Below are 115,014 nucleotides of genomic sequence, written 5' to 3' on the forward strand. Positions count from 1 at the left end.
CCCCTCCACCCCCACCACCGCACCTACAACCACCTCCACACCAGCCTGCGCTGTCTCGGCGAACGCCCGCCGCCACCCTCAAAACCCGCTGGCGAGCACTCCACCGCATCACCCTCAGCCCCACCCACATCGGCACCATCACCCAAGCAGCCCTCGTCCTCACCCAACACGAACACCACGGCCGCTACTGAGAAAACCTCATTGGGGAACTAAAAATCCCGGGGGAGTGGGGTGCCCCACCGTTCCCCACTGGGGTGTGGGCGTGGGGGTTGGCGCTGCTCCGTTGGGGTTGTCCGTGGACGATTCTCGGCTTCTCGGCGGTCCGGAGAGCCCTAGTTCTCACCCGTGGCGGCGATGTTCCCCCACCTGCCCCCACTCGGCACCCACCGCTCTCACCTGCAAAAACGCAGAAATCTGTCCCCCGATTCGGCGCTTTCGTCGTTGACTGTGGTGGAAAGTGGGGTACGGTGGTGATCAGTGGGGCGGAAGGGAGCCCCGTGGCCGGTTTCGGTGGATTTCGTACCTCGTGAAGTTCTCCGGGCCCGGTAGGGAGGTGGCGGCCGATGTTCCTCGGCACCCACAACCCCAAGCTGGACGACAAAGGGCGACTCACGTTGCCCGCGAAGTTCCGGGACGCGCTGGCAGGTGGGCTGATGATCACCAAGGGACAGGATCACTGCCTGTACGTCTTCCCGCGCGACGAGTTCGAGCAGATGGCACGCAAGGTGGCAGAGGCACCGTTCACCAACGAGTCGGTGCGTGCCTACCAGCGCTATCTGTTCGCCGGTACGGACGAGCAACGGCCCGATGGGCAGGGGCGCATCCCGATCGCGTCCGAGCTACGGCGCTATGCCGGGCTCAACAAGGACTGCGTGGTGATCGGTGCGATCACCAGGCTGGAAATCTGGGACGCCCAGGCGTGGCAGGGCTACCTGGAAGAACACGAGGACAGCTACGCGAAGGCTCGAGAAGAAGTCCTGCCGGGCGTCTTCTGAGTCGAGGACGCGTTCGGCAGGCCACTTTCAGTGAAGCCGAAACGGGTCGAAGTGGATGTCGTGAGGCCTCTGTCCGCTCACCGGCCCTGGTGCACCTTCCCCGGCACCAGGCCCGCAGCGGGCGGGCGGAGACCTGACGGCATCGACGCTTCCGGAGAACTCCGGGAACTCGACCGACTCGACTGCCTTGCCGGGCGGGCGGCATCGGGGAAAGGGGGTTGGCCATGACAGAGAGTGCTGAGCACGTTCCGGTCCTGCTGGATCGGATCCTCGAGTTGTTCGCCCCCGCGCTCGCCGCTCCCGACGCGGTCCTCGTCGATGCCACTGTCGGCCTCGGCGGTCATTCCGACGCACTGCTCGCCGCACATCCGCGAATGCGGCTCATCGCGCTCGATCGAGACCCCGCGGCGCTCGAGCGCTCCGCGGAACGTCTCGCCCGCCACGGCGACCGGGTGCGCTTCGTCCACGCCGTCTACGACGAGTTGCCGGATGTGCTCGCCGAGCTCGGACTGTCCGCAGTGGACGGTCTGCTTTTCGACCTCGGCGTGTCCTCGATGCAGCTCGACCGGACCGAGCGCGGCTTCTCCTACTCCAGGGACGCACCGCTGGACATGCGGATGGACCCCACGACGGGACCTACGGCGGCGGACGTGCTCAACACCTACGCGACCGCGGATCTGGCCCGGATTCTGCGGGAGTACGGCGAGGAGCGCTTCGCGGGCCGGATCGCGAAGACGATCGTGGCCGAACGGGAGCGCGAGCCGTTCGATCGCAGCGAACGGCTGGTCAAGTTGCTCTACGACACCGTGCCCGCACCGAGCAGGCGCACCGGCGGTCATCCGGCCAAGCGCACCTTCCAGGCGCTGCGGATCGAGGTCAACGGTGAGCTGGAGACGTTACGTGCGGCGATGCCCAACGCGTTGGCCGCACTCGCGCCAGGCGGCCGGATCGTCGTCGAGTCCTACCAGTCGCTCGAGGACAGGATGGTGAAGCGTGCCTTCGCCGAGCTGGCGAAGTCGCGGACACCGGAGGGGCTGCCCGTCGAACTTCCCGGGCACGGCCCCGACATCAGATTGCTGACCCGCGGCGCCGAGAAGGCCGGCGAGTCGGAGATCGAGCAGAACCCCCGCGCGGCCTCGGTCCGGTTGCGCGCGGCCGAGCGGATCAGGGAGACGGCATGACCGCCGCCGAGGTTCTTCCCGCCACGGAGGTAGTGCGATGACAGCGCCAACACGATCCAGGGCAGCCGCGACTCGTTCCGCGCAGAAGCGATCCCGCGCGACGACCGCGGGCACCGAGACTCCTCGGGCCACGCGTTCACAGCGGCAGCCGGCGCAGCAACGTACGACCGCCGCCGAGCGGGCGTATGCCCGCCGGGCGCAACGCGCCGAGTTGTCCCAGCAGGACACGCGGGCGGTCGGCGAACTCGTGCGCGCGCGGAAATGGCTGCCGCGGTTGCGTGGACCTCGCTCGCGCGCGTCTTTCGTCGTGATGATGATGTGCCTGCTCGCCGCGGGTGTGGCTACCACCCTGTGGCTGTCCACCCAGGCGATCGCCGATACCTACCGCCTGGACGAGCTGAACGAGAACAACGCCCGTCTGCTCGAACGTAAGGAGCAGCTGCAGCAGCAGGTCACCAGCCAGGAGTCCGCGACGGCGCTCGCCGAGCGGGCGAAGGCGCTGGGCATGGTTCCAGCTGTCGACCCCGGCTGGCTCGTCGTCGAGCCCGACGGCAGCGTCCGCGTGGTCGGTGACCCGAAGAAGGCGGAGAAGAAGGCGGCGGCCACGGCGCCTCCCGCTCCCGACTCGTCGTCGGACGACCCGCCGGCCGGGAACGATTCCGACGGTGCCCCTGGAGAGACCGAGGCCGACCGGATCGCGGGTGCGGCGGGTCCGCAGGGCGACTCAGGCGACGGCGGCCGCTGATGGCGGGACAGGCTCGCGGCGGCCGCTCCAGGGCGGGAACCCGGCGGACCTACTCCGCACGCGCCCGTCGCGGCGGTAACCCCCAGGTGCTCGGCGGCAACCGTAACCGGTTCACCGTCGTCCGCATCATGCTCGTGGCGGTGCTCGCCGTCGCGGGGCTGAAGCTCGTGCAGGTGCAGGCGATCGAGGCGCAGGCGCTGTCGGCGAAAGCGGAGCGCCAGCGCACACTCGAGATCGACATCCCGGCCCAGCGCGGGTCCATTGTGGATCGCAACGGGGTGAAGCTCGCCTTCACCGTGGAGACGCGCACCCTCACGGTGAGCCTGCGCGCCATGCGTAAGACCTGGGACGAATACGCGAAGGAGCACCCCGAGGAGGGGAAGAACTTCCGGACCCGCGCCGCCGAGGTCGCGAAGTACATCGCGCAGAAGGTGCCGGACAAGACGACCGAACAGGACCTTCTGCAGCGCTTCCACAAGGACGGCCCGTTCACCTTCCTCGTCGACGAGGTGGAGCCCTCGGTAGCCAAGGACATCACCGAGAAGTACCCGGAGATCGGGATGGAGAAGCGGGCGAAGCGGGAGTACCCGGGCGGAAAGGTCGCCGCGAACATCGTCGGCGTCGCCAACTGGCAGATGCAGGATCCCGACGTCTCCAAGCACAACCTGCACGGTCTGGCAGGCCTGGAGAGCATGTGGGACGAGGCACTCGCCGGAACTCCGGGGCAGCGGCTCGTGGACACCGCGCAGGGGACCAACGTGGTCATCCCCGGTACCGAACGCGATCTGCAGGCCGCGACGCCCGGTTCGGACGTGGAACTCACCATCGACTCCGACCTGCAGTACGTGGTGCAGGACAAGCTCGCCGACTATGTCCGGAAGTCGCGCGCCAAGGGCGGCAGCGCCGTGGTCCTGGACTCCAAGACCGGCGAGGTCTACGCGCTGGCCAACGACCGGACCTTCAATCCGAACGACCTGGACAGCCTCACGCCCGAACTTCTGAACAACAAAGCGGTGTCCACACCGTTCGAGCCCGGCTCTGTGAACAAGATCGTCACGGCGGCCGCGGCCATCGAGTACGGGCTGACGACGCCCGAGTCCGCCCTCATGGTGCCGGACTCGAAGAAGGTCGCGGACCACGTCGTGCATGACGCGTGGAACCATCCGACGCAGAAGTTCACCACGACGGGCATCTTCGCGAAATCGTCCAACGTCGGCACCCTGATGCTCGCCGAGAAGATCGGTGAGGAGCGCTTCGCCGAGATGCTGGCCAGGTTCGGCCTCGGCAAACGCACCGGTGTCGGCCTGCCAGGCGAGAGTCCGGGCAGCGTCCCGGCCAGGGAGAACTGGTACGCGACGACGTTCGGAAACCTGCCCATCGGGCAGGGGCTTTCGATGACCGTGCTGCAGATGGCCGGGATGTATCAGGCCATCGCCAACGACGGTCTGCGGGTCGAGCCGCGGATCATCCGGTCGAAGACCAGCCCGGACGGCAAGCGGGAGCCCGGCCCCCCGCCCGGTACGCAGCAGGTGGTGAGCCCCAAGACCGCGGACACGGTCAAGGACATGATGCGCGCCGTGACCCAGAACGAGGGTGGCAACGACAACGGCACGGCACCGGCAGCCGCCCTGGAGGGGTACCAGATCTCCGGCAAGACCGGCACCGGTCAGCAGGTGGACCCGGCCACCAAGGCCTACAGCGACCACCTCTACAACATCACGTTCGCCGGGATCCTGCCCGCGGACGACCCGCGCTTCGTGGTCGGTATCTGGCTGGACGCGCCGGACACGACGCTCCCGGAAGGACACTCGGCCGCGCCGCTGTTCCACGACATCGCGTCGTATCTGTCCCAGCGCTACCAGCTGCCGCTCTCGGACGCGCCCTCGCCGGTCGTCCCGCTGATTCTCTGACGGCAAGAGCGGCCGGCCCCGCCCCGGTGTCCGGAGCGGGGCCGGGGCCTCACTTGCCGTACAGCGCCTCGATGTCGGTGGCGTAGTTCTTGTTCACCACGTTGCGCTTGAGCTTCAGGCTCGGGGTGATCTCGCCACCGGCCTCGGTGAAGTCATTCGGCAGGATCGTGAACTTCTTGATCGACTCGGCGTGCGAGACCAGCTTGTTCGCGGCGTCGACCGCCTCCTGTACCGCCGTGCGCAGGTCCGGGTCGTCGACAAGGTCGGCGACACTGGCGTCGGCCGGCTTGCCGCGCTGGGACTTCCAGGTCGGGAAGAACTCCTCGTCGATGGTCACGAGTACCCCGATGAACGGGCGCTGGTCGCCGACCACCATCGCCTGGCTGATCAGCGGGTTGGCCTTCAACGTGTCCTCGAGTCCGGAGGGGGCGACGTTCTTGCCGCCCGCGGTCACGATGATCTCCTTCTTCCGCCCGGTGATCTTGAGGAAGCCCTCGTTGTCCAGCTCGCCGAGGTCGCCGGTGGAGAACCAGCCGTCCTGCAGCGATTCGGCGGTCGCCTGCTCGTTGTTCCAGTAACCGGTGAAGACCACTTCGCCCTTGAGCTGGATCTCGCCGTCCTCGGCGATCCGGACGGAGGTACCGGCGACCGGCCTGCCGACCGTGCCCACCTTGAATCCGTCCTGGGTGTTCACGCAGGCCGCGGCCGAGGTCTCGGTCAGGCCGTAGCCCTCGAACACCGGCACCCCGATGCCCCGGAAGAAGTGGGCCAGGCGCGCGCCGAGCGGGGCGCCACCGGACACGGCGGCGACGCACCGTCCGCCGAGGGCGGCCCGCAGCTTCGTGTAGACCAGCTTGTCGAACACCGCGTGCTTCACGCGCAGGCCGAGACCGGCGCTGCCGCCGTCCTGTGCCTGGCTGTAGGCCACGGCGGTCGCCTCGGCCGCGTCGAAGATCTTGCCCTTGCCGTCGGAGTGCGCCTTGAGCTTCGCTCCGTTGTAGACCTTCTCGAACACGCGGGGGACGGCGACGACGAAGGTCGGCCGGAAGGTGCCGAGATCCGCGACCAGGTCGGTTATGTCGGCGGTGTGGCCGAGCGTGACCCGTGCGGTGACCGCGGTGACCGCGATCGCCCTGGCGAGGATGTGCGCCAGCGGGAGGAAGGCGAGCAGCGAGTTGCCCTGCTCCATCAGCTGCGGGAACGCCGCGATGTCCGCCCGGATCTCGCTGAGCAGGTTGTGGTGTGTCAGCTGCACACCCTTGGGGCGCCCGGTGGTCCCCGAGGTGTACACGACCGTGGCGATGGCGTCGGAGGTCACTGAGCGGCGACGGGCGTGCACGTCGTCGTCGGCCACCTCGGCCGCGAGCGCGCTCAGCTGTTCGAGCGCTCCTGGGCTGCCCTCGATCTGCCAGGTGTGCGCCAGCTCGGGCAGCCTTCCACGCACCTCGTCCAGGCTCGCGCTGTGCTCGGCGGTCTCCACGAAGACGGCCTTGGCGGCGGAGTCCGAGAGAATCCAGTGCACCTGTTCGGCGGAGGAGGTTTCGTAGATCGGCACGGTGACGCCGCCCGCCGCCCAGATGGCGAAGTCGAGCAGAGTCCACTCGTACCGGGTCTTGGACATCAGCCCGACTCGATCGCCCTGCTCGATACCCGCGGCCAACAGGCCTTTCGCCGCGTCGAGCACCTGGGCCGCGAACTCGCGTGCGGTGACGTCGATCCAGGACCCGTCGATATGGCGGCGGAAGCTCACCACATCACCGAATCGTTCGGCGTTGGCCCACACGACGTCGGCGAGATTCTCGTCGGCAGCGACCGTCCGACTTGCAGGAGCGCTGTATTCGCGCACGTGGACCTCCGAAATAGACACCGGGAGCGGATGTTACTCGCCGGTCAACCTAACCTGTCCCATACCTGCTTGACCATGGTGGTGGCAGACGTTCCTCATTGGCATGACATTCTGCACCCGTGTCCGATTCCGACAACTCCGTCCCCGCGTTGGACATCGTCGACGAGACTTTCCTCGCCGTGCCCCCGGGTACGGTCGCCGCCGCGTTCGCCGATCCGCGGGCCTGGTCACGATATTGGCCGGACCTGGTGCTTGAGGTCTACACCGACCGTGGCGACAAGGGTCTGCGCTGGACGGTGCGAGGTGCGCTGGTCGGCACGATGGAGATCTGGCTGGAACCGGTCCTCGACGGCACCCTGCTGCACTACTTCCTCAGGGCGACCCCGGCCGCCGCCGACGGTACGCCCGTCGCCCTGCGGCCGGCAGGGCTGCGCCGGGAGTTCGACCGGAGGGCGCGGGCGGCCAAGGGCATCGCACTCGGTCTGAAGGAGATCCTGGAGGACGGGCGGGAGCCGGGCATCCCGCCAAGGTCGGCATAACCGGCGGTGGTGGGGGGATGCCGGCGCTCGATCGGGTGCGGGAGACTGGTGGGGTGAAGGTTCATGTCGTTTCCGACATCCACGGAAACGCCGAGGCACTGGCCAGGGCAGGTGAGGGTGCCGACGCCCTGCTCGTGCTCGGCGACCTGATCGACTTCGTGGATTACCAGGACCATGGCAACGGAATTCTCGGGGCCCTGTTCGGGGCCGACAAGGTCGCCACGTTCGCGCGCCTGCGCCGGGAGGGGACCAGGGACGAGACCGTCGCCTACTCCCGGTCGCTCTGGGCCAGCCTCGAGGATCCGGCCGCGGCGGTGGACGAGGCGATCCGGGAGCAGTACGCCACGCTCTTCGGGGCACTGAGCGCGCCCACCTACGCCACTCCCGGCAATGTCGACACGCCGGCGCTGTGGCCGGAGTACGCGGCCCGCTCCTCGGAGGGCGTTCGCGTGCTCGACGGGGAGGTCACCGAGATCGGCGGGCTGCGGTTCGGTTTCGTCGGGGGAGCGCTGTTGCCCGAGGGCGTCACGCCACGCCGGGGCGCGGTCTGGCGGCCGTATCTGCGTACTCCCGAGGACTACGACGCGGCGGTCGCGGGCCTGTCCGGGATCGACGTCCTGTGCACGCACATCCCGCCTGCCATCGCCGATCTCACCTACGACGTCGTCGCGCGGCGCGCCGAGTTCGGCTCGGCCGCGCTGCTCGCGCTGATCGAGAAGGAGCAGCCGCGCTACTCGTTGTTCGGGCACGTCCACCAGCCGTTGTCGGCGCGGCGGAGGTGGGGCCGGACCGAGTGCCGTAACGTCGGCCACTTCAAGGAGACCGAGCGTTCCTACGTGCTGCGCTGGTGACGACGACGAGACGGTAAGTTGTGCGCATGGCCGAGCAGTCCACGCAGTCGATCGAGGTCGATGCGGCGCCCGAGCGCATCATGGCGGTGATCGCCGACCTGCCCGCGTACCCGGAATGGGCACAGGCGGTTCGCGAGACGGAAGTGCTGGCGGAGGATGATTCCGGCCGGGCCAAGCAGGTCCGGTTCACCCTCGACGCAGGGCCGGTGAAGGACGTCTACACCCTCGAGTACGACTGGGCCGACGACGGCCTATCGGTGAGCTGGCACCTGGTGAAGGGGCAGATGCAGAAGTCCCAGGACGGCCGGTACCTGCTCGAGCGCAAGGGTGAGCGCACGCTGGTGACCTACACGTTGTCCGTCGAGCTGGCGCTGCCGATGATCGGGCTACTGCGCCGCAAGGCAGAGAAGATGATCATGGACACCGCCCTGAAGGAGCTCAAGCGCCGAGCGGAGGGGTAGAACCAGGGTGCGAATCCTGTTGTTCACCGGCAAGGGGGGTGTCGGTAAGACGACGCTGGCCGCGGCCACCGCGGCCGGACTGGCCCAGCAGGGCCGCAAGACCCTCGTCGTCTCGACCGACCCGGCGCATTCGCTGAGTGACGCCGTCGATCAGCGGCTGGGCACCGAGCCCGTCGAGGTCGCGGACGGTCTGTACGCCGTCCAGGTCGACTCGCTCGGGCTGCTCGACGAGGTCTGGGTGGAGCTGCGTGAGCAGGTGCGCCATGCCCTCGCCGACGCCGGGGTCGACTCGCTCGACGCCGCCGAACTGACGGTGCTGCCCGGTGTGGACGAGGTGCTCGCGCTCGGCGAGGTGCGCAGGCTCGCCGCGAGCGGCCCGTGGGACACGGTGGTCGTGGACTGTGGCCCCACCGCGGAAACTCTGCGACTGCTGGCACTGCCCGAGGCCATTTCCGGGTATCTGCGCAAGCTCGTCGTCCGGCAGTCGCGTTTGGCGGGCCGGGGCAGGGGTGGGACAACCGAGGCCGTCCGGCGTCTCGGCGCGCACCTGGAATCGCTGCGCGAACTGCTGACCGATCCGGCGACCACCACCGTCCGTCTCGTACTGACCCCCGAACGGGTGGTCGCGGCCGAAACCCGCCGGACGCTGACCTCGCTCGCCCTGCGCGGGATCCGGGTGGACGGGCTGGTGGTCAACCGTCTGATGCCCGCTCCAGGGCTGTGGCGGGGATCGGCGGCATCGTGGCTGCGGACCAGGCGCAGACAGCAGAACGAGGTGCTGGCCGAGCTCGCCGCGACCGGGCTGGACCAAAGACTGATCCGGCCGGTGGAGCACAGGGCGGTGGAACCGGTCGGTCTGGCGGCGCTGGTGGAGATCGCCGGTGAACTCTACGGTGCTGACGACCCGCTCGCCGGGTGTGACACCGGGGTGAGCCCCCTGCTACAGGTGTCCGAAGTAGACGAAGGTGGATACGAACTACGGGTCGCCGTGCCCCTCGACAGGGAGTCCGCCGTGGATCTCGCCCGGGTCGACGACGACCTCGCCGTCACCATCGACGGATTCCGCAGGCTGATCGCACTGCCGGAACTGCTACGGCCGTGTCAGGTCACCGGCGCGGAGTCGGACGCACGCGGTCTGCTGGTCTCGCTGCGGCGGCAGGAGGATGGCCGATGACCGAACACGGTGCGGCGGGGCAGTGGAACGAACAGGACGTGACCAGCCTGGCGGAGGAGATCCGGCTGCTGGTCGAACTGGTGGCCGACAGAGCGGCACCCTGGCTGGACGGCGTGATCGCCGCGGGACACGGCACCGGTCGTGACGAGGAAGCGCACGGCGCGGAATCCACAGCAGACAACTGGGACGCCGCCGGTACCGGCACGGACTGCGGCTGGTGTCCACTGTGCGCGATCGTCGCGGTGGTGCGGGGGGAGCGGCCAGAGTTCGCCGCCCGGTTACTGGAGCAGGCCGCGGCGCTGGTCGCGCTGCTTCGCGCGGTCCTCGCCGATCGCTGGCAACCGCAGGAGGGCGTGCATATGCCGGGTTTCCGGCCAGCCCCCAAGCCGGAGGACGCCGGCACGGACGAGCCGGCTCGTACGGCCACCCGGACCGCGGCCACTGCCCGGGTGCAGCGGATCGAGGTCCGGCGGCGGCCGGAGTGGCGGCCCGGCACGGAAAACGGGCGGCGGTAGTGCTCGCGATCGGTGTGGATGTCGGTGGCACCAGCGTGCGGGCCGGCGTCGTGGACGAGCAGGGCGCGCTACTGGACACCGCGCGGGTGGGGACACCCACCGGCGAGGTGGCGCTGGAGGATGCGATCGCCGGGGTGATCGAGCAGTTGCGACTCCGGCACGAGGTGGCCGCGGTTGGGCTCGCGGTCGCCGGGTTCGTCGGTACGGACCGCCGCACGGTGATGTTCGCACCGCACCTGGCCTGGCGAGCGGTCCCGGTGACCGACCGGATCGAGAAGCGGGTGGGCCTGCCGGTCACGCTGGAGCACGACGCGAACGCCGCCACGGTCGGCGAGCACCGGTTCGGCGCGGCCAGGGGAGCGCGGGTGGCGGCCCTGATCGCGCTCGGCACCGGAATCGGTGCGGGTCTGATGCTCGACGGTGCCATCTTCCGCGGCGCGCACGGCGTCGCACCCGAACTCGGACACATCCGCGTGGTTCCCGGCGGCCGTCCCTGCCCCTGTGGCAAGGACGGGTGCTGGGAGCGTTACTGCAGCGGGACGGCGCTGGCGACCACCGCGATCGAACTGCTGGCACAGCACCCCGGCCGCTCCACCGTGCTGGCACGCGAGGTGGCGGGTGATCCGGGATCGGTGACCGGGCGCAGGGTGGCGGCCGCGGCCAGGGACGGCGACCCGATCGCCCAGCGAGCGATGGCCGAGCTGGCCCGCTGGCTCGGCGAGGGCCTCGCGCTGGTGGCCGACATCTACGACCCGGAGGTGGTGGTGATCGCGGGTGGAGTGTCGGAATCGGCGCCACTGTTCCTGGACGAGGCGCGGGAACACTACGCGGCCGCTGTCACGGGGGCGCACCACCGGCCGCTCGCCCGGATTCGCCGGGCCCAGCTCGGGGACGAGACGACCATCGTCGGCGCGGCCGCACTGGCGCGCGAGCGGGACGCGCTCGGGCACCGCTGAGGGACGCCCGAGAACGGCGGATCTCAAGATCAGGGTGATCCGTCGCGCCGCCCGCGGCCACTCCATTCGGCCGAACCGAGCCGGTATGGCGATGTGACAAGCTGGATTCATGTTGCTCGGCGACGGCGATGGGTTCGTTCGGTGCGCGTGTGGCCACCGGCATTGGGGCCGGTACGGGGCGGCCGGTCTGCTGCTGACCGATCCCGAACGCGGCGTACTGCTGCAGCGGCGGGCCTGGTGGACCCACCACGGCGGGACCTGGGCGCTGCCGGGCGGGGCGATCCGCTCGGACGAGAACCCGGCGCAGGCGGCGACCAGGGAGGCCGAGGAGGAAGCGGCGATAGACCCCGGTGCGGTCCTGGTCACGGCGACGTCGACCGAGGAGCACGGCACCTGGCGCTACACCACGGTGCTCGCCACCGTGGGCGCCGAGGTGCAGCCGAAGGAGGTCAGCAAGGAAACGGCGGAGCTGCGCTGGGTCACCCCGGAGGACGTGTCGTCGCTGCGACTGCACCGCGACTTCGCAGCGGCGTGGCCCCGATTGCGCGAGCAGCTCGAGCGCAGGCTGGTGCTGGTGGTGGACGGCGCGAACGTCGTCGGCTCGCGGCCGGACGGATGGTGGCGGGACAGGGCGGCGGCGGCCGCCCGGCTCCGGGACCGGCTTGGCGCACTCGTGCACTCCGACGTCTGCGGCAGCGACGTACCGGTACCCGATGCGCCGGACTGGTGCTGGCGGCCCCGGGTGCTGCTGGTGGTGGAGGGTCGTGCGGTGGCCACGGAACCACATGCGGACGTGGAGGTGCTCGCGGCGCCTTCCGACGGCGACTCGGCCATTGTGGACGCGACACGCACAGCGCGCACGACCCGGCCGCAGGACCACGTGGTCGTGGTGACCGCCGATCGCGAACTCCGGGCCAGGGTGCGCGAGGAGGGCGCAGGCGTCCTTGGTCCGGCCACGCTGTTGCACCTGCTGGACGGCCAGTGTCGCTGACCTGCGTACGTCATCGGAACAGGCCCGTCGGGCCCTGCTGGCGAGACGGGCGGCCTCGCGCTAGACCAGTCCCTCGCGCATCTCGGTGATCAGCGAGGCCACCACGGCCTTGAGGCTGCCGTGGCACTCCCTGGCAGCGGCCCGCTGCCGCTGGTAGCTCGCGCCGTGCTGCAGGATCGTCTCGACACCGCGCAACTCTGCCGTGCACTCCAGGTGTTTGGCCACCGGCTCCAGCCGTTCCAGCACGTCCCCGAGGTCCTCGGTGACCAGGCGCTCGTTGCCCGCCGCGTCCAGGATGATTATCGCGTCCATCCCATAGCGCGCGGCTCGCCACTTGTTCTCCTGGACATGCCACGGCGGGAGTGACGGCAACGTCTCGCCCGCGTCGAGGCGTGCGCTGAAATCGTCCACGAGGCACTGGGTCAGCGCGGCGATCGACGCGACCTCCTGCAGCGTGGGCACGCCATCGCAGACCCGCATCTCGACCGTGCCGAAATGCGGTGCGGGGCGGATGTCCCAGCGGATCTCGGAGAAGTGGTCGATCACGCCGGTGACGAACATGTCGTCGACATAGCGTTCCAGCTCCGACCAGTGCCGGAACTGGAAGGGCAATCCCGCGGTCGGCAGTTGCTGGAACATCAGCGCCCGGTTCGAGGCGTACCCGGTGTCCTCGCCACCCCAGTACGGCGACGAGGCCGACAGTGCCTGCAGGTGTGGTGCGTAGATGAGCAGAGCGTCCAGGATCGGCAGCACCTTGTCCCGGTGGTCCACCCCGACGTGGACGTGCACGCCGTAGATCAGCATCTGCCTGCCCCACCACTGTGTGCGCTCGATCAGCTTGGCGTAGCGCTCCTTGTCGGTGACCTTCTGCTGGTACCAGGTGGAGAAGGGATGCGTTCCCGCGGAGAAGAGTTCCACGCCGAGTGGGTCGGTGACCGAGCGTACGAGTCGTACCGATTCGGCCAGGTCGGCGCTCAGTTCCGGAACGGTCGAACAGACACCGCTGATCACCTCGATGGTGTTGAGCAACAGTTCCTGCTTGATCTTGGGGTGGCTGTCGTCGTGTTCCGGACGAAGCTCGTCGAGGATGCGTTCGGCCACCGAGGTCAGTTCACCGCTGCGCCGGTCGACGAGGGCCAGCTCCCACTCCGCGCCGACCGTGGAACGGCGAGACGGATGAAACTCGATCCGCATGGCCCCACCCCTTTTGCCCTGGTGTCAGACCTGCGCGCCGGTACTCGGATCCGCGCCGTCGGGTGGACCCTGCTTCACCCGCAGGAGCAGCAGTGCGATCGCCGCGGCAAGGCCGAGCAGGCCCAGCGGCAGGCCCACCCTGCTGGACAGGCCGAGCACCCCCGGTGCGACCAGCAGCAGCAGAGACATCACGAAGAACAGCAGCACCACGACGGCACCCCGGCGGGGGCGCGGTAGCGGTGGTGGTTCGGGTGGCACGAAGTGCTCGTCGGTGTCGTCGCTGCCGGACCCGTCCACGCTGTCGGCCGGGTCCGGGCCGAAGAGCGTCTCGTCCCACTCGGTGCCACTGTCGCGCCAGCCGGAGGTCGACGTCCGGTCCGTGCTCCGGGGCTGTTCCTGGGGCCGGTCCTCCTGCGCGGATGCCTCGTGTTCCCCGGTGTCCCGCGCGGCGTCCGTGCCGATGCCCTCGGCACGCAGGTCCGCCGCGATCCTGGCGAACGCCGCGTCGACGTCGTCCGGCCCTTCGTGGCCGTCGATCCTGCTCATGTCCCAAGCCTCATTCGCCTGCGGGCCGCGCACCGTTTCGTGCCGTACCCGGTCTGTTCTCGGTGCCCGTCACTCATGCTGCACCCACCTGTTGAACGGAGTGGATGAACTCGACGCTGCGCTCGAAGATCAGCGGTGCGTCGTTGTCGAGTGTGGCGACGTGGAAGCTGTGTTCGAGGGGCACGTCGACGAGTTGCTCGCTGCGGACGCCCTCGGCGACGACCTGGGAGTTGACGGGCTCCACGACGTGGTCGACGACGGAGTGCATGAGCAGCAACGGCTGGGTCACCTTGTGCAGGTCCGCCCTGGTCAGGCGCCACAATTGACTCAGGCTCGCGGCCGCCCGTACCGGCGCCCTGTGGTAGGCGAGTTCGGTGACACCAGGCTTGGCGATGTCTCCCGCGACGCCTGGCACCGAGGCCAGCACCCTGGACAGCAGCGGCAGCAGCCGGGCATCTCGGCGCAGCGTGAGCACCGAAGGGTTGACCAGTGCGAGCCCGGCGATGTCCGAGCCGAACTCCTGTGCCAGTCGCAGCGCCAGCGTGCCGCCCATCGACATACCGAAGACGAACACCGTGTCGCAGCTGGTGCGGAGGTCGAGCAGTTCCGTCCGCACCGTGCCGTACCAGTCGGTCCAGCGCGTGCGGTTCATTTCCTGCCAGGTCGTTCCGTGCCCGGGCAGTCGGGGACCGCGCACGCTGAAGCCGGCTGCCGCCAGGTACTCGCCCCAGGGCCGCATACTGGCCGGGGTACCGGTGAATCCGTGGCAGAGCAGAACTCCGGTGCCGGAGGTGCCGGTGTGGGAGAACGGTTCCGCGCCAGCGAGCAGTGCCATGCCCGATCGCCTTCCTTGTCCGTGTCGACTCCCATGGTGACACGGACCAAGGGGTGGTGGTCGGGTGTCGGGCGACCCGCGCTGATCGGCGGTCCGCCCTGTGAGATGGGTCGCTGCGAATGCGCAACCGGGGGTCTGCCGTTGTGCGGTTGCGGTCGTGGTTCCTAGGGTGAACCGTCGGGGTGGTTCGCCGCTGATCGGGCAGGGCAGCCGACCGGTCGGAGTTTCGGTGTCAAGGAGGGCATGTCGCAGTGCTGTATCGGCTGATGAAGTACGTGTTCCTCGGGCCGCTGCTACGGCTGTTCTGGCCGACCAAGGTCGTCGGCGCGGAGAACATCCCGGAGCGCGGCGGTGCCATCCTCGCCAGCAACCACCTCGCCGTCGCCGACTCGTTCTTCATGCCCACCTACGTGAAGCGGAAGGTGACGTTTCCCGCGAAGCAGGAGTACTTCACCGAGAAGGGCGTCAAGGGCACGCTGAAGAAGTGGTTCTTCACCGGGGTCGGGCAGTTCCCGATCGACCGGTCGAGCGGTTCGGCCGCCCAGGCCGCATTGGACACGGCGACCAGGCTGGTCCGGGAGGGGCACCTGCTCGGGATCTACCCCGAGGGCACCCGCTCGCCCGACGGGCGGCTTTACAAGGGCAAGACGGGAGTCGCGCGGATCGCGCTCGAGTCGGGCGGCCTGGTTGTCCCGGTCGCGATGATCGGCACCGACAAGGTGAACCCGATCGGCTCGAAGATGTGGTGGCCGCGCAAGCTGGAGATCCGCTTCGGCAAGCCGCTGGACTTCTCCCGGTACGACGGACTGGCCGGTGACCGTTTCGTCGAGCGGTCGATCACCGACGAGATCATGTACGCCCTGATGGAACTGTCCGGCCAGGAGTACGTCGACATCTACGCCGCGCGGGCGAAGGAGCTCGCGGCGGCGGATGCGGCTGGCGTCCGCGCCGCCGTTCCGGCACAGGCCTCCGCACGCGAGGCCGCGCGGCTGCCGGAGTCGAAGGCGGGCTGATCCACAGCCGATCGCCACCCTCTAAGGTGCACCGGTGCGATTCTTCTACGACACCGAGTTCATCGAGGACGGCGTAACGATCGACCTGGTGTCGATCGGTGTCGTGGACACCGACGGCCGCGAGTTCTACGCCGTCTCCACCGAGTTCGACCCGGGGCGGGCTGGGCCATGGGTGCGAAACAACGTACTGCCGAAACTGCCCTCGCCCGCGAACTCCGCGTGGCGCAGTCGCGAGCAGATCAGGGCCGACCTGCTCGACTTCTTCGGCAAGCCGCAGGGCGGTATCGAGCTGTGGGCCTGGTTCGCCGCCTACGACCACGTGGCGCTGGCCCAGCTGTGGGGCCCGATGCCCGCGCTGCCGCGTCAGCTGCCGCGGTTCACCCGCGATCTGCGGCAGCGCTGGGAGGACGTCGGCAAGCCCAAACTGCCGGCCGCCCCGGAGGACGCCCACGACTCACTGGCCGACGCCCGGCACAACCTGGAGCGCTGGCGAGTGATCGAGGACGTCCGCCGCATGCGCGGCTTCGCAAGCTAGGGGTGCCTGCAAGTACTACCGAGCAAGATCAGCATCGTCGCTAACTGCTACCGAGCGGCGCCGCGTCACGCCGTCGGCCAGGCGGTCGAGCAGCTCCGCGGTGGTCGCCCAGTCCATGCAGGCGTCGGTGATGCTCTGGCCGTACCGCAGCTCGTCCGCCTTGCCCAGGGTCAGCTCCTGACGTCCCTGCTCGAGGAAGCTCTCCAGCATCACTCCGGTGATCCCCTGCTCACCCGCACCGATGCGCTCGGCGAGCTCACCGACTACGGCGGCCTGACGGACATGATCCTTACCGCTGTTGCCGTGGCTGGCATCGATGATCACGCGTTCCGGCAGTCCGGCGGTACGCAGCCGCCCAAGGGTGCCGGCCACGGTGTCGCTGTCGAAGTTCGGGCCGGCCGATCCGCCACGCAGGATGACGTGACAGTCGGGGTTGCCGGACGTAGTGAGCAGGGCGGCCAGCCCGTCGGCGTTGATCCCGGCGAACACGTGACCGGAGGCGGCGGCCTTCGTGGCGTCCACCGCGACCCCCACATCACCCTCGGTGGAGTTCTTGATCCCGACCGGCATGGACAGGGCACTGCACAGCTGCCGGTGTACCTGGCTGGCGGCCGTCCTCGCGCCGATGGACCCCCAGGTGACGGTGTCGGCGATGAACTGCGGGGTGATCGGGTCCAGGAACTCGCATCCGACAGGGAGGCCGAGCGCTGAGATGTCCAGCAGCAGCTGCCGGGCCAGTCGCAGGCCCTTGTTCACCGCGAAGCTGCCGTCCAGGTCCGGATCGTTGATCAGTCCCTTCCACCCGAGCGTCGTCCTCGGCTTCTCGAAGTACACGCGCATCACGACGTGCAGCCGGTCGCGCAGCGGCTCGGTGTGCTCGGCGAGCTTGCGCGCGTAGTCGAGTGCCGCTTCCGGGTCGTGCACCGAACACGGTCCGACGACGGCGAGCAGCCGGTCATCTCGGCCTTCGAGGATGTCGACGGTCTCGGCGCGGCCCTGCGCGACGGTCTTGGCGACCGCCACGCTCATGGGATGTTCCTGGCGCAGCAGGGCGGGGGAGAGCAACGGGCTGATACTCGTGGTCCGCCGATTGTCGAGGTCCAACTGCGGATCGATACCGGCAGCGGCCGATCGGTCGGTGTCCGACGAAGTGGTGGAGTGCATCGCGGGGGTCCTTTCCACAGACCGCCCCGTCGATGTCCCGCCGAGCCGGTCTGTCATCCGGCTCGATGGGTGGGAAGTCAGCGCACGGTGTCGCCGGCTGGCCCACCCGGGGCCGGCCTGCTAAACCAGAAATAGCGCACGACTGCGTTCACGTCCGCCAACGTAGCACAGACCTCCGGGTCGCCTTGGCGACGAGGGGACCACACCTGTCTTACCCTCGGTGCACCCTCGCGGGAACCGGCGGGCCTCACGCCAATCCTGGAGGACCGTCCCGCAGCACACCCCGAACGACGTCCAAGGAGACGCCGGGCGGGAACTCCGGCATCCACCAGGTGGCCCCCGCTTTGGCATAGGGCGCCGGGTCGGTGCCCGGCGCGAGGGCGACGGCCACGTCGCACGGCACCGCGTCGTGCGGACGCAGGTCCTTGATTGCAGCCACGATTTCGGCGAGCTGGTCCGGGTGCTGGAGGTTGATGGGAAAGAACCCGTCGTACCTCGCGGCTCTGCGCAGCGGCTTGGCGTTTCCCGGGAATCCCGCGACCCAGACAGGTACCCGGGGCCGCTGAATCGGCCGGGGAAGGAACTCGATGCCGTCGACGACGTAATGGTCGCCGTGGTGGTGCACAGGTTCGCCGGACCAGGCCGCCGTCAGAATTTCCAGTGACTCGTCGAGCATCTGGCCACGTGACCTCTCATCGGGCTGCTCGCCGGTCCTGGAGAACTCGCCGCCGAAGCGGTCGCTGCCGAGGCCGACCCCGAGCGTGAGGCGACCGCGGCTGAGCCGATCCAGTGTCGCGGTTTCCCGGGCTACCTTGGCCGGACGGCGGCGGGCAAGGGGTGTAACCATCGGTCCCAGTCGCACCCGTTCGGTGGCAGTGGCGATCGCGGCCAGCGAGATCCACGGGTCGGCCAGCTGCCGGATCGGCGAATGCCAGTGCACGTGATCCCATACGAAGACCCCCTGCCAGCCGGCTTCCTCCGCCTCGGCTGCCAAACGTGCGAGAACCCCCGGGTCGGCAAGATCGTCGAAGATCGGAAACCAGAGCGCCGAATGCATGGACGTAGGGTAGGTGCTCTTCGACTGTTCATACCCGTATCTCAGGCGAACTCACCGTGGCCGCGCAGGTGTTGCGCGAGCCCCGATCGGATCGGTGCGGCCGTGCTCGCGGAGGAGCCGCTCAGCAGGACGGACTGGACTCGGACACTCCTGGCCACCGAAATCGTGTTCATCGACAATGTCGTCGGCGCAGGTTGGGATTGGTCGCCTGTGACCGGATTCTCGGACACCGAGACACTGCAAGTACTCCGCCGTCTGCAGCGCAAGCTGGTGACTGCCGGGGTTACCGGCGTCGCCTTCGGGACCCGCCCTTCGCCGCCGATATCTTGATCTTGCCGTCACTTCCGGCGAGGGCATGCTGCGCGGGCCGGTCAGCTCCCAGACCGCCTCGACATCGTTGGGCAGGAACGACGGCGGGCCACCGAGAAAACGCTCGTACGCGAACAGACCGATGGCCATGCTGGGCACGCGCGCAGCACCTGCAACGATCAAGCCGGTTCCCGCTAGGCTGGCGCCGACAGTGTGACGCAGGACAAATCAGCGCAAGCGGAGGTCTGATCTGATGCGAGTCGGTGTGCTGACCGGCGGTGGCGACTGCCCAGGACTGAACGCGGTGATCCGCGCGGTGGTCCGCAAGGGTATCGAGGTGAACAACTGGGAGGTCGTCGGCTTCCGCAACGGGTGGAAGGGCCCGATGACCGGGGACAGCAGGCCGTTGGGGCTGGACGACGTCGAGGAGATCCTGACCCGCGGTGGCACCATCCTCGGCTCCTCGCGGACCAACCCCTACAAGGAGGACGGCGGTGTCGACCAGATCAGGGCGACGCTGGCCGAGCAGAAGATCGACGCGCTCATCGCGATCGGTGGCGAGGACACCCTCGGTGTCGCCAAGCGGCTGACCGACGACGGCATCGGCGTGGTCGGGGTACCCAAGACCATCGACAACGATCTCGGCGCCACCGACTACACCTTCGGCTTCGATACGGCCGTGCACATCGCGACCGAGTCGATCGACCGGCTGCGCACCACTGCGGAGTCACACCACCGCGCGTTGGTCGTGGAGGTCATGGGCAGGCACGCGGGCTGGATCGCCTTGCACTCCGGGCTGGCCGGCGGCGCCAACGTGATCCTCGTACCGGAGCGGCCGTTCTCCGTCGACCAGGTCGTCGACTGGGTGGAGAGCCGGTTCGAGCGGATGTACGCGCCGATCATCGTGGTCGCCGAGGGAGCGCTGCCCGAAGGCGGCGCCGAGTTGCTGCAGAGCGGGGAGAAGGACGCCTTCGGCCACGTGCGCCTCGGCGGGATCGGCACCTGGCTCGCCGACGAGATCGCCGCCCGCACCGGCAAGGAATCCCGTGCCGTCGTGCTCGGGCACACCCAGCGCGGTGGCACCCCAACCGCCTACGACCGGGTGCTCGCAACGCGTTTCGGGCTCAACGCGGTGGATGCCGTCACCGACGGGGACTTCGGCGTGATGGTGGCGCTGCGCGGCACCGACATCGTGCGGGTGAAGCTCGCCGAGGCGACCGCCGAGTTGAAGACCGTTCCACCCGAACGCTACGCCGAGGCGCAGGTCTTCTTCGGATAGACGGAGTCGCCGGACAGGGCCACCCGGGTGGGCACTCGGGTGGCCCTGACTCCGTGCGAAAGTCACGGTAGATTGCCCGGACCGAGACGCGGAGGTGAGCGATGTCACAGCCGGAAACACAGACGACCGCCGAACCTGGGGCGAGTACGAACACCGTGCGACGCCAGTGGATCGGACTGGCGGCGGGCCCGGTGCTCGCACTGTTGACGTTCCTGCTGCTGCCCGAGTCATTGCAGGCACCGGCCAAGGCGACGGCGGCGGTGGCGGTGCTGATGGCCGTCTGGTGGATGACCGAGGCATTGCCGCTGCCCGCGACCGCGCTGCTGCCGCTGGTGCTGTTTCCCGTGCTCGGCGTCGCGGACATCGACGATGTCGCGAGTCCGTACGCCAACGACGTGATCTTCCTGTTCATGGGCGGGTTCATGCTCGCACTGGCGATGCAGCGGTGGAATCTGCACAAACGGATCGCGCTGCGGACCGTGCTCGCGGTCGGCACGAAGCCGGTCATGCTGATCGCCGGATTCATGATCGCCACCGCCTTCATCAGCATGTGGGTGAGCAACACCGCGACCACTGTGATGATGATGCCGATCGGCCTTTCGGTGCTCGGTCTGACGCTGCAACTGGGTAACGGTGAACGGGACGCCAACTTCGCCACGGCGTTGATGCTGGGCATCGCCTACGCCGCCTCCATCGGATCCCTCGGCACGATCATCGGAACACCGCCGAACACGCTGCTGGTCGGCTACCTCGACGACAATCACGACATCCAGATCGGGTTCGGCCAGTGGATGCTGTTCGGCGTGCCGATCGCTGTCGTGTTCCTCGTGATCACCTGGTTGGTGCTGACCAAATTCGTGTTTCCGCCGAAGATGAAGTCGCTGCCCGGCGGCCGGGAGATGATCCGGGCGCAGCTGGATGAACTGGGCCCGATGAGCCGCGGTGAGTGGAACGCACTCGCGGTGTTCGTCTTCGCGGCTCTGTCGTGGATCTTCATCCCCGTGCTGGCCGACACCGACACGATCGGGGGCGCGTTGCCGTGGTTGTCCCGCATCTCCGACGCGGGAATCGCGATGACAGTGGCCGTCGTACTCTTCCTGCTCCCGGTGGACGCGCGCAGCGGCGTGCGCACCCTCGACTGGGACACGGCGAAGACACTGCCGTGGGGTGTGCTGCTGCTCTTCGGTGGCGGGTTGAGCCTGTCCAGCCAGTTCACCGCGACCGAACTCAGCAACTGGATCGGTGACCAGGTCGGCGCGCTCGGTGCCCTGCCGACCATCCTGCTCGTGGCGGTGGCCGCCGGACTCGTGCTGATCCTGACCGAGCTGACCAGCAACACCGCGACGGCAGCCGCCTTCCTGCCGATTCTCGGTGGCGTAGCGGTGGGTCTCGGCACCGGCCCGATGCTGCTGGTCGTGCCGGCTGCGCTCGCGGCGACCTGCGCGTTCATGCTCCCCGTCGCGACCCCGCCGAACGCGATCGTCTTCGGCTCGGGGCACGTCACGATCGGGCAGATGATGCGTGGCGGCGTCTGGCTCAACGTCATTGGTCTCGTGCTGATCACGCTGGCCGCCTACACCCTCGGAGCCTGGGTGCTCGGCCTGCGGTTCTGAGGCCACTTTCCCGGGAAAGTGACGTACTCGCCTGTGCCCCCATCGCACTTTCCCGGGAAAGTGCGATGGGGGCACCCTACGAAAGTCCCGAGTGCTGGTCTGAACCATTGACCTAGTGGTCTATACCACTTAACTTTTTTGATGTCCCCTTGTTCATCGGTGGGTCATCAGAAGTGAGCTGCCCCAGGGGATGCACGACAACCACGGGCCTGGCGCGGGTCCGCGGTGTCCCCTGCTGACGCGGTGTGGCGCAGCATCGCCCGTCTCCACGGAGCACGCATGTTCGGTTCAGCGAAGCGCAAACTGGTCGCAGCGGGTGGTGTCCTCACCGCTGCCCTGATGGTGGTCTCCCTCTCCGCCCCTGCCTCGGCGGGCAGTGCCGGTCCGGCCGGCGGGTCCGGCGATCTGCCCGAAGCACAGGCGGTCGGGAAGACTCTCGGCTACTTCACCCAGTGGGGCGTCTACGGGCGCAATTACCACGTCAAGAACATCCACACGAGCGGTTCGGCCGCCAAACTGACTCACATCAACTACGCCTTCGGCAACGTGACCAACGGTCGTTGCGCGATCGGTGACGCCTACGCCGACTACGACAAGTTCTACGGTGCCGACGCCAGTGTGGACGGTGTCGCGGACACCTGGGACGCGGGTGCGCTGCGGGGCAACTTCGGTCAGCTCAAACGGCTGAAGAAAATGTATCCCCACATCAAGGTCCTGTTCTCCTTCGGCGGCTGGACCTGGTCCGGCGGTTTCGGGCAGGCCGCCGCGAATCCCGCGGCCTTCGCCGAATCCTGCTATCAACTGGTGAACGACCCGCGCTGGGCCGGTGTTTTCGATGGCATCGACATCGACTGGGAATACCCGAACGCCTGCGGGCTCACCTGCGACACCAGTGGGCCTACGGCGTTCACCAGGTTGATGTCGGCATTGGACAGTCGCTTCGGCTCGCAGCTGGTGACCGCGGCGATCACCGCGGACGCGAGCGCGGGCGGGAAGCTCGACAAGGCCGACTACGGCGGCGCGGCCAAACACGTCGACTGGTACAACGTGATGACCTACGACTTCTTCGGTGCCTGGGCAGCGCAGGGGCCGACGGCCCCGCACTCGCCGCTGACCGCGTACCCGGGAATCCCGCAGCAGGGGTTCAATTCGGACGAAGCCATCCAGAAGCTGAAGAACAAGGGGGTCCCGCCCGGGAAACTGTTGCTGGGCCTGGGTTTCTACGGCCGTGGCTGGAGCGGGGTCACGCAGAGCGAGCCCGGCGGATCGGCGACCGGCTCGGCGCGAGGGACTTACGAGCAGGGCATCGAGGACTACAAGGTGCTCCGATCCCGGTGCCCGGCGACGGGCACGGTGGGCGGCACGGCGTACGCCCACTGTGGCAACGAGTGGTGGAGCTACGACACTCCGGCCACGATCCGCGGCAAGGTCGGCTACGCCCGGCAGCAGGGCCTCGGCGGCACCTTCTTCTGGGAGCTGTCGGGTGACACCGGCAACGGCGAATTGATCACGGCCATTCACAACGGCTGAGAAAGGCCGGACCCGGCCCAGTACGGGTATCGGGGGAACCCACCGAGGCCACCGCGCATCCCGCGAGCGGTGGCCTCGGTGCTGGGTCGGCTCACCGGTGCATAGGCTGGAACCCGTGACGTTCACCGGCTTCGGCGAGTACGCGATCGACTTCTACGACGGGCTGGCCGCGGACAACTCCAAGCCCTACTGGCAGGAGCACCAGCACCTGTACAAGTCCGACGTCCGGGCGCCCATGGAGGCCCTGCTCGCCGAGCTTTCACCCGAGTTCGCCGAGGGGTTCGGCGCGGCCAAGGTGTTCCGGCCGCACCGCGACGTCCGGTTCGCCAAAGACAAGAGCCCCTACAAGACGCACTGCGGTGGGGTGATCGAGCCGGGGCGCGGGGGTGGTGCCTACTACGTCGAGGTGAGCCCGGCCGGACTGCGGGTGGGCGGTGGCTGTTTCCACCTCGCGAGCGACCAGTTGGCGAACTTCCGCCGCGCGGTGGACACCGAGGTGCACGGCAGCGCGCTGGCGGACATCCTCGCCAAGCTGCGTAGAACGGGCTGGACCATCGCGGGCGACACGCTCCGTACCCGGCCGCGTGGGTTCGATGGCGATCACCCGAGAATCGACCTGCTCAAACACCGCTCGCTCTACGTGGTCCGTACCTGGGAGCCGGACGACACGCTGCACGAGCGTGGCTGTCTCGATCGGGTTCGGCGGGCATGGCGAGCCCTGCGTCCGATCAACGAGTGGGCGCGTGACCACGTCGGAGTCAGCGAACAGCCACGTCGCTGAACGTCTGCGTCCGGCAACCGGGGTGTATCGGTTTCGGGATCGGTACAGACGCGAGCGGCTCGAGGGTCTAGGCTGTCTGAACGTGAGCCGACGCGCGAAGATTGTGTGCACCCTTGGCCCGGCGACCGCCACGGCGGAGAAGGTCCGGGCACTTGTCGACGCCGGTATGGACGTCGCCAGGATGAACTTCAGCCATGGCAGTCATGGCGACCACAAGCAGGTCTACGACTTGATCCGGGCTGCCGCCACCGAGACGGGCCGCGCCGTGGGCCTGCTCGCCGACCTGCAGGGACCCAAGATCCGCCTGGGTACGTTCGCCGGAGGCCCGGTGGAGTGGCGTACCGGTGATGTGGTGCGGATCACCGTGGAGGACGTCGCGGGTACCCACGACCGCGTCTCGACCACTTACAAGGGCCTCGCGAAGGACGCGAGGGCCGGCGACCGCCTCCTGGTCGACGACGGCAAGGTCGGCCTCGTGGTCACCGGCGTCGAGGGGTCCGACGTGGTCTGCGAGGTCACCGAGGGCGGGCCGGTCAGCAACAACAAGGGCGTCTCGCTGCCAGGGATGGACATCTCGGTCCCCGCGATGTCCGAGAAGGACATCGAGGACCTGGAGTTCGCGCTCGAGCTCGGGGTGGACTTCATCGCGCTCTCGTTCGTCCGCTCACCCGCCGACATCGATCTCGTGCACCAGGTGATGGACCGGGTCGGCAAGCCGAGGGTTCCGGTCATCGCCAAGCTGGAGAAGCCCGAGGCCGTGCACAACCTCGAGGCGATCGTGCTCGCCTTCGACGGCGTGATGGTCGCCCGGGGCGACCTGGGCGTCGAGTTGCCGCTGGAGCAGGTGCCGCTGGTGCAGAAGCGGGCGATCCAGATCGCACGGGAGAACGCCAAGCCGGTCATCGTCGCGACGCAGATGCTCGACTCGATGATCAACAACTCCCGGCCGACACGCGCGGAGGCCTCGGACGTGGCCAACGCGGTACTCGACGGTACCGACGCGGTCATGCTCTCCGGTGAGACGAGCGTCGGGCGTTATCCGGTGGAGACGGTGGAGACGATGAGCCGGATCATCCGCGCCGTCGAGACCGACTCGCCGGTGGTCCCGCCACTCAGCCATGTCCCGAGGACCAAGCGGGGGGTCATCTCCTACGCCGCACGCGACATCGGGGAACGGCTCAACGCCAAGGCGCTGGTCGCCTTCACCCAGTCCGGCGACACGGTCCGCAGGCTCGCGCGACTGCACACGCGGTTGCCGCTGATGGCCTTCACCCCCGAGGAGAGCGTGCGCAGCCAGCTCTCGATGACCTGGGGCACGACCACGCGCATCGTTGACAAGGTGGACGCCACCGATGCCATGGTCCGGCAGGTGGACCACGCGATGCTGGAGATGGGCAAGTACCAGCCGGGCGACCTCGTGGTGATCGTCGCGGGCTCGCCCCCGGGGACCGTGGGTTCCACCAACCTCATCCGGGTGCACCGGCTCGGCGAAGAGGACCACGCCTGAACAACACGGCCGGGACCGCTTAGGGTGCTCGTATGACTGAGGTGGCGCGTGCTGCCGCGTCCGGACTGGACGACGAGGCAGGATCCGGAGGGCAGCGGGTGCTCGATCGCCTGGTCGCGCTGCTCGATCTGGAGAAGATCGAGGAGAACATCTTTCGCGGGGTGAGCCCGCCGCACTCCCCGGTGCGGGTGTTCGGCGGCCAGGTGGCCGGGCAGGCGCTGGTCGCCGCGGGGCGGACCGTCCCCGAGGAACGCAAGGTGCATTCGCTGCACGCCTACTTCATCCGTGGTGGCGACCCGAGCGTCCCGATCGTGTACGAGGTGGACCGAATCCGGGACGGACGGTCCTTCACCACCCGCAGGGTTGTGGCCATCCAGCACGGAAAGGCCATCTTCTCGCTGTCGGCGTCCTTCCAGAAGAGCGAGGCCGGTCTGGAGCACGCCGAGGAGATGCCCGATGTGCCAGGACCGGAGTCACTGCCGACGCTGGCCGAACGCACGGGGGAGTACGCGGACCGGCTGAGTCTGCGCAGCAGGCCCCGGCCGATCGACATCCGGTACGTCAACGAACCACCGTGGGTGACCAGGGACTCCGGCGAGCGTCCGGCCCGCAACCAGGTGTGGATGCGAGCCGACGGCACTTTGCCCGACCAGCAGTTGCTGCACGTGTGCGTACTCACCTACGCCTCGGACATGACGCTGCTGGACTCCGTGCTGGCGCGCCACGGCGTCTACTGGGACCTGGACACGGTGATCGGCGCGAGCCTGGACCATGCGCTCTGGTTCCACCGGCCGTTCCGTGCGGACGAGTGGTTCCTCTACGACAGTGGCTCCCCGACGGCATCCGGTGGCCGCGGGCTCGCGACCGGCCGGTTTTTCGGTCTGGACGGGACACTGATCGCGACCGTCGTGCAGGAAGGCCTGCTGCGCGTCGTGCCGTAACCAGACGGAGGCAGTTCGCGCTGATCAGCGGGCGTAATGCGGCCGCGGCTTGCGCCTGCGGTGCCTGCGTACGGGGAATTCCAGTGGGTCGGAGTCCGCCAGTTCCGCGCCGAGCCGCAGCTGGACCGTGAGGTAGGCACGGCACGGAGTCGGTGAGCGCCGCCAGAACCGAAGCCGAGATTTCCGGGAGCGGCAGGTGGAACACCGGCCGCGAGGATCGAGGCGATGCTCGGCGAGCACGCCGCGCAGTGCGTCAGCCATGCGGGCGACGTCCGGGTTTCCCCTGGCGCCCGATTCGCCCGTCGCTGACTGGGTGAGTTCGGTGAGTCTGCGGTGCACGGCGGCCTGCAGTGGGCTGACGATGGGATCGCGCACCGCGCCTCCCCTCAGTACTGAGTGACTACGGACAGTGACCAACTGAGCGTACCTCGACGCCCGGTCCGGCGCAGTCCGCTGATCGGGGACATCGCCGGGAAGCCGGGAATGGTGAACCGTTCACCGTGCTGTCGGCAGGCTGGTTATTCTGGCGACCAGAAGGCGCGAACGCGATGGGGAGGAACTCCCGTGACACGAGGTCAGGGTCCGACCGTGCGTCGCCGCAGGCTGGCCGCTGAGTTGCGCAGACTGCGGGAGGCGGCCGAACTCACGATCGACGAGGTCGGCGAGAAGCTCGAATGCTCGGCCTCCAAGATCAGCCGGATCGAGACCGGGCACGTCGGCGTGACCCCGCGCGACGCGCGCGACCTGCTGGAGCTCTACGGCCTTGCGGGCGACGAGCGAGAGGCACTGGTCCACCTCGCCCGCGAGGCACGTAAACGGGGCTGGTGGCACGCGTACAACGAGGTGTTCACCGGCGCCTTCGTCGGACTCGAGGCGGATGCCAGCTCGCTGCGCGCGTTCCAGGCACTGCTGGTTCCCGGGTTGCTGCAGACCGAGCGCTACACCCGCACGGTCATCAGAGCGATGCGACCGGATGCCGAGGAAACCGAGATCCAGCGTCGCGTCGCGGCCAGGAAGGCACGACAGCAGCTGCTCGCCGATGCCGCGCCGCCGGAGTACTGGGCGGTGGTCGACGAGGCGGTGCTGCACCGGATGGTCGGCGGCCCCGATGTGCTGGCGGAGCAGCTCGAACGGTTGCTCGTGCTGGCCGAGCTGCCGCACGTCACGATCCAGGTGGTGCCCTTCTCGGCGGGAGCCCATCCGGGCATGGAAGGACCGTTCCTGATCCTGGGGTTCCCGGAGCAGGCGGATCCGGATGTCGTGTACGTGGACAGCACGTCGGGCGGCTCCTATCTGGAGATGCCGGAGGACGTGCGGCGTTACTCACTCATGTTCGATCATCTACGCGCCGCCGCGCTCAAACCGGACGACACGATCGACCTGATCGCGGACGCCGTCCGGCGGGTATCGGCGATCGGCGGCGAGACAAGGAGCGGGGACAGTGGGGACAGTGGGGAACATCGGTCATAACAGCCGTGGCTGGCGCAGGAGCAGCCACAGCGGCGGCGGGAACGACTGCGTGGAGGTCGCCTTCCACAGTGGGGGAGTCGCGCTGCGCGATTCCAAACATCCGTTCTCGGGGATGCTCGTGACCAGCAGGCCGGGCTGGTCGGCGATGCTGGCCGCGGTTCGGGCGGGAGGACAGCGGGGGTGACCCTTACTCCCTTACCCACCCGCCGGGGTAAGCAGCGGGGTAAGGGGTGCGGCGAGCGCGGACATGGCTTGATCACCCGATGCCGGTGCCGGTCCCTCAGGACGACTGTGAGTTTCAGACGAGAAGAGCTCGCAGGAGAAATGAGAGATCATGAACGACTGGCTGTTGTACGACTACGACGCGTTTCGCGCCGAGACCGCCTATCGGGCCGAGGAGATCCGCAGGACACACCGCATGGCGCGGATCGTGTCCTCGCTCGGCGCCAAGGCAAGTAGAAAGAACAGGAGCGGGCGCCGGAAAACCAGTGCCACCGCAGGTGCCGTCGTCGCGCGACAGCGCGCAGGGGAGCACGAGGAGACTGGTTCCGTCCGGCCGGATCGCGCGGCATGATCGGCACCTGGCAGGCGGCACTGCGTATGCCATCGGCGATATTCGTAGCGAAACTGTCGGTCCGGTAAGCCACAATGCACCTTGTGCCCCGTCTCGGATCCGGAATCCCACTGGTCGCCCGCACCTCCGAAATGAGCAGGTTGCGGGCGGCCTTCTCCCGCGCGCAGGAGCGACAGGCAGGTGCGGTCCTGCTCGCCGGAGACGCCGGAGTCGGCAAGACCCGGCTGCTCGCCGAACTCGGTGAGTACGCGACAGGCAGGGGAGGGCTGGTACTCACGGGGCGCTGTCTCGACGTGCGGGAGGGTGGTCTGCCGTATCTTCCGTTCGCCGAGGCGTTGAACCCGTTGGCCAGGTCATCGGAGCCGGAGGTAGCGGAAGTGCTCGCGGCCAGGCCCGCGCTGGCCAGGCTGCTCCCGCAACTGGCGGTCGGCGTTCCCGCCGGAGCAGTGGCTGGATCCGAGCACCAGCCCGTCGCCGCAGCCGATCAGGAGGCGATGCAGCGCGTTCGTACCGAACAGGACCTCGGCCAGTTACAGCTGTTCGACGCGATGCTCGGGGCCCTTTCCGCACTCGCCGAGCGCAGCCCGGTGGTCCTGTTACTGGAGGACCTGCACTGGGCGGACGGCTCGACGCGCAATCTGCTGTCGTTCCTGATCTCCCGGCTGCGCGGCCAGCGCCTGCTCGTGGTGGCCAGCTACCGGGAAGAGGACGTTCACCGGCGCCATCCCTTGCGCCCCGTGCTCGCCGAACTCGTCAGGATGCCCAGCGTCGAGCGGGTCGACCTGCCGCCGTTCGGGGCCGGGGAGGCCAGGACGTTCGTGGAGGCGCTGGCCGAGGGGGCGATCGACGCGGCGGTCCTCGCCGGCATCGTCGAACGCTCCCAGGGCAATCCGTTCTTCGCCGAGGAACTTCTCGCGTCCTGTTCGGACGGTTCGGAACTACCCGCGGGACTGGCCGAGGTGTTGCTGGACCGGCTGGAGCGGCTCGGCGCGGACACCCGCAGGGCATTGCGCGTGATCGCGGTCGCCAACGGACCTGTGCCGCACCACGTGGTGATGGAGGTCGCCGGGCTCGGCGAGTTGGAGCTCGAGGAGGCGCTGCGGGAGGCCGTGCAGCACCACGTGCTGGTGGTCGAGGGTGGCGCCTACACGTTCCGGCACGCGCTGCTGCAGGAGGCGGTCTACGGCGACCTGCTGCCGGGAGAGCGGTCCCGGATGCACGGCGGTTACGCGGCCCGGCTGGCCGCCGAGCCAGAGGGCCGGGGGCGCGATGCCAGCCTGGCGTTCCACGCGATGGAGAGCAACGACCTCGCGATCGCGCTGGCCGCCTCGGTGCGTGCGGGGCGGGAGGCGGAGAAACTCGGCGCTCCCGGAGCCGCGCTCCGGCACATCGAGCAGGCGCTGCGCATCTGGGACGCGGTACCCGCGGACGACCGGCCTGCGGGGCTCGACGAGGCGAGGTTGCTGCACGAAGCCTCCTACTTCGCCGGGACCTCGGGCGAGCCGGAGCGAGCGATCGCCTATGCGCGCTCCGCCGTGCAGTCGCTGCAGGAGGACCTGCCGGCCGATCGGGCGGCCAAGTCCTGGCGCAGGCTCGCGGAAGCACTGATGGCGCTGGAGTCGACGTTCGACGAGTCCTACGAGGCGATCGGGCGAGCCTGGGAGTTCGCGGCGGACGCCTCGAGTATGACGCGGGCGTGGGTGCTCGCCACGAGGGCACAGATACTACGTGGTCTCGACCGTCCGGAGGAGGCGCTGGCGAGCGCGTCGGCGGCCGTCGAGGAGGCCCGCGACGCGGGCGCGGGGGGCGCGGAGGCATCGGCGCTGGTCACTATCGGCACGCTGGCCGACGCGGCCGGCAACAGCGCCGAGGCCAGGAGCCGGTTGCACGAGGCCGAACGCAAGGCCAGGGCGGCCGGCGCGCTCAACGTCGAGTTGCGGGCGCTGTACTTCCAGGCGATGAGTTACGACGACCAGGCGGAGATCCAGCAGGCCATCGAGCTGTACCGGCGAGGGATCGAGCGGGCGGAGGAGTCCGGGCTGAGCTGGAGCGCCTTCGGCCTCGCCGTCCGGTCCCAGCATCTGTTCCTGCGGTATGTCAGCGGCGACTGGCCGAGTGACGACCCCGCTCAGCAACTCGAGGCGGGCGTCTCCAGTGTGGTCGCGGCGCGGATGTCGGTGATCTGGGCCCATATCGTCGTGGCGAAGGGCCGGTTCGACATCGCGGAGCGGCTACTCAGCAGTGAAGTGGGCGCGCAGCGCCGGGACGACCTGCGGATCCCACTGGCATACGGGGCGGCCACGATCGAACTCGCCAGCTGGAAGGGCGAGTACGCGGATGCGACACGGAAGGCGCGGGAGGTCGTCGGCTGGCTCGAGGAGTTCGAGCGATGGCAGCTCGGCGGGCTGCGCCTTACCGCTCTCGGTATCCGGGCGGCGAGCGCGTGGGCCGCGACCGCCCGGCTGCGCGGCGACGCCGATGCCGAGGCCACCGCCGTCGCCGAGGGCACCGCGCTGATCGAACACGCACGAGGCTGCGTCGAGTACGGGCAGCCCAGATCGGGCAGCCTCGGGCCGGAGGGGCGCGCCTGGTTCGCCAGGGCGGAGGCCGCGGCGAGCGGGCTGACCGGAGGGGGCGAGCCGGCACTGTGGGCAACGGCGGTCGAGGAGTTCGGCTACGGAGCGGTGTACGAACAGGCGGTCTGCCGCTGGTTGCACGCCGAGGCGTTGCTGGGCACCGGTGAGCAGGGCGTGGCCGCTGCCGAGCAACTGGGACTGGCGGCGGAAGTGGCGGAGCGGCTCGGCGCCGTTCCGCTCAGGGAGGCGGTCGGAAGTCTCGCCCGCAGGGCGCGGGTGGAGTTGCCCGGTGCCCCGGTCCGGCGCGATGTGGTGGACCTGCTGACCGACCGTGAACGAGGGGTCCTGGAGTTGGTCGCACAGGGCCGGACGAATCGGCAGGTGGGTGCCGCGCTCTACATCAGCGAGAAGACCGTGAGCGTGCACCTGTCGCGGGTCATGGCGAAGCTGGGCGCGAACCGGCGCGCCGAGGCGGTCGCGATCGCCTACGACCGGGGACTGCTCAACGCGCCGGCCGCGGCCTCCTCCTGAGGCCGCGGCCCAGCGGCCTCAGCGACCGGGAAGGCGGCGCAGCAGTTTCATGCTGCCGGTCATGCTCCTGGTCCACACCGAGGCGGGCATGCCGCGGAACGGCCGGAGTTTGAGCCCACGCTGGATGGCGATGGACTGCGACTCCGTGTACTTGAGCAGCCCCTCGGCGCCGTTGCGCCTGCCGACGCCGGATTCCTTCATCCCGCCCATCGGCACCCCGACACTGCCGAAGGTCGCGGCGTAACCCTCGTTCACGTTCACCGTGCCGGCCTTCAGCCGGGAGGCGACCGCCCAGCCGGTCCGGCCGCTCCGGGACCAGACGCTCGCGTTAAGGCCGTATTCGGTGTCGTTCGCCCGTGCCACGGCGTCGTCGACGTCGTGATAGCCGTAGATCGACACGACCGGCCCGAAGGTCTCCTCGGTGAACAGCCTCGCCGACTCCGGAACATCGGTGAGCACTGTCGGCTCGTGGAACAGCGGGCCGATGTCGGGCCTGGCCCGGCCGCCGCTCAGCACCTTCGCACCGTTCGCGCGGGCATCCTCGACATGCGCACGCACGTTCTCCAGCTGATCGGCCGAGGTGAGCGAACCCATGTCCGCGCTGTAGTCGAGCTTGCCACCCAGGCGCAGCGCGTTCGTGCGCCGCACGAATGCCTCGGTGAACTCCGAGCGGATGCTTTCGTGCACATAGATCCGTTCGACGGACACACACAGCTGCCCGGCAGAGGAGAAGCAGGCGGTCACCGCACCCGCGGCGGCCTTGGCGACATCCGCGTCGGGCAGGACGACCATCGGATTCTTGCCACCGAGTTCGAGGGAGTAGCTGGTGAGCCTGCCCGCGACCTGGCTGGCCAGGCTCTTGCCCGTCGGAGTGGAACCGGTGAAACAGAGGTAGTCCGATTCCTCCACCAGCGCGTTGCCGATCCGGGATCCACGGCCGAGCAGGATCTGCCAGACGCCGGCGGGCAGCCCGGCCTCCTGCGCGAGTTCGTGCAGCCACAACGCGGACAGCGCCGTCTGGTTGTCCGGCTTCTGCACGACGGTGTTGCCGGCCATCAGTGCGGGCAACACGTCCATCGCGGTGAGTGCGAGGGGGTAGTTCCACGGCGAGATGACGCCGACGACACCCTTCGGGTGGTGCACCACGCCCGCCTTCGTGAGCAGCGGGATAAGGCCGGCAGCGCGTTTGGGCGCGAGGAACTTGGCACTGTGCTTGCCGTAGTAGGCCGAGACGAGCGCGGTGGAGCAGACCTCGTCGAAGGCGTCCATCCTGGACTTGCCGGCCTCGATCTGCACGAGGTCGAGCGCTTCGTGCTGACGTTCCAGCACGAGGTCGTGCAGCCGGATCAGGATGCGCTGCCGCTCGGCGGCAGGCCGGGCCGCCCAGGCCCGTTGCGCGGAGCGGGCGTCGTCGAACACGGCCCTCGCGTCCGCGTCGGTCGCCTGGGGGAGTGTGGCGGTGGGCAGACCGGTGAACGGTGAGGTCATGGTCACCGGTGCGGAGTCCTTGCCGCCTGCCGCGCGGGCGACCAGGGCGGCCGCGCGCGACGATCGGGGACCGCCCGCGACGCCGCCGATGGTGCTTGGCGTGTCGCCCGCCTGATCCGCGCTGACCGGGCTCGTGCTGGTCATACCGTCTCCGTTCCCTGCCGATACATGTTACCGATGGGTACACCATACCGCCGGTACGCCCGGTGTGAAGCCCGCCGCGGGATGTCCCCAATGTGGCATTGGGGACGTTCAAGTTCCCCAATGCCGCATTGGGGACATCTTCGGAACGTGACACCGCGCGTCATACCCGTGCTGGGCAGCGCGTCTCTGTGGGTACTGGTGGGGCGGTCCGGGCGAGGGCCGGACCGGCCCGCCGTCGTCGGCACGGGTCTTTCCGCGTCCTTCAGTCGCTCGTGTAGAGCTGTACGGCGATCCGTTTCCACTCCTCGAGCAGCTGCTTGCGCCTGGTCGGATCGCCGCCCAGTTCCGCGTCGAGTGCCAGCCCTCGGGTGAGGTTGACGGTGAGCCAGAACAGCGTCTCGACCTTCTCCCGTGGCACCGGGCCCGCCACCGTGGCGATGTTCTCCAGCACCGAGCGGCCGAGTGCCCGGTCGACGGGACGCATGGCCGCCCGTAGTTCGGGATCGGTGCGCGCCGCCACCCACAGTTCGGTCACGGCGGTGGAGAGGGTGCCGGAGTAGGCCTCCCAGAGCAGGTCGATCGCGGCCGGGATGCGTTCCGTTCCGGCGGGGAGGTCGTCCACCTCGGCGAGTCGCTGTTCCTTGAGCCTGCCCGTGAGGTGTTCCACGGCGGCGGCCATCAGTTCGGCCTTGTCGTTGAAGTGGTGCTGCACGGCGCCCTTGGACACCCCGGCACGTGCGCAGATCTCCAGCATCGACGTTCGCGCGTAGCCGACCTCGACCAGACAGTCGATGGTGGCGTCGAGCAAGGCCGCTCGCGTCTGTGCCCTGCGCTGCGCCTGGGTCCGATGACCCGCGGGCCGGGAGGACGGCGGCCGCTGCTCCGGCCCGGATTCGGACGTGGCGTCGGTCACAGGTCCCTCCTGAGGTTGCTCTTTACCCGCTGCGGGCCCGGGCTGTACATTCCGGTTAGAACTTACATCCCGACTGGAATGTTTTCCAGTGCGCAGACCAGGAGGCTCGCCGTGCCGTTGCAGATTCACCGGAGCTCGTGGAGTGACGACGACCTGGAGGACTTCCGTGATCTCGCGAGGACCTTCTGCCAGAAGGAACTGACGCCCAACCAGGAGCGCTGGATCGAGGCCAAGCAGGTCGACCGGGAGCTGTGGACGAAGTCCGGCGAGGTCGGGCTGCTGGCCATCTCGATCCCCGAGGAGTACGGCGGTGGTGGCGGCACCTTCGCCCACGAAGCCGTGCTCTACGAGGAGCAGGCCCGCGCCGGAGACGGCGCCTGGGGAGTGTCGGTACACAACGGCATCGTCGCGCACTACCTGCTGGCCTACGCGAACGAGGAGAAGAAGCGGGAGTGGCTGCCGAAGTTCGCCAGCGGCGAGTTCGTCGGCGCCGTCGCGATGACCGAACCGGGCACCGGCTCCGATCTGCAGGGCATCAAGACCCGCGCGGTACGTGACGGCGACTCCTACGTCATCAACGGCGCGAAGACGTTCATCACCAACGGGGCACACGCCGACCTCGTCGTGGTCGCGGTGAAGACGGACCCGGACGCCGGGGCGCAGGGTGTCTCGCTGATCGCGGTGGAGACCTCGACCCCGGGCTTCCGGCGCGGCCGCGTGCTCGACAAGGTCGGCCTGAAGGGGCAGGACACCGCCGAGCTGTTCTTCGACGATGTCCGCGTGCCCATGGAGAACCTGCTCGGCGAGCAGGAGGGCCTCGGGTTCATCCAGCTCATGCAGCAGCTGCCGCAGGAGCGGCTGATCATCGCGGTGAGCGCGGTGGCCGGCATGGAGGCCGCCATCGACCAGACTATCGCCTACACGAAGGACCGCACGGCTTTCGGCAGGCCGGTTTTCAACTTCCAGAACACCAAGTTCACCCTCGCCGAGGCCGCGACCGAGGCCGCGGTCGCCAGGGCCTACCTCGACCAGTGCATCGAACGGCACCTGCGGGGCGAACTCGACGTGCAGGGCGCGGCGATGGCGAAACTCTGGACGACCGAACGGGTCAACAAGGTCGTGGACGACTGCCTGCAGCTCTTCGGCGGCTACGGCTACATGACCGAGTACCCGATCGCGCGTGCGTGGGCCGACATTCGCATCTCCCGGATCTTCGGCGGTACCAGCGAGATCATGAAGGAGATCATCTCCAGGACGCTCTGATCCCCGCCTAGCTCGCACAGCACAGGAAGGAACTTCAATGAGTGGTGGCCCGCTGACCGGACTCAAGGTCATCGAGCTGGCCGGGCTGGCACCCGCGCCGTTCGCCTGCACCATGCTCGCCGACCTCGGTGCGGAGGTGATCAGGATCGACCGCGCCACCCCTGGCGAGGACGTGCTCGGCTTCTCCAACGACCCGCTGATGCGTGGGCGCCGCACCATCGGGGTGAACACGAAGACCACGGAGGGGGTCGAACTCGTCCTGCGCCTCGCGGAGAAGGCCGACGTCCTGATCGAGGGCTTCCGGCCCGGCGTTGCCGAGCGGCTCGGGCTCGGTCCGGCCGAGGTGCGGGCCCGCAATCCGCGCCTGGTCTACGGCCGGATGACCGGCTGGGGACAGGACGGGCCGCTGGCGACGGCGGCGGGACACGACATCAACTACATCGGCCTCGCCGGTGCGCTCGAGCCGGTAGGGCGTGCGGGTGAACGGCCGGTACCCCCGTTGAACCTGGTGGGCGATTTCGGTGGCGGCGGGCTGTTCCTCGCGATGGGGGTGCTCGCCGCGCTCTACGAACGCACTTCCTCGGGGCAGGGGCAGGTCGTGGATGCCTCCATGGTGGATGGAGCGGCACTGCTCACCACGCACCTGCACGGCTTGCGCGCGTCCGGTGTCTGGGCGGGGGAGCGTGGGGAGAACATGCTCGACGGCGGTGCGCCGTTCTACGACACCTACGAGACCGCGGACGGCAAGTACGTCGCGGTCGGCGCCATCGAGATGCGGTTCTGGGCCGATCTGGTCCGGGTGCTGGAGCTGGACGCCGAGGAGTTGCCGTTCCATCTGGACAAGAACGAGTGGCCGCGGTTGCGCGAGATCCTGGCCACGGCGATCGGCAAGTACTCGAGGGACGAACTGGTGGCCAAGGCGGAGGGATCCGACGCCTGCCTCACTCCCGTGCTCTCGCCGTGGGAGGCCGCCGAGCACCCGCACAACTCCGCCCGAGGCACCTTCGTGGAGATCGACGGCACCGTCCAGCCCGCGCCGGGTCCGAAGTTCGACCGGACCCCGCCCGGTGTACCTGAGGCGCCGCACGAGAAGGGCGCCGACACCGCCGAGGTGCTCGTGGAACTCGGCCTGGACGAGCAGGAGATCGCGGCGCTGCGGTCGGCGGGTGCGGTGAACTGAGGCCTCGGCCGAGCGTCCGGCCCGCCGCGCCTTGGCGTGTCCCGGCGGGCCGGACGCCCTGCTTCTTCTACAGTGGGATTCGGGCCCCCGAAAGGGGGATCCGATTGAGTAATCGAAAGTAGCCAGGTCCACCCATCGGTGCGATCATGTCCCGAATCCCGCCACCGGCGGGGGATGATGGTCGAGTTCGATGGGAACCACCGGGCTCCGGCAGGGTTCGACTGAGGTCGCGGACCCGGGCGGGGTCGACGACAGCTGAACGGATGGAGCCATGTCGCCGGCAATCAAGAACGTTCTCGTGATCGGCGTCGTCGCCCTGGTCCTATTCCTGCTGATCACCCAGCCCACCCAGTCCGCGGAGGCCGTGCAGACCGCCCTCGGCTGGTTGCGTGATGGCGCGGAAGCCATCGTCACATTCGTGAAGAGCTTGTTCGCCTGATCCCACATCGCGAAACGTCGGCACCACGATCGGGGTGCCGGCAGTTTTGCTGTTCACTTCCCGTATTGACTACTCCTAGTTAGTACTGGCGAGTACATCGAAAAATCGCTCCACCATCCGGGTGGATTGCTTCGGTTAAGGCGCTGGTCGGGGAATTCGTCGCACCGGGGGTCTGGCGGATAGCAGGGGCGCGGTCCTACGGTGCTCACATTGCGTGATCGGTTGGTGGTCGCGGGGCCACCACCACGCAGCAGGATTGCTCTACACGTTCTCAAGTCACGACCAGTTCTGGCCTACAGCAGTGTGCGTTGCGGAGGAGGCAGGGATGACCGGAGATCCCGGAGTGGACGCGTTGATCCAGCAGTGGGCGGCCGAGCGCGAGCAAAGCGCGGAGGACCGCGAGATCAACCAGATCGCCTCGGCCTGGCTGGCCGACGCACCGCAGTCCGCGCCGGGAATTCCCGGCCAGCGCAAGCGTTCCGGTGCCGCCACATGGGCACAGGTGGATGCAGATCCCGGCTACCTCGCCGCGATGCGTGCCCGGCTGCCCGACGTCCCGGAGGACCTGCTCGCGGCCGCTGCGGGCTGGTGGCAGATGATCGGCGACGTCGCCGAGGCGGCGCAGTGGTGGGACGCGGGAATCAGCCCGCTCGACCAGCGCGCACTGGACTACCGTGCGGCCGGGCTGGCACCGTCCGATCTGGCCCGCAGGCTCGGCCCGCTGACGGTGCTGGAGCACCTGCGCAGGGGCAGCGCCCCGGCATGGTGTGTTGCCAGGCTGGCCAGGCAGCGGCGCGACGCGGCGAGCTGACCCTCGTCCACGCGGCGTGCCACGTGCGGGAAATCAGTGCGTAACGCTAACCTGCGCGAGATCGTTGTTCAGTTAAACGGCTCTCACGCTGGAGGCTCATTTCGTGCGCGGCACGCCCGACTCAGTGGACGAGACCGCCGACAACCCCGGGGATCCTGAGCAGGACGGCGCGGCCGTCGGCCGGTCGCGATCCCGGGGGCCGGCCGTCGCGGTCCTCGGCAGGCTGGCCATCGTGGTGGTCGTCCTGTCAGTGGCGGTGGGCGGCATGTGGCTGGTCACCAGCGTCGCGACTCCAGAAGCGGGGCGAACCACCACCGAGGTCCCAGCGCTGGAGATCGCCGCCGCGAAGGTCGAGCCGGGTAGCGTCGCACCGGTGAAGACGCCGCTGGCCGGTGGGCGCGCGCCCGCGGGCAGCGGGGCTGAGGAACAACGCGAGCAGCAGACGGAGCAGCGGAGTGGGCCGGGGTCACTCGGCGAGTGGGCCAAGAGCGTGTCCGCCGCGGTCGACGTCCCCGCGAGGGCGCTGATGGCCTACGGAAACGCCGAACTCGCCCTGCGAGCGGCGCAGCCGGAGTGCAAGGTGTCCTGGGCGACACTCGCGGGAATCGGCCGGATCGAGTCCGACCACGGCCGCTATGGCGGTGCGACGCTCGGCGAGGACGGCAGGCCGTCGAAGCCGATCATCGGCGTTCCGCTGGACGGATCGGCCGGGGTGAAGGCGATCTCCGACAGCGACGGCGGCCGGCTTGACGGTGATCCCACTCACGACAGGGCCGTCGGACCCATGCAGTTCATCCCCACCACCTGGGCCAAGTACGCGGCCGACGGCGACGGTGACGGACGCGGCGACCCCCAGCAGATCGACGACGCCGCACTGGCCGCCGCCCGCTATCTCTGTGTCAATGACCGGGATATGGCCAGCGCCGAGGGGTGGTGGGCAGGAATCATGTCCTACAACAACTCGGTGGAGTACGCGCAGAAGGTCTTCGGTCTCGCGGACGGTTACGCGGCAGGTGCGCAGGGCGCCTGAGGGCCGATCGGCGACCCGGCCTGAATCGGGTCATAGCACGCCAGGTGCTAGCGTCGAAACGTGCATTTCGGCTCCACGGTAATCCGGCGACTCGCGATCGCGGGTGTCTGCGTGCTGAGCCTTGTCCTCTGTTGCGGCCTCGCCTGGTGGCAGTGGGACCGCTTCTCTTCGGCTGGGGGCACCTACCAGAATCTCGGCTACGTCCTGCAGTGGCCGCTTTTCGGGCTGTTCCCCGCCTTCATGTTCTGGCGCATCCGCGTCCTGAGCCGTCGAGCGGCCCAGGAGGCGGATGCGACCGAGGCCGGCGAGCCTTCCGCGGACGCACCGCCGGTCCGGTCCGCCGCCCAGCGGCACGGATCCCGGGTGTCGCCCCCGGACGACGAGCCCGACGACGAGCTGGCGGCCTACAACCGCTACCTGGCCGAACTGCACCGCCATGACCAGCAACACTGACGTAACACGACTGACGTGACACCCGGAGAGAGGCCGCGCACGACCATGACGACGCGAACTGACGAATCGACACCGGCGAGCACGCTACGGGGACCGCTGTCCCGGTTTCGCACCGCGGCCTACGTGACCGGCGTCGGCCTGCTCGGTCTGGTCGTCGTGATGGTGCTGCGTTACGGCTTCGGCAACCCGGACCCGTCCGCGGTGTACTCCCCGATCCACGGTGTGGTGTACATGGTCTACCTGGTGCTCACCGTGGACCTGGCGATCAAGGCCAGGTGGTCGGTGAAGGGGACCGTCGGCGTCCTGCTGGCCGGCTGCGTACCGTTCGTGTCCTTCATCGTCGAGCGAGCGGTGACCCGCCGGGTCCAGGCAGGCCAGAAGATCTGACCTCTACCCCCGCCGGATACTCAATGGTGGCACCGTGCACCCGCGCAACGAGTCCGCGTCCAGAGTGGACGGCTGGTAGCCCGCGTCGGGCAGTTTCCTGATCAGTGTGGGGATCGGCGCGTCCAGTTCATCGGCTCGCCCACTGAGGAACGCCCACTCGTGCTCGTCCGATCCGTAGTAGAGGACCGTGCCGAACACCTCGTGAAATCGGCGCCAGGCCGCACGCAGGGTCTCGTTGCGCCACAGCGTCGGGCAGCCCGCCTGGGCGACCACGACTCCGCCTTCCGCGAGCACACCGGAGCATCGTGTCAGGAAGTCCTTGCCGTACAAGCGGTTGTGCTGCGCGTCGGCGTCGGTGTTCTCGTCCGGAAGATCGATCACGATCACGTCGTAACGGGTCTGTCCGTTCGCGGTCTCGGCCAGGAACTCCCAGCCGTCCCGATAGTGCAGGCGCACGGCACCCGCGCCCTGTTCCGCGGCGGCCAGTTCCTCCGGCGTGTAGCCGTAGGGCAACCACTCGGCGCAGGCGGCGACAGCCTCCCTGTCGATGTCGACGTGATCCACCAGTTCGGCACCCTGCGCCACCGCGATCTGACTGAGGACCCCCTCGCTGGATCCGATGACCAGGACCCGGCGGACGTGTTCGGCCAGCAGCATCGCGGGGACCAGCAGTGCCTCGTGGTAGACGAGCTGGCTGGCGTCGGTGCTCTGCCGGTCGTCGTCGCAGAACAGCGAGATGCCCTGTTCGGTGCGACCGATCACCACGTGCTGGAACTGGGTCTGGGTGTCCAGCAGTACGTCGGACAGCTCCCAGGTCCGCGACAGACCAGGGCCCAGCGGTTCGGTGATCTTCTGGGGCATGGGGACTAGCTCCTCGGGTCCGCGGTGCCGTGCCCGCGGTCGACGGTGGACATGGTGAACGAACCGGTGCCGAGCGCCCCGGAGAGCAGCTCGACGGCGAGTTCGGGTTTCGCCTTGTCGCCACAGGTGAAGACGTCCACGAAGGCGGCCCCGATCTCGGGGTAGGTGTGCACGGACGCGTGGGACTCGGCGAGCATCGCGAGCACGGTGACACCCTGCGGTTCGAAACGGTGGGCGATCACCTCGCGTACGGTCGCGCCCGCCTGGGTCAGTACCTCGGCCAGCACCTGTCGCAGCAGTTCGGCGTTATCGAGCACGGCCTCGTCCACGCCTTTCAGTTCGGCCAGCACATGCTTGCCCGCGAACAGGCCGACCGGCCCTGGTGCCTCGCTGTCCGGTGGAGCGGGGGAGGCTGTCGCCACCTCACTCGCCGGTGGGCCAGCGCCGAGCTCGGTGCCGTACCCGGACTGGTCACGGTGCCGATCGCGCACTCTCATCAATCCATCTCCCTCCTGAAATGCAGTAAGTCCGCAGTGGCTCGATCCCATTGAAGGCGACCGAGGAGTAGCTTGCCGTGTACGCGCCCGCTCCCGGAATGTCGAGTTGATCACCTGGTCGGAGCGATAACGGCAACCGGTACGGCGTGTGCTGGTACAGCACGTCGTCGCCGTCACAGGTGGGTCCCGCGAGTACGACCGGCCCAGCCGGTTCGTCACGAACTCCCCCCGCGCGCTCGACACGGTAGGCGATCGCCTCGTTCTCGGTCTCCGCCAGTCCGTTGTACCTGCCGATGTCGAGGTAGACCCACCTGCGGGGGTCCGCCGCCCTTCGCTGGGCCACCAGCACGACCTCCGTGCGAATCATGCCCGCCTCGGCGACCAGCGCCCTGCCCGGTTCGATCAGCAGTTCCGGAGCATTGGCACCGAAGTGGGTGCGCAGTGAGGAGGCCGCCTGACTCGAGTACTCGGCGAGCGCCGGGGCGGATCCACGGTAGGGCGTGGCGTACCCGCCACCCAGATTGAGCCGGCGTAGCGGAGTGCCCGCCGCCGAGGCCACCCTCGCCGCGGTACCGATCGCGAGATCCCATGCCTTGACGTCGAGTTGCTGGGAGCCGACGTGAAAGCTCAGCCCGACGGGGTCGAGACCGAGTTCGGCGGCCCGGGTCAGCAGACCCACGGCGACCTCGGGCTCGCAACCGAACTTGGCACCGAACGGGGTGACCGAGTCGGGGGCGTCCAGAAGTAACCGGACGGACACTTCGGCCCCCGGCGCGTGCCGCGCGAGGTTGTCCAGGTCGCTCTCGGCGTCGCAGACGAACTCGCGGACACCGGCGCTGTGCGCGTATGCGATGGCCGAGGCCTTCTTGATGGGGTTGCCGTAGGAGAGTGCGGCGGGCGCGGCGCCCTGGCGCAGGCACAGGTCTATCTCACCGGGGCTGGCCACGTCGAAGCTGGCGCCCTCGGCGGCGAGGGCCGCGAGCACCGCGGGCTCGGGGCACGCTTTGACAGCGAAGTAGACCCGGGCCCCACCGGCGGCGGTGAACGCAGTGGACAGTGCCCGGTAGCGTTCCCGCACCGCGTCGACGTCGATGACCAGACAAGGCGTCGGCAACGGGTGCCGGTCCAGGAAGCGGCGGATCGCCGCAAGCGGGTCGCTCACACCCCCGAGGCTCCCAGGAACGGATCCGGGCGAGTGAACGGACCTCCGTTTCCGCCTGCTCGTGTGCGGCCGAACGCGGCGGAGACCGCCACACGCCCCTGCGAGGAAGATCACCGTGACGCCCGGGGTCGTCGCCGCATATCACTCACTGGTGCCCGACGGTCCGACCCCGCGTTGTTCTTACCGACGGGAATAGGACAGACGAAGGAACCAACCCGACCATAATCCCGACAATTATCACGGTCAGTGACTGTCGAACCGGTCGCATGTGTCGCCGACCATTCCCGGTGGAAAAGTCGCGGGCACTGGCGGGCGATGAATACGCGCTGGTCGTAACCGCGGCGGCGGGTTGGCGGGGCTGATTCGGGAACAGGTGAGGCAACACCACAACATCGGGGATAGTTTTCGCCGATGTTGTCGCTCCGTAAGCACGCGGCGTAGGACTTTTGGGTGGGTCGGGCACTACGCAAGGGCTAACTGGGTGATGTGAGCAGGGTTGGCCCTGTTTAATCTGTAACCAGATTTACGGTTCGTGTGCGGACCGCCCGATCGGGTGGCTTGCGAAATTGTTCACAACGTCATTCTTGCTGGTCATCCGCTGTTTTGTCACAGCAATTGATTTGCACTCGATTGGTGTACGCTTCTTTGGCCACGTCCGCCAAGGTGATCGATAAGGCGTCGTTCTTACCCGGATGCCCGTGCAGCTGCACTTGCATCCGGGCGGAGCGGACCACAGGGTCGCCCGATCACCGGCGACGACCGGCGGTAAGCCGCCGACGCGGCTACTGGGACCATGGACCACTGAACCAGCGGTGAGAAGGATGGATCGGATGCGGCTGAGACGAGGCACGACGCCACCAGTGGCCGGAATCGGCGCGGTTACCCGCGCGATCCCGGTCGGGTGACCGGGGCATCGTGAACGCTCTGCACGCACCGACCACGCCGGACAGGGAGTCACCTTCGTGACCGTCGCAGGACAAGGCCAAGTGCCTGTTGGCAAGCTTCTCGGCAAACAACCGCCACAACCGTCTAAATGGCGCGCCCTGCTGGAATGGCGCGACTGGAGCTTGCCCGTCAAGCTCGCCGCGGTGTCGATCGTGCCGATCCTCATCGCCCTGGTGCTCGGCATCACCACCATCGCCGGGCAGGTCGAGCGTGCGGATTCGCACGAGCGGATCGACGCACTCGTCGGCGTCGAGGAGCAAGGGCGATCGGCGCTCGACGCCCTGCAGCGGGAGCGTGCTCTCACCGCGCAGCTGCTCACACGCGGTACGGCCGGCTCCTCGGATGAACTCGAAGCCGTGCGGGCGGAGGTCGACACGGCGGTACAGGAGCTGGCCGGCGCCACGACTCGCGCGCTGCAGATCGACGACACGATCGCCGCGGCCAACGGCGACGTCACGACGCAACTGGGGGAGCTCGCGGGACTGCGGGAGCAGGTCGCCGCGGGACAGGTCGAGCCGGTGGCTGCGGTGACCGCCTACTCGGCTGTTACCGACGCCCTTCTCGGCTTGGACACGGCGGTGGTTTCCGGCGTCAACGATCCGGAGATCGGCAAGGCGCCGAGCGCGCTGCACGCACTGCTGGCAGCCGGCGAGGAACTGTCCGTCCAGCGCGCGCTGCTCGACTACGGCATCGCTCGCGATGCGCTGGCCCCGAGTGAGCTCGACCGGCTGCGGGCCACCGAGATCCGGTTCGCCGACCGGCTCGCCGAGTTCCGGGCAGCCGCGACCGAGCAGCGGCGACAGGACTTCGAGACCATGGTGCCCGCCGCCGCGCTGGACACGCGCGCCCGGCTTGTTTCGACGGCGTTCGGCGACCAGGGTGCGGACGTCGCCCGGCTCTCGCCCCAGGAGTGGAGCGACACCTCGGGCGCGGTCGCGGCAGGGCTCGGCGAACTGACCGCACAAACCGGTGGCGAGCTCAGCGGGGTCTCCGCGGAACTCGTGGACGACTCGAGCAGCGCGGCGGGAGTGTTGTCCGTACTGCTGTTCGCGGCACTGGCGCTGGCGGTCGCGGTGGTCTTCGTGATCACCACCCACCTGCTCCGGTCGCTGCGCAAGCTGCGCGCCGGTGCCATGGACGTGGCGGAGAACCAGCTGCCCGCTGCCGTGGTGAACATTCAGGAAGGACGGGTTCAGGGCACGGACGTGCAGCCGGTGCCGGTCCAGGCGGGCGGCGAGATCGGCGAGGTCGCCAGGGCGTTCGACGCCGTGCACACGCAGGCGCTGCGTCTCGCGGTAGAGCAGGCCGCGATGCGGACCGGGTACAGCAGTGTCTTCGTGAACCTCTCCCGCCGCAGTCAGAGTCTCGTCCAGCGGCAGTTGCAGCTGATCGAGCGGCTGGAGCGGGACGAGGAGGACGCCGACCAGCTGGCCACTCTGTTCCAGCTCGATCACCTGGCCACCCGAATGCGGCGCAACAACGAGAACCTGATGGTGCTCTCCGGCGCCGAGCCGGGCAGGCGGTCGGGCCAGCCGGTGACGGCCACCGACGTGATGCGTGCCGCCGTGTCGGAGATCGAGCAGTACCAACGGGTCATCGTGCGGACGCCGCCCCAGGTGCGCGTGGTCGGCTTCGCCGCCAGCGATCTGATGCGGTTGATCGCCGAACTGCTGGACAACGCGACCGCGTTCTCCGCACCCGAGACACAGGTGACCGTCGTGACCCGGCTCGCGGAGGACGGATCGCTTTCGGTCGACATTCTGGACAACGGCATCGGGATGAACGAGGCCGAGGTCGCGGAGGCGAACGCGCGGCTGTCCGAGTCGGGTTCGATCGACCTCGCCACCTCGCGCAGGATGGGCCTCTTCGTGGTCGGCAGGCTCGCGACCAGGCAGGGGTTCGGCGTCGCGTTGCACGGCGGCAAGGACATCGTGGGTGTCAGGGCCACTGTGACCGTCCCGGCCACCCTCGTGCTGGAGTCGGCGGGGCAGGGCATCGCCCCGCCGCAACCGGCGCCCTCTCCGCAGTCCGCCCCGGCTGGGCCGGACCGGCCTGCTCCTGTGCGTCCGCCGGCGCCGGGGCAGCTTCCCCGCAGGCGCCCGGCCAACGGGTCGCCCCGCCCCGGCGCGCTGTCGAACCTGCAGGGCAAGCCGTCCCCGGGGCCGGGTTCGGCGATCGAACGCAGACTGGCGGGTGCGGACTCCAAACGGGACGCCGCGGGCCCGCCCACGGACATGGAGGTGTCCGGGACGGCGTTGTTCAGCCCGATCTCCAGGGACGACGAGGAGACCGGTCAACCGCAACGGGTACCGCCGCCCCGGCCCGCCGAACCCGCGACGGCCGAGCAGCAGGCACCGGACGCGGCCGAGAGCGACGCCGGCACCGAGTCCGGGAAGGTGAAGGTTCCGGGCCAGGAGCCCAGGAACGCCACGGACACCACGGACACCACGATCGCCACGGACGCCGCGATCGCCGCGACAGAACCGGATGCGGCAGCCCCTTCGGCCGAGACGGACAGTTCGAGCGCGACCGAACCGCAGGGCCGTTCCGATCCGGAGACCGCGGCACGCAGGGCGGACGAGGCGCTGCCGAGCGGCAAGGAACTGTTCGAGGCCAACAGCCGGGTGCTCAGCGACTGGTGGAGCGCCGCGACGACGGCCGCGGACGCGGAGCGCCGCGCGAAGCAGGCCGCCAGGCCGGGCCGGTCGGAAACCACGCCGATCTTCGACGCCATGCTCTCCGCGTGGTTCCGGACGCCGGAGGAGAACGCGAGCGCGGCCGCGGCGGCCGCGAAGACCGCTGTTTCGTCGCGCCCGGCGGACCAGGCCAAGTCCAAGGTGGAGGACAAGAACGGCACCAAGGGCAAGGACGCCGCAAGCGCACCTGCCGATGCTGCCAGCGACGACGCCGGCACGGCTGGGAAGTCCGCGGACACTCCGGCCAAGGCGAGTAACTGGGACTTCGCGTCGGACGAGAACTGGCGCACCGTGCAGGCGGTGTCCCAGTCGGAACCGTCCAGTTACACCCAGGCCGGGCTGCCCCGCAGGACGCGTGGTGAACAGCTCATGCCCGGCAGTGCCGGGCCGATCCCGGTCCCCGAGCGGACCGACACTCCCGTCGAGCCGGAACTGCCCGCCCGCGATCCGGACGACGTCCGGGGCAGGTTGAGCAGCTTCCAGCAGGGCGTCCATCGTGGACGCAGGCAGCGGACCGATGCGACGCGACAGGAGTCGCCGGGACAGCAGGGCCCGTCCGGTCAGTCTGCTCGGCAGAACCGGTCCGCGACCGGGTCAGGACAAAGCGCGCCCCTGCCGCAGCGTAAGCCGCGACCGGGGAACACGCCCGAGCCCGCCGGCTCCGCACCGGCAGCGGCCAGTGCCGCTCCCGCGGGACCGGCAACGACACCGGTCGCACCGGAGTCCACCAAGGACAGTCAGGCCGGTGGGGTCGAAGAGGTTTCGGCGGAAGCGACGTCGGAGACGTCCGCCGAGTCTTCGGAAAACCCGGTGACGGCAACTGATTCCGGCGCGGCGAGCACCGAATCCCCTGGCCAGTCCGGAACATTGTCCGCATGGAGCTTCGCCGCGGATGACAAGGTACGCGCGGCGCAGTCGGTCCCGGGTTCGGCACCGTCGAGTTTCACCGCGGCTGGACTGCCCCGGCGCCGCCGTGGCGAACAATTGCTGCCCGGCAGCGCGGCCGCGGGAGCTGGTGCCCCCGCCCCGCGTCCGGAACGCGATCCGCAGAACGTTCGCGGGCGGCTCAGCAGTTTCCAGCAGGGGATCCGTCGGGGGCGCCATCACACGGCTCAGAAGACCGACGTGAAGCACGAGAAAGTGGAGGGTGAATGAGCTCGCCGGATAGGGCACAGCCGCAGCAGAACCAGTTCGGCTGGCTGGTCAACGATTTCGCCGAGCGGGTACCGGGCGTGGCGCACGCCGTGGTCGTCTCGGCGGACGGATTGCTCCTCACGGCCTCGAACCGGTTGCCGTTGGACCGGGCCGACCAACTCGCCGCCGTGGCGTCCGGTCTCGTCAGTCTCACGCAAGGTGCCGCGCGGTGCTTCGAGGCCGGTGCGGTCAACGAGACCGTGGTCGAGATGGAACTCGGGATCATGGTGCTGATGTCGATCAGTGACGGATCCTGCCTGGCCATTCTCGCGGCACCGACGTGCGACATCGGTCAGGTGGCCTACGAGATGACATTGCTGGTGGACCGGGTCGGCCAGATCCTCACGCCGGAGCTGCGCGCGCAGCTTCAGGGTGCTGGTGGCTCGCTGATCGGTGAACCAGTGGGATGATATCCCGATGAGCACGGGACCGGGACCATTCGGTGACGGGTCCGGGGCGAACCAGTACTCCCCGGACGAGGGGAGCGGCGCCGCCGGGCACGATGACGCGAGCACGTTCGCCGAAGTGCTCGACTCGTTCACGCTGGACTCCGGACGTGGTCGTCGGAAGCGCAAGAAGGACAAGAACTCCAAGGGCGGCACTGCTGCCCCGTCGCCCGAGCCTCTACGCGTCGGCGACCCCGAGGGCCCCGGGTATTCGACCGGAGAGGAGCAACTTGTGTCGGCCGAAGCCATACCCTTGCATCCGACGGAAGAGACAGGATTCGTTCGCCCGTACGCGATTACGGGAGGACGCACCAAGGCGAACTATCCCTTGGAACTGGAGACACTGATCTCCACCAGAGAACGCGGTGCCGGTGTCGCGGCACCGGAGCAGGTCGAGCACCGCTCGATTATGGAAGAGTGCCGTACCCCCCGGTCGGTGGCCGAGATCGCCTCGACCCTTCGTGTTCCGCTCGGAGTCGCGCGGGTCCTGATCAGCGACGCGGCCGACGCCGGGCTGGTCACCGTGCACAAGACCGCCGCGGGCAGTGAAGGTGCCGAGGAACACCTGATTTTGATGGAAAGGGTTTTGAGTGGACTCCGTCGGCTTTAAGGCACCGCGGGAGACCGCGTCGTCGACCATGACCTCGGCCAAGATCGTCGTGGCCGGTGGATTCGGCGCGGGCAAGACGACGTTCGTGGGATCGGTCTCGGAGATCGTGCCGCTGACCACCGAGGCGATGATGACCGATGCGAGTACCGGCATCGACGACCTCGAGGCGACTCCGAACAAGTCGACCACCACGGTCGCGATGGACTTCGGTCGTGTCTCCCTCGACGAGGACCTGATTCTGTACCTCTTCGGTACGCCAGGTCAGCAGCGCTTCTGGTTCATGTGGGACGACCTCGTCCGCGGTGCGATCGGGGCAGTGGTCCTGGCCGACACGCGCCGGCTGGCCGACTCGTTCGCCCCGGTGGACTTCTTCGAGGACCGCGGTCTGCCCTACATCGTCGGGGTGAACACGTTCGACGGCATGCTGCACCACGACCTCAACGACGTTCGCGAAGCGCTCTCAATCGATCCAGGAACCCCGGTCGTGCGCTGCGACGCGAGGGATCGCGAATCGACGAAGCAGACACTGATCACGCTGGTCGAGTACGCCATGCGGCAGTGGATCGCGATGCGCTCACCGGTCGCCCAGTAGCCCCCGGCGCGAGCACCGGACCTCGCACTTTCCCGGGAAAGTGCGGCTACTTTGCGTGTGCGAGGGGCGCTTTCGGGGTGAAAGTGCGAATGAGATGGCCATCACGGTGCTCTTGCGCTTCAAAATAGTAGGAAGTCCAAGTATTTTGGAGGAATGAGCGCCTCACTGCACCGTCCCGAACACCCGGTCCGGTTCGTCACCGCGTCCAGCCTCTTCGACGGCCATGACGCGTCGATCAACATCATGCGGCGCATTCTGCAGTCGCAGGGTGCCGAGGTCGTACACCTCGGGCACAACCGGTCGGTGGACGAGGTCGCCACGGCGGCCATCTCCGAGGACGTCCAGGGTGTCGCGATCAGTGCCTACCAGGGTGGGCACGTCGAGTACTTCAGTTACCTGGTCGAACTACTCGCCGAGCGCGGGGCGGGCCACATCAAGGTCTTCGGCGGCGGTGGCGGCGTGATCGTGCGGGAGGAGATCGAGCTTCTGCACTCCAGGGGTGTGGCGCGCATCTTCTCGCCGGACGACGGCTATGAGATGGGTCTGCCCGGGATGATCAATCTGATGATCCAGGAGTGCGACACCGAGCTGACGATCGAGCAGCCGCACTCGGTGGACAAGCTGTTCTCCGGGGATGTCCCGACGCTCGCGCGGACCATCACGCGGCTGCAGCGCGAGGCGCTGCCGGAGGACTGGCGCTCGGCGATCGCCGACGCCGCCGGCTCGCGCACCGTTCCGGTGCTGGGGATCACGGGTACCGGTGGCTCGGGAAAGTCCTCGCTCACCGACGAACTCGTCCGCCGGTTCCGCCTCGACCAGGAGGACAAGCTGCGCGTCGCCGTACTCGCGGTGGATCCCTCCCGGCGCAGGGGTGGTGGCGCGCTGCTCGGCGACCGCATCCGGATGAACTGCCTCGACGGTTCACCCGTCTTCTTCCGCTCGCTGGCCACCCGGTCCACCAGTGGTGAGATCCCGGCGGGTCTGGACGACGCGGTGCTCGCCTGCAAGGCGGCGGGCTACGACCTGGTCATCGTGGAGACGCCGGGCATCGGCCAGGGCGATGCGGGCATCATCGACCACGTCGACTACTCGCTGTACGTGATGACGCCGGAGTTCGGGGCCGCATCTCAGCTGGAGAAGATCGACATGCTCGACTTCGCCGACGTGGTCGCGATCAACAAGTTCGAGCGACGCGGCGCCGAGGACGCGCGAAGGGACGTCGCAAGGCAGCTGGTGCGCAACCGCGAGCAGTTCCACTCCGCGCCGGAGGACATGCCGGTGTTCGGCACGAGCGCCGCGAAGTTCAACGACGACGGCGTGACCGCCCTGTACCAGCATCTGCGCGATGGACTGGCCGAGCGGGGACTCGCGGTGTCTCCCGGTGTGCTGCCGAAGGTGGAGGGCAAGGTCTCCACCGACGCTTCCACGGTGATCCCGTCCTCGCGGTCGCGCTATCTCGCCGACATCTCCGACACGGTTCGTGGCTATCACGAGCGGACCGAAGAGCAGGCTGAGGCCGTCCGGACCCGTGCGCACCTGGTCGCCGCCCGCGACGCGCTCGGCGCCGAGGGAGCCGATACCGAGGCGATCGGCGCCCTCGTGGAGCGGGCCGAGGCCGCGGTCGACGCGGACAGCCGCACGCTGCTGGAGTCCTGGCCTGAACTGGCGGAGTCCTACCGGGCCGACGAGCTCGTGGTGCGGATCCGCGACAAGGAGCTGCACACCCAGCTGTGGCGGGAGACGTTGTCCGGCAGCCGGATTCCCCGCGTCGCCCTGCCGCGCTATACCGATCCCGGCGAGCTGCTGTCCTTCCTGCGCCGCGAGCACCTGCCCGGCTACTTCCCTTACACCGCAGGGGTTTTCCCATTCAAGCGGGAGGGCGAGGACCCGGCGCGGATGTTCGCGGGGGAGGGGGACGCCTTCCGGACGAACCGGCGGTTCAAGTACCTTTCTTCGGATTCCGAGGCCAAGCGGCTCTCGACCGCGTTCGACTCGGTCACCCTCTACGGCCACGACCCCGACACCCGGCCGGACATCTACGGCAAGGTCGGCACCTCCGGCGTTTCGATCGCCACCCTCGAGGACATGGAGGTCCTCTACGACGGCTTCGACCTGACGTCGCCGAACACGTCGGTGTCGATGACGATCAACGGCCCGGCGCCGACGATTCTGGCGTACTTCCTGAACACCGCGATCGATCAGCGGGTGAACGCCTTCGTCGAGGAACACGGCAGGCAGCCCGAAGCCGCGGAGTACGCCGAGCTCCGCGAGTGGGCGCTGCGCAACGTCCGCGGCACAGTGCAGGCCGACATCCTCAAGGAGGATCAGGGGCAGAACACCTGCATCTTCTCCACCGAGTTCTCACTGCGGATGATGGCCGACATCCAGGAGTGGTTCATCGAGCACGGGGTGCGCAACTTCTACTCGGTCTCGATTTCCGGATACCACATCGCCGAGGCCGGTGCGAACCCGATCTCGCAGCTCGCCTTCACCCTCGCCAACGGTTTCACCTATGTGGAGTCGTACCTGTCGCGTGGGATGGACATCAACGACTTCGCACCCAACCTGTCGTTCTTCTTCTCCAACGGGATGGACGCGGAGTACTCGGTGCTGGGCCGGGTCGCGAGGCGGATCTGGGCGGTCGCGATGCGCGAGCGCTACGGCGCGAACGACCGCTCGCAGAAGCTGAAGTACCACGTGCAAACCTCGGGCCGGTCACTGCACGCGCAGGAGATGAGCTTCAACGACATCCGCACGACACTGCAGGCCCTGTGCGCGCTCTACGACAACGCGAACTCCTTGCACACCAACGCCTACGACGAGGCGATCACGACTCCGAGTGAGAGCTCGGTGCGTCGTGCGATGGCCATTCAGATGATCATCAACAAGGAGTGGGGCCTGTCCAAGAACGAGAACCCGCTGCAGGGCTCGTTCATCATCGACGAGCTGACCGACCTGGTGGAGGAGGCCGTGCTCACCGAGTTCGACCGCATCTCCGAGCGGGGCGGCGTTCTCGGCGCGATGGAGACCGGCTACCAACGCGGCAAGATCCAGGACGAGTCCATTCTGTACGAACGACTCAAGCACGACGGTTCGCTACCCCTAGTCGGGGTGAACACCTTCCGCAACCCCCACCCGGACGAGGAGGAGGGCACCGTAGAGCTGGCGAGGGCCACCGAGCAGGAGAAGCAGTCCCAGCTCGACCGGCTCGCCGACTTCCAGGATCGCCACCACGACGAGGCACAGCAGGCGCTGACCGCGTTGCGGGAGGCGGCGACCCGGGGCGGGGAGAACCTGTTCGGAGTGCTGATGGACGCGGCGCGGGTGTGTTCACTCGGCCAGATCACCGAGGCCTTCTTCGAGGTCGGCGGGCAGTACCGGCGCAACATCTGACGAAGCGCCGGAAACGGCTCGGGGAACAACACCACCTCGTCGACGGCACCGGCTGTCGGGGGTCCGGAATCCCGATTCCGGGCCCCGTCCGGCATTCGGTGGAACACATCGGGGGCGATCTGTGGTAGCCGTTCTCCTATGAAGATCGGCATCTCGACATTCGCGACCGACGAGGGCATCGCACCCGCCGCACTGGGCAGGGCACTTGAGGAGCGGGGGTTCGAATCGCTGTTCCTGGCCGAACACTCGCATATTCCGGTTAGCCGGGAGACCCCGCATCCGATGGGGGTCGAGTTGCCACGCGGTTACTACCGGCCGGTGGACCCGTTCGTGGCGCTCGGTGCGATCTCCTCGGTGACCACCAGCCTGCGCCTCGGGACCGGGCTCACCCTGCTGATCCAGCGAGACGTCATCCACACGGCGAAGGAGGTCGCGACGCTGGACCTGATCTCCGCGGGACGGGTGATCTTCGGCGTCGGTGTCGGCTGGAACCGTGAGGAGATGCGCAACCACGGAACGGACCCGCGGGTGCGGGGTGCGCTGCTGGACGAGCAGCTGGAGGCGATCAGGGAGATCTGGACGAAGGAGGAGGCGCAGTTCCACGGCAGGCATGTGGACTTCGACCCGATCTTCCAGTGGCCGAAGCCGGTGCAGCGGCCGCACCCGCCGATCTACGTCGGCGGCAACGGGGAGCCAGCTGTGCGCAGGGTGGCCGCGCACGCGAACGGCTGGCTGCCGAACGCCGTACGAGAGCCGGACCAGGTGCGCGGGCAGCTGGACCTGCTGCGCGAGCATGCGGGCCCCGATGTGCCGGTGACCGCTACCAGTGCCGCGGGCAACCGGCCCGATGTCCTGGACGCCTACGCCGAAGCCGGCGTCGAACGGGTCACCCTCGGACTGCCTTCCGTGCCGGAAGCGGACACGCTGGCGATGCTGGACCGGCTGGCGGAGATTCCCCTGCGCTACCGCTGAGCCGCACCGGTCGGGGCAGGGGTCTCAGCGGAGCGGCTCGGCGGTACCTCGCTGTTCCTGCTGGCCACCGGTGAGCGCTGATTCGTGTGCGGCTCGTTCCCGGTGGTGGAAGCGGGTTGGTAGGCGCTCGCGATCCGGCCGCGTTCGCGCCACAGGTGGTAGACGGCGATTGCGAAGACCACCGAGCCGACGACGTTGGCGGCGAAATGCCACCAGACTCGGTAGGTCCACAGCCCCGGTCCGGGCTCGAGCAGGCCGAACCAGGTGGACATGCCGATCGCCCTGGGAGCGCCCAGCCACACCGTCAGCATGAGTACGAAGTGTTCGAGTCCGTGGATCCCCTGCATCCACACACCCATCTTGGCCCACGTGCGGGCCTTCGAACGCACGGCCCGCTGGGTGATCAACATGACCCCCACGATCCCGGCCAGGAACAACAGGTTGCCCGCGAAGTGCAGTATCTCCATTCCCAATGACGGCTTCGAGTGGTCGATCTGGCCGAACCCGTCGGCGAGCCCGGTACCCCACGGGGTCATCCAGGCGGGTGCGTTCGGGTTGACCACCCAGTAGCCGACCTGCGCGATGTGCTCCTGGAGGTGACCGAGCTGCCCAACGACGCCGAGGAAGATCTGGGCAGCTGCCGTGCGGTACACCCACGGTCGAACCGGCCCTCGGTTCGCGTACGCGAGCACGGCCACGGCCGCCCACATGGCCACCGTCCACGCGAGCAGGGTCACCGCCCCCAGCGTGTCGAGTACTGATGCCGTGGCACCCATCGTCATTGGAGTTCCTCCTGCCCGCGGGGCCCGGTGCGGCCGCCGCCATCGACGTTAGGTGCGGGAGATGACCGTCGAAATCGATGGATTGCGCAGTGTCACCAGCTGGGGCAGACGATGGCTGTGCCGGATGACGGACGCGGCCCGATTCGATCAGTGACGGCGGGAATGCGCAGCGCTTCGCTGGTGTTCGACCTTCGTATGGAGTTCGGTGTCTCGACATTCGTGACAGATGAAGGAATCCGCCCCGACGTGCTGGGTGCGGCGCTGGAAACGAGGGGTTTCGACTCGCTCTTCCTCGCCGAGCATTCGCATATCCCGATCAGCCGGGAGAGCCCGTATCCGGGCGGCGGCGACCTGCCCCGCGTGTACTACCGCACGCTTGATCCGTTCGTGGCCTTGACGGCCGCCGCGGCCACGACCTCGCGACTGATCCTCGGCACCGGCATCGCCCTGCAGATCCAGCGCGATGTCATCCACACGGCGAAGGAGGTCGCCAGTCTGGATCTGATCTCTCGCGGCCGGGTCGCGTTCGGTGTGGGCGTCGGCTGGAATTTCGAGGAGATGCGTGATCACGGCACCGACCCGACCACCCGAGGCAAGCTGCTGAACGAGCAGCTCGAGGTGCTCAAGGAGACCTGGACGAAGGAACAGGCGGAGTTCCACGGCGAACTACTCGACTTCGCGCCGTTCTACGCGTGGCCCAAGCCGGTGCAGACGCCACATCCGCCGATCTACATCGGCGGCGAGAGCAAGGGTGCACTCACCCGGCTGGTCGAGTACGGGAACGCGTGGCTGCCCCGCGCGCATACGCCACCGGAGGAGCTCGTGCGCGTCCGGCAGTGGCTGGCGGAGCAGGGCCGCACCGATATCCCGTTCACCATCTTCGGGGCGGGCACCGACAAGGGCCTGCTCGACGGGTACCGCGAGGCCGGCGTCGAGCGGGTGACGTTCCTGCTGAAGACGATGCCCGAGGCCGAGACACTGAGCAAGCTGGACGAGCTGGCGAAGGTGGCCGACGAGTTTCGCTGATCGAGTGTCCGAGAACGTGGCTGTCACCGGCCGATGAGTTACCTGGCCGCGCGTTTTCGGAAGATCCGGTAACACGCGGTAGGTTGGCGGCAGCACAGGATCGGGCGAGCAGGGGAGAGCAACGCGTGGGTGACGTTCAGATCGGGATCGCGGCGGCGCTGGAGCAGTTCTCGCCGCGGGAGTCGATCCGCTTGGCCGCACTGGCCGAGCAGCACGGATTCTCCGGGCAGATGGCGGCCGACCATTTCCAGCCGTGGGTTCCGGCGCAGGGGGAGGCCTCCTTCGTCTGGAGCGTGCTGGCCTCGCTGGCCGAGAACACCACCGGCGACCTCGGCCCCGGTGTCACCTGCCCTTCGTTCCGGCTGCACCCATCGATGGTGGCGCAGGCGGCGGCGACCCTGGAGGCGACCTATCCGGGCCGCACGTGGCTGGGAATCGGCTCCGGTGAGGCGCTCAACGAACACGTCATCGCCGGGTACTGGCCCGAGGCTCCCGAGCGGGTGCGGCGGATGTTCGAGGCGCTCGAGGTCATCACCAAGCTCTTCTCCGGCAAGGACGTCAAGCACAGCGGCGAGTTCTTCAAGCTGCACACCTCCCGGCTGTGGACGCTGCCGGAGGCGCCGCCGCCGATCTACATCGCCTCAGCAGGCCCGTACACCTCGCGTAAAACCGGCGAACTGGCCGACGGACTGATCACGCCCGGTGCCTCGCTGGAGAAGCTCAGCGGAATTCTGGACAACTTCGGCAAGGGTGCGCGCAAGGCGGGCAAGGACCCGGACACCATGCCGAAGCTGCTGCAGGTGCACCTGTCTTGGGCGGCCACCGACGAGCAGGCCTGGGCGAACGCGCTGGATCAGTGGCCCAACGGCGGGATGAAGTTCCCGAAGGCCGACATCCGCTCGCCGTTCGACTTCGAGCAGATGGCGAAACTCGTACGGCCGGAGGACTTCGAGGGCCGCATGGTGGTCTCCTCGGACCCGGACGTGCACCGGGCCGCGCTGCAGAAGTTCGTCGACGCCGGGTTCAACCGGATCTACGTGCACAACGTCGGCCGCAACCAGGACGAGTGGATCGAGACCTTCGGCCGCGAGGTGCTCCCGAAACTGACGGCGTAGCGGCGCCCGCTGCGGGTATCGCTACTTGTCGAGCAGCAGATGCACCGACAGTTCGAGGCGGTTCGCGACGTCGGTGGCCGAGGCCCGGCGGGTCACCCAGGCGACCAGGTTCGCCATCCACACGTCGGCGATGACGTGGAAGACGGCCCGGTCGGACTCGGTCGGGTCGTCGATCCCCATCGCCGCGGCGAACATGTTCTCCAGTTGCCGCCCGACCAGCTCCACCTCGGCCGCGGCCGTGGTGTCGGCGAACATGAAAGCCCGCACCATCGCCTCGGTCAGGTGCGGGTCCCGCTGCATCATCCGGGTGTTGCGCCCGAGCACGAACAGCAGCCGCTCGGTCGGGGTGTCGCCCGGGATCGTGCTCCGGTCCAGTTTGTCCTGTGCCCGCTCGAACTCCCTGGCGAGACCGGAAACCAGCAGGTGGATCTTGGACGGGAAGTAGCGGTAGAGGGTGCCGAGCGCCACGTCGGCACGTTCGGCGACGGCCCGCATCTGGACCGCGTCGTAGCCGCCCTTCGCGGCGAGCGCCAGCGTCGCGTCGATGATTCGCTTGCGACGGTCGCGCTGCGCCGCGGAGCCGAGCTCGTCGCCGCCGATCGCGCCCAGCCCGCCTCGTGCGCGGGCCTGCGTGGCCGCCTTGGGCTTTCCTGCCATCGACGGTTCTCCCTGTTCCGAAACGTGTTCCACTTTGTAGGCACAGCGTACCCAACGTCGTGCAGTCTTCAACTCAAGACCCAACAGTACAGAAACTGAAACACGTTCTATAATTGCGGTCAGCCGGTCACCTCGCCCATGGAGGAGCACGTGCCGATCGCGATCACCCCTGAGCAGCTCGCCCTCGCCGAATCGATCCGCGGCTGGGCCGCCGGCCGGGCCACGACGTCCGCCGTCCGCGCCCGTGAGAACGATGGCGATGCCCCCGAAAGCGCGGACCTGCTCGCCGAACTCGCCCGAATCGGCCTGTTCGCGATGGCGCCGCCCGAGGAGTTGGGCGGCGCCGGAGCGCGGGTTGCCGACGTCGCCGCCGGATTCGCCGAGGTGTCGGCCGCACTCGTGCCGGGACCGGTGTTCGGTGGTGTGCTGGCGGGGCTGCTGCTGGCCAGGGTTCCCGAGTCACCCGTTGCGATGGAACTGGCGCCCGCACTGGCCGACGGAAAGGCCACGGCCGCGGTCGCACTCGACCAGGGCGATGTCGTCGCGGTCCCGGAGCGCAACGCCGGCCTCCTGCTTTCCGGGGACGTGGGGCTCGTGCTCGACGCCGAACCCGGGGCGCACCTGTTCCTGCCCGTCCGGATCGACGACGAGGTCATCTGCGTCGTCGTGGCGCCGGAAACGCCCGGAGTGCGAATCGAGCCCGCGCGACCGCTGGACTTCTCCCGGCGAGTCGCGCGCGTGAGCCTGGATCGGGTCCGGCTTTCCCGCCGCGACGTGCTGCCTGGTGTCGACGACGCGCTGGTCCTCGACCTCGCGGCCACGCTGGCCGCGGCCGATGCCGCCGGTGTGGCGTCCTGGTGCGTGCGCACCGCGGGCGAGTACGCCAGGGTTCGCGAGCAGTTCGGCAAGCCGATCGGCGCGTTCCAGGCGGTGAAACACCTGTGCGCGGAGATGCTCTGTCGTAGCGAGACCGCGGCGGCGCTGGCGTGGGACGCCGCCCGCGCCGCGGACGAACCGCCGGAGCAACGGACCCCCGCGGCCGCGGTCGCTGCCGCGGGTTGTCTGGACGCCGCGGTGGACAACGCGAAGGACTGTGTCCAGGTGCTCGGTGGAACCGGTTTCACCTGGGAGCACGACGCGCACCTGTACCTGCGCCGCGCCATGGTCACCCGGCAGGCATTGGGCGGAACCGACCGGTGGCGCCTGCGGGTGGCGGAGCTGGCGCTGGCCGGTTCGCGGCGCCGTCTCACTCTCGACCTCGGGGACCGCGAAGAAGCCGGCTTCGCCGAGAAGGTTCGGGCGGACGTGCGCGAAATCGCGGAGTTGCCCGTCGGGCGGCGGCGCACAGCCCTCGCCGAGGGCGGTTATCTGGTACCGCACTGGCCCGTTCCCCACGGCCTCGGTGCTTCGCCAGCGCAGCAGCTGCTCATCGAGGCCGAACTGGACAGTGCCGGGGTCAGCAGGCCCGATCTCGTCATCGGCGGCTGGGCGGCACCGACCATCCTGCGACACGGCAGCGACGACCAGCGAGAGCGGTTCCTCGGGCCGACACTGCGCGGGGAGATCACCTGGTGCCAGCTGTTCAGCGAGCCCGGCGCGGGTTCGGACCTGGCGTCACTGCGGACGAAGGCCTCGCGGGTGGACGGCGGCTGGCTGCTGACCGGGCAGAAGGTGTGGACGTCGCTGGCCCGCGAGGCCCACTGGGGGATCTGCCTCGCCAGGACCGATACCACGGTGCCGAAGCACCAGGGGATCACTTATTTCCTCGTCGACATGCGCTCCGCGGGGATCGAGACTCGCCCGCTGCGGGAGATCACCGGCGAGTCCGTGTTCAACGAGGTGTTCCTCGAGGACGTGTTCGTGCCCGACGGCTGTGTGGTCGGCGACGTCGGTGGCGGGTGGAAGCTGGCGCGGACCACTCTGGCCAGCGAGCGAGTCGCACTCGGCAATGGGCCTTCGGTCGGTGCCGCGGTCGAGGGCCTGCTCGCGACCATGACCCCGGCGGCCGGCACAGCCGTGGCCGCGGCCTCGGCGCGGCTGGGCGAACTCATCGCTCAGGGCACCGCGGGTTCGGTGCTGGAGCTGCGTGCGACGTTACGCAGTCTCGCCGGGCAGGAACCCGGCTCCGAGTCCAGTGTGCGCAAGCTGCTGGGGGTGCGACACCGGCAGGATGTGGCGGAGTTCGCGCTCGGGTCGCTTGGAGCGGCCGCGGTCGCGGTGCGGCCCTCGACCGCCGCCGCCCAGCACGAGTTTCTGCTCACCCGCTGCTTGAGCATCGCGGGCGGCACCACTCAGGTGCTGCTCAACGTGATCGGGGAGCGCCTCCTCGGGCTGCCCCGGGACTGACCTGCGCCGGCGTGTGCGTCCGTGCCCACTCCAGGAAGCGGTGCACGCCCCGTACCACGTGTGCACTGCGGATCGAGGGGAAGATGTCGAAAGCGTGCTGCGCACCGGACAGTTCGGCGTAGGCCACCGGCTTCGCCGACGCCGCCCGCAGCCTGCGGACGAACTCCCTGGCCTCGCGCACCGGCACCAGCGTGTCGTGCTCGCCGTGGATCACGAAGAACGGTGGCGCGTTCCCGGTGATCCGGTCCAGCGGAGAGGCCGCGACGTAGTCGTCGAGGAACTCGACTGGATCCTTGCCCACCACGTATTTGGCGAGCACCGTCCGCAGCCTGGCCCTGCTGGCTCGGTCACCGCTGGTCGCGGCGAAGTCGTACACCCCGTAGTGCGGCACGCAGGCCTGCACGCTCGTGTCGGCCTCCGCGAAACCCGGCTGGAGCAGCGGGTCGTTCGCGGTGAGGCCGAGCAGTGCCGCGAGATGCCCGCCGGCCGAACCGCCGGTGACGGCGACGAAGCCGGGATCGCCGCCGTATTCGTGAATGTGCTCCCTGATCCACGCGAGGGCCCGTTTCGCCGCGACGACATGCTCCGGCCAGCGGGCGGCGGGCGAGAGCGGGTAATTGATCGCCACGCAGACCCAGCCGTGACGGGCCAGATAGGTCATCAGCGGGATGCCCTGCCGGTCCTTGTTGCCCACCATCCAGGCGCCGCCGTGCACCTGCAGCAGTACCGGACGTCCCGATCCGGGTTCGACGGGCCGGCGAACGTCGAGCAGGAACCGCTTGCCGCCCGTGGCGTAGGCGATGTTTCGGTCGCGCCGAACCTGGGGGTCGTGCATGCGAAACGGCAGGAGCAGCTGCCGCCACGGAACCGCGAGGTCAGCCGGGTCCGGTTCGTCGCCGTAGTCCGAGCCGAGCGCCTCGGTGAGGGCCTTTTCGACCTCGTCCCTGGCACGGAGCCCGGAACCCACCAGGGTGGCGAGTCCGGCCGCTGAGGCCGCGGCCATCGTGAGTCCGAGCCGGTCGGACCGGCGCAACCCGTTCCGGGCCACATGTGCGGCGCTGTCGGCGGCGGTGAGTGCCAGCAGGTGCGGGGCGAGTTCGGCGGTGAGCCATCCCGCGAAGAAGGCGGGGATCGAGGCCCTGCCGCGTAGCGGGCGCACGGCGTTCGCCGTGAGCGCCAGCTGCAAGGCCCTGCGGAGGCGGAAGTTCGGCTGCACGATGGTCGAGTCTAGATCCTCGAGCTGCGGTAGAACGCGTTGCACGGCTCACAGCGTTTCTGAGCAGTCGGGTCCAGCCGCCATCTCGCATACGCTGAGACCCATGCGCAGACTCAGCGGACTGGACGCGAGCTTTCTCTACCTGGAGACCTCGGCCCAGCTGATGCACGTCTGCGCGTTGATCACCGTGGACCCCGCCACCGTGCCCGGCGGCTACGACATCGAAGCCATGGCGCGACGGCTGGACGAGCGGGTGGCGCTGATCCCGGCGTTCCGGCGCAAGCTGTACAACCCGCTGTGGAATCTGCACCATCCGATCTGGATCGAGGACGACGAGTTCGACCTCGACCACCACCTGCACCACATCGCCGTGCCCGCGCCGGGCGACAGTGCCGAGCTCGCGCGGTTGTGCGCGCACATCGCGGGTCAGCCGCTGGACCGGGGCAGGCCGCTCTGGGAGATGCATGTCATCTCCGGGCTCGAGGACGGCACGGTCGCGGTGCTGGTGAAGATGCACCATGCGAGCGTCGACGGGGTCAGTGGCGCGAACCTCCTGGCCTTTCTCGCGGGCACCGAGCCGGATGCGCCCCCGCCGGACCCCGGGCCCGCGGAAGGCGCTGCAGGCGGCCCTCCGGATGTTCTTTCGCTGCTCAGAGGTGGTCTCGCCGATGTGGCAGGCAGGCCCGTCCAGCTGGCCAAACTGCTGCCCGGCCTGGCGACGATGGTGCCGAAGTGGGCAGGCCGTGCCCTGCGCAGAACCGGAATGCCGGTGCCGTTCACCGCGCCGCGCACCACGTTGAACGGCACCATCACGGGGCACCGCAGCCTCGCCTTCACCCAACTCGACCTGGCCGACGTGAAGACGGTCAAGAACGCTTTCGGGGTCACGGTCAACGACGTGGTGCTCGCCCTGTGCGCCGGTGCGCTGCGGGAGTTTCTCGGCGCGCGCGACGATCTGCCGCCGGATCCGCTCGTGGCGACCGTGCCGGTCTCGGTGCACGACCGCACCCAGCGGTCGACGGGCAGCAACAAGGTGTCGGCCTTCTTCGCCACGCTGCCGACCCACCTTGCCGATCCCGCGGCGCGGGTGGTCCTGCTTGCCGAGCACAACCGGCAGTCGAAGGCTCACCACCACAGCATCGACGCCGACATGCTCCAGGACTGGGCCCAGTTCGCCGGCGCCACGGCGTTCGGTCTCGGGGTGCGGGCGTACTCCGCGCTGCGACTGGCCGAGAAGCACCCTGTCGTGCACAACCTGGTGATCTCCTCGGTCGCCGGTCCACCCGTGCCGCTCTACCTGCTCGGGGCCAGGATCACCGGGCTGTATCCGCTCGGGCCGGTCTTTCACGGTGCGGGACTGAACATCACCGTGTTGTCGAACGCGGGCAAGGTGGACGTCGGCCTGCTCGGCGCCCGTGACCTCGTACCCGATCTCTGGCCGCTGGCCGAGGCGATCCCCAGGGCCATGGCCGAGCTGCTGGAGGCGGCCGCACGGCGGACGGGATAGCGCGGAACCGATACCGGGGCTTGCAGTGATCACCGGTCGTGGTTAAGACTAGAACAGGTTTCAGTTTTGGTCTCGATGACGACGGCAGGTGAGGAGCGGGCGTGGACTTCACTCCGGGCGACGAACAGCGGGCGATCGCCGAGTTGACGGCCGAGATCCTCGACCGCGAGGCCGATCCGGAGCGCGTGGACGACACGGGCTACGACCTGCAGACGTGGCGCGCACTGGCGAAGGCCGGGTTGCTCGCGCTCGCGTTGCCCGCCGAGCTGGGCGGCGACGGCCTCGGCCTTGTCGAGGTCGGTGCCGTACTCACCGAGGCCGGGCGGGCGGGCGCCTCGTTGCCCGCGTTGAGCACGCTGGCGCTGGGACTGCTCCCGCTGAACCAGCTCGGCCGCGCGGATCAGCGCGCGGCCCTGCTGCCCGAGGTCGCGGCGGGAGAATCGCTGCTGACCGCCGCTCTGCACGAGCCATCGGACCCGATGACCACCACGCCACGGACCACGGCGGTCAGCGATGGCCGCCGCTGGCGCCTGACCGGCACGAAGATCGGCGTGCCCTGCGCGGCGGCGTCGGCCCGGATTCTGGTTCCGGCCACGACCGCGAGCGGGCCGGTGGTGTTCCTGGTGGACCCGGCCGCGCAGGGCGTCACGGTGATCACCACCCCGAGTGCGTCCGGAGCCCCCGAACACACTGTGCGCCTCGCGGAGGTCGCAGTGGACGAGGCGGACATGCTCGCCACCGCGAACCGGGGCGAGGCGCTCGAAGTGCTGCATGCCTACGCCCTCGCCGGCGCACTGGCCTTCGGTGAGGGCGTGCTGGCCGGAGCACTGGCACTGACCACCAAACATCTCGGCACCCGCGAGCAGTTCGGCAGGCCCCTTGCGACGTTTCAGGCCGTGGCCCAGCAGATCGCGGACGTCTACATCGCGGAGCGCACCGTGCACCTCGCCGCGATGTCGGCGGCGTGGCGGATCGCCACGGGCCGCGACTGGCAGCCCGACCTCGACGTCGGTGCGTACTGGCTCGCGGAGGAGGCTCCCCGCGCGCTGGCCACCTGTCACCACCTGCACGGCGGGATCGGCGTGGACGTCACCTACCCGCTGCACCGCTACTACGGGCTGATCAAGGACCTCGTCCGGTACGTCGGCGGTCCCGCGGCGCGGCTCGGCCTGCTGGGGGAGCGGGTGGCCGGCTTCAGCGCGACCGGCACCGGCGGCGATCTGGGCAGGACGGTGAGTGCGGTACGGCGCCCGGCCGCGACCGGTGCGCGATCGATGCTCCTGGAACTGACGGCGGCACAACGACAGCTACGCGATGAGCTGCGCCGGTACTTCGCGGATCTGGTCGCGCCGGACGAGCGCGCGGCGATGGTGCGCGAACGACACGGTCCGGTGTTCCGCGACATCGTCCGCAGGATGGGCCGGGACGGCTGGCTCGGCGTGGGCTGGCCGACGGAGTTCGGTGGTCGCGGTTTCGGCGAGATCGAGCAGCACATCTTCGTCGACGAGGCCGCGCGCGCCGACGTGCAGCTGCCATCGGTGACCTTGCAGACCGTCGGTCCCACGCTCCAGCGGTTCGGCACGGCCGAGCAGAAGGCGCGGTTCCTGCCCCGCATCCTCGCGGGTGAGGTGCACTTCGCGATCGGGTACAGCGAACCCGACGCGGGCACCGATCTCGCCGCGATACGGACATCGGCGGTGCGTCGCGACGGCGAGTACATAGTGAACGGACAGAAGATCTTCACCACCGGCGGGCACGACGCGGACTACATCTGGCTCGCCGTGCGCACCGACCCGGAAGCGCCGCGGCACAAGGGAATCTCGATCCTGATCGTGGACACCCGTGATCCCGGCTATTCCTGGACCCCGATCATCACCTGCGATGGCGCGCACCACGTCAACGCCACGTACTACTCCGACGTCCGGGTGCCGGCGGACATGCTGGTCGGTGCGGAGAACGAGGGCTGGAAGCTGATCACCACCCAGCTCAACCACGAGCGTGTGATGCTCGGCCCCGCAGGCCGGATTGGCGGTCTCTACGACCGGGTACGTGCCTGGGCGGCCGCCAGGACCACCGCGGAGGGAACAACCCTGCTGGGGCTGCCCGACGTTCGGGCGGCCCTCGCGGAAACCTTCGCGGTGACCCGGATAAACGAACTGCTCAACTGGCAGGTCGCCGCGGCCGCGGCGGGGGCCGGATCCCCGGCCAGCGAGATCGCGGATGCCTCCGCCACGAAGATATTCGGTTCCGAGCGCATCCAGCGCGTGAGCAGAATTCTGGAGGAAGTCGTGGCGCGGCACGGAGATCCGGCCGATCCGGACACCGCCGAACTGGCGCGGTGGCTGGACACACTGGCCAAGCGCAACCTCGTGCTGACCTTCGGGGGCGGAGTGAACGAGATCCAGCGGGAACTGATCGCCACCGCCGGCCTCGGGTTGCCGAGGGTGCCCCGGTGAGCGCGGACATGACAGTGGACGTGCGGGCCGAGGCGGAGCGGATCGCCGCGCTGGGTGCTTCGGTCCCTCGCGTGGCACGGGATCCGGTGAACCAGGCGATGGTGAACAACTGGGTGGAGGCCATCGGCGACACCAACCCGGTCTACACCGATCCCGCTTCCGCCATCGCGTCGGGGCACAGTGGACCGATCGCACCACCGGCCATGGCGCAGGTGTGGACGATGAACGGTTTGCACGGCACCAGGGCCCCCGACGATCCGCTCGGCGCGATGATGGCCGTGCTGGACGACGCTGGTTACACCTCAGTCGTGGCGACCGATTCCGAGCAGAACTACCACCGTTATCTGTGTCATGGCGAGCAGGTGGCGGCCAGTACCACTCTGGAGAGCGTGGTCGGACCGAAGCGTACGGCACTGGGCGAGGGTTGGTTCGTGACCACCAGGACCGACTGGTTCGTCGGCGAGGAACTGGTGGCGGAGATGATGTTCCGGGTGCTGAAGTTCCGCCCGCCGGACAGCGAGCCCGCGCGACCTGCCGGCCCGCCGCGAAACCCGCGGATCATCGAGGCGGGGGAGCGAGCCGAGGGACAGATCCGGCCGGTGATCAGCGCGGACACGGAGTTCTTCTGGTCGGGTACCCGAGCGGGGGAGTTGCGGATCCAGCGTTGGGGTGACGTGCTGCGGCACCCGCCCGGCCCGGTCGACCCCGGTGGCGACTTCGGCCGTGTACCGGACTACGTGGTGGCGAAGGGAACCGGCACGGTCTTCAGCTACGTCACGCATCATCATCCGCCGGTACCGGGACGACCGCTGCCGTTCGTGGTCGCGCTGGTCGAGCTCGACGAAGGTGTAAGGGTGCTCGGCGAGATCGTCGGCACCACCCCTGACGAAGTCCACATCGGACTACCCGTGGAGGTGGTCTTCCTGCGGATCGACGAGGAACTGACACTGCCTGCCTGGAGGCCCCGCACATGACCCGCACCGAGACGGCCTGGCCCGCACCGGTGGGTACGGAGCTTCCCGAACTGCGGATCGAGGTGACTCCGACCTTCGTGGTCAGCACCGCGATCGCCACGAGGGACTTCCAGGACGTGCACCACGACCGAGACTCCGCGGTGGCGCGGGGCTCGAAGGACATCTTCCTGAACATCCTCACCGACACCGGCCTCGTGCAGCGGTTCGTCACCGACTGGGCCGGTCCGAGGGCGCTGGTTCGCGGGGTGAAGATCCGCCTCGGTGTCCCCTGCTACGCCTACGACACTTTGACGCTGTCGGGAAGCGTCGTGCGGCGGCAAGGTACCGAACTGGTCGTCGCGGTGAGCGGGCGTTGCTCGCTGGGGGAGCACGTCACCGGAACCGTGCGGATCGAACTACCGGACGCGGAGGCCTCATGACATTGCCGGGACGGGCGGCCATAGCCGGAATCGGGGCGACGGAGTTCTCCAAGGACTCCGGCCGCAGCGAACTGCGGCTCGCGGCCGAGGCCGTACGCGGCGCGCTGGCCGACGCGGGACTCACGCCGTCCGATGTGGACGGACTGGTCTCGTTCACCATGGACGCCAACAGTGAGATCGCAGTGGCAAGGGAACTCGGCATCGAGGAACTGTCGTTCTTCAGCCGAATCCACTACGGCGGCGGTGCCGCGGCGGCGACCGTGCAGCAGGCGGCGATGGCGGTGGCCACCGGAGTGGCCGATGTCGTGGTGGCCTACCGGGCGTTCAACGAACGATCCGGCCATCGCTTCGGCCAGGTCTCGTCAGCCGCCGCGCAGCAGGTGAACTCGTCCGGAGTGGACAACAGCTTCCACTATCCGATGGGTATCGCGACCCCGGCCGCGACGGTCGCCATGCTGGCGCGGCGCTACCTGCACGACTACGGCGCCACCAGCGCCGACTTCGGCCGGATCGCGGTCGTCGACCGCAAGCATGCCGCGACCAACCCGAAGGCGTGGTTCCACGGCAGGCCCATCACGCTCGAGGAGCACCAGGCGTCGCGGTGGGTCGCCGAACCACTGCATCTGCTGGACTGCTGTCAGGAGAGTGACGGCGCCGTTGCGCTTGTCGTGACCAGTGCGAGCAGGGCACGGGATCTCCCACATCGGCCTGCCGTGATCGCGGCGGCGGCGCAGGGCAGCGGTCCGGACCAGTATGTGATGACCAGTTACTACCGGGACCGGCTCGCGGCGCTGCCGGAGATGGGTGTGGTGGGCAGGCAGCTGTGGCGACAGGCCGGGATCGGCCCAGGCGACGTCGACGTCGCGGTGCTCTACGACCACTTCACCCCGTACGTGCTCATGCAACTGGAGGAACTCGGCTTCTGCGGCCGGGGTGAGGCCAAGGACTTCATCGCGGGCGACAGGCTGGAACTGCACGGCGAACTGCCGCTCAACCCGCACGGTGGCCAACTGGGGGAGGCCTATATCCACGGGATGAACGGCATCGCCGAGGCTGTCCGGCAGCTCAGGGGCACTGCGGTCAATCAGGTTCCGGACGTGCACAACGTGCTCGTCACGGCGGGTACCGGGGTGCCGACAAGCGGGCTCGTGCTCGCCTGTGACGGCGAGTGAACCCGGCCGGGTAGCGCATTCACCTGCTTGACGGCTGGTGCGGGCGCGCCGTCGGCTGCCACGGTAAGCACGACCGGCGGCGACGGGGAGTGAGATCGTGGTGGCAGGTAGTCATCAGGCGATGGTGTCCTGGCTGCTCACGGTGATCTTCGTGCTCCTGCTGATCCCGTGCGTGCAACGGGTGACCCGGCCCGACGTCCTGCGAACCGGACGCCACCGCGACAGTGACCTGGCTGAACTCCTGCTGACGCTGGCGATGGTGGCCATGTTGTCCCCGGTGGGCGGCCCGATTCCCGCCGCAGGCTGGCAGGCGGTGCTGCTCCTGGTCGCGACGTACTTCCTCTGGGCTTTCCTGCGGGACCGGCGTGTTTCGAGTTTTGCCGGGCACGGTGCGCACGGGCACGGCGGGCACGGGCATGTCGCCAACCACGCCGTTCTCATGTTCTACATGCTCACCGCGATGCCCCACGAGCCTGGCATGTCCCACGGGCCGTGGTTCACCATGGCCGGCATGGACCCCTCGGCGTCCCTCGCGCTTCCCGCGCTCGCGATCGCAGGAGCCGTCGCACTCGCCGCCGACGCTGCGCTGTGCGGCACGCGCCTGGTCAGGAGCAGTGCGGGCGCCGGGGCCTGGTACAGCTCCCGCGAGGCCTACCGCGCCACCATGGGGCTGGGTATGGCCTATTCGCTCGTCGCCGCCATTTGATGTCGTCGCGTTGGCGTTCCTACCGGGTACGCAGGACGGCGTCGGTGAGCACCGGGGCTTCGTCGCGGCCGGGGGCCGTCGTCGTGACCAGGAGGGCGTCGCCTTCGCACCAGACTCGGGTGCGCAGGGCTTCGCCGGGGAACACGATTCCGGCGAACTTCGCGGACCAGGAGCCGATGCGGGTGGCGTCGGCGTCCAGTAGCGCGTCGGTGACGGCCTTCGCGACGATTCCGTAGGTACACAGGCCGTGCAGGATGGGTGCGTCGAACCCGGCGCGGCCGGCGAACTCCGGATCGGCGTGCAGCGGATTCCGGTCACCGCAGAGCCGGTACAGCAGGGCCTGTTGCGGCAGCGTCGGCGTGTCGACCACGACGTCGGGTTGCCGATCCGGGAGCACCACCTGGTCGGAGTTGCCGCGGTGGCCGCCGAAGCCGCCTTCGCCCTTGGCGAAGATGCTCGACTCCGTGGTCCACAGTGGATCGCCGGAGTTGTCGATGACGTCGGTTCGCTGGATCACGACGGCGGCCTTGCCCTTGTCGAGGACATCGGTGATCCGGGACTTCGCCACCGCCTCACCCTCGACGGGAATCGGCCCGTGCACGGTCACCGACTGCCGCCCGTGCACGACTTTCGCCAGGTCCACCTCCACCCCGGGAAAGGACACGGACGGCGGCTCGAACACCCGGAGGTTCGCCGCCACCGTTGCGAATGTCGGCAGTACCCGCAGATCGCGCTCGTAGGCATAACGCAGCTCGCGGCGGTCTGTCGAATCAGCTCCCGCACCTAGCGCGAGGTGATAGAGCAGGACATCCGACGGTGTCCAGCCGAACTTCACCTCGTCCAGTTCGGCGCCGATGGCGACGGCGGGGTCGATGGGCATGTACACACTCCTACTCGTAGCTGACCGACACCTCGTCGGTGAGCGGCACCGACTGGCAGGCCAGTACGATCCCCTCGTCGATGTCCTCGGCTTCCAGTACCTCGTTGTGCAGCATCTTGACCTCGCCCGAGGTGATCCGGCAGGCGCAGGCACTGCACTGACCCTCCCTGCAGGAGAACGGCGCGTCCAGTCCCCGTTCCAGCAACAGGTCCAGCAGCTTGCTCCGGCGCGGCCACGCGAACTCGTGCCGCTCACCGTCGAGCTCCACCTGAACCATCGCGGGCGGGTCCGCACTCGCGCCGTCCGAGCTCACGTCCTCGCCCGCCGGGGCCACCGCGGCGTTCTCGAACGGGTTTCCGCCGAGTGAGACGAACTTCTCCCGGTGGATCCGCGACCTCGGCACATCGAGCGCCTTCAGCGCGGTGGTCGTCGCGGTCATGAACGGGCGTGGCCCGCAGACGAACGCCTCGTGCCCGCTGAACGGGCGCAGCAGCGTCCGCAGCTGTTCGGTGGCCGGCAGCCCTTGCACGCTCTCCAGCCAGTGGATCAGCGTGAGCCGGTCCGGATGTTTCTCGGCGAGTGCGCGCAGATCGTCGCCGAAGATCACCGACCGCTCGTCGCGGTTGGCGTAGACCAGGACGACCTGGCCCGAGCCCTCGGCCAGCGCGGACTTGACGATCGACATCACCGGTGTGATCCCGCTGCCCGCGGCGACCAGCAGCAGGTCGGTGTCCAGGGAGGCCGGGCTGAACACCCCGCTCGGCGCCAGCACCTCGATCTCGCTGCCCGGCCGGATGTTGTCGCAGATCCAGTGCGAGGCATAGCCGCCGTCGGTGCGTTTGACCGTGACCTGCGGCGCGTCGCCGGTGTACGGCGAACTGGACAACGAGTAGCACCGCGCCACCGATCCGCATCGGTCGCTGGGGATCCGGAGGGTGAGGAACTGCCCCGGCCGGTACGCGAGCGCGGCGCGCTGCTCCGGGGTGGGGTCGAAGACGATCGAGCGGGCGTCGGCCGTCTCCTCGATCACCTCGGCCACACGCAGCAGCAACGCCTCACTCACCGGGGCCTCCCAGTTCGCCGTCGCGCGCGGCGCGGGCGATGCTCTCACCCAGCCGTTCACAGGTGTCCAGGAGTGCGGTGTGCCCGCCGTCCGCGATGCGCTCGGCGAAAACAGGGCAGCTGGTGGCCGCGTCGGTGAGCCATTGGATACTCGTATGCTTCGGGCTGTTCTTCTTCACCAGCACGCATGTTCCGCATGTGTCGCAGTCGTGGCTTCGTAGTCCCGCGGAGAGGAACTCGCGCCGGTCGGCCAGCGTGTCGGCCCTGGCCGTCGGCTCACCGAAGGTCGTACGGCCGCCTGGCGGTGGCCCGTGCTGTGTGCCCGTTCCGGCCGTCATTCTCAGACTCCGGCTTCCGAGCCCTGTTCGGCGTGTTGCGCCTCATCCCGCTGCCGCCGCAGGTTCTCCGCGACCTCGCGCGACCACACCTCGTTCGCGCGGGATGTGTCCACTTCGAACTCGAACCGCCGCGTCATGTCCTCGGCCACCTCGTCGGCGTCCACATAGAACTGTTCGTACCACCGCCGCAGCTGGTAGACCGGGCCGTCCTCCTCGCAGAGCAGTGGGTTATCGATCCGCGACTTGTTCCGCCAGATCTCCACGTCCTGCATGAAGCCGACGCCGATGCTCTTCGCGAACTTCCCGGCGATCTTGTCCGCCTGCTCGTCCGACACCCCGGGCAGCTTCTTCACGATCACGCCCCACTGCAGCACGAAGGAGTTCTCCGTGACCGGGTAGTGGCAGTTGATCAGCACGTTCTCGACGTCGAATCCCTTGTACGTGTTCAACAGGGTGTTGATCATGTACGAGGGGCCGTAGTAGGAGGCCTCGGAGCGCAGGAGGTTCTCCTCCCCGCCGTAATTCGATGCCATTCCGACATCCGGCCTGCCCTTGGTGTTGAGGAACTGCGAGGCGATGTGGCCCTCGAAGACGTTCTTGAAGTAGGTGGGGAACGCGAAGTGGATGTAGAAGAAGTGGGCCATGTCCACGACGTTGTCCACGATCTCGCGGCAGTTGGCGCCCTCGATCAGCACCGAGTTCCATGTCCAGTTGCTCCACTCGCCGTTGAACACGCCCTCGATCCGCGGGATCGTGACGTCCTCAGGCGGGGCCTTGCCCTCGGGGTCGTGCCAGACGAAAAGCTGCTTGTTCTCCTCAAGGGTGTGCCAGGAACGGGTACGTGCGCGCAGTGGAACCCGCTTCGCGTAAGGGATCGACACGCATTTGCCGTTGCCGTTCCAGCGCCAGTCGTGGAACGGGCAGGCGATCTCGTCCCCCTTGACCGTGCCCTGCGTCAGATCCCCGCCCATATGCCTGCAGTAGCCGTCGAGCACGTGCAGCTCGCCGTCGCTCTGGCTCTGGAACACGACCAGCTTCGTGCCGAAGGCGTTGATCGCGTGCGGTTTACCGTCCCTGAAGTCCTCGGCCAGGCCGAGGCAGTGCCAGCCACGCGCGAACCGGGCCGGCGGAGCACCGACATCGATCGTGCGGACGGCGTCAGCCTGCGTCATCGGTTACCTCCACCTGATGGCTCGACGGTCGAGCGGTGTTGATTGTTCGATGCGAGGTGCTGGGCCGCAAGAAAGCCGAACACCATCGCCGGTCCGATCGTCGCGCCAGGGCCCGCGTACGTGCGGCCCATCACCGCGGCGCTGGCGTTACCCGCCGCGTAGAGGCCACCGATCACCGAACCGTCCTCGCGCAGCACCCTGGCATGCGCGTCGGTGCGCAGCCCGCCCTTGGTGCCGAGGTCGCCGGGCACGATGCGGACGGCGTAGTAGGGAGCCGTGTCCACCGGGCCGAGGCTGGGGTTGGGCCGGTTGCGTGGGTCGCCGTAGTAGTGGTCGTAGGCGCTCGCTCCGCGGTCGAAGTCGGCGTCCACGCCGGTCGTCGCGAACGAGTTGAAGCGGGAAACCGTGGCCGCGAGCGCCTCGGCCGGGATCTCGATCCGTTCGGCCAGTTCGGCCAGTGTGCCCGCCCTGGCCGCGATCCCCGCCTTGTACCAGCGTCCCGGCAACGGTTGACGGGGGCCGAGACCGGTGAACATGTAGCGGTTGCGGTAGCGCTGGTCGAACACGAGCCAGGCCGGGATGTTCTCGGCGGGGCCGTCGCCCGGCCCGTACATCGCGTGCACGGCCTCGACGTAGGGTGCCGACTCGTTGACGAACCGCTCGCCACGTGCGTTGACCATGAGGCAGCCCGGTCGTGAACGTTCGGCGAGGGCGAACCAGGGCCCGCCGGTCAGTGGGATGGACGGCCCCCACCAGGCGTCGTCCATCAGGTCCACGGCCGCCCCGAGCGCTAGCCCGGCATTGATGCCGTCGCCGGTGTTGGCCTCGGCGCCCACGGTCCATTCCGTGCCGATCGGGGCCCGCTGGTACTTGACCCGCATCTGCTCGTTGTGCTCGAACCCACCGGAGGCCAGCACGACACCGGCGCGCGCCCGAAGCAGCACCTCCTCGCCGTCGCGGTGCACGAGCACGCCGGTGACCCGCGAGTCCTCCACCTGCAGACTGAGCAGGGGAGTGTCCAGCCAGACCGGCACGCCTGCCTGCTGCAGCCCGGCCCTGAGCCCGGCTGCGAGCGCCTGCCCCATCGACAGCAGCCGCTTGCCCGCGACGCGGCCGGCCAATCCGCGCAGACCGAGCCGGATCAGGCGCAGGATGCCCTTGGGGTGCCGGGCGATCAGGCTGAGCCAGCGGAAGTCGGCCTGCGTGATCGGCACACCCATCGGCGCAGCGCTGTACGGCGGTTCGAGATTGGCGAGCTCGGGGCCGAGGATCCTGCCGTCGAGCGGTCTCGGCTCCACCGAACGTCCGGTGGACAGGCCGCCTGGCGCCTCGGGGTGGTAGTCGGAGTAGTCGCGGACCCAGCGCAACCGCAGGGGGGTGTTGCGGTGGACGAACTCGACCACACCTGGACCGTGGTCGAGGTAGGCGTTGCGCAGTTCGGCCGGCACCACATCGCCGACGATGGCGGCCAGGTACTGCCTGGCCTGCTCCGGAGTGTCCCGCACGCCCGCCGCCCGCAGGGCCTCGTTGCCTGGTATCCAGACGCCCCCGCCCGAGCGGGCCGTCGAGCCGCCGAACCTGCCGGCCTTTTCGATCACGACCGTGTCCAGGCCCTGCCGTGCGGCGGCCAGTGCGGCGGTCATCCCCGCCGCGCCGCTGCCGACCACGATCACGTCGAACTCGCCCGCGCAATGCCGGCCCGCCATGACACCTCCGTCACTCAGGCCCTTGTTGTCCTGCCTAGACCTGAAACACGTTATAGTTCTGCTGACGCCTGTTCGCAACCGCTGTCGACACCATAGACGAGAACGTGTTTCAGTTCTAGGGTAGGCGACGTGGCTGAACACGACACCGATGTTGCCGATGTCATTGTCGTCGGATTCGGCGCCGCTGGCGCCTGTGCGGCGATCGAGGCGGCCGAGGCGGGCGCGGATGTGCTGGTCGTCGACCGGTTTTCCGGCGGCGGCGCCACCGCGGTGAGCGGGGGTGTGCTCTACGCGGGAGGTGGCACCGCGCAGCAGGTCGCCGCAGGCGTGCAGGACACCGCGGCGGCGATGCACGCGTATCTGGAGCGTGAGGCGGGCGACGTGGTGTCCCCGGAGACGCTGCGGCGGTTCTGCGCCGGCAGCCCGGAGATGATCCGCTGGCTGGAGGGCAATGGCGTCCCCTTCGAGGGCAGTCTGTGTCCCGACAAGACCTCGTACCCGAACAACGACTACTACCTCTACTACTCGGGCAGCGAGTGTTCCGGGGAGTTCCGCGAGGTGACACCGCCTGCCGCGCGCGGCCACCGGGTCCGGGGCAAGGGGACGTCGGGAGCCCTCTTGTTCACCCGGCTGGCCGAGTCGGCCCGGCGAAGTGGGGTCCGGGTGCTGCCGCAGACCGACGCCGCGCGACTGCTCACCGGCCCGGACGGCTCCGTCACCGGGCTGGTCGTGCGCACCCTGCGGCATGCGCCGAGCTGGGTGCGAACCGCGCACCGGCTGCTTGGCAGGTACTCCGCGAAGCCGGGGCTCTACGTACCGGCCATGCGCAAGGCACTACACCGGCGTGCGTTGCTGCTGGAGCGGCGTTACGCACGGGAGGTCACGCTCACCGCTCGCCGGGGTGTGGTGCTGTCGGCGGGCGGGTTCATCGCGAACCGGGAACTCGTCCGTGAGCACGCGCCCGCGTACCGTGGCGGGCTCGCGCTGGGCACCTCGGCCGACGACGGTTCCGGTATGCGCCTCGGTGTGGAGGCCGGCGGTGCCACCGCGGAACTGGATCGGATCTCCGCCTGGCGGTTCCTCAGTCCGCCGAGCGCGTTCCTCGGCGGCATCCTGGTGGACGCGCGGGGCCGGCGGATCATCGACGAGTCCCGATACGGCGCGGCGGTGGGCGAGGCGATGATCAGCCGGCACGGGGGAAAGGGCTGGCTGCTGGTCGACGACACGATCGTCCGGCAGGCGCGGCGCTCCGCGCGCAAGCAGAGCCAGTGGTTCCAGTGGCTGCAGGTGCTGTACCTGCTCGGGCGGGGACGGGTCCGCGCCGCGACGCTGCGCGAGGTCGCCGACGCGGCCGGGATCGACGCGGCGGGCCTCGCGGAGACGGTGGGGCTGTACAACGCGGCCGCGCTGTCGGGTACTCCCGATCCGATGGGCAAGCCGGCCGAGTTCGTCCGCGCGCTGCGTACCGGTCCTTACTCGCTGATCGACCTGTCGATCCGGCCGAATCTCGGGTACCCGTGTCCGATGATCACGCTCGGCGGACTGGTCGTCGACGAGGAGACCGGGTCGGTGCGTGCTGCTTCGGGTGCGCCGATCGCCGGGCTCTATGCGGCTGGACGCACTGCCGTAGGAATCTGTTCTCGTTCCTACGTGAGTGGGCTGTCATTGGCCGACTGTGTGTTCTCCGGCCGTCGAGCAGGGCGCCACGCGGCCACGGTTTCCCTGCGGAAAAGGGAGAAAGAGGCTCAGTGAGATCTACTGTGGACGACATGACGCGACGGCCCCTGCCAGCGGAGTCTCGACAAAAACAAGAACATGTTCTAGTCTTGGTCTCGCGGCGGCAGGCTGCTGCCCGAGATTGTCAGAGGATGTCGAACGAGGGACGGGGCAGGACATGACCGAGCAGGGCACCCACGGGGTGATCGCTGGAATACAGGAGTTGCTGCCCACTCTGCGCGAGCGCGCGCAGGACACCGAGGACGCGCGCCGGATCCCGGACGAGTCCATCAAAGCCTTGCAGGAGACCGGCTTCTTCAAGCTCCTGCAACCCACGATCCACGGCGGCTACGAGGCGGATCCGGTCACGTTCTACACCGCGGTCAAGCTGATCTCCAGTGCCTGCGGCTCCACCGGCTGGGTCGCTTCCATCCTCGGCGTTCACCCGTGGCACCTGGCGCTGTTCGACGCACGGGCGCAGGAGGAGGTGTGGGCCGAGGACGTGGACACCAGGATCTCGTCCTCATACGCGCCGATGGGCAAGGCGAAGGTGGTCGATGGCGGATACCGGCTCAGTGGCAAGTGGAGCTTCTCCTCCGGATGTGATCACGCCACCTGGGTCCTGCTCGGCGCGCCCGCGTTCGATCCCGAGGGCAAGCCCGTCGACTTCTGCACGTACCTGCTGCCGATCAGCGACTACACGATCGACGACGTATGGGACACCGTGGGGCTACGGGGAACCGGTAGCAACGACATCGTCGTCGACGACGTTTTCGTGCCACAACACCGCGCGCTGAGTTTCATGGCGACGTCGAAATGCAAGACCCCGGGGCAGAAGGTCAATCCCGGTCCGCTCTACCGGCTGCCCTACGGCTCGGTGCACCCCAGCACCATCACGGCGCCGATCATCGGTATGGCGCAGGGCGCCTACGACGCGCATGTGGAGTACCAGCGGTCCAGGGTGCGCGCCGCCTACGCCGGGGAGAAGTCGGCCGAGGACCCCTTCGCCAAGGTGCGTATCGCCGAGGCCGCCAGCGAGATCGACGCGGCGTGGCTGCAGCTCACCCACAACATCGACGAGCTGTACCAGCACGCGCTGGCCGGGGAGAAGCTGCCGTTCGCCACCCGGCTGCGGGTGCGCCGCGACCAGGTCAGGGGCACGGAACGGGCGATCACGGCGATCGACCGGCTTTTCGAGAACTCCGGTGGCCGCGCGCTGAAGGCGGGCACGCCGATTCAGCGTTTCTGGCGAGACGCGCACGCGGGACGGGTGCACGCGGCGAACGACCCGGAACGCGCGTACACGATGTTCGGTACCGGGGAGTTCGGCCTCCCGGTCGAGAACGCGATGGTGTGAGGGGATTAACGACGTGAGCGAGGGTCAGTACGTTCAGGTGCGTGACGATCTCCGTCTGCACTACCACGAGGCCGGTTCGGAACACCCCGAGACGGTGATCCTGCTACACGGAGGCGGTCCTGGAGCCTCGGCGTGGAGCAACTTCGGCCGGAACCTGCCGGTGCTCGCCAAATCCTTCCGCGTGCTCGCGGTCGACCAGCCGGGATTCGGCCGTTCGGACAAGCCCACCGAGCACCCGCAGTACTTCACCCACAGCGCGGATGCCGTGGTCGGCTTGATGGACGCGCTCGGCATCGAGCGTGCCCACCTGATCGGCAACTCGCTCGGTGGGGGAGCGGCCGTCCGGCTCGCCCTGGACCATCCCGGCCGCGCGGGCAGGCTGGTCCTGATGGGACCTGGCGGGCTCAGTCTCAACATGTTCTCGCCCGATCCCACCGAGGGGATCAGGAACCTCGCACGCTTCGCGGCGCCGCCGGGGCCGAGCAAGGAGAAACTCGAGGCCTTCCTCAGGGTGATGGTGTACGACCAGTCACTGATCACCGACGAACTCGTCGACGAGCGGTTCGCCGCGGCGAGCGCTCCCGATTCGCTCGCGGCGATGGCCGCGATGGGGGCCTCGTTCGCCCGGCCGGACACCTACGAGCAGGGCATGCTGTGGCGCGAGGCGCACCGGCTTCGGCAGCGGGTGCTGCTGATCTGGGGGCGGGAGGATCGGGTCAACCCGCTCGACGGCGCACTGCTCGCGCTCAAGACGATCCCGCGTGCGCAGCTGCATGTGTTCGGCCGCTGCGGGCACTGGGCACAGCTGGAGAAGTTCGAGGAGTTCAACCGGCTGGCGATCGACTTCCTCACCGACGGAGGGAAATCCTGATGGGCATCCGGTCACTGGGCTACCTGCGCATCGAGGCCACCGATATGGCGAAATGGCGGGAGTACGGCCTGAAGGTGCTCGGCATGGTCGAGGGCAGCGGCACCCACCCCGACGCCCTCTACCTGCGGATGGACGACTTCCCGGCGCGGCTGGTGATCGTACCGGGGGAGACCGACCGGCTGGCCAGAACCGGATGGGAGGTCGCCAACGCCGGTGAGCTCGAGCAGATGCGCACCCGGTTGCACGAGCACGGTGTGCCGTTCAAGGAAGGCACGGCCGACGAGCTCGCCGACCGCAGGGTGGACGAGCTGATCTCCTTCGACGATCCGTCGGGCAACACGCAGGAGGTGTTCCACGGCGTCGCCCTGCAGCACCGCAGGGTGGTGAGCCCCTACGGGCATCGGTTCGTCACTGGGGAGCAGGGGCTCGGGCACGTCGTCCTGTCCACCCACGACGACGAGGCCGCGCTGCGGTTCTACCGGGACGTCCTCGGGTTCCGGTTGCGGGACTCGATGAAGCTGCCGCCGCAGATGGTCGGCAGGCCGGCGGACGGACCGCCCGCCTGGCTGCGCTTCTTCGGCTGCAATCCTCGCCACCACAGCCTGGCCTTCCTGCCGATGCCCACACCGAGCGGGATCGTGCACCTGATGGTGGAGGTGGAGAACACCGACGACGTGGGCCTGTGTCTCGACCGGGCCCAGCGGCGCGGGGTACCGATGTCGGCCACCCTCGGCAGGCACGTCAACGACCTGATGCTGTCGTTCTACATGAAGACCCCAGGAGGTTTCGACGTCGAGTTCGGGTGCGAGGGCAGGCAGGTCGATGACGGGAGCTGGATCGCCAGGGAGAGCACGGCGGTCAGTCTGTGGGGTCACGACTTCTCGGTGGGAGCGCGGCAGCAGTGACGGCGCGGGCGACGGGTGCGCGGCTCGGGTTCGACCCGGGCAGGTTCCGGTCGGTGCTCGGGCACTTCTGCACGGGCGTGACGGTGATCACCGGCCATGACGGTGAGCGTCCCGCCGGGTTCGCCTGCCAATCGTTCGCGGCCCTGTCGCTCGACCCGCCGCTGGTGCTGTTCTGCCCGGCGAAGACTTCCCGGAGCTGGCCGGCGATCGAGCGGGCGGGCCGGTTCGCGGTGAACGTGCTCGCCGAGGACCAGCGTGCGGTCAGCGCGGTGTTCGGCGCCCGGGGCGCGGACAAGTTCGAGTCCGTGAGCTGGCGTCCGGCCGCGTCCGGGGCGCCACTGCTGGATGGCGCGCTCGCCTGGATGGACTGCGCCGTCGAGACGGTCCACGAAGCCGGTGATCACCTGGTGGTGGTCGGCCGCGTCCTCGAACTCGGCGACACCCGCGACACCCGCCCGCTGCTGTTCTTCCGCGGCGCCTACGCCGCCGCCGACACCCCAGGCGAGAACGGCCAGACCCGCGAGGACCTCGAAGGCATGCTCACCTGGCCCCGCCCCGACGACTGGTTCTAACCCGACTTTGCAGTTCCAGAGCCCGACTTTGCAGATCCAGGGCCCGACTTGGCAGTTCCGGGGCCTGACTTGGCAGTTCCGGGGCTCGAGGTGGTCGGTCTGCGGGTGAAATCGGCTGGAGCCAGCTGGAGCGACCCACCAGGATCGAACCATGCCCTACCAACTGGAGACCGCGCGGCTGACCCTGCGCCCGCTCGCACCGACCGATGTGGAAAACCTCTTCGAGCTGGACACGGACCCCGGCGTGCTGCGGTATCTGACCGCCGCGTCCGCTCCGACACTGGAGCAGGTGCGGAGCGAGGTCCTGCCCCGGATGCTCGGTTACGACGAGCGGGAGCCGGGGTACGGCTTCTGGGCGGCCGAGTCGGCGGGCGGTTTCCTCGGCTGGTTCGAACTGCGGCCGCTGGCGAACCGCGAGCCGGGAGAGGTGGAGCTGGGATACCGGCTCAGGCGTTCCGCCTGGGGAAAGGGGTACGCGACCGAGGGCGCCGCGGCTCTGGTGTGGGCCGGGTTTACCGACTTCGGAGTGCGCCGGGTGGTAGCCGAGACGATGACGGTCAACACCGGGTCACGGCGGGTGCTGGAGAAGGTGGGACTCCGCTTCGTGCGTACGTTTCACGAGTCGTGGACCCAGCCAGTCGCCGGTGCCGAGCACGGTGACGTCGAGTACGCCCTGACCAGGGAGGAATGGGCGGACGGGAGTTCCGTTCGGCCCGAGTTCGGGATTCGAGTCGTGGATCTGCCAACTCGGACCCGGGATCTGCCAACTCGGGCACGGGATGTGCCAAGTCGGGCCCGGGATGTGCCAAGTCGGGCACGGGATGTGCCAAGTCGGGCACGGGATGTGCCAAGTCGGGCCCGGGATGTGCCAAGTCGGGCACGGGATGTGCCAAGTCGGGCACGGGATGTGCCAAGTCGGGCCCGGGATGTGCCAAGTCGGGCACGGGATGTGCCAACTCGGACCCGGGATCTGCCAACTCGGGCACGGGATGTGCCAAGTCGGGCACGGGATGTGCCAAGTCGGGCACGGGATGTGCCAAGTCGGGCACGGGATGTGCCAAGTCGGGCCCGGGATGTGCCAAGTCGGGCCCGGGATGTGCCAAGTCGGGCACGGGATGTGCCAAGTCGGGCACGGGATGTGCCAAGTCGGGCACGGGATCTGCCAAGTCGGGGTGGTTAGGATGCGGGGATGAGTGCTGGGCGAGTGGCGGTCGTGACCGGGGCGGGTTCCGGGATCGGGCGGGAGGTCGCGGTCGCGCTGCTCGGGCAGGGCTGGCTGGTGGCGCTGGCCGGACGACGGGAGGCCGCATTGCGGGACACCGTCGCCGCGGCGGGGCGAGAGGACTCCGCGCTGGTGGTGCCGTCCGACGTGACCGAAGACGAGTCCGTTGCCGGGCTGTTCAGCACGGTGCGGGATCGGTGGGGCAGACTCGACCTGCTGGTGAACAACGCGGGCACGTTCGGCCCCGCGGGCTCCGTCGACGAGCTCACGCCGCAGCAATGGCGTGCGGTGGTGGACGTCAACCTCACCGGGATGTTCCTCTGTGCCCACCACGCGGTTCGCGCGATGCGGGACCAGGAACCAGCAGGTGGCCGGATCATCAACAACGGCTCGATCTCGGCGCACGCTCCGCGCCCGCGCAGCGTCGCCTACACCGCGACCAAGCACGCGATCACCGGACTGACCAAGTCGATCTCCCTGGACGGCCGCGGCCATGGCATCGCCTGCGGGCAGATCGACATCGGCAACGCGGCGACCGAGATGACCAGCGGCATCGCGCGTGGGGCTGTCCAGGCAGACGGCAGCACTTCTCCCGAGCCGACCTTCGACGCGGCGAACGTCGCCGAGGCCGTGCTCTACATGGCCGGGCTACCGCTGTCGGCCAACGTGCAGTTCCTGACCCTGACCGCGACCACGATGCCGTTCATCGGCCGGGGCTGAATCCGGCGGTTTCGGCAGCTATCTACCGGGTAGGCGCCCGGGTACTGGAATGAATGGAGGCGCAAGCGTGCCCTTGCACGAGAAGCTGGAATCGGTTTATGCGGACGTGCTGTCCCGCAACCCCGGCGAGGTCGAGTTCCATCAGGCCGTCCGGGAGGTGCTGGAGAGTATCGGACCAGCGCTCGGCAAGCACCCGGAGTACGCCGACGCGAGGATCATCAGCCGGCTCTGCGAGCCCGAACGCCAGATCATCTTCCGGGTGCCGTGGGAGGACGACGCGGGCGGGATCCACATCAATCGCGGCTTCCGGGTGGAGTTCAACAGCGCACTCGGTCCGTTCAAGGGCGGGTTGCGCTTTCACCCCTCGGTCTATCTCGGCACCATCAAGTTCCTCGGTTTCGAGCAGGTGTTCAAGAACGCGCTGACCGGGCTCCCGATCGGTGGTGGCAAAGGCGGTTCCGACTTCGACCCCAAGGGCCGGTCGGACCGCGAGATCATGCGGTTCTGTCAGAGCCTGATGACCGAGCTCTACCGGCACATCGGTGAGTACACCGACGTGCCCGCCGGAGACATCGGCGTCGGCGGCAGGGAGATCGGATACCTGTTCGGCCAGTACAAGCGGATCACCAACCGGTACGAGTCCGGGGTCCTCACCGGAAAGGGTCTGCTCTACGGCGGCGCGAAGGTCCGCACCGAGGCGACCGGCTACGGGTGCGCCTTCTTCGTCAACGAGATGCTGGCCGCTCGGGGCGAGTCGTTCGAGGGGCGGTCAGTGGTGGTCTCGGGCTCCGGCAACGTGGCGATCTATGCGATCGAGAAGGTCCACGAACTCGGCGGCAAGGTAGTGGCCTGTTCGGACTCCAGCGGTTACGTCTACGACGAGAAGGGCATCGATGTCGAGCTGCTGAAGGAGATCAAGGAGGTTCGGCGGGAACGCATCGAGACTTACACGCGCGTGGCAACGAACGCGAGCTTCGTTCCGGACCGGCTCGTCTGGGAGGTGCCGTGTGAAGTGGCGCTGCCCTGTGCGACACAGAACGAGATCACCGGCAAGGAAGCACTTACGCTGGTGCGAAACGGATGTATCGCGGTCGGCGAGGGGGCGAACATGCCCACCACGCCCGAGGGCGTGCAGGTCTTCCTCGAAGCGGGCACGGCGTTCGGCCCTGGCAAGGCCGCCAACGCGGGCGGTGTGGCGACATCTGCACTGGAGATGCAGCAGAACGCCTCCCGCGACTCCTGGTCCTTCGAGTACTCCGAGCAGCGCCTGCAGCGCATCATGGAGGGCATCCACAGCCGGTGCTCCGAGACCGCCGAGGAGTACGGGATGCCGGGCAACTACGTGGCAGGGTCCAACATCTCGGCCTACACAAGGGTCGCGGAGGCCATGCTGTCGCTCGGCCTGATCTGAGGTGGTGGGCGGTTCTCAGCCGCCCACCCCTGCCATCTCGGCGAGTCTGGCCAGGTGCTGGTGCGGCGGGCCGAACAATTCGGCACTGCTGTGCGCGCGCTTGAAGTAGCGATGTGCCGGATGCTCCCAGGTGATCCCGATTCCGCCGTGCAGCTGGATCATCTCGGCCGCCACTTCGGACAGTGCCCGCGAGCACCACGCCTTGGCCACCGTGGCCAACCGAGCCTGATCCGGCCCCGGTTCGGCCGCGGCCTCCGCGGCCGACCACGCCGTCTCCACGAGCACGTGCAGGTCCGCCATCCGGTGCTTGAGCGCCTGGAAGCCGCCGATCGGCCTGCCGAACTGTTCGCGCTCCAGCGAGTACGCCACGGTGATCTCCAGGGCCCTCGCCGCGGCTCCTGCCTGTTCGGCGGCAAGTACCGCGCAGGAGAGGTCGCGTACCTGCCGCAGCGCGGCCCGGGCATCGCCGGGACCAACGCGACGTCCAGTGGCCTGTGTCAGTTCGATTCGGGCGAAGGACCTGCTCCGGTCCATCGCGGGGGTGCCGGACACGCGGACCCCGGACTGGGCGGGATCCACCTCGATCAGCGCGAGCCCGTCGCCGGTCTCGGCGAGCACGAGCAGCAGCCCCGCGCTGTCGCCATGGAGCACGTAATGCGCCGTTCCGTCCACAATGTACCGATCAGTGGAAGCGGTGGCCGTGCACGCCACCTCGTCCGGACACCAGCGACCCGTGGCCGACGTCCACGCGAGGGCGCCGACGACGCTGCCCTCGGCCAGCCCCGGCAGTAGCCGAGAGTGGTCCTGGGTGTCGCCGGTCTCCAGGATCGCGAGCGTGGTGAGCACCGACGAGCCGAGGAACGGGCAGCCGACGAGCTCACGGCCCAGTTCCCGCGCCACGACGGCCAGTTCGGCTACCCCGCCGCCCGCGCCGCCGTGCTCCTCCGGTATCGCCAGTGCCGCGACGCCCACCTGCTCACAGAGCACGGACCAGGGGTCGGTGTCCGCGTGCCGCCGCAGCACCGCGCGCACGGTCTCCGCGAGTGCGTCCCGCTCGGTGCCCGCCGGCCTCACGCCGCCACCGCCGCGAGCACCCTGTTCCGGTGGAACGCCTGTGTTCCCCACGCCGCGACGAGCGCGCGGACCTTGGTCAGCCACAGTCCGAGGGGATGTTCTTCGGTGTAGCCGATGGCGCCGTGTACCTGCAGCGCCGTGCGGGCCGCGAGATACGCGGCGTCCGCCGCGGCGACCCGTGCGGCGGAGACGTCCCGGGGGGCCGGTCCGGCCGTGAGCGCCACGGCGGCCCCGTGAACGAGTGGTGTCGCCAGCTCCAGCCGGGTCGCGACGTCGGCCAGAAGGTGTTTCACCGCCTGGTACTGCCCGATCGGCTTGCCGTACTGACTGCGTTGCTTCGCGTAGGCAACCGAGGAGTCGAGCAACCACCGGCCCGCCCCGGTCAGCTGTGCGGCGACCGCCAGCGCCGCGGTGTCGACGGCGAGTTCCACAGCCACGTCATCGGTGACGACGGCGTCCGCCGAAACGGGAAACAGTCTGCGTGCGCCGTCCACTGAGGACAGCATCGTGCCCGGGGTGAACCGCAGGGCCTGGCCGCCGTCGATCAGGATGCGGACTTCCGCGACGTCGGCGTCCAGGGCGTAGGGCACGTGCGGCGGCAATGCGACCGAGGCCAGCGCCGCACCCGAGGCGAGTGAGGGCAGCAGTCGCTCGCCAGCCTCGGTCCCGCGCAACAGGGCGGGTAGCGCGGCGGCGCTGTCCACCCACGGTCCGGGCACGGCGTGGTAGCCGAGCTGGTCGAACGCGACAGCGAGGTCCACGGCAGTGGCGTCGAGCCCACCGAGCCGGGACGGCACGGTGAGTCCCGTGACGCCCAGGTCGGCGAGTGATCGCCAGAGCTTCAGACCGGGGCCGTGCACGCCGTCCGCCCAGGACCGGACGGCCGTTGGCACATCAGCCGCCGCCAGCAGTTCGCCGATACTCGCGGCGAACTGCCGCTGTTCGGACGACAGAGTGAATCGCATCTTCACCGGCCTCTCGGAAGGCCGAGCAATCGCTCGGCCACGGTATTGCGCTGGATCTGGTCGGTGCCGCCGTAGATCGGTCCGGCGAGCGCGAACAGCCACCTCTGTGGCCATCCGGTTCCGTCCCGCAGTTCGGCATCGGGCCCCAGCAGGTCCAGCGCCGTCTCGGAGATGTCGAGGTCCAGTTTGGACCAGAACAGTTTGTTCACACTCGACTCCGGTCCGAGCTGCCCGCCATCGGCGAGTCGCGTGACGGTGGCGAAGGTGTAGAGCTGGTAGGCGCGGGCACCGATCCATGCGTCGGCCACCCGCTGGGCCAACGCGGTGTCCGCCGGATCACCGAGTTCTCGCCACAGCTGTGCCAGCCGGGCGGCCGCGGCCAGGAACCGGCCCGGACTGCGTAGCGACAGCCCCCGCTCGTTGTTCGCGGTGGTCATCGCGATCCGCCAGCCGTTGTCCGGCTCGCCGATCACGTCCTCGTCGGGTACGAACACGTCGTCGAGGAAGATCTCGGCGAACCCGGGTTCACCGTCGAGTTGGCCGATCGGGCGTACCCGGACGCCTTCTGCCCGCAGGTCGAACATCAGGTAGGTGAGTCCGTGGTGCCGAACGCTTGCCGGATCACTGCGGAACAGACCGAACGCCCTGTCGGCGAACGCGGCCCGTGAGCTCCAGGTCTTCTGTCCACTCAGCAGCCAGCCACCATCGGTACGCCGTGCCGTACTACGCATCGCGGCGATGTCACTTCCGGCGTCCGGTTCGGACCAAGCCTGCGCCCACACCTGCTCGCCGCGCGCCATCGGCGGGAGAACGCGCGCGAGCTGCTCACCGGTCCCGTGGGAGAACAGGGTGGGAGCCAGCATGAAGATCCCGTTCTGCCCGACGCGGTCCGGTGCCCCCGCGGCGTAGTACTCCTCCTCGAACAACACCCACTCCAGCAGGGACGAATCGCGGCCACCGTACTCGGCGGGCCAGGAGACAGCCGATAACCGGGCCTCGGCCAGTTTTGCCTCCCACTCACGGTGCAGCGCGAACCCCTTCGCGGTGTCGAAGGACGGCAGTGGGTGTTCGGGAACGTGCGCGGAGAGCCATTTCCGTACCTCGTCGCGAAAGGCAGTGGCGCGCTCGTCGAGATCGAGATCCATGTGTCAGCTCCCCGGCCGGTTGGCGTCCCGCATGGACCGTGCGTCCTGCCCGCCGAGCGAGTCGCCGCCGGAGAGTTCGGCGTTGTGCGCGTGGGCGAAGTGGTGCAGCCCGAAGACGGAGTCCATTCCGCTGCGCATACCCATCAGGTCTTCGGCCTGGTTGACCGCTTTCTTGGCCAGAGCCAGCCCGAAGGAGGGCATCCCGGCGATGGTGTCGGCCAGCGCGAGCGTGCGCTCGGTGAGTTCGGCCCTCGGGACCACGCGGTTGAGCATGCCCCACTGCTGCGCCTGTGCCGCGGTGAAGCGTTCACCGGTGAAGAGCACCTCCTTGGCCGCTCGGGGCCCGAGCATCCACGGGTGCGCGAAGTACTCCACGCCGGGAATGCCCATCCGCACCACCGGGTCGGCGAAGAAGGCGTCTTCGGATGCGACGATCAGGTCGCACACCCACGCCAGCATCAGGGCTCCCGCGATGCAGGCGCCTTGTACGCTGGCGATCATCGGCTTCGGAATCTCCCGCCAGCGCCTGCACATCCCCAGGTACACTTCGGACTCCCGGGCGAAGCGCTGGTCGCCGCCCGCGCGGCCGACGTGGTCCCACCACAGGACCGCCTTGCGATCGAAGGAAACGTCCACGTCACGCCCAGGCGTGCCGATATCGTGGCCGGCGGAGAAGTGTTTGCCCGCTCCGGCGAGCACGATGACCTTGACCTCCTCGTCCTCGACGGCCCTGGTGAAGGCCGCGTCGAGGGCGTAGGTCATCGCGGAGTTCTGTGCGTTGCGATACTCGGGCCGGTTCATCGTCACCACCGCGACCGCCCCGCGCCGCTCGTACAGCACGATGTCCCCGGTCGCGGTTTCCGCCTCAGCGGTCATGCCTGCTCCTCTTCGTCTCGTAACCAGCCGTCTCGTAACACGCGTTTGAGCACCTTTCCGGACGGGTTGCGCGGCAACAGGTCGCGGAACTCGACGTGTCGCGGGACCTTGTAGTTGGCCAGCGTGGCCCTGCAGTGCTCGATGATGTCCGAAGCGGACAGACCCGCTCCCGTCCTGGGAACGACGAATGCCTTGCCCACCTCGCCCATCCGGACGTCAGGCACCCCGATCACCGCGGAATCGGCGACTCCGTCCAGCCGGGCGAGGGCCTGCTCCACCTCCGCCGGGTACACGTTGAAGCCACCACAGATGTACATGTCCTTGATGCGGTCGGTGATGCTCAGATAGCCCCGCTCGTCGAGCTTGCCCACGTCGCCGGTGTGCAGCCACCCCTCGGTATCGATCGCCTCCGCGGTCGCTTCGGGATCGTCGAGGTAGCCGAGCATCATGTTGGGCCCGCGCAGCAGGATCTCCCCGCTGTCCTCGGCCGTTCGGACCTCGAAGCCCGAGGCGGCCCTGCCGCAGGTGCGCGCGATCGTCTCGGCATCGTCATCGGGGCGGCACATCGTCGCGACCACCGCCTCTGTGAGCCCGTATGCCGTCAGCACGGTGTCGAAGCTCAGTTCGGCCCGCATCCGTTCCACCAGAGCCACCGCGACGGTCGCCGCTCCGGTGACCGCGAGGCGCAGGCTCGACAGGTCGTGTTCGCGCAGGGCGGGCGAGTCGAGCATCGTCTGGTAGATCGTGGGGGCACCGGGTAGCACGGTGATCCGCTCGGCGGTGACGACGCGCATCGTGGTGTCGGCGTCGAAGGTGCGCTGTGGCAGGAGGGTGCATCCGCTCAGCAGGGCGGCGAGTATTCCGGCCTTGTAGCCGAAGCTGTGGAAGAACGGATTGATCACCAGGTACCGGTCCGCCGGTGTGAGTTGTCCGCGGTCCGCCCATGCCCGTGCGACGCCGAGCGACTGGCGATGTGCGCTCATCGCCCCCTTGCTGCGACCCGTGGTGCCGGAGGTGAAGAGGATGTCGCTGACGTCGTCGGGGCCGACGGCCTCGGCCCTGGCGTCGGCGGCCGGTGACACCGGGGTGTTCTCGACGGCCGACCAGTCGGCCACCCCTGCCTGTGGTGCGGGGGTGCCCTCGACGGGGACTCGCAGGATCAGGCGCAACGGGCCGAGCCCGGCGGCACGGATGTCGGCGAGCCGGTCGGTCCCGAGAAACGGGCCCGCGATGACCAGTGCGGCCGCATCGCTGCGCTCCACGATGTCGAGCATCTCCGGGCCGGTGAACCGGGTGTTGACCGGAACCAGGGTCGCGCCGCAGTACAGGACCCCGAGGGCGGCGACCACCCAGTGATGGGTGTTGGGGGAGCAGATCGCCACGCGATCCCCGGACCGGATCCCGTTGTCGACGAAGAGACTCGCGCACTGGCGCACCTGCCGGAGCAGTTCGCCATACGTCAGTCGTACGGGCCCTTCGACAACGGCCTCCCGGTCCGCGAACCGGCTCGCCGCGTCGACGAGCGCTGCCGGAATGGTCACCGGTCCGGATCGCGCCATCACCGCAAAAGCCTCCTACCTAGCAAGTGCTTGGTAGGGTAGCCTACGCGGAAAGACGATTGAAGGAAAGACAGTCCGACCGGCAGGAGACACGGTGCACGTCGATGACTTCCGGCGCGAGATACGGGACTGGCTGGAACACAACCTCACCGGTCAGTTCGCCGGTCTGCGGGGCCTCGGTGGGCCGGGCCGCGAACACGAGGCGTTCGAGCAGCGCGTGGCCTGGGAACGCCATGTCGCGGCCGCCGGGTGGAACTGTGTGGGCTGGCCCGTAGAGCACGGCGGCCGGGGAGCGACGCTGGCCGAGCAGGTCGTTTTCCACGAGGAGTACGCGCGGGCGGATGCCCCGGCCAGGGTCAGTCATCTCGGCCAGGAACTGCTCGGCCCCACACTGATCGCCTTCGGCACGCCGGGACAGCAGCGTCGATTCCTTCCGGGTATCCGTTCGGTGACACAGTTGTGGTGCCAGGGCTATTCCGAGCCGGGCGCCGGTTCCGACCTCGCGGCGGTCGCGACCAAGGCGGAACCGGACGGTGACGAATGGGTGTTGCACGGGCAGAAGGTGTGGACCTCGCTGGCACACGTCGCCGATTGGTGCTTCGTCCTGGCCCGCACCGAGCCGGGTTCGCGGCGCCATCACGGCCTTTCCTACCTACTGGTGCCGATGCGGCAGCCAGGGGTTCAGGTGCGCCCGATCCGGCAACTCACCGGCACCTCGGAGTTCAACGAGGTGTTCTTCGACGGTGCGAGGACGGCCGGTGACCTGGTGGTCGGCGCGCCGGGTGAGGGCTGGCGGGTGGCCATGGGCACGCTCGCCTTCGAGCGGGGTGTCGCGACACTCGGTCAGCAGGTCGGCTTCCGCAGGGAACTGCGAGCACTGACCGACCTGGCGAACAGCAACGGCGCGGCCGCCGATCCCGCGATCGCCGAGCGTCTCGCCGAGGCGTGGATGGGGCTCGAGGTGCTGCGGGCGCACGCGTTGCGCACACTCGGCGACCCGTCCGCGAGTGCCGCGTCCGTATCGAAGCTGCTCTGGGCGAACTGGCACCGCTCGCTCGGGGAACTGGCGATGCTGGTCCGCGGAGCGGGATCGCTGGTCACCTCGGGTGATCCGGACGACCTCGACGAATGGCAGCGGCTCTACCTGTTCACCAGGGCCGACACCATCTACGGCGGTTCGAACGAGATCCAGCGCAACATCATCGCCGAGCGAGTGCTCGGCCTGCCGAGGGAGGTACGCCCGTGATCCCGATCCCGACCTACCCACAGGGGCGAGACCTGCTGCGGGACAAGGTGGTCGTGGTGACCGCCGCCGCGGGCACGGGGATCGGTTCCGCCGTCGCCCAGCGGGCACTGGAGGAAGGGGCCGCTGTCGTCATCAGCGACTGGCATGCCCGCAGGCTCGGCGAGAGGACCGCCGAACTGACCGGGCGATTCGGTTCCGGAGTCGTACACGAGATCGCCTGCGACGTCACCGACGAGCTGCAGGTAAAAGCCCTGATCGACGGCGCGGTCGAGCGCTTCGGCCGGATCGACGTGCTGGTCAACAACGCCGGGCTCGGCGGGACCAGGTCCGTCTTGGAAATGACTGACGAGGAATGGTCGCGCGTACTGGACGTGACACTGACCGGCACCTTCCGGGTGAGCAGGGCGGCACTGCGCAGGTTCGTCGAGCAGGGCGGCGGGGGAGCGGTGGTGAACAACGCGTCGGTGATCGGCTGGCGGGCCCAGGAGGGGCAGGCGCACTACGCCGCGGCCAAGGCCGGGGTGATGGCACTGACCCGGAGCTGCGCCGCCGACGTGGCCGAGCACGGAATCCGGGTCAACGCCGTCGCGCCGAGCCTGGCGATGCACCCGTTCCTGGCGAAGGTCACGACCGACGAACTGCTCGCCGAACTGACCGCCCGCGAGGTGTCCGGGAGGGCGGCGCAGCCCTGGGAAGTGGCGAATGTGATCGTGTTCCTTGCCAGTGAGTACGCCTCGTACCTCACCGGCGAGGTCATATCGGTGAGCAGTCAGCACGCGTGAGGGCGGATTCGATGGATACACGTGAACGGCAGGCCCCGTCCGCAGGCTCCGGCAGGCGAGCCGAGTTGCTTGGTCTGGCGGCGCGGTTGTTCGCCGAGCGCGGGTTCGTCGTCACCACGGTTCGCGACATCGCCGAGGCCGCGGGGATCCTCTCCGGCAGCCTGTACCACCACTTCGACTCGAAGGAGTCGATGGCCGACGAGATCCTGCGGGGTTTCCTGGACGAGCTGTTCGACACCTACGCGGAAATCGTCGCGGCCGGCCTAGGTCCACGCAAGACGCTCGAAGCCGTGGTGGTGGCCTCGTTCGAGTCGATCCACCGCAGGCCACACGAGGTGGCCATCTACCAGAACGAGGCCAAGCACCTGTCCCAGCTCGACCGGTTCGCCTATATCGCCCAGCGCAACGTGGAGTTCCGCGATCTGTGGAACAGGATTCTGGCCGAAGGCGTGGCCGAGGGGGCGTTTCGAGCGGACCTCGACATCGAACTGGTCTACCGGTTCATCCGCGACACCGTCTGGGTGGCGGTGCGCTGGTACAACCCCGGCGGCAACCTCTCGGCGGAGGACGTCGCCGAGCAGTACCTCGGGATCCTGCTCGACGGGATCGCCACCCGTCGCAGGCCCATCAAAAAGGCAAGACTCTAGCGGCACAACGACACCAGGGAGACGAGGGCGTATGGCAGAGGCCTACATCATCGACGCGGTCCGGACGCCGGTCGGCCGCCGCGGAGGTGGCCTGAGCGGCGTGCACAGCGCCGACCTCGGTGCGCATGTGCTGCGTGCCGTCGTCGAGCGGTCCGGTGTGGACCCGGGGCTCGTGGACGACGTGATCCTCGGCTGCGTCGACACCCTCGGTTCGCAGGCGGGCAACATCGCGCGCACCGCTTGGCTCGCCGCGGGACTGCCGGACCACGTTCCCGGGGTGACCGTGGACCGGCAGTGCGGGTCGAGTCAGCAGGCCGTGCATTTCGCCGCGCAGGCAGTGCTGTCCGGCACGATGGACGTGGTGGTCGCTGGCGGTGTGCAGAACATGACGCAGATCCCGATCAGCGCGGCGATGCTGTCCGGGCGGGAGTACGGATTCAGCGACCCGTTCTCCGGATCGAAGGGCTGGCAGGAACGCTACGGCACCGAGGAGGTGTCGCAGTTCCGCAGCGCGGAGATGATCGCCGAGCACTGGGACATCACCAGGCAGGCGATGGAGGAGTACGCCTACGCGAGCCATCGCAGGGCGCTCGCCGCCATGGACTCCGGCCGCTTCGACCGCGAGATCGTCCCGTTCGGGGAGCTGACCGCGGACGAGTGCCCGCGTCGGGATACCAGCCTTGAGCGGATGGCGGGGTTGCCGCCGCTCACCGAGGGTTCGCGGCTGACCGCGGCCGTCGCCAGTCAGATCTGTGACGGTGCGAGTGCCGCACTGCTCGCCTCGGAGTCCTTTGTGGCCGAACACGGAATCACCCCGAGAGCCCGTGTGCACCATATCTCGGTTCGCGCGGCCGATCCGGTGTGGATGCTCACCGGGCCGATCCCGGCAACCGCGCACGCACTGCGCCGGACCGGACTCACGGTGGAGGACATCGACGTCTTCGAGGTGAACGAGGCGTTCGCGAGCGTGGTGCTGGCCTGGCTGGAGGAGACGGGGGCCGATCCCGCGCGGGTGAACATCAACGGCGGCGGCATCGCGCTCGGACATCCGATCGGCGCGACCGGCACTAAGCTGTTCGCCACGCTCCTGCACGAGCTCGAACGCGGCGGTGGGCGCTATGGCCTGCAGACCATGTGCGAGGGCGGCGGCACGGCGAACGTGACGATCATCGAACGGCTGTAGCTCACGGCGAGGTGCCGAGGCCGAAGACGCGGCGGGCGTTGCCTGCGAGAAACAGATCCCTGCGGGCCTCGTCCAGCTCAAGCGCGTCGAGGTCGCGCAGCGCCCTGGCCGGTTCGATCATCGGAAAGTTGCTGCCGAACAGCACCTTGTGCGCTCCGTCGGTCCGTAGATACCGCACCAGTTCCGGCGGATAGCGCTTGCTGGTGTAGGCACTGGTGTCGATATGGACATTGGGATACTTGCGGGCCAGGGCGATCATTTCCTCGGTCCACGGATAACCAATGTGTCCGGCGACGATGACCAGCTCGGGGAACTCCAGCGCGACGTCGTCGAGGTATGGAATCGGCCGCCCGGTCTCCGAGCTACGCAGGGGACCGGTATGTCCGACCTGCGTGCAGAACGGCACGCCGAGTTCGACGCATTCGGCGTAGAGCGGATAGTAGCGGCGGTCGTTGGGCGGCAGGCCCCACAGCCACGGCACCACCCGCAGGCCGACGAAACCCAGCTCTCGGACGGCGCGTCGCAGTTCGCGCACCGCGTCCATCGGCCGCCGCAGGTCGACCGCGGCGAGGCCGGAGAACCGGTCCGGTCGCGTGGCGATCCAGCCCGCGACCTCGTCGTTGCTGACGAGCGAACCTTCGGGCCCGTGCCAGGCGCTGAGCAGCCCGTGCCGGACGCCCGCGGCGTCCATCGCCGCGACGGTTCCCTCGATCGGTGGCTCCTGTTCGGGGATCTCCATGCCCGTCCAGCGACGCAGCGACTCCAGCATGTCGTGCCGGGCGAAACGCAGGGTCGGATGCTGCATCCACGCGTCGACGATGTCCATTCCGGCAGCATGCCATACTCGTACTGGTGAGTAACCCATCGAATCACCGCCCGGTTACAGGTCGGCGAGCCGAAGTGTTTCCCGTTTCGCGTCCGGCCTGACAGCATGATCGTATGGCGGACCTGTATCCCGAGATCGAGCCCTACGACCACGGCCGTCTTTCCGTCGGCGACGGAAACCACGTCTACTGGGAGGCCTGCGGCGATCCCGGCGGGAAGCCCGCGGTGTTCCTGCACGGCGGTCCGGGCGGTGGTTGTTCCCCGACTCATCGCCGCCTGTTCGACCCGGCCAGGTACCGGGTGATCCTCTTCGACCAGCGCGGCTGCGGCCGCAGCACTCCGCACGCGAGCGAACCAGGGGCCGACCTCACCGCCAACACCACCTGGCACCTGGTGGCCGATATGGAGCGGTTGCGTGAACACCTGGGGATCGAGCGCTGGCAGGTGTTCGGCGGTTCGTGGGGAAGCACGCTCGCACTGGCCTACGCGCAGACCCATCCGGGCAGGGTCAGCGAACTCGTCCTGCGTGGAGTGTTCGCCGTGCGGCAGCAGGAGCTGGACTGGTTCCTCCGCGGCGGCGCCGGTCATCTCTACCCGGAGCAGTGGCAGCGGTTCCTGGAACCCGTGCCACGGGATCGGCGCTCCGGCGATCTGATCGCCGCCTATCACGACCTGCTGTTCGACCCGGATCCCGCCGTGCATGGTCCGGCCGCGTCCGCGTGGAGGGACTGGGAGGCGGCCACGGTAACGCTGATCCCGGCCCCGGAGGCACCGGTCGTGCCCCGTGATCCCGCCTACGCACTGGCGTTCGCCCGTATCGAGAACCATTACTTCGCCAACCTCGGCTGGCTGGACACCGACCAGCTTCTGCGCGACGCCGGCAAGCTGTCCGGCATTCCCGGCGTGATCGTGCAGGGACGCCACGACGTGGTGACCCCGCCGGTGACCGCATGGGAGCTGGCGCAGGCGTGGCCCGAGGCCGAGTTGACCATCGTGCCGGATGCCGGCCACGCGTTCAGCGAGCCGGGGATCCGGGACGCGTTGGTGGCGGCGACCGACCGGTTCGCGTCCTGATCACAGGATGTTCGTCTCGCCTGTCCCGAGGTTCTGGTCCAGCTGGGCGGCCAGCAACTGGGCCAGATGCTCGCCGCGACGGTCGGTCAGGTCCGACAGCTGGGTGCGACAGGAGTAACCGTCGGCGAGGATCGTGGTGCCGGCCTCTGCGGCCCGCACCGCGGGCAACAGTTGCTGTTCGGCCACCGCTACCGACACGTCGTAGTGGCCCTTCTCGACGCCGAAGTTGCCCGCGAGGCCGCAACATCCGCCCAGCCGCCGCACCCGGGCGCCCGCCTTTTCGAGCAACCGCGCGTCCTGTCCCCAGCCCATCACCGCGTGGTGGTGACAATGTGGTTGCGCCACAACGGTTTTCCCTTCGAGCGAGGGTGGTTCCCAGCCGCGGTCGCTGAGTAGTTCGGCGAGGGTGCGGGTGTTCTCGGCGACCGGTTGCGCGACCTTCCGGCCGAGCAGTTCGGCCGCGTCGGAGCGCAGTACCCCGGTGCAGGACGGTTCGATCCCGACGATCGGGAGACCCGCCGCCGCGTGCTCGGACAGGGCGTCGACGGTGCGGCCGAGGATCTTCTTCGCCGCGTCGAGTTGCCCGGTGGAGATCCAGGTGAGCGCGCAGCACTGCTGGGTGGCGGTCAGCCGTGGCCGGTACCCGGCGGCCTCGAGCACCCGCACGGTCGCCTGCCCGACTTCCGGTGTGAAGTAGTTGGTGAACGAGTCGACGAACAGCAACACCGGATCTCCGGAGGTGGCGCGCTCGTGCTCGGTCTGGGCGAACCAGGAGCGGAATGTCCGCGTGGCGAACGGCGGGATGCTGCGCCGCCGGTCGACGCCCGCCGCCGACAGCGCGAGCGGCCCGAATCCTGGGATGCGCATGGCCGCGTTGACCAGCCCGGGGGCGCGGCTGGCGATGGCGGCCCAGCGCGGCAGGCGGCCCAGCGAGTAGTGCGACGCGGGCCGGAGCCGCCCGCGGTAGCTCTGGTGGAGCATTTCGGCCTTGTACGCGGCCATGTCCACGCCGGTGGGACAGTCCGAAGCGCAGCCCTTGCAGGACAGACAGAGATCGAGGGCCTCGTGTACCTCTGGCGAGCGCCAGCCGTCGGTGACGGCGCTGCCGTTGATCATCTCCTGCAGCACGCGCGCACGGCCTCGGGTGGAGTCCTTCTCCTCGCGGGTGGCCAGGTACGACGGGCACATCACCCCGCCGGTGGCGGTGTTGTCCGCCCGGCACTTGCCGACACCGGTGCAGCGGTGCACGGCCTGGGTGAAGTCGCCGTCGTCGTGGTGGTAGGCGAAGGCCAGTTCGCGGCGCAGGACGGGGGCGGCGGGGACCCGCAGATCCGCGTCGATCGGGCGTGGATCGACCAGCACGCCGGGGTTGAGGATGTTGTCCGGGTCGAACGTGTGCTTGACGGCGGCGAACAGCTCCAATGCGTCCGGTGAGTACATCAAGGGCAACAACTCGCTGCGGGCGCGGCCGTCGCCGTGCTCACCGGACAGCGATCCGCCGTAACGCGCGACAAGCTTCGCTGCCGCGACCATGAAGCCCCGGTAGACGCCCGTGCCGCCGGGGCGGTCGAGCGGCAGGTCGACCCGTACGTGCACGCATCCGTCGGCGAAATGGCCGTACGGCACCCCGGTCACCCCGTACTCGGTCATCAGGGCGTCGAAGTCCCGCAGGTAGGCACCGAGCCGTGCGGGCGGCACGGCGGCGTCCTCCCAGCCCGCGTGTGCGGGCAGCCCGGCCGGACTGCGGCCCGCGAGCCCCGCGCCGTCGGCGCGGATCCGCCACAGCGAGGCCGCACGCGCGGGGTCAGTGACCACCAGGCTGTCCACCGCCGCGCAGACGTGACCGACCTGCCGCGCCTTCGTCAACGCCTCGTCGAGGTCGCCGCCGACGACCTCGACGAACAGCCACGCCGCCCCGCCGGGCAACGGTGGGACCGCGTCCGGGCCGCGTCGGTCCCGCACGACGTCGACGATCCGCCGGTCGATTCCCTCGCAGGCGGTGGGGGAGAACTCCAGTAGCGAAGGCGCGGCGTCCCCGGCCGAGGCGATGTCGGGGAAGCCGAGGACCACCAGGACGCGATGGGCCGGTTCGGTGACCAGTCGCACCGTGGCCTCGGTGGCCACCGCGAGGGTGCCCTCGCTGCCGACCAGCATGCGGGTGACGTCGAACCCGTGCTCCGGCAGCAGATGTTCGAGCGCATATCCGGAAACCTGGCGCCCGAATCGGCCGAACTCGGTCCGGATGGTGGCCAGTCCGGCGCCGGTGACATCCCGCAGGGCCGCGAGCGCCGGTGAGGCAGGCCGGGTCGACGAGTCCTCGGACGCGTCGAGGCGAAGCGACTCCCCGGTGCCGGTCAGCACGCGCAGCCCTCGCACGTTGTCCGAGGTCCGCCCGTATCCGAGAGTTCTCGAACCACAGGCGTTGTTGCCGATCATCCCGCCGATCGTGCAGCGGGTGAACGTCGACGGATCCGGACCGAACCGCAATCCGTGCGCGGCCGCGGCTTGTTGCAGCACCACCTGCACGGCCCCCGGCTCGACCGTGGCGGTCCGTGCGTCCGGATCGATGGCGAGCACCCGGTTCATATGGCGGCTGAAGTCGAGCACCACGCCGGTGCCCACCGCATTGCCCGCGACTGACGTGCCACCGCCGCGCGAGGTCAGCGGTACCCCCTCGCGACGGCATAACGCCAGTGCGGCCGCGGTTTCCTCCGCGTCGCGGGGACGGGCAACGACCAGCGGCCGCACCCGGAACAGTGACGCGTCGGAGGAGTACGCGGCGCGGGTGGTCCCGTCGGAGAGAACGTCACTCACGCCATGGCGGCGCAGTTCGGCGGCGAAGGATTCAGCGGAGTCCATTCGTAGCATGCTACAAGTTGTAGCATGCTACGAACAGGGTAAGCTTGTTACAGTGATGCGGTGGCTGACGGACTGCTCGACCTCCAACCGCTCGCCCCGTCCAGCGGACGGCGTATGGAGCAGGCGATCGCCGCCGTCCGTGCCGCCATCGACGAAGGGCGGATGAAGCCAGGGGTGAAGTACTCCGCCTACCAGTTGGCCGAGGTGCTCGGCATCTCCCGCACCCCTGTACGCGACGCGTTGCTTCGCCTCGAGGAAGTCGGACTCATCAAGTTCGAGGCGCGTCAGGGCTTCCGCATCCTGCTGCCCCAGCCGAAGGAGATCGCCGAGATCTTCGGCGTGCGACTCGCGCTGGAACTACCGGCCGTGCGCAAGGCCGCCACCGTCGCGGACCGGGCACTCACTCGGACGTTGCTCGAACAGCGCCGCCTGATGCGGGCCGCTGCCGCGAAGGGCGACGAGAACGTGTTCGCCCAGCACGACCTGCGACTGCACGACCTGATCCTCGGCGCCGCCGACAACGCCCGCGCGAGGGATATCGTCAGGTCCCTGCGCGAGACCACCCGCCTGCTCGGTGCTTCCACCGCGGACAGAACCAGGACGCTGCGGGACATCGACTGTGAGCACGCTCCGATCCTCGATGCCATCAGCGCCGGTGATCCCGACCGTGCCGGAGAAGCGATGCGCGCGCACCTGGTCAACACTGGAAAACTCCTTGTGGCGCAAGCGATCCGCACCGCCGATGCCGACCTGTCCGTCGAGGAGGTCTGGTCGGCGGCGGTGTTCTGATCGGCCGTGGCCGAGCGGATCGAAGGTGAAATCCAGTTGACGCCCCCGGCGTCGGGCTGTCGGATGACGTGCTGTGAGCACTGGGCAAATGCATCCCGGCATGCATCCCATTGACGACGACCTCGTCGGACGGTTGATCGCGGCGCGGTTCCCCGAGTGGGCGGAACTGCCGGTGCGGCGGTGGCCATCCGGTGGCACGGTCAACGCGATGTACCGGCTTGGCGACGACATGGTCGTCAGGCTGCCGTTGGTGCGGGGCGGAGCCAAGGATGTGGCGAAGGAGCAGAACTGGCTGCCTCGCCTCGCGTCCCGGTTGCCCACGGCCATCCCCGAGGTGCTCGGCGCCGGGCAACCAGCCGAGGGCTATCCGTGGCCGTGGTCGGTGTACCGCTGGCTGGCAGGGGAGCATCCGCAGCCGGGGGCGCTGAGTGAGCCCGTGCTGCTGGCCAAGGATCTGGCCGAGTTCGTGGCGGCGATGCGGAACATCACGCTGCCAGGGCAGGAGAGGGCCCACCGCGGCGGACCGCTCGCTCTGCTCGATTCGTCGACCAAGGCCGCGATCGAGCACCTGCGCGAGATTCCGGAGGAGGACGTCGACTGCGATGCCGTGGCCGCCGCGTGGGAGAACGCGCTGCGGGCGCCGGGCTGGGACGGGCCGCCGGTCTGGCTGCATGGCGATCTGATGCCCGGCAATCTGCTGGTGAACGGTGGCAGGCTTTCCGCGGTGATCGACTTCGGCTGCCTGGGAGTCGGCGACCCGGCCGGTGATCTGTTCCCGGCGTGGAACCTGCTGCCGGCCGAGGCGAGGTTGGTCTTCCGCGAGGCGCTGGGCGTGGACGACGCGACCTGGATCCGGGGCAGGGGACGAGCGCTCTCTCAGGCGCTGATCGCGTTGCCGTATTACCGGACGACCAATTCGGCGATGACGGACAACGCTCGCCATGTGATTCGTGCGGTGCTGCAAGAAGGCTGAGGATATGCGGCCAGTCCTGATCCGTTCAGGATCGGATCGAAACGATGTACTTGAATCGAGCGATTCTCTTACGGGTGACGAGTACGGATATCCCGCTGTACCAAAAGGATCCACAAGCGGGTGAATTTCTCTTGCATTTGCCGAGACGCGGGTGTCCGAGCAGGAATTCCGGTAGAATCGAACATGTGATCGAGACAGACGAATTGGTGATTCCTGACTGGGATATCAACGATCTCCTGGACATCCCGGCGTGTTCTCTCGATGAACGGGAGGCGTTGGAGATGGTGCGGTCGATCGGACAGGTGCAGTCGATGCTGGAGGCCGCGCGGCTGCAGGCGGTGCAGCGGCTGGCGCGACTGCGCTCCGACGACGAGTGGTCCGTCGACCTGCTGGCGACCTCGTGCAAGGTCAGCCTGGGCAGGGCCGGGGAGGATGTGGCGCTGGCGAACACGCTGTCGACCCGGCTGCCGCGCACCATGGCGGCGCTGGCCGCGGGGGCGTTGGACCCGGCCAAGGTCCGCCAGATCGACCGCGCCACAACGCCACTGTCCGATGAACACGTCCTCGCCGTGGAGGAACGGGTGTTTCCCGCCGCGCGGGACAAGACTCCCCGGCAACTGGCGTATACGCTGCGAATCGCGGTGCACGCGGTTGACCCCGAGGGCGCCGCCGCCCGCGCCCGGGCCCGCAGGCAGGAACGCCGGGTATCGGTCGAGCACCAGGACGAGGGCATGTCCTGGCTCAACGCGTTGCTCGCCACGCCGGACGTGCTCGCGATCAAAGACCTGCTCGACGGCCTCGCCCGCGAGGTGAACACCACGGACGATCCCCGGACGATGGACCAGCTCCGCGCCGACGTGCTGCGCGATCTGCTCCTGGGGCACCAGCACAGCCGTGTTCGTGTGCACGTCTACGTCACCGCCACGGCGGGTACGGTGCTCGGTCAGGACGACCAGCCCGGCGATCTTCGCGGGTACGGTCCCATCCCCGCCGACACCGTCCGCGCGCTCGCTCTCGGACTGAACGCCACCTGGCGTGGCGTCAAGGTGGACAATCACGGCCACCCGTGCGGGCTGGCCGAACGCGGCTACGCCCCGTCCGCCACGCTTCGTGAGCTCGTCCAGCTGCGAGATCGGACCTGCCGATTCCCGGCCTGCGGTCAGTCCGCGCACCGCTGCGACCTCGACCACCACGTTCCCTACCGTCGCGACGGCATCACGTGTCCCTGCAATCTCCACAGTCTCTGTCGGCGCCACCACCGACTCAAACAATCCGGCACCTGGACCGTCACCACCACTCCCGCGGGCGACCTGCAGTGGACCACACCCCACGGCCGCGTTTACGTTGATCGATAGTCTCGGCCGAATGGGTGAGCAGAAGCGGCGCATGTTGAGGGGAGAGCTGTACCGCGACAACGATCCCGAGCTGGTGGCCGAACGGAGAAGGGCTCAGCGACTACTCGATCAGTTCAACGCCACGACCTCGGACGAGCCGCAGCTGCGGGCGGAGGTCCTCGGTGCGTTGCTGGGCAAACTCGGCGCCGGGTCCTGGATCATGCCGCGGTTCCAGTGCGACTACGGCTACCTGATCGAGATCGGTGCGAACAGCTTCCTCAACTACGACGCCATCCTGATGGACTGCGCACCGATCGTCATCGGCGAGGACGTGTCGATCGGCCCGCGCGCGCAGCTGCTCACGGCACTGCACCCGATGACCGGCCACGAGGCCCGCAGGCAGCGCTGGGAGACCGCCGCGCCGATCACGATCGGCGACAACGTATGGCTCGGCGGCGGAGTGATCGTATGTGCCGGGGTCACCATCGGCGTCGACACCGTCGTCGGCGCGGGCAGCGTGGTGACCAGGGACCTTCCGGAGCGGGTGTTCGCCGCCGGAAACCCCTGCCGGGTCATCCGGCCCTTGTGAGCTGGCGTGCACAGTCAGATTGTTGACAACCTGGCCGCCTGGCGCTGATAGTGACCGTGCCTTGTTCGTGATCGGCGAGAGATGGGGGTGGTCCCCGTCAACCCCGCGGACCAGTCGTCAGTGCACCACCCGGATCTCGTCGGACTCGGCGGCACTCCCCGGCCGGCCTGGCTCGACGTGCCCGCCGCTGCCCAGGTGCCCGAGCTCGAGCCTCGTCCGTTTCCCGACGACGAGTACCGGGAGCGTCTCGCACGGGTCAGGGAGCGCTTGTCCCAGGCGAACCTCGGCGGTGTCGTCGTGTTCCGGCCGTCGAGCGTGGAGTACCTGTGCGGGTATCACTCGATGGAACGGGTGCCACAACCGCTGCTGGTCACCAGATCGGACACGTTCCTCTACGTTCCGGACCTCGAAATCGGCAGGGCGATGGCGAGTTCCGTGGCGGACACGGTGCTCTACTACGGCTACACCCAGGCCCCGACGGCACTCACGCTGATCGCGGAGCACGCCGCTCGGGCGCTGCCGGACGGCGCTCGCCTCGCGGCCGAGTTCGAGCACACGTCGACACCACCACGGGCGATCGAGCTGCTCGGTCGCCATGGCGCCGACCTCGTTCCCGGCGAGCACCTGGTCGAGAACCTCCGCCTTGTGCTGTCCCCGGCGGAACTGCGCTGCGTCGAGGAGGCGGCTGACGCCACACAGCGTGGTGTCGAGGCGGCCGTCCGTGCGGCGGGTGACCCGGACACGACCGACTCGGCCATAGCCGGGGCCATCACCGAAGCACTCCTGCGGGGCGCCACCTCGACCTCGGCGTGGGGGCCGGTCGTCGTCTCCGCACCGCGGGCCGGGGTGCCGCACTCCAGCTGGCGTCGTGAACACATTGGCGACGGTCCGATTTTCCTGGAGTTCGCCGGTGCCCATCACCGCTACCACGCACCCGTGATGCGGACGCTGAGCCGTGGCGAGCCGACCCCCGACGCGCAGCGCCTGGGCGAGTTGTCGAGCAGCGTGCTCGACGCCGTGCTGGGCACGGCCGCCGCGGGGGTGCCGTGCGCGGACGTCGCCCGGCGAGCCAGCGAGGCGATCGGACCCCTGCCGGACGATGTGGTCTTCCATCATCTCTTCGGATACCCGGTCGGTCTCGCCCATCCTCCACATTGGATGGACAGTGCGCCGTTCCACATCACGATGGAGAACCGGGAACCGTTGCGCGAGGGCATGGTGTTCCATATCCCGGCCTCGTTCCGGTCTTTCGGCCGCGCATGCGTCGGCCTCAGTCAGACCTTTGTCGTCGAGCGGGACGGGGCTCGCGTGCTCACCCACGGAACCGCCGGGTTCATTGCCGTGTGACCGAATCCGTACCTGCTCGGATCGTCGTGAGCCGGTCGATGGCACCCGCGGCGTCGGCCACCATGTCCTCGATCAGCTCGGCGACCGCGGGCAGGTCGTCGAGCAGGCCCACGACCTGTCCCGACGCGAGGACACCGGCCTCGGTATCGCCCGCGACGAGACCGGCGCGCAGCAGCATCGGCGTGTTCGCCGCCATGATCACCTGGGACCAGGTGCGATCGCCGCCGCGGCGCATCCCGATACCCTCCGCGAGCATCGACCGCCAGGACAGCCCGGTGAGCCTGCGGAACCGGGTCGCGTTGCGCGCCGCGCGGGCGAGCCCGGTGACCGGTCCTGAACGCTCCAGCGACTCCACGAGTTCGGTCCGCAGCACTCGATGCGGCATTCCGTCGACCTTCCGGGTCACGACCGTGTCGCCGAGGCCGCGCTCCAGGTACGCACGCTTGACGGCGTCCGGCACCGTGCTCTCCCTGGTCAGCAGGAACCGGGTACCCATCGCCACACCGGCGGCACCGTAGGCCAGTGCCGCGGCGAGGCCCCTTCCGTCGAAGAACCCTCCCGCGGCGACGACCGGGATGTCCACGGCGTCGAGCACGGCGGGCAGTAGCAGGGTGGTCGCTACCGGACCGGTATGCCCGCCACCTTCGCCGCCCTGCACCACGACAGCGTCGGCACCCCACTCGGCGACCTTCTCGGCGTGCCTGGCCGCGCCGACCGAGGGAATCACCACGACGCCCGCGTCCTTGAGCTTGGTGATCAGTTCCCTGCGCGGGGCGAGAGCGAAGGACGCCACCCGCACCCGCTCCCGGATCAGCAGGTCGACCCGGCGGCCCGCGTCCTCGGCATCCGCCCGTAGGTTCACTCCGAACGGTTGCCGCGTGCGGGATCTGGTCTCGCGCACCGCCTGCTCGAGTTCGTCGAAGGTCATGGTGGCCGAGGCCAGGATGCCCAGCCCGCCCGCCTCCGCGGTGGCCGAGACCAGACGTGGCCCCGCGACCCAGCCCATCCCGGTCTGCACGATCGGATGGCGGACGCCGGTCAGTTCCGTCAGTGCCGTACGCAGCGCACTCATTCCGGAACTTCCTTGTCCCGCACCGAATTCGGATCCAGCACCTCGCGCAGCAGATACAACTCGCGCTCGGTGGGCAACCGCGACTCGGTGACCTCGCCGGCGTCCAGTTCGAACGACGTCTGTTCGGTCACCTCGGCCACCGAGACTCCGGGATGGACCGACAGCAGGCGCATGGCGTTGTCCCTTCCGGAGAAGTCGAGTACCGCCAGATTCGTGACCACGCGGTAGACGTCGTGGAAACGCTCCGCGCTCGGTCCCGCCGCCCTCGCCCGGTCGTATCCGACGCCCGACACCACGTCGACCCGGTCGCAGAAGACCCTCGTGCTGTGTCGCGGCACCCAGTAACTCGTCCGGTGGTTCACCGTGTTGCCAGGGCCGCCACGGACGCCGAGCAGTTGTTTGGCGGGCCGGGTGTGGTCGCCGATCGCGGAGATGTTCTGGTTGCCGTACCGATCGATCTGGTTCGCGCCCATCACCACATGCCGCTTTCCGTGCGGCACAACGGTGTCCAGCACCCGGCGAAACGGCTGCCAGCCCTCGATCACCGGTGGTTCGCCGCCTGCGAGTCCGGGTGTGTTGGCGAGCAGGTACGCCTCTCCGTCGGAGAGCAGCAGGTCGGGTTCGAACGTCAGCCGGGCGAGCCGGGCGCCGAGCGAGGGAAGCAGGCCCATCGGGCTGACGACCATCTCACCGTCGCCGCGAAAGAGGTCTGCGCAGGCCGCCGCGGCGACCTCAGCGCGAGTCACGTCACTCATGCGGCCTCCTGCAGGTACTTGTCTACTTCGGACTGATAGCTGCGTTCGTCACCGGACAGGAATCGATCGATGAATCCTGGCCACGCGTCCTGGTCCTTGGCGCAGGCCGCGTAGTGCCGCTGGAACCGTTCGTCCCTGCCGTAGTCCGGCGCGGCGCTGGTGAAATGTGCACCGCGAGGGGTTTCGGCGACTCCGTGCACCGAGGCGCGGTTCAGCAGAAGGCTTTGCACCGGCGCGGCGGCGGTGAGTTCGCCGGTCTCCACCACCCGCTCCACCGACACATAGGCGCGGTCCGCCGCGAGGGCGAACAGGTCGTCGAAGTACGGATCCGGACCGAGGTACTGCGCGTTTCCCCGCGCGTCAGCCCGGTTCAGGTGGATCAGGGCGGCATCGAGCCGGAGCGCGGGTACGGCCAGAAGTTCCTCGCTGTCGTCGTAGGGCGAGCGCACCGTTCGCAGGGATGGGTCGAACCCCGGCACGTCCGAGCCGAGCCCCGCGCGCGTCGGCAGGAACGGCAGGCGTGCGGCCGCGGCGGACAGGCCGGTTCCGAGCATTCCCTCGTCGTACTCGGTCACCTCGATCTCGCCTGCTTCGCGCACTCGGCTGAACCACGGGTCGAACGGGATCGAGTCCAGCGTGACGAACCCGAACACCAGCCTGCGGATCCGGCCCGAACTCGCGAGCAGGCCGATGTCCGGGCCGCCATAGGAGACCACCGTCAGATCGGTGAGGTTCGACCGCAGGATGGCGCGCACGAGTGCCATCGGCTTGCGCCGTGAGCCCCAGCCGCCGATCCCGATCGTCATCCCGTCCGAGAGTTCGCCGACGATCTCGTCCGGCGTCATCCGCTTGTCCGCCATCAGGTCTCCTTGCCGTCCAGGAATTCCTGCCGGGCCGCGTCGGAGACGCCCGCCAGGTTGAGTTCGAAGGTGAAGCCCTGCTCGAACCGGTAGCTCCGGTGCACCGGCTGCACGTCGATCCCGTTGATCGCCTGCTTGGCCGCGCGGATCACCCGCGTGTCCTTGGCCGCGATCTGCCTTGCGAGCTCCAGTGCCGCGGTGTCGAGTCCGGTGCGGGGCACGACCGCGTACACCGAACCGTGGTGATGCAACTGATGTGCGTCGACTGTGCTCGCCGTGAAGTACAACGCTCGCATCAGGTGCTGGGGTACCAGCCGGGCCAGGTGTGTCGCCGCCCCGAGTGCACCTCGGTCGACCTCGGGCAGCCCGAAGGTCGCGTCCTCCGCGGCGATGATCACGTCGGCGTTGCCCACGAGGCCGATTCCGCCGCCTAGACAGAAGCCTTGCACCGCGGCGATGACGGGTACGGCGCAGTCGTACACGGCGGAGAACGCGGCGGCGCAACCCTGGTTGGCGCCGATCAGTGCTTCGTAGGCGTCGTCGCGCTGGATCTCCTTGATGTTCACCCCCGCGTTGAAGCCACGTCCCTCGGCGCGAAGCACGACAACGTGACAGCCGGGGTCGCGGCCCGCGTTCGTGATCGCCTCGGCGAGGTCGAACCAGTCCCGCACGGAAAGTGCGTTGACCGGTGGTGCGTCCACTGTGACGACCGCGAGCCCTCGCTCGGCGCGATCGACGGTGATTGCTTCAGGCATCGAACCTTCTTCCAAACCTAGCACTTGCTTGGTACGTTAGCAGCACGACCGGATGCGGTACAGATGCACGAAGAAGACGATGGGAGGTGCGGTCGTGTCGCTCGACCTTCGCCTCGACGGCGCGGTCGTACTGGTGACCGGCGGTGTCCGTGGTGTCGGCGCGGGCATCACCAGGGTTTTCCTGCGGGCCGGCGCGAAGGTGGTCACCTGTGCGCGCAACGATCCCGGTGATCCGGTGCACGCCTACGGCAGTACGGCGGAGTTCCTCGCCTGCGATGTCAGGGAGCCGGATCAGGTCGCGGATCTCGTCCGTCAAGTAGTCCACCGGCACGGCAGGCTCGACGTCGTGGTGAACAACGCGGGCGGCGCCCCGTTCGCGCCCACCGACCAGGCCTCGGCGAACTTCAACAGCAAGGTGGTCGCGCTGAATCTGCTGGCGCCGCTGACGGTGGCCCAGTGCGCGAACTCGGTGATGCGAGGCCAGGAAAGCGGTGGCGCCATCGTCATGATCAGTAGCGTCAGCGCGACGCGGCCCTCCCCGGGTACCGCCGCCTACGGTGCGGCGAAGGCCGGTGTGGACAGTCTCACCGCGACACTCGCGGCTGAGTGGGCTCCCCGCGTACGAGTGAACTCGCTGCGGGTCGGAATGGTGCGAACGGAACTGGCCGGAATGCACTACGGCGACGAGGACGGAATCGCGGCCGTCGCCGCCACCGTCCCCGCGGGACGATTGGCTGAACCGGAGGAAATCGGTTCCTGTGCCGCGTTTCTGGCGTCGCCACTGGCGTCCTATGTCAGCGGCGCCACCCTCGAGGTACACGGCGGGGGAGAGGTGCCCGCGTTCCTGACGGCCGGGAACGCACTGAAGGAGAAGGAGACACCGTGAGTGGAGTCGTCGACGACCGCGTCGTGATCGTCACAGGGGCCGGGCGGGGAATCGGCAGGGCACACGCGCTGGCGTTCGCCGCCGAAGGGGCCGCAGTGGTGGTCAACGACGTCGGCGCGGGGCTCGATGGGAGCGCCGGAGGCGCGGCGCCGGAGGGGCCGGCGCAGAAGGTGGTGGCCGAAATCGAGGCTGCGGGCGGCAGGGCCGTCGCCAACAGCGACGACGTCGCGGACTGGTCGGGCGCGCAGAGCCTCGTGCGGACCGCGATCGACGCGTTCGGCCGCCTCGACGTGCTGGTGAACAATGCCGGCTTCCTGCGGGACCGAATGCTGGTGAATCTCGGCGAGAACGACTGGGACGCGGTGATCCGGGTGCATCTGAAGGGGCACTTCGCGCCACTGCGCCATGCGGCGGCCTACTGGCGCGCGGAGGCGAAGGCCGGGCGCGAGGCGGCAGCCAGGATCATCAACACCAGTTCGGGGGCCGGCCTGCTCGGCAGTGTCGGTCAGGGCAACTACTCGGCGGCCAAGGCCGGGATCCTCGGCCTGACGACGGTGGCCGCGGCGGAGTTGGCCCGCTACGGGGTCACGGTGAACGCCATCGCGCCCGCCGCACGTACCCGGATGACCGAACAGGCCTTCGCCGAGGACATGGCCGCGCCAGGGGCCGGCTTCGACTCCATGGCACCGGAGAACGTGTCGCCGTTGGTGGTGTGGCTGGGCAGCACGGAGTCAGCCGAGGTCACCGGACGGGTCTTCGAGGTCGACGGGGGCAGGGTGGCGCTCGCACAGGCATGGCGGCACGGCCCTGCCGTGGACAAGGGCGCACGATGGGAACCCGGTGAACTCGGTCCGGTCGTCGCCCGCTTGATCGACCGCGCGCCAGTACCGGAACCGGTGTACGGCACGCAGTGAGCGCCGGCCGGCTGGAATCCGGCGCTCACTGCGTGCCGATCAGAGTCGTTCGAGCACGGTTGCCGTGGCCATCGCCCCGCCCGCACACATGGTGACCAGCGCGCTGTTGCCGTCCCGGCGCTCGAGTTCGTGCAGGGCGGTGGTGATCAGCCTGGTTCCGGTGCTGCCCACCGGGTGGCCGAGAGCGATCGCGCCACCGTTGACGTTCACCCTGGAAGGATCGGGGGCGTGCACACCCTGCCAGGAGAGCACGACGGAGGCGAACGCCTCGTTCACTTCGAACAGGTCCAGGTCCTCGATGCGCATGCCCGCTCGATCCAGTACCCGTTCCGTGGCGCTCACCGGCCCGTCCAGGTGGTAGTACGGCTCGGCGCCGACGAGGGCCTGCGCGCGGATTCGGGCCCGGGGCGCAAGCCCGAGTGCTGCCGCCCTGTCGGAGTCCATCAGCAGGACCGCCGACGCCCCGTCGGAGATCTGTGAGGAGGTACCGGCAGTGTGCACGCCGCCCTCCTGCACGGGCTTCAGCCTGGCGAGGCCGTCCACGCTGGTTTCCCGCAGACCCTGGTCGCGGGAAACCAGTTGCGTCTCGCCAGTGGCCCTGCCCTCGGCGTCGAGCACAGGTGCCTTGACCGGGGCGAGCTCCCGGTCGAAGCGGCCCTGCGCCCACGCGGCGGCGGCCTTGGTTTGCGATGCCGCACCGAAGGCGTCGACGTCATCACGGGTGAGTCCCCTGCGCAGCGCGATGCGTTCGGCCGCGCCGAACTGGTTGGGCATGTCGATCGTCCAGGACTGAGGGCGGGGCGTACCGACCTCGGTTCCCCGGTTGGAGCCGAGCGGGACCCGGCTCATCGCCTCGACCCCGCAGGCGATGCCGACGTCGATCGCACCCGCGGCGATCAGCCCGGAGATCAGATGGGTCGCCTGCTGCGCCGACCCGCACTGGGCGTCGATCGTGGTCGCGCCGCATTGTTCCGGCAAGCCCGCATGCAGCCAGGCGGTCCGCGTGATGTTGTTCGACTGCTCACCCGCCTGGGTGACGGTCCCGCCGATGACCTGTTCCACCAGAGCGGGGTCGAGAGCCGATCGCTCCAACAGGGCTCGCTGCGCCGCTGCGAGCAGCTCGGCGGCATGCAGTCCGGCCAGCCAGCCTCCGCGCTTGCCGATCGGGGTACGGACTGCGTCGACGATGACGGGTTGGCCCACCGTGGTCTCCTCTTTCGCGCCGAATACGGTAAGTAGGCAAAAAGTAGAACAAGTTCTCATTTGTTGCAACTCGACGTTCGGTCAACCGCCGAACGGGCGCCGGTGACCCTGGATTGTCCGACCTGCGGTTTCAAGATCGACATTGCGCTAGTTAACAGGTTTCACTCATACTCTTCTCTTAGTTAACACCGTATGCTTCAATCGTCGGTAGAACGTGTTCCACATTTACGTGTGGGGTGCGGACCAATCCGACGACCGACGGAGGTAGCCGTGGCCACACCGCTGATCCCCACTGGTTTCGACTTCACCGATCCGGACCTGTACGCCCAGCGGTTACCGCTGGAGGAGTTCGCCGAACTGCGCGGCACAGCGCCCGTCTGGTGGAATCCGCAGCCGCACAATCTGGCCGGGTTCGGTGACGAGGGGTTCTGGGTGGTCACCCGGCTGGAGGACGTCAAAACCGTTTCCAAGGACGGTGAGCTGTTCTCCTCGCGGGAGAAGACGGCGATCATCCGGTTCGACGAGACGATGACGGAGGAGGCCCTCGAAGCCACCCGGCTCATCCTGCTGAACATGGACGCGCCGCAGCACACCAAGTTGCGCAGGATCGTCTCGAAGGGCTTCACGCCGCGGGCCATCGGCAAGCTCGAGGAGGCGTTGCGCGGCCGCGCTCAACACATCGTCGCCGAGGCCAAGGCGAAGGGATCAGGCGACTTCGTCGCGGATGTCGCGTGCGAGCTGCCGCTGCAGGCGATCGCCGAGCTGCTCGGCATCCCGCAGGAGGACCGGGGCCGCATCTTCGACTGGTCGAACCAGATGATCGGCTACGACGATCCCGAGTACGATGTGGAGCCGGTGGCCGCATCGGCCGAACTCGTCGGCTACGCCTGGAACATGGCGGAACAACGGCGAGGGTGTCCCATGGACGATATCGTCACCAAGCTCGTTCAGGCCGATGTGGACGGTGAGTCGCTGTCCTCGGATGAGTTCGGGTTCTTCGTCATCCTGCTCGCGGTGGCGGGCAACGAGACGACGCGCAACGCGATCACGCACGGGATGAAGGCGTTCCTGGATCACCCGGAGCAGTGGGAGTTGTACAAGCGCGATCGCCCCAAGACCGCGGCTGACGAGATCGTCCGATGGGCGACGCCCGTGGTCGCGTTCCAGCGCACCGCCACGGCGGACACCGAGCTCGGCGGGCAGCAGATCCGCAAGGGTGACCGGGTCGGCATGTTCTACAGTTCCGCGAACTTCGATCCGGACGTGTTCGAGCAGCCGGAGAAGTTCGACATCATGCGCACGGACAACCCGCACGTCGGTTTCGGCGGGACAGGGTCGCACTACTGCATCGGAGCGAACCTGGCCAGGCTGGAGATCGACCTGATCTTCAACGCCATCGCCGACGAGATGCCGAACATCCGTGAGCTCGCACCGCCCGAGCGCCTGCGTTCGGGCTGGCTCAACGGCATCAAGCACTACCAGGTGAGTTACGACTGAACGCCCTCTCGTCAGTGGGGGCCGCGGTCAGGGATGATGGCCGCCATGACCGTACGTACCCGCCTCGAAGCCGAACTGTCCCTGCGAGTGACCGCGCCGGGCAGGCTGGCGCTCTCGGTGGCGGTGGCCGACTCGTCGAGAGCCGACTCCGAGGAGTTGACGGTGCGCACCTCGGGCGGGCAGAACCCGCCGGTGGAAGCCCCGGTCGAACTGCCACACGGCACCAGGGTGCACGTGCTGGACCTGCCGGCCGACGAGGTGCACATCCGCTACCGCGCCGAGCGCGCCTGCGGTGACACCGAGCCGGAGGCGCTCACCGACGCCGATCAGATCACCTACACCCGCCCGAGTCGTTACTGTCCCTCGGACCGGATGATCGGGCTGGCGCTGGAGCACTTCGGCCGGATCGAGCGGCAGCGGGACCAGGTGCGCGAGATCGTGCGGTACGTCAGCGACCGTCTCGCCTACATTCCGGGCACCAGCAGGCCGACCGACAGCGCGCTGGAGACACTGCTCGCGGGCGAAGGTGTGTGCCGCGACTTCGCGCATCTGTGCGTGACCTACTGTCGTTCCCTGGACATTCCCGCCCGGTTCGCCGCGGTCTACGCGCCAGGTCTGTCCCCGATGGACTTCCACGCCGTGTTCGAGGCGGCCGTCGACGGCCGCTGGTACGTGTTCGACGCGACCAGGCTCGCACCCCGCCAGACCCTGACGCGGATAGCCACCGGCCGCGATGCCGCGGACACGGCGTTCCTGTCCACCCTCGGCTGCGAGATCGAGCTGTTGCGCAGTTCCGCGACGGCGACGACAGCGGCCGACCTGCCCGAGGACGACGGCAGCGCGCTGATCGCTCTCGCGTAGCGCGAGCAGCCAGCGACGCAGGTCACATTCGTTCCGGTCACATCTTGCCGAGCTGTTCCGTCATAGGGATGGAAACACCAACAACGGCAAGGAGTGCACGATGGACGCTCGCCTGAACCTCTTCGGCAACCCGGTCGCGGCCAAAGCGCTGAAGCACATCATCGCCGCGGGCAAGGTGGTCACGGACTCGGCGTTGCCTGCCGCGACGGAGGAACTGGTGAAGATCCGCGCCAGTCAGATCAACGGCTGCGGGTTCTGCACCGATATGCACACCAAGGACGCCGCACACGCAGGGGAGACCTCGGTGCGCCTCAACCTGCTCGCGGCATGGCGGGAGGCCACGGTGTTCACCGAGGCCGAACGTGCTGCCCTCGAGCTGACCGAGCAGGGCACCCGCATCGCCGACGCGGCCGGGGGCGTCACGGACGAGGCATGGACGAATGCCGCCAAGCACTACGACGAGGACCAGCTCGGCGCCCTGGTCTCACTCATCGCGGTCATCAACGCCTTCAACCGCTTGAACGTCGTCGTCCAGCAGCCCGCCGGCGACTACGAGCCCGGCCAGTTCGGCTGACGAGTATCGCCCGCGCGAACACCCCCCCACGCCGCCCTCCGGGTATCGCACTTTCCCGGGAAAGTGCGACGGTGGTCGCGGCCTACGCGGGTTTGTCCGCTCCGACGACCCACATCGAGAAGTACTGCGAGCCGCCGCCGTAGGCGTGACCGAGGGCAATTTTGGCGCCGTCCACCTGGTAATCCCCCGCACGGCCCATCACCTGCTTGGCCGCCTCGGCGAACCGCAGCATTCCCGAAGCGCCGATGGGGTTGGAGGACAGCACACCGCCGGACGGGTTCACCGGAAGTCTGCCGCCGATCGCCGTCTCGCCTGCCTCGGTCAGTTTCCAGCCGGTGCCCTCGCTGGTGAACCCCAGGTTCTCCAGCCACATCGGCTCGAACCAGGAGAACGGCACGTAAATCTCCGCTGCGTCTACTTCGGACAGTGGGTCGGAGATGCCTGCCTCCCGCCACAGCGCTGCGGCCGCGTCGCGGCCCGCCTGCGGATTCACCTGGTCCCGGCCGGCGAAGGTGGTGGGTTCCGTGCGCATCGCGGTGCCGTGGATCCAGCCCGCGCCTCCGGACACCGCATCCCCCGCGTTCTCGTCGCCGATCACCATGGCGCAGGCACCGTCGGAGGAAGGGCAGGTTTCGTCGTAGCGGATGGGGTCCCACAACATCTGCGACGCCCGGACGGATTCCACGGTGATATCCGCCTGGCGCAGGTGCGCGTGCGGGTTGAGCGCCCCGTTGCGCCGGTCCTTGGCGGCCACTATCGCGCCGATGTGCTCCGGGGCGCCGGAGCGGCGGATGTAGGAGCGCACGTGCGGTGCGAAGTAGCCGCCTGCCCCGGCACCGACCGGCATCTGGAACGGCGGCAGGATGGACAGGGCCCACATCGCGTTCGACTCGGACTGCTTTTCGAACGCCACCGTGAGCACCCTGCGATGCACCCCGGCCTGCACGAGGCTGGTGGCGACGAGCGCGGTGGATCCGCCGACGGAGCCCGCGGTATGCACGCGCAGCAGTGGTTTGCCCGTCGCTCCGAGCGCGTCGGCCAGGAACAGTTCGGGCATCATCACGCCCTCGAACAGGTCGGGTGCCTTGCCCAGCACCACGGCGTCGATGTCGGCCCACTCGACCTGGGCGTCGAGCATCGCGCGGTCGATCGCCTCGCGCAGCAGTCCGGGCATCGAGACGTCGGTGCGCTTGGCCCGGTGGTCGGTCTGGCCGGTGCCCAGCACGGCGGCTAGTTGCTTGGCCATCAGTCGCGTCCCTCCAGTACGGCCACGAGATTCTGCTGCAGCACGGGCCCGCTGGTCGCGTGCGCGAGCACCTTTCCCGCGTCCCCGCGCAGAATCCGGTTCGCTGCCTCGCCGATGCGGACCAGCCCCGCGGAGAACATCGGATTGCCGGTCAACGGCCCGCCGGACGGGTTGATCACCACGTCGTCGCCGAGGCCGAGCGCGGTACGCAGGATGATCTCCTGGTGGGTGAACGGCGCGTGCAGTTCGGCGAGTTCGACGCCGTCCGCGCCCGCGGCACTGCCCGCCGCTTCGGCCGAGGGTGAGCGGGTGAGGTCTCGTGCGCCGAGGACGGGGGAGTCGACGCGATGCTCGATGCCGGTGATGAACGCTGGGCGGTCGGCGAGCTCACGAGCCCGGTCGGCGGAGGCCAGGACTATCACCGCCGCACCGTCGGTGATCGGGGCGATGTCGTGGGCTCGCAGCGGATCCGCGAACATCGGCGTATCGAGCAGCTCGCCGGGCTCCACCCGGCCACTGAGCTGGGCGGCCGGGTTGCCGATCGCATCGGCGCGGCTGCGGGCGGCGATCTCGGCCATCTCCTTCTCACTCCACAGGCCGCTGTCGATTCCGAGCCGGGCCTGGATGCCCGCGATGCTGATCGAGTCCGGCCACAGTGGAGCGACGACGTAGGGGTCGAGTTGCAGGGACAGCACCCTGCGCAACTGGCCTGCCGAGGACTTGCCGAAGCCGTACACCAGTGCGGTGTCCACCTCGCCGGTGCGGATCTTCAGCCACGCTTCGTACAGCGCCCACGCCGCGTCCATCTCCACATGCGACTCGTGGATCGGCGGGAACGCGCCTATCGCGTCAACCGCGGAGATGAATGAAAAAGCTCGCCCCGCTAGGTAGTCGGACGACCCCGAACACCAGAAGCCGATGTCCTCCTTGGACAGACCGGTCCGCTCGAACGCCTCGGCGAGGATCGGGACCAGCATCTCGACGCCGTTGGTGGTGCCCTCGGTCCGCCGGACGTTGGGTGCCTGGGTGAAGCCGACAACCGCGACCTCGTTCATCAGAGCAGCTCCTTCACAGGTGGTGGGCGAAGGACTCGTACGGCGCGTCCGGTTCACCGGTCGGTTCGAAGTGCTGAACGTTCTCCAGCGTCGTGCCCCACTCGTCCCTCGGCTTCCAGGACGCGCGCACCCGCATTCCCATCCGCACGTCGGTGGCGTCACAGCCGAGAACCAGGTGCAGGAACGCGATGTCGGCCCCGTCGAGCAGGATGTACGCGGCGACGTAGGGCGGTTTGATCCGCTGGCCGAGGAACGGCACGTTGACGATGCAGAACGTGGTGATGATGCCGGTATCCGGCAGGTCGATCTCCTCGACGGTCGGCACCCCGTCCACGGGGCACGCGCCACGGGGCGGGATGTAGACCTTGCGGCATTCAGGACAGCGCTGACCGAGCAACCTGCCCTCGGCCAGGGCCCGCAGGTAGCGGCTTTCCTCGGGGGAGGCGGAGTGCTGGTAGCGCAGGTGGATCGGCGTGATGACGACGGCGACCGGATCCCCGTCGGCGCGCTCGGCGGCCGGGGGAGACGCGGGCGACTGCGCGAGTGTGTGCCCGGCGGGCGGGTCCACGAGGTCGAAGCACGCGATGTCCCGGATGTGGCCGACCGGTTCGGCGGCCCAGCGGACACGCACCCGGCTGCCGGTACTGATGTGCTCTGGTGTGCCCGCGTCGACCGCGTGCAGGATCGCGGTGTCCGCACCGTCCAGCCGGATCAGCGCCCAGGCGAACGGCCGGGACAGCGGTTGACCGTCCAGCGGGCGGGCGATCCAGGACCAGGACAGCACCGTGCCCTCGTTCGCCACGGTGACGAATTCGGAGAGCGGTGCGGCGGTCATGGGGTCGTACTCCACGGGTGGGACGTGCACCCGGCCGTCGCTACCGCGCACGCCCTCGATCCGGCGTTCGGCGAGTGCGGAGACGAAGTGGCCGAGTACCGGCCCGACGGAGCGGGTGTAGTCGAACCCCACGTTGAGCGGGGCGGAGAGGGGAGCCTCTGCTGCATCTGTACCGGCAGTCACGGTCAAAGTGAAACACGTTCTCGAAATCTCGGCAAGATCGGCGGCTCTATCATGCTCAGAACCTTGCCTTGATATGGAACACGTTCTAGATTTGCGGGTATGCCCACTTCTGCCCTGCCACAGACCGACACTCTCGGAGTCTGGAACATCGCGGCCGAACGGCCCGAGGCCACAGCGGTGGTCGACCCCGACGGCACCGAGATCAGCTACGGAGAGCTGACCGCGAAGGCCAACTCCTACGCCAGGGGACTGCAGGCGCTAGGCCTGGACACAGGTGACGTCGTCGTCGTGCTGCAACCCAACGGTGTGGAGTTGCTGGCCGCGTACTTCGCGGCGATCCAGTCCGGGCTCTACGTGGTGATGGTCAACTGGCACCTGGTCGGTCCCGAGGTCGCCTACATTCTCAGTGACAGCGGCGCGAAGGCCTTTCTCGCCCACGAACGCTTCGGCGAGGTCGCCGCAGCAGCCGCGGCTGAAGCGGGAGTGCCCGAGCGTGCTCGCTTCGCGGTGGGGGAGGTGCCCGGTTTCCGGCGGATCGAGGAACTAGGGTCGGGGGAGGGCGAAGGCAGGCCGCAGCGACGCACGGCGGGTTCGCCGATGCTCTACACCTCGGGTACGACCGGCAGGCCCAAGGGTGTCCGCAGGCCGCTCAGCGGGGCCGATCCGGACCAGGTCCCGGCGGCGTCCACGTGGTTCTTCGGCGTTTTCGGGCTGTCGCCGTTCGACGGGCACGTGCACCTGTGTGGGTCCCCGCTCTACCACACGGCGGTGCTGAACTTCGTCGCGATCGCGATCCAGCTCGGGCATCCCGCGGTACTGATGGACCGGTGGGACCCGGAGGAGATGCTGCGGCTGATCGAGCGCCACCGGGTCACGCACAGCCATATGGTGCCCACCCAGTTCCGCAGGCTGCTCGCGCTGCCGGAGGACGTGCGTGCCGGCTACGACGTCTCCTCGCTGCGCAACATGATCCACGGTGCGGCGCCGTGCCCGCTGGAGGTCAAGCGGCAGATGCTCGACTGGTGGGGACCCGTCGTGACCGAGTACTACGCGGCCACCGAGGGCGGCGGCACGGTGATCAGTGGCGAGGAGTGGCTGCGCAAGCCGGGGTCGGTGGGGCGACCGTGGCCGGGATCCACGGTGACGGTCCTCGACGAGTCCGGAGCTGGGTTGCCGCCAGGTGAGGTCGGCACGGTGTACATGAAGATGGGCGACTCGACGTTCGAGTATCACAAGGATCGCGAGAAAACCGAGAAGTCGCGGGTCGGCGACCTGTTCACCCTCGGGGACGTCGGCCACCTCGACGAGGACGGCTACCTGTACCTGCACGACCGGAAGAACGACATGATCATCTCCGGCGGGGTGAACATCTACCCCGCGGAGATCGAGGGCGAGCTGGTGATGCACCCCAAGGTCGCCGACGTCGCGGTGTTCGGCGTGCCGCACGAAGACTGGGGCGAGGAGATCAAGGCCGTCGTACAGACCACCGAAGGCGTCGAGCCGAGCGCCGAGCTGACCAGGGAGCTGCTGACCTACGCCGGCGAACGCCTGGCGCGCTTCAAGCTGCCGCGCAGCATCGACTACGCCGAGCAACTCCCGCGCGACCCCAACGGCAAGCTCTACAAGCGCAAGCTGCGCGACCCGTACT

105 protein-coding genes and 2 pseudogenes (1 of these 107 only partly in view) are annotated in these 115,014 nt (G+C 68.7%); 71 read left to right on the top strand and 36 right to left on the bottom strand.

Going from position 1 to position 115,014, the window contains the following annotated elements:
• The 5 genes and pseudogenes from D0C15_RS34620 to D0C15_RS03715 all read left to right on the top strand — a co-directional run.
• Nucleotides 1-191: pseudogene (locus D0C15_RS34620) on the top strand (hypothetical protein); the annotation flags it as partial.
• 372 nt (nt 192-563) lie between these two features.
• Complete coding sequence (mraZ, locus tag D0C15_RS03700) at nt 564-995, top strand: division/cell wall cluster transcriptional repressor MraZ (RefSeq protein ID WP_116040922.1); 432 nt, start codon at nt 564-566, stop codon at nt 993-995.
• 224 nt (nt 996-1,219) lie between these two features.
• Nucleotides 1,220-2,176 (top strand): 16S rRNA (cytosine(1402)-N(4))-methyltransferase RsmH, encoded by a 957-nt coding sequence (rsmH, locus tag D0C15_RS03705; protein ID WP_116040923.1) that lies wholly within the window; start codon nt 1,220-1,222, stop codon nt 2,174-2,176.
• Between the two features lie 37 nt (nt 2,177-2,213).
• On the top strand, nt 2,214-2,921 hold the full coding sequence (ftsL, locus tag D0C15_RS03710) for a cell division protein FtsL (protein ID WP_116040924.1): 708 nt from the start codon (nt 2,214-2,216) through the stop codon (nt 2,919-2,921).
• Complete coding sequence (locus D0C15_RS03715) at nt 2,921-4,831, top strand: peptidoglycan D,D-transpeptidase FtsI family protein (RefSeq protein ID WP_116040925.1); 1,911 nt, start codon at nt 2,921-2,923, stop codon at nt 4,829-4,831. The genes ftsL and D0C15_RS03715 overlap by 1 nt, the downstream gene beginning before the upstream one ends.
• A 49-nt stretch (nt 4,832-4,880) precedes the next feature.
• Here the strand turns inward: D0C15_RS03715 and D0C15_RS03720 are convergent, their stop codons facing one another.
• Nucleotides 4,881-6,677: an AMP-dependent synthetase/ligase gene (locus D0C15_RS03720; protein ID WP_116040926.1), complete on the bottom strand. Its 1,797-nt coding sequence runs from the start codon at nt 6,675-6,677 to the stop codon at nt 4,881-4,883.
• A gap of 119 nt (nt 6,678-6,796) precedes the next feature.
• Between D0C15_RS03720 and D0C15_RS03725 the strand changes: the two genes are divergently transcribed.
• From D0C15_RS03725 to D0C15_RS03755, 7 genes are all read left to right on the top strand, one after another.
• Nucleotides 6,797-7,216, top strand: coding sequence for a polyketide cyclase / dehydrase and lipid transport (locus D0C15_RS03725; protein ID WP_116040927.1), 420 nt, complete (start codon nt 6,797-6,799; stop codon nt 7,214-7,216).
• Nucleotides 7,217-7,269: 53 nt separating this feature from the next.
• Entirely contained in the window at nt 7,270-8,067 is a 798-nt protein-coding gene (locus D0C15_RS03730; RefSeq protein WP_116041097.1) for a metallophosphoesterase family protein, read from the top strand.
• 26 nt (nt 8,068-8,093) lie between these two features.
• Complete coding sequence (locus tag D0C15_RS03735) at nt 8,094-8,528, top strand: SRPBCC family protein (RefSeq protein ID WP_116040928.1); 435 nt, start codon at nt 8,094-8,096, stop codon at nt 8,526-8,528.
• A gap of 7 nt (nt 8,529-8,535) precedes the next feature.
• A complete protein-coding gene (locus D0C15_RS03740) occupies nt 8,536-9,702 on the top strand; it encodes an ArsA family ATPase (RefSeq protein ID WP_116040929.1) in 1,167 nt (388 codons plus the stop codon).
• Nucleotides 9,699-10,217 carry a hypothetical protein gene (locus D0C15_RS03745; protein ID WP_116040930.1) on the top strand — a complete coding sequence of 173 codons (519 nt, stop codon included), beginning with the start codon at nt 9,699-9,701 and terminating at the stop codon, nt 10,215-10,217. The genes D0C15_RS03740 and D0C15_RS03745 overlap by 4 nt, the downstream gene beginning before the upstream one ends.
• 14 nt (nt 10,218-10,231) lie before the next feature.
• Nucleotides 10,232-11,173, top strand: coding sequence for an ROK family protein (locus D0C15_RS03750; protein WP_116041098.1), 942 nt, complete (start codon nt 10,232-10,234; stop codon nt 11,171-11,173).
• Nucleotides 11,174-11,282: 109 nt separating this feature from the next.
• Nucleotides 11,283-12,164 (top strand): NUDIX domain-containing protein, encoded by an 882-nt coding sequence (locus D0C15_RS03755; RefSeq protein ID WP_116040931.1) that lies wholly within the window; start codon nt 11,283-11,285, stop codon nt 12,162-12,164.
• 60 nt (nt 12,165-12,224) lie between these two features.
• Here the strand turns inward: D0C15_RS03755 and D0C15_RS03760 are convergent, their stop codons facing one another.
• From D0C15_RS03760 to D0C15_RS03770, 3 genes are all read right to left on the bottom strand, one after another.
• Nucleotides 12,225-13,358: a glutamate--cysteine ligase gene (locus tag D0C15_RS03760; RefSeq protein WP_116040932.1), complete on the bottom strand. Its 1,134-nt coding sequence runs from the start codon at nt 13,356-13,358 to the stop codon at nt 12,225-12,227.
• A gap of 24 nt (nt 13,359-13,382) precedes the next feature.
• Nucleotides 13,383-13,904 (bottom strand): hypothetical protein, encoded by a 522-nt coding sequence (locus D0C15_RS03765; RefSeq protein ID WP_116040933.1) that lies wholly within the window; start codon nt 13,902-13,904, stop codon nt 13,383-13,385.
• A gap of 73 nt (nt 13,905-13,977) precedes the next feature.
• Nucleotides 13,978-14,739, bottom strand: coding sequence for an alpha/beta hydrolase (locus D0C15_RS03770; protein WP_116040934.1), 762 nt, complete (start codon nt 14,737-14,739; stop codon nt 13,978-13,980).
• A gap of 251 nt (nt 14,740-14,990) precedes the next feature.
• On the opposite strand from D0C15_RS03770, the gene D0C15_RS03775 reads away from it, so the two are divergent.
• The gene (locus D0C15_RS03775; protein WP_116040935.1) at nt 14,991-15,752 is read left to right on the top strand and encodes a lysophospholipid acyltransferase family protein; all 762 of its coding nucleotides are present in this window, start codon (nt 14,991-14,993) and stop codon (nt 15,750-15,752) included.
• A 34-nt stretch (nt 15,753-15,786) separates the two neighbouring features.
• The gene (locus D0C15_RS03780) at nt 15,787-16,287 is read left to right on the top strand and encodes a polyadenylate-specific 3'-exoribonuclease AS (protein WP_116040936.1); all 501 of its coding nucleotides are present in this window, start codon (nt 15,787-15,789) and stop codon (nt 16,285-16,287) included.
• 15 nt (nt 16,288-16,302) lie between these two features.
• Here D0C15_RS03780 and D0C15_RS03785 read toward each other — a convergent pair whose 3' ends face one another.
• The 3 genes from D0C15_RS03785 to D0C15_RS35410 all read right to left on the bottom strand — a co-directional run bounded on the left by D0C15_RS03785 (nt 16,303) and on the right by D0C15_RS35410 (nt 18,681).
• A complete protein-coding gene (locus tag D0C15_RS03785; RefSeq protein ID WP_116040937.1) occupies nt 16,303-17,451 on the bottom strand; it encodes a 3-deoxy-7-phosphoheptulonate synthase in 1,149 nt (382 codons plus the stop codon).
• A gap of 247 nt (nt 17,452-17,698) precedes the next feature.
• Entirely contained in the window at nt 17,699-18,508 is an 810-nt protein-coding gene (locus tag D0C15_RS03790; protein WP_116040938.1) for an LLM class flavin-dependent oxidoreductase, read from the bottom strand.
• 41 nt (nt 18,509-18,549) lie between these two features.
• Complete coding sequence (locus tag D0C15_RS35410; RefSeq protein ID WP_281270657.1) at nt 18,550-18,681, bottom strand: hypothetical protein; 132 nt, start codon at nt 18,679-18,681, stop codon at nt 18,550-18,552.
• Between the two features lie 389 nt (nt 18,682-19,070).
• Between D0C15_RS35410 and D0C15_RS03800 the strand changes: the two genes are divergently transcribed.
• The 6 genes from D0C15_RS03800 (at nt 19,071) to tesB (ending at nt 26,468) form a co-directional block, all read left to right on the top strand.
• Complete coding sequence (locus D0C15_RS03800; RefSeq protein WP_116040940.1) at nt 19,071-20,096, top strand: 6-phosphofructokinase; 1,026 nt, start codon at nt 19,071-19,073, stop codon at nt 20,094-20,096.
• Nucleotides 20,097-20,197: 101 nt separating this feature from the next.
• Nucleotides 20,198-21,709: an SLC13 family permease gene (locus tag D0C15_RS03805; RefSeq protein WP_116040941.1), complete on the top strand. Its 1,512-nt coding sequence runs from the start codon at nt 20,198-20,200 to the stop codon at nt 21,707-21,709.
• A 339-nt stretch (nt 21,710-22,048) separates the two neighbouring features.
• Nucleotides 22,049-23,239: a glycoside hydrolase family 18 protein gene (locus D0C15_RS03810; protein WP_425455361.1), complete on the top strand. Its 1,191-nt coding sequence runs from the start codon at nt 22,049-22,051 to the stop codon at nt 23,237-23,239.
• Nucleotides 23,240-23,354: 115 nt separating this feature from the next.
• On the top strand, nt 23,355-24,020 hold the full coding sequence (locus D0C15_RS03815; RefSeq protein WP_116040943.1) for a DUF2461 domain-containing protein: 666 nt from the start codon (nt 23,355-23,357) through the stop codon (nt 24,018-24,020).
• An 82-nt stretch (nt 24,021-24,102) separates the two neighbouring features.
• On the top strand, nt 24,103-25,527 hold the full coding sequence (gene pyk / locus D0C15_RS03820; RefSeq protein ID WP_116041099.1) for a pyruvate kinase: 1,425 nt from the start codon (nt 24,103-24,105) through the stop codon (nt 25,525-25,527).
• Nucleotides 25,528-25,559: 32 nt separating this feature from the next.
• Complete coding sequence (gene tesB, locus D0C15_RS03825; protein WP_116040944.1) at nt 25,560-26,468, top strand: acyl-CoA thioesterase II; 909 nt, start codon at nt 25,560-25,562, stop codon at nt 26,466-26,468.
• Nucleotides 26,469-26,492: 24 nt separating this feature from the next.
• Here the strand turns inward: tesB and D0C15_RS03830 are convergent, their stop codons facing one another.
• Entirely contained in the window at nt 26,493-26,843 is a 351-nt protein-coding gene (locus tag D0C15_RS03830) for a hypothetical protein (RefSeq protein WP_116040945.1), read from the bottom strand.
• A gap of 189 nt (nt 26,844-27,032) precedes the next feature.
• Between D0C15_RS03830 and D0C15_RS03835 the strand changes: the two genes are divergently transcribed.
• From D0C15_RS03835 to D0C15_RS03850, 4 genes are all read left to right on the top strand, one after another.
• Nucleotides 27,033-27,938 (top strand): helix-turn-helix domain-containing protein, encoded by a 906-nt coding sequence (locus D0C15_RS03835; RefSeq protein ID WP_116040946.1) that lies wholly within the window; start codon nt 27,033-27,035, stop codon nt 27,936-27,938.
• Nucleotides 27,919-28,122: a DUF397 domain-containing protein gene (locus D0C15_RS03840; RefSeq protein ID WP_245975564.1), complete on the top strand. Its 204-nt coding sequence runs from the start codon at nt 27,919-27,921 to the stop codon at nt 28,120-28,122. Before D0C15_RS03835 ends, D0C15_RS03840 begins: the two co-directional genes overlap by 20 nt.
• A gap of 150 nt (nt 28,123-28,272) precedes the next feature.
• Complete coding sequence (locus tag D0C15_RS03845; protein WP_116040947.1) at nt 28,273-28,512, top strand: hypothetical protein; 240 nt, start codon at nt 28,273-28,275, stop codon at nt 28,510-28,512.
• 74 nt (nt 28,513-28,586) lie between these two features.
• Nucleotides 28,587-31,619 (top strand): helix-turn-helix transcriptional regulator, encoded by a 3,033-nt coding sequence (locus tag D0C15_RS03850; protein ID WP_116040948.1) that lies wholly within the window; start codon nt 28,587-28,589, stop codon nt 31,617-31,619.
• 18 nt (nt 31,620-31,637) lie between these two features.
• On the opposite strand, the gene D0C15_RS03855 is transcribed toward D0C15_RS03850, so the two are convergent.
• Together D0C15_RS03855 and D0C15_RS03860 are read right to left on the bottom strand one after the other, a co-directional pair.
• Complete coding sequence (locus D0C15_RS03855) at nt 31,638-33,251, bottom strand: succinic semialdehyde dehydrogenase (RefSeq protein WP_116040949.1); 1,614 nt, start codon at nt 33,249-33,251, stop codon at nt 31,638-31,640.
• A gap of 262 nt (nt 33,252-33,513) precedes the next feature.
• Nucleotides 33,514-34,059, bottom strand: coding sequence for a TetR/AcrR family transcriptional regulator (locus D0C15_RS03860; protein ID WP_245975565.1), 546 nt, complete (start codon nt 34,057-34,059; stop codon nt 33,514-33,516).
• A 216-nt stretch (nt 34,060-34,275) separates the two neighbouring features.
• Here D0C15_RS03860 and D0C15_RS03865 point away from each other — a divergent pair, with 216 nt between their 5' ends.
• The 7 genes from D0C15_RS03865 (at nt 34,276) to D0C15_RS03890 (ending at nt 39,727) form a co-directional block, all read left to right on the top strand.
• Nucleotides 34,276-35,427 carry an acyl-CoA dehydrogenase family protein gene (locus D0C15_RS03865; RefSeq protein WP_116040951.1) on the top strand — a complete coding sequence of 384 codons (1,152 nt, stop codon included), beginning with the start codon at nt 34,276-34,278 and terminating at the stop codon, nt 35,425-35,427.
• Between the two features lie 37 nt (nt 35,428-35,464).
• A complete protein-coding gene (locus D0C15_RS03870; RefSeq protein ID WP_116040952.1) occupies nt 35,465-36,607 on the top strand; it encodes a CaiB/BaiF CoA transferase family protein in 1,143 nt (380 codons plus the stop codon).
• Nucleotides 36,608-36,878: 271 nt separating this feature from the next.
• Nucleotides 36,879-37,046, top strand: coding sequence for a hypothetical protein (locus tag D0C15_RS34490; protein ID WP_170161320.1), 168 nt, complete (start codon nt 36,879-36,881; stop codon nt 37,044-37,046).
• 325 nt (nt 37,047-37,371) lie between these two features.
• Nucleotides 37,372-37,857 carry a helix-turn-helix transcriptional regulator gene (locus D0C15_RS03875; protein WP_116040953.1) on the top strand — a complete coding sequence of 162 codons (486 nt, stop codon included), beginning with the start codon at nt 37,372-37,374 and terminating at the stop codon, nt 37,855-37,857.
• A 103-nt stretch (nt 37,858-37,960) separates the two neighbouring features.
• Nucleotides 37,961-38,887 carry a lytic murein transglycosylase gene (locus D0C15_RS03880; RefSeq protein ID WP_425455359.1) on the top strand — a complete coding sequence of 309 codons (927 nt, stop codon included), beginning with the start codon at nt 37,961-37,963 and terminating at the stop codon, nt 38,885-38,887.
• Nucleotides 38,888-38,947: 60 nt separating this feature from the next.
• The gene (locus D0C15_RS03885) at nt 38,948-39,340 is read left to right on the top strand and encodes a hypothetical protein (protein ID WP_116040954.1); all 393 of its coding nucleotides are present in this window, start codon (nt 38,948-38,950) and stop codon (nt 39,338-39,340) included.
• 45 nt (nt 39,341-39,385) lie between these two features.
• Nucleotides 39,386-39,727 carry a DUF3817 domain-containing protein gene (locus D0C15_RS03890; protein WP_116040955.1) on the top strand — a complete coding sequence of 114 codons (342 nt, stop codon included), beginning with the start codon at nt 39,386-39,388 and terminating at the stop codon, nt 39,725-39,727.
• 3 nt (nt 39,728-39,730) lie between these two features.
• On the opposite strand, the gene D0C15_RS03895 is transcribed toward D0C15_RS03890, so the two are convergent.
• Genes D0C15_RS03895 through D0C15_RS03905 form a run of 3 tightly spaced genes read right to left on the bottom strand, consistent with a single transcriptional unit; the run spans nt 39,731 to nt 42,247 of the window.
• Nucleotides 39,731-40,588: a spermidine synthase gene (locus D0C15_RS03895; protein ID WP_116040956.1), complete on the bottom strand. Its 858-nt coding sequence runs from the start codon at nt 40,586-40,588 to the stop codon at nt 39,731-39,733.
• 5 nt (nt 40,589-40,593) lie between these two features.
• The gene (speD, locus tag D0C15_RS03900; RefSeq protein WP_245975567.1) at nt 40,594-41,010 is read right to left on the bottom strand and encodes an adenosylmethionine decarboxylase; all 417 of its coding nucleotides are present in this window, start codon (nt 41,008-41,010) and stop codon (nt 40,594-40,596) included.
• A gap of 49 nt (nt 41,011-41,059) precedes the next feature.
• On the bottom strand, nt 41,060-42,247 hold the full coding sequence (locus tag D0C15_RS03905; protein WP_116040958.1) for a type III PLP-dependent enzyme: 1,188 nt from the start codon (nt 42,245-42,247) through the stop codon (nt 41,060-41,062).
• A gap of 962 nt (nt 42,248-43,209) precedes the next feature.
• Between D0C15_RS03905 and D0C15_RS03910 the strand changes: the two genes are divergently transcribed.
• The 6 genes from D0C15_RS03910 (at nt 43,210) to D0C15_RS03935 (ending at nt 53,095) form a co-directional block, all read left to right on the top strand.
• Nucleotides 43,210-47,043, top strand: coding sequence for a sensor histidine kinase (locus D0C15_RS03910; RefSeq protein WP_245975550.1), 3,834 nt, complete (start codon nt 43,210-43,212; stop codon nt 47,041-47,043).
• A complete protein-coding gene (locus D0C15_RS03915) occupies nt 47,040-47,492 on the top strand; it encodes a roadblock/LC7 domain-containing protein (RefSeq protein ID WP_091674842.1) in 453 nt (150 codons plus the stop codon). Before D0C15_RS03910 ends, D0C15_RS03915 begins: the two co-directional genes overlap by 4 nt.
• Before the next feature lie 7 nt (nt 47,493-47,499).
• The gene (locus D0C15_RS03920; protein ID WP_116040960.1) at nt 47,500-48,138 is read left to right on the top strand and encodes a DUF742 domain-containing protein; all 639 of its coding nucleotides are present in this window, start codon (nt 47,500-47,502) and stop codon (nt 48,136-48,138) included.
• On the top strand, nt 48,119-48,730 hold the full coding sequence (locus tag D0C15_RS03925) for a GTP-binding protein (protein ID WP_162829889.1): 612 nt from the start codon (nt 48,119-48,121) through the stop codon (nt 48,728-48,730). Before D0C15_RS03920 ends, D0C15_RS03925 begins: the two co-directional genes overlap by 20 nt.
• A 153-nt stretch (nt 48,731-48,883) precedes the next feature.
• Nucleotides 48,884-52,123, top strand: coding sequence for a fused isobutyryl-CoA mutase/GTPase IcmF (icmF, locus tag D0C15_RS03930; RefSeq protein WP_116040961.1), 3,240 nt, complete (start codon nt 48,884-48,886; stop codon nt 52,121-52,123).
• Nucleotides 52,124-52,261: 138 nt separating this feature from the next.
• The gene (locus tag D0C15_RS03935; RefSeq protein ID WP_116040962.1) at nt 52,262-53,095 is read left to right on the top strand and encodes an LLM class F420-dependent oxidoreductase; all 834 of its coding nucleotides are present in this window, start codon (nt 52,262-52,264) and stop codon (nt 53,093-53,095) included.
• Here D0C15_RS03935 and D0C15_RS03940 read toward each other — a convergent pair.
• Nucleotides 53,086-53,877 carry a DUF6008 family protein gene (locus tag D0C15_RS03940; protein ID WP_245975551.1) on the bottom strand — a complete coding sequence of 264 codons (792 nt, stop codon included), beginning with the start codon at nt 53,875-53,877 and terminating at the stop codon, nt 53,086-53,088. The genes D0C15_RS03935 and D0C15_RS03940 overlap by 10 nt on opposite strands.
• Before the next feature lie 195 nt (nt 53,878-54,072).
• On the opposite strand from D0C15_RS03940, the gene D0C15_RS03945 reads away from it, so the two are divergent.
• Nucleotides 54,073-54,903 (top strand): LLM class F420-dependent oxidoreductase, encoded by an 831-nt coding sequence (locus tag D0C15_RS03945; RefSeq protein ID WP_116041104.1) that lies wholly within the window; start codon nt 54,073-54,075, stop codon nt 54,901-54,903.
• 125 nt (nt 54,904-55,028) lie between these two features.
• The gene (locus D0C15_RS03950) at nt 55,029-56,018 is read left to right on the top strand and encodes a TIGR03557 family F420-dependent LLM class oxidoreductase (protein WP_116040963.1); all 990 of its coding nucleotides are present in this window, start codon (nt 55,029-55,031) and stop codon (nt 56,016-56,018) included.
• 21 nt (nt 56,019-56,039) lie between these two features.
• On the opposite strand, the gene kstR is transcribed toward D0C15_RS03950, so the two are convergent.
• On the bottom strand, nt 56,040-56,675 hold the full coding sequence (gene kstR / locus D0C15_RS03955) for a cholesterol catabolism transcriptional regulator KstR (protein ID WP_116040964.1): 636 nt from the start codon (nt 56,673-56,675) through the stop codon (nt 56,040-56,042).
• 150 nt (nt 56,676-56,825) lie between these two features.
• On the opposite strand from kstR, the gene D0C15_RS03960 reads away from it, so the two are divergent.
• The gene (locus D0C15_RS03960; RefSeq protein WP_116041105.1) at nt 56,826-59,021 is read left to right on the top strand and encodes an acyl-CoA dehydrogenase family protein; all 2,196 of its coding nucleotides are present in this window, start codon (nt 56,826-56,828) and stop codon (nt 59,019-59,021) included.
• Here the strand turns inward: D0C15_RS03960 and D0C15_RS03965 are convergent.
• Entirely contained in the window at nt 58,978-60,237 is a 1,260-nt protein-coding gene (locus D0C15_RS03965; protein ID WP_116040965.1) for an alpha/beta hydrolase, read from the bottom strand. The genes D0C15_RS03960 and D0C15_RS03965 overlap by 44 nt on opposite strands.
• Before the next feature lie 103 nt (nt 60,238-60,340).
• Here D0C15_RS03965 and D0C15_RS03970 point away from each other — a divergent pair, with 103 nt between their 5' ends.
• From D0C15_RS03970 to D0C15_RS03995, 7 genes and pseudogenes are all read left to right on the top strand, one after another.
• On the top strand, nt 60,341-61,744 hold the full coding sequence (locus D0C15_RS03970; RefSeq protein WP_116040966.1) for a WS/DGAT/MGAT family O-acyltransferase: 1,404 nt from the start codon (nt 60,341-60,343) through the stop codon (nt 61,742-61,744).
• A gap of 101 nt (nt 61,745-61,845) precedes the next feature.
• Nucleotides 61,846-62,937 (top strand): annotated as a pseudogene (locus D0C15_RS34925) (acyl-CoA dehydrogenase family protein); the annotation flags it as partial.
• A gap of 81 nt (nt 62,938-63,018) precedes the next feature.
• Complete coding sequence (locus D0C15_RS34930) at nt 63,019-64,200, top strand: acyl-CoA dehydrogenase family protein (protein ID WP_245975568.1); 1,182 nt, start codon at nt 63,019-63,021, stop codon at nt 64,198-64,200.
• Between the two features lie 8 nt (nt 64,201-64,208).
• On the top strand, nt 64,209-65,174 hold the full coding sequence (locus D0C15_RS03980; RefSeq protein ID WP_116041106.1) for a bifunctional MaoC family dehydratase N-terminal/OB-fold nucleic acid binding domain-containing protein: 966 nt from the start codon (nt 64,209-64,211) through the stop codon (nt 65,172-65,174).
• Entirely contained in the window at nt 65,171-65,593 is a 423-nt protein-coding gene (locus D0C15_RS03985) for a MaoC family dehydratase (protein WP_116040968.1), read from the top strand. Before D0C15_RS03980 ends, D0C15_RS03985 begins: the two co-directional genes overlap by 4 nt.
• The gene (locus tag D0C15_RS03990) at nt 65,590-66,765 is read left to right on the top strand and encodes a lipid-transfer protein (RefSeq protein ID WP_116040969.1); all 1,176 of its coding nucleotides are present in this window, start codon (nt 65,590-65,592) and stop codon (nt 66,763-66,765) included. The genes D0C15_RS03985 and D0C15_RS03990 overlap by 4 nt, the downstream gene beginning before the upstream one ends.
• 100 nt (nt 66,766-66,865) lie before the next feature.
• The gene (locus D0C15_RS03995; RefSeq protein WP_245975552.1) at nt 66,866-67,471 is read left to right on the top strand and encodes a DUF5134 domain-containing protein; all 606 of its coding nucleotides are present in this window, start codon (nt 66,866-66,868) and stop codon (nt 67,469-67,471) included.
• Between the two features lie 19 nt (nt 67,472-67,490).
• Here D0C15_RS03995 and D0C15_RS04000 read toward each other — a convergent pair whose 3' ends face one another.
• From D0C15_RS04000 to kstD, 5 genes are all read right to left on the bottom strand, one after another.
• Entirely contained in the window at nt 67,491-68,351 is an 861-nt protein-coding gene (locus D0C15_RS04000) for a MaoC/PaaZ C-terminal domain-containing protein (RefSeq protein ID WP_116040971.1), read from the bottom strand.
• 10 nt (nt 68,352-68,361) lie between these two features.
• Nucleotides 68,362-69,414 carry a ferredoxin--NADP reductase gene (locus tag D0C15_RS04005; protein ID WP_116040972.1) on the bottom strand — a complete coding sequence of 351 codons (1,053 nt, stop codon included), beginning with the start codon at nt 69,412-69,414 and terminating at the stop codon, nt 68,362-68,364.
• Complete coding sequence (locus D0C15_RS04010; RefSeq protein WP_116041107.1) at nt 69,407-69,667, bottom strand: hypothetical protein; 261 nt, start codon at nt 69,665-69,667, stop codon at nt 69,407-69,409. Before D0C15_RS04010 ends, D0C15_RS04005 begins: the two co-directional genes overlap by 8 nt.
• An 86-nt stretch (nt 69,668-69,753) precedes the next feature.
• Nucleotides 69,754-70,923, bottom strand: a complete 1,170-nt coding sequence (locus D0C15_RS04015) for a 3-ketosteroid-9-alpha-monooxygenase, oxygenase component (protein WP_116040973.1) — start codon at nt 70,921-70,923, stop codon at nt 69,754-69,756.
• Nucleotides 70,920-72,629 (bottom strand): 3-oxosteroid 1-dehydrogenase, encoded by a 1,710-nt coding sequence (gene kstD, locus D0C15_RS04020; protein WP_116040974.1) that lies wholly within the window; start codon nt 72,627-72,629, stop codon nt 70,920-70,922. The genes D0C15_RS04015 and kstD overlap by 4 nt, the downstream gene beginning before the upstream one ends.
• A 129-nt stretch (nt 72,630-72,758) precedes the next feature.
• On the opposite strand from kstD, the gene D0C15_RS04025 reads away from it, so the two are divergent.
• From D0C15_RS04025 to gdhA, 8 genes are all read left to right on the top strand, one after another.
• Nucleotides 72,759-74,381 (top strand): FAD-binding protein, encoded by a 1,623-nt coding sequence (locus D0C15_RS04025; protein WP_116040975.1) that lies wholly within the window; start codon nt 72,759-72,761, stop codon nt 74,379-74,381.
• 142 nt (nt 74,382-74,523) lie between these two features.
• Complete coding sequence (gene hsaA, locus D0C15_RS04030) at nt 74,524-75,702, top strand: 3-hydroxy-9,10-secoandrosta-1,3,5(10)-triene-9,17-dione monooxygenase oxygenase subunit (protein ID WP_116040976.1); 1,179 nt, start codon at nt 74,524-74,526, stop codon at nt 75,700-75,702.
• 13 nt (nt 75,703-75,715) lie between these two features.
• Entirely contained in the window at nt 75,716-76,573 is an 858-nt protein-coding gene (hsaD, locus tag D0C15_RS04035; protein WP_116040977.1) for a 4,5:9,10-diseco-3-hydroxy-5,9,17-trioxoandrosta-1(10),2-diene-4-oate hydrolase, read from the top strand.
• Nucleotides 76,573-77,478, top strand: a complete 906-nt coding sequence (hsaC, locus tag D0C15_RS04040) for an iron-dependent extradiol dioxygenase HsaC (RefSeq protein ID WP_116040978.1) — start codon at nt 76,573-76,575, stop codon at nt 77,476-77,478. Before hsaD ends, hsaC begins: the two co-directional genes overlap by 1 nt.
• Nucleotides 77,475-78,050, top strand: a complete 576-nt coding sequence (gene hsaB, locus D0C15_RS04045) for a 3-hydroxy-9,10-secoandrosta-1,3,5(10)-triene-9,17-dione monooxygenase reductase subunit (protein ID WP_116040979.1) — start codon at nt 77,475-77,477, stop codon at nt 78,048-78,050. Before hsaC ends, hsaB begins: the two co-directional genes overlap by 4 nt.
• A 151-nt stretch (nt 78,051-78,201) precedes the next feature.
• The gene (locus D0C15_RS35570; RefSeq protein WP_116040980.1) at nt 78,202-79,230 is read left to right on the top strand and encodes a GNAT family N-acetyltransferase; all 1,029 of its coding nucleotides are present in this window, start codon (nt 78,202-78,204) and stop codon (nt 79,228-79,230) included.
• 9 nt (nt 79,231-79,239) lie between these two features.
• Nucleotides 79,240-79,992 (top strand): SDR family oxidoreductase, encoded by a 753-nt coding sequence (locus D0C15_RS04055; protein ID WP_116040981.1) that lies wholly within the window; start codon nt 79,240-79,242, stop codon nt 79,990-79,992.
• Nucleotides 79,993-80,059: 67 nt separating this feature from the next.
• Nucleotides 80,060-81,403, top strand: coding sequence for an NADP-specific glutamate dehydrogenase (gene gdhA, locus D0C15_RS04060; RefSeq protein WP_116040982.1), 1,344 nt, complete (start codon nt 80,060-80,062; stop codon nt 81,401-81,403).
• 15 nt (nt 81,404-81,418) lie between these two features.
• Here the strand turns inward: gdhA and D0C15_RS04065 are convergent, their stop codons facing one another.
• Genes D0C15_RS04065 through D0C15_RS04085 form a run of 5 tightly spaced genes read right to left on the bottom strand, consistent with a single transcriptional unit; the run spans nt 81,419 to nt 87,022 of the window.
• Nucleotides 81,419-82,477 carry an acyl-CoA dehydrogenase family protein gene (locus D0C15_RS04065; protein WP_116040983.1) on the bottom strand — a complete coding sequence of 353 codons (1,059 nt, stop codon included), beginning with the start codon at nt 82,475-82,477 and terminating at the stop codon, nt 81,419-81,421.
• Nucleotides 82,474-83,442, bottom strand: coding sequence for an acyl-CoA dehydrogenase family protein (locus D0C15_RS04070; protein WP_116041108.1), 969 nt, complete (start codon nt 83,440-83,442; stop codon nt 82,474-82,476). Before D0C15_RS04070 ends, D0C15_RS04065 begins: the two co-directional genes overlap by 4 nt.
• A gap of 2 nt (nt 83,443-83,444) precedes the next feature.
• Complete coding sequence (locus tag D0C15_RS04075; protein ID WP_116040984.1) at nt 83,445-84,587, bottom strand: acyl-CoA dehydrogenase family protein; 1,143 nt, start codon at nt 84,585-84,587, stop codon at nt 83,445-83,447.
• A 3-nt stretch (nt 84,588-84,590) separates the two neighbouring features.
• Nucleotides 84,591-85,463, bottom strand: a complete 873-nt coding sequence (locus D0C15_RS04080; RefSeq protein ID WP_116040985.1) for an enoyl-CoA hydratase — start codon at nt 85,461-85,463, stop codon at nt 84,591-84,593.
• The gene (locus tag D0C15_RS04085; RefSeq protein ID WP_116040986.1) at nt 85,460-87,022 is read right to left on the bottom strand and encodes a FadD3 family acyl-CoA ligase; all 1,563 of its coding nucleotides are present in this window, start codon (nt 87,020-87,022) and stop codon (nt 85,460-85,462) included. The genes D0C15_RS04080 and D0C15_RS04085 overlap by 4 nt, the downstream gene beginning before the upstream one ends.
• Before the next feature lie 94 nt (nt 87,023-87,116).
• Here D0C15_RS04085 and D0C15_RS04090 point away from each other — a divergent pair, with 94 nt between their 5' ends.
• The 4 genes from D0C15_RS04090 to D0C15_RS04105 are packed head-to-tail and all read left to right on the top strand — an operon-like array spanning nt 87,117 to nt 90,880.
• Complete coding sequence (locus D0C15_RS04090) at nt 87,117-88,268, top strand: acyl-CoA dehydrogenase family protein (RefSeq protein WP_116040987.1); 1,152 nt, start codon at nt 87,117-87,119, stop codon at nt 88,266-88,268.
• The gene (locus D0C15_RS04095) at nt 88,265-89,050 is read left to right on the top strand and encodes an SDR family oxidoreductase (RefSeq protein ID WP_162829890.1); all 786 of its coding nucleotides are present in this window, start codon (nt 88,265-88,267) and stop codon (nt 89,048-89,050) included. Before D0C15_RS04090 ends, D0C15_RS04095 begins: the two co-directional genes overlap by 4 nt.
• An 11-nt stretch (nt 89,051-89,061) precedes the next feature.
• Nucleotides 89,062-89,697, top strand: a complete 636-nt coding sequence (locus tag D0C15_RS04100) for a TetR/AcrR family transcriptional regulator (protein WP_116041109.1) — start codon at nt 89,062-89,064, stop codon at nt 89,695-89,697.
• 31 nt (nt 89,698-89,728) lie between these two features.
• Complete coding sequence (locus tag D0C15_RS04105) at nt 89,729-90,880, top strand: acetyl-CoA C-acetyltransferase (protein ID WP_116040989.1); 1,152 nt, start codon at nt 89,729-89,731, stop codon at nt 90,878-90,880.
• Between the two features lies 1 nt (nt 90,881).
• Here D0C15_RS04105 and D0C15_RS04110 read toward each other — a convergent pair whose 3' ends face one another.
• Nucleotides 90,882-91,706 carry an amidohydrolase family protein gene (locus D0C15_RS04110; protein ID WP_116040990.1) on the bottom strand — a complete coding sequence of 275 codons (825 nt, stop codon included), beginning with the start codon at nt 91,704-91,706 and terminating at the stop codon, nt 90,882-90,884.
• A 113-nt stretch (nt 91,707-91,819) separates the two neighbouring features.
• Here D0C15_RS04110 and pip point away from each other — a divergent pair, with 113 nt between their 5' ends.
• The gene (gene pip, locus D0C15_RS04115; protein ID WP_116040991.1) at nt 91,820-92,779 is read left to right on the top strand and encodes a prolyl aminopeptidase; all 960 of its coding nucleotides are present in this window, start codon (nt 91,820-91,822) and stop codon (nt 92,777-92,779) included.
• On the opposite strand, the gene D0C15_RS04120 is transcribed toward pip, so the two are convergent.
• Nucleotides 92,780-95,638, bottom strand: a complete 2,859-nt coding sequence (locus D0C15_RS04120; RefSeq protein WP_211323078.1) for an FAD-binding and (Fe-S)-binding domain-containing protein — start codon at nt 95,636-95,638, stop codon at nt 92,780-92,782.
• A 60-nt stretch (nt 95,639-95,698) separates the two neighbouring features.
• Here D0C15_RS04120 and D0C15_RS04125 point away from each other — a divergent pair, with 60 nt between their 5' ends.
• The 5 genes from D0C15_RS04125 (at nt 95,699) to D0C15_RS04145 (ending at nt 100,670) form a co-directional block, all read left to right on the top strand.
• Nucleotides 95,699-96,427 (top strand): GntR family transcriptional regulator, encoded by a 729-nt coding sequence (locus D0C15_RS04125; protein ID WP_116040993.1) that lies wholly within the window; start codon nt 95,699-95,701, stop codon nt 96,425-96,427.
• 88 nt (nt 96,428-96,515) lie between these two features.
• The gene (locus D0C15_RS04130) at nt 96,516-97,400 is read left to right on the top strand and encodes an aminoglycoside phosphotransferase family protein (RefSeq protein ID WP_116040994.1); all 885 of its coding nucleotides are present in this window, start codon (nt 96,516-96,518) and stop codon (nt 97,398-97,400) included.
• 185 nt (nt 97,401-97,585) lie between these two features.
• Nucleotides 97,586-98,755, top strand: a complete 1,170-nt coding sequence (locus tag D0C15_RS04135; protein WP_162829891.1) for an HNH endonuclease — start codon at nt 97,586-97,588, stop codon at nt 98,753-98,755.
• A 10-nt stretch (nt 98,756-98,765) separates the two neighbouring features.
• Complete coding sequence (locus D0C15_RS04140) at nt 98,766-99,323, top strand: sugar O-acetyltransferase (RefSeq protein WP_116040996.1); 558 nt, start codon at nt 98,766-98,768, stop codon at nt 99,321-99,323.
• A gap of 81 nt (nt 99,324-99,404) precedes the next feature.
• Nucleotides 99,405-100,670, top strand: coding sequence for a M24 family metallopeptidase (locus tag D0C15_RS04145; RefSeq protein ID WP_116040997.1), 1,266 nt, complete (start codon nt 99,405-99,407; stop codon nt 100,668-100,670).
• Here the strand turns inward: D0C15_RS04145 and D0C15_RS04150 are convergent.
• The 4 genes from D0C15_RS04150 to D0C15_RS04165 are packed head-to-tail and all read right to left on the bottom strand — an operon-like array spanning nt 100,657 to nt 104,112.
• The gene (locus D0C15_RS04150) at nt 100,657-101,733 is read right to left on the bottom strand and encodes an NAD(P)H-dependent flavin oxidoreductase (RefSeq protein WP_116041110.1); all 1,077 of its coding nucleotides are present in this window, start codon (nt 101,731-101,733) and stop codon (nt 100,657-100,659) included. The genes D0C15_RS04145 and D0C15_RS04150 overlap by 14 nt on opposite strands.
• A gap of 5 nt (nt 101,734-101,738) precedes the next feature.
• Nucleotides 101,739-102,497 (bottom strand): CoA-transferase subunit beta, encoded by a 759-nt coding sequence (locus D0C15_RS04155; RefSeq protein WP_116040998.1) that lies wholly within the window; start codon nt 102,495-102,497, stop codon nt 101,739-101,741.
• Complete coding sequence (locus D0C15_RS04160) at nt 102,494-103,357, bottom strand: CoA transferase subunit A (protein WP_116040999.1); 864 nt, start codon at nt 103,355-103,357, stop codon at nt 102,494-102,496. Before D0C15_RS04160 ends, D0C15_RS04155 begins: the two co-directional genes overlap by 4 nt.
• Nucleotides 103,357-104,112 (bottom strand): enoyl-CoA hydratase family protein, encoded by a 756-nt coding sequence (locus tag D0C15_RS04165; RefSeq protein ID WP_116041000.1) that lies wholly within the window; start codon nt 104,110-104,112, stop codon nt 103,357-103,359. Before D0C15_RS04165 ends, D0C15_RS04160 begins: the two co-directional genes overlap by 1 nt.
• A 94-nt stretch (nt 104,113-104,206) precedes the next feature.
• Here D0C15_RS04165 and D0C15_RS04170 point away from each other — a divergent pair, with 94 nt between their 5' ends.
• Nucleotides 104,207-104,998: an SDR family oxidoreductase gene (locus tag D0C15_RS04170; protein ID WP_211323079.1), complete on the top strand. Its 792-nt coding sequence runs from the start codon at nt 104,207-104,209 to the stop codon at nt 104,996-104,998.
• Nucleotides 104,995-105,912: an SDR family oxidoreductase gene (locus D0C15_RS04175; protein ID WP_116041002.1), complete on the top strand. Its 918-nt coding sequence runs from the start codon at nt 104,995-104,997 to the stop codon at nt 105,910-105,912. Before D0C15_RS04170 ends, D0C15_RS04175 begins: the two co-directional genes overlap by 4 nt.
• Before the next feature lie 39 nt (nt 105,913-105,951).
• Here the strand turns inward: D0C15_RS04175 and D0C15_RS04180 are convergent, their stop codons facing one another.
• The gene (locus tag D0C15_RS04180; protein WP_116041003.1) at nt 105,952-107,115 is read right to left on the bottom strand and encodes a steroid 3-ketoacyl-CoA thiolase; all 1,164 of its coding nucleotides are present in this window, start codon (nt 107,113-107,115) and stop codon (nt 105,952-105,954) included.
• A 270-nt stretch (nt 107,116-107,385) separates the two neighbouring features.
• Between D0C15_RS04180 and D0C15_RS04185 the strand changes: the two genes are divergently transcribed.
• From D0C15_RS04185 to D0C15_RS04195, 3 genes are all read left to right on the top strand, one after another.
• A complete protein-coding gene (locus D0C15_RS04185; protein WP_116041004.1) occupies nt 107,386-108,612 on the top strand; it encodes a cytochrome P450 in 1,227 nt (408 codons plus the stop codon).
• A 45-nt stretch (nt 108,613-108,657) separates the two neighbouring features.
• Nucleotides 108,658-109,473: a transglutaminase-like domain-containing protein gene (locus D0C15_RS04190; RefSeq protein WP_116041005.1), complete on the top strand. Its 816-nt coding sequence runs from the start codon at nt 108,658-108,660 to the stop codon at nt 109,471-109,473.
• A 100-nt stretch (nt 109,474-109,573) separates the two neighbouring features.
• Nucleotides 109,574-110,047, top strand: a complete 474-nt coding sequence (locus D0C15_RS04195; protein WP_116041006.1) for a carboxymuconolactone decarboxylase family protein — start codon at nt 109,574-109,576, stop codon at nt 110,045-110,047.
• 82 nt (nt 110,048-110,129) lie between these two features.
• On the opposite strand, the gene D0C15_RS04200 is transcribed toward D0C15_RS04195, so the two are convergent.
• Genes D0C15_RS04200 through D0C15_RS04210 form a run of 3 tightly spaced genes read right to left on the bottom strand, consistent with a single transcriptional unit; the run spans nt 110,130 to nt 113,366 of the window.
• On the bottom strand, nt 110,130-111,293 hold the full coding sequence (locus D0C15_RS04200; protein ID WP_116041007.1) for a thiolase domain-containing protein: 1,164 nt from the start codon (nt 111,291-111,293) through the stop codon (nt 110,130-110,132).
• The gene (locus tag D0C15_RS04205) at nt 111,293-112,348 is read right to left on the bottom strand and encodes a thiolase domain-containing protein (protein WP_116041008.1); all 1,056 of its coding nucleotides are present in this window, start codon (nt 112,346-112,348) and stop codon (nt 111,293-111,295) included. The genes D0C15_RS04200 and D0C15_RS04205 overlap by 1 nt, the downstream gene beginning before the upstream one ends.
• A 13-nt stretch (nt 112,349-112,361) precedes the next feature.
• Complete coding sequence (locus D0C15_RS04210) at nt 112,362-113,366, bottom strand: Zn-ribbon domain-containing OB-fold protein (RefSeq protein ID WP_116041009.1); 1,005 nt, start codon at nt 113,364-113,366, stop codon at nt 112,362-112,364.
• A 99-nt stretch (nt 113,367-113,465) separates the two neighbouring features.
• Between D0C15_RS04210 and D0C15_RS04215 the strand changes: the two genes are divergently transcribed.
• Nucleotides 113,466-115,014: the 5' portion of an acyl-CoA synthetase gene (locus D0C15_RS04215; protein ID WP_116041010.1), read on the top strand. 26 nt of this gene lie beyond the right edge of the window; 1,549 of the gene's 1,575 nt are visible here — the first part of the coding sequence; its start codon is at nt 113,466-113,468; its stop codon lies beyond the right edge, outside the window.

This window comes from Amycolatopsis palatopharyngis (genome assembly GCF_003385185.1).
Lineage (GTDB): Bacteria > Actinomycetota > Actinomycetes > Mycobacteriales > Pseudonocardiaceae > Amycolatopsis > Amycolatopsis palatopharyngis.

Bases quoted from the DNA above. Each gene is read 5' to 3' on its own strand.
- mraZ (WP_116040922.1), top strand. From the start codon at position 564: ATGTTCCTCGGCACCCACAACCCCAAGCTGGACGACAAAGGGCGACTC.
- rsmH (WP_116040923.1), top strand. From the start codon at position 1,220: ATGACAGAGAGTGCTGAGCACGTTCCGGTCCTGCTGGATCGGATCCTC.
- ftsL (WP_116040924.1), top strand. From the start codon at position 2,214: ATGACAGCGCCAACACGATCCAGGGCAGCCGCGACTCGTTCCGCGCAG.
- D0C15_RS03715 (WP_116040925.1), top strand. From the start codon at position 2,921: ATGGCGGGACAGGCTCGCGGCGGCCGCTCCAGGGCGGGAACCCGGCGG.
- D0C15_RS03735 (WP_116040928.1), top strand. From the start codon at position 8,094: ATGGCCGAGCAGTCCACGCAGTCGATCGAGGTCGATGCGGCGCCCGAG.
- D0C15_RS03745 (WP_116040930.1), top strand. From the start codon at position 9,699: ATGACCGAACACGGTGCGGCGGGGCAGTGGAACGAACAGGACGTGACC.
- D0C15_RS03755 (WP_116040931.1), top strand. From the start codon at position 11,283: ATGTTGCTCGGCGACGGCGATGGGTTCGTTCGGTGCGCGTGTGGCCAC.
- D0C15_RS03760 (WP_116040932.1), bottom strand. From the start codon at position 13,358: ATGCGGATCGAGTTTCATCCGTCTCGCCGTTCCACGGTCGGCGCGGAG.
- D0C15_RS03765 (WP_116040933.1), bottom strand. From the start codon at position 13,904: ATGAGCAGGATCGACGGCCACGAAGGGCCGGACGACGTCGACGCGGCG.
- D0C15_RS03770 (WP_116040934.1), bottom strand. From the start codon at position 14,739: ATGGCACTGCTCGCTGGCGCGGAACCGTTCTCCCACACCGGCACCTCC.
- D0C15_RS03785 (WP_116040937.1), bottom strand. From the start codon at position 17,451: ATGCACTCCACCACTTCGTCGGACACCGACCGATCGGCCGCTGCCGGT.
- D0C15_RS03790 (WP_116040938.1), bottom strand. From the start codon at position 18,508: ATGCATTCGGCGCTCTGGTTTCCGATCTTCGACGATCTTGCCGACCCG.
- D0C15_RS35410 (WP_281270657.1), bottom strand. From the start codon at position 18,681: ATGAACACGATTTCGGTGGCCAGGAGTGTCCGAGTCCAGTCCGTCCTG.
- D0C15_RS03800 (WP_116040940.1), top strand. From the start codon at position 19,071: ATGCGAGTCGGTGTGCTGACCGGCGGTGGCGACTGCCCAGGACTGAAC.
- D0C15_RS03805 (WP_116040941.1), top strand. From the start codon at position 20,198: ATGTCACAGCCGGAAACACAGACGACCGCCGAACCTGGGGCGAGTACG.
- D0C15_RS03810 (WP_425455361.1), top strand. From the start codon at position 22,049: ATGGTGGTCTCCCTCTCCGCCCCTGCCTCGGCGGGCAGTGCCGGTCCG.
- tesB (WP_116040944.1), top strand. From the start codon at position 25,560: ATGACTGAGGTGGCGCGTGCTGCCGCGTCCGGACTGGACGACGAGGCA.
- D0C15_RS03845 (WP_116040947.1), top strand. From the start codon at position 28,273: ATGAACGACTGGCTGTTGTACGACTACGACGCGTTTCGCGCCGAGACC.
- D0C15_RS03850 (WP_116040948.1), top strand. From the start codon at position 28,587: ATGCACCTTGTGCCCCGTCTCGGATCCGGAATCCCACTGGTCGCCCGC.
- D0C15_RS03855 (WP_116040949.1), bottom strand. From the start codon at position 33,251: ATGACCAGCACGAGCCCGGTCAGCGCGGATCAGGCGGGCGACACGCCA.
- D0C15_RS03870 (WP_116040952.1), top strand. From the start codon at position 35,465: ATGAGTGGTGGCCCGCTGACCGGACTCAAGGTCATCGAGCTGGCCGGG.
- D0C15_RS34490 (WP_170161320.1), top strand. From the start codon at position 36,879: ATGTCGCCGGCAATCAAGAACGTTCTCGTGATCGGCGTCGTCGCCCTG.
- D0C15_RS03875 (WP_116040953.1), top strand. From the start codon at position 37,372: ATGACCGGAGATCCCGGAGTGGACGCGTTGATCCAGCAGTGGGCGGCC.
- D0C15_RS03890 (WP_116040955.1), top strand. From the start codon at position 39,386: ATGACGACGCGAACTGACGAATCGACACCGGCGAGCACGCTACGGGGA.
- D0C15_RS03895 (WP_116040956.1), bottom strand. From the start codon at position 40,588: ATGCCCCAGAAGATCACCGAACCGCTGGGCCCTGGTCTGTCGCGGACC.
- D0C15_RS03915 (WP_091674842.1), top strand. From the start codon at position 47,040: ATGAGCTCGCCGGATAGGGCACAGCCGCAGCAGAACCAGTTCGGCTGG.
- D0C15_RS03920 (WP_116040960.1), top strand. From the start codon at position 47,500: ATGAGCACGGGACCGGGACCATTCGGTGACGGGTCCGGGGCGAACCAG.
- icmF (WP_116040961.1), top strand. From the start codon at position 48,884: ATGAGCGCCTCACTGCACCGTCCCGAACACCCGGTCCGGTTCGTCACC.
- D0C15_RS03935 (WP_116040962.1), top strand. From the start codon at position 52,262: ATGAAGATCGGCATCTCGACATTCGCGACCGACGAGGGCATCGCACCC.
- D0C15_RS03940 (WP_245975551.1), bottom strand. From the start codon at position 53,877: ATGACGATGGGTGCCACGGCATCAGTACTCGACACGCTGGGGGCGGTG.
- D0C15_RS03945 (WP_116041104.1), top strand. From the start codon at position 54,073: ATGGAGTTCGGTGTCTCGACATTCGTGACAGATGAAGGAATCCGCCCC.
- kstR (WP_116040964.1), bottom strand. From the start codon at position 56,675: ATGGCAGGAAAGCCCAAGGCGGCCACGCAGGCCCGCGCACGAGGCGGG.
- D0C15_RS03970 (WP_116040966.1), top strand. From the start codon at position 60,341: ATGCGCAGACTCAGCGGACTGGACGCGAGCTTTCTCTACCTGGAGACC.
- D0C15_RS34930 (WP_245975568.1), top strand. From the start codon at position 63,019: ATGCTCCTGGAACTGACGGCGGCACAACGACAGCTACGCGATGAGCTG.
- D0C15_RS03980 (WP_116041106.1), top strand. From the start codon at position 64,209: ATGACAGTGGACGTGCGGGCCGAGGCGGAGCGGATCGCCGCGCTGGGT.
- D0C15_RS03985 (WP_116040968.1), top strand. From the start codon at position 65,171: ATGACCCGCACCGAGACGGCCTGGCCCGCACCGGTGGGTACGGAGCTT.
- D0C15_RS03990 (WP_116040969.1), top strand. From the start codon at position 65,590: ATGACATTGCCGGGACGGGCGGCCATAGCCGGAATCGGGGCGACGGAG.
- D0C15_RS04000 (WP_116040971.1), bottom strand. From the start codon at position 68,351: ATGCCCATCGACCCCGCCGTCGCCATCGGCGCCGAACTGGACGAGGTG.
- D0C15_RS04015 (WP_116040973.1), bottom strand. From the start codon at position 70,923: ATGACGCAGGCTGACGCCGTCCGCACGATCGATGTCGGTGCTCCGCCG.
- kstD (WP_116040974.1), bottom strand. From the start codon at position 72,629: ATGGCGGGCCGGCATTGCGCGGGCGAGTTCGACGTGATCGTGGTCGGC.
- hsaA (WP_116040976.1), top strand. From the start codon at position 74,524: ATGACCGAGCAGGGCACCCACGGGGTGATCGCTGGAATACAGGAGTTG.
- hsaC (WP_116040978.1), top strand. From the start codon at position 76,573: ATGGGCATCCGGTCACTGGGCTACCTGCGCATCGAGGCCACCGATATG.
- D0C15_RS35570 (WP_116040980.1), top strand. From the start codon at position 78,202: ATGCCCTACCAACTGGAGACCGCGCGGCTGACCCTGCGCCCGCTCGCA.
- D0C15_RS04055 (WP_116040981.1), top strand. From the start codon at position 79,240: ATGAGTGCTGGGCGAGTGGCGGTCGTGACCGGGGCGGGTTCCGGGATC.
- D0C15_RS04070 (WP_116041108.1), bottom strand. From the start codon at position 83,442: ATGCGATTCACTCTGTCGTCCGAACAGCGGCAGTTCGCCGCGAGTATC.
- D0C15_RS04075 (WP_116040984.1), bottom strand. From the start codon at position 84,587: ATGGATCTCGATCTCGACGAGCGCGCCACTGCCTTTCGCGACGAGGTA.
- D0C15_RS04080 (WP_116040985.1), bottom strand. From the start codon at position 85,463: ATGACCGCTGAGGCGGAAACCGCGACCGGGGACATCGTGCTGTACGAG.
- D0C15_RS04085 (WP_116040986.1), bottom strand. From the start codon at position 87,022: ATGGCGCGATCCGGACCGGTGACCATTCCGGCAGCGCTCGTCGACGCG.
- D0C15_RS04100 (WP_116041109.1), top strand. From the start codon at position 89,062: ATGGATACACGTGAACGGCAGGCCCCGTCCGCAGGCTCCGGCAGGCGA.
- D0C15_RS04105 (WP_116040989.1), top strand. From the start codon at position 89,729: ATGGCAGAGGCCTACATCATCGACGCGGTCCGGACGCCGGTCGGCCGC.
- D0C15_RS04110 (WP_116040990.1), bottom strand. From the start codon at position 91,706: ATGGACATCGTCGACGCGTGGATGCAGCATCCGACCCTGCGTTTCGCC.
- pip (WP_116040991.1), top strand. From the start codon at position 91,820: ATGGCGGACCTGTATCCCGAGATCGAGCCCTACGACCACGGCCGTCTT.
- D0C15_RS04120 (WP_211323078.1), bottom strand. From the start codon at position 95,638: ATGGACTCCGCTGAATCCTTCGCCGCCGAACTGCGCCGCCATGGCGTG.
- D0C15_RS04130 (WP_116040994.1), top strand. From the start codon at position 96,516: ATGCATCCCGGCATGCATCCCATTGACGACGACCTCGTCGGACGGTTG.
- D0C15_RS04140 (WP_116040996.1), top strand. From the start codon at position 98,766: ATGGGTGAGCAGAAGCGGCGCATGTTGAGGGGAGAGCTGTACCGCGAC.
- D0C15_RS04145 (WP_116040997.1), top strand. From the start codon at position 99,405: ATGGGGGTGGTCCCCGTCAACCCCGCGGACCAGTCGTCAGTGCACCAC.
- D0C15_RS04155 (WP_116040998.1), bottom strand. From the start codon at position 102,497: ATGAGTGACGTGACTCGCGCTGAGGTCGCCGCGGCGGCCTGCGCAGAC.
- D0C15_RS04160 (WP_116040999.1), bottom strand. From the start codon at position 103,357: ATGGCGGACAAGCGGATGACGCCGGACGAGATCGTCGGCGAACTCTCG.
- D0C15_RS04165 (WP_116041000.1), bottom strand. From the start codon at position 104,112: ATGCCTGAAGCAATCACCGTCGATCGCGCCGAGCGAGGGCTCGCGGTC.
- D0C15_RS04190 (WP_116041005.1), top strand. From the start codon at position 108,658: ATGACCGTACGTACCCGCCTCGAAGCCGAACTGTCCCTGCGAGTGACC.
- D0C15_RS04195 (WP_116041006.1), top strand. From the start codon at position 109,574: ATGGACGCTCGCCTGAACCTCTTCGGCAACCCGGTCGCGGCCAAAGCG.
- D0C15_RS04200 (WP_116041007.1), bottom strand. From the start codon at position 111,293: ATGGCCAAGCAACTAGCCGCCGTGCTGGGCACCGGCCAGACCGACCAC.
- D0C15_RS04205 (WP_116041008.1), bottom strand. From the start codon at position 112,348: ATGAACGAGGTCGCGGTTGTCGGCTTCACCCAGGCACCCAACGTCCGG.